We start from the raw sequence: 109,967 nt of genomic DNA, 5'->3' as shown, positions 1-109,967 counted from the left end.
ATATAGATATAGATATAGATAAAGAAAAAGATAATATACCTTTTAAAAAGGTAATCGATTATCTAAATGAAAAGGCAGATAAAAACTTTAAGTCTACTACTGTTAACAATAGAAAAGTAATTAAGGCTAGATTTAACGAAGGTTTTACTTTTGATGATTTCAAGTTGGTGATCGATTACTGCTGCAAAGAATGGAAAGGTGTAACTTTCAACAATGGAAAACTTGGGGATGAATACTTGCAACCTTCCACTCTGTTCAACAACAAGTTTGACGAAAGGTTAAACAAAGCTAAGCTCGATATTTCTAAAAATCAAATACAACAAGTAGAAACTAAATCGCCAAACTATGTGAACAACATGAGTGAAAGGGATCTTCTGAACATGGGGGAATGACATGGAACAACATAACTTACTAGAAATGTCGATTATCGGAACAATCATTAACCATCCATTTTTATTAAAAGAATCCGGTATAAACAAAGGTCATTTTGAAAGTAAAACAAATGTGAATATCGTTTCCGTAATTGAGCAGCTAATGAACGAGGGTAAAGAAGTTGAGTTTGTCACAATCCTAATGCATCAAACACCTGAATTCGTTGGAGGTGCATCTTACTTAACAACCTGTATGGACAATTCTAATTTAGATAAGTTCAACGGACGAGTTGTTGAGTTTCTAGATAAGTGGAAGCAGCGAGAAACCAGACGGATTCAAAATGTTAGTTTGCAAGAAGGTTGGTCAGCTCAAGAGATTATCCAAAAGCTATCTGATTTGGACACAACTAGAATTGATGATCGTAAGAGTATAAAAAGCGAATTGGTTAAGTATTTCGAAATGCCGTTCAATGAAACGCAAAAAGTAGATACCGGCATCGGAAGCGGTATAACGGAGCTTGATAAATTAATCGAGGGATTTAGACCGAAAGAGCTCACAATCATATCAGCTAGGCCATCGGTGGGGAAAACAGATGTGATTTTAACCATCGGAAAGAATGCGGGACTTAGACATGTTACAACTATGTTTAAAAAACGAGTTATACCCGTTGTATTCAGTTTAGAAATGGAAACCGAGCTATTAATCCTAAAAAGATTAATTCCTTCCACAGTGGGATTTAATCGAGGTAAAACGAAAGATTTATTCAACCTACTGACGGCTGAACAAAAAGATAAGTGGTCATCTGATTTAGGCATCTTATCTGAAAGTGGTTTTGAATTCTTTGACAAGCCTGGCCAAAAGGTTTCTGAAATGCGCTCGAAAGTTCGGTTATTACAAAATGAATATCCAGATTGCGATTTCTTGGTCATGATTGATTATTTATCGATTATCAAGCCGGAGCAGCCTGGCCAAAACAGAAACGTGGAAATCGGCCAGATCACCAACGACTTAAAAACGATGGCTAAAGAATTAGGAGTACACGTTATCGTCTTGTCACAACTTTCGAGAAGCATTGAATCGAGACCAAATAAGCGCCCAATGAATTCAGATTTACGTGAATCGGGAGAAATTGAACAGATCGCTGATATGATTATCGGTTTGTATCGAGAAGGCTACTACAAAGAAGAAGTGAACAACCAGACTTGGCAGCCATTCGAATTTTGTGTAACAAAAAACCGAAATGGTGGAGTTGGTACCGTAACGGCTGCTTATAACAGATTCTTAGGTGTCATCAGATGACATATCAAGAGCTGTTGCTGGATGCGATTAAGTACGATGAGGAAAAACTGGCCTACTCAGTGTACTGGCTCATCAAGAACGGTACGGTGAGGGGCACCGATAACGCTAAGTCGGTTAATTGGGATTTAGTCAATCATCAAGAAGTACAAGCTATGAGAGAAAGAAATGAGCTAAATCTCAATCCTATCAAACTATTTACTTTCCCTTTAGGTGACAACAAACATTTCCTAGTCTTTGCAAGAGATGAACAGTCAGCAAAAGGACATTGCTTAAACGAAACCACAAGGGCACCAACTAAAGTATTCGATATTACGAATCAACTGGATAAAAGCTTTTGGTTTCCAGACAAAAATAAATACCAAACATTGCGCGAGTTGAAGGATGAAACCTTAATGTTTCCAGCTACTGCAATGATATTTGAGAAAGGGTGATTATGTGGAAAAAGAAAAGTTGGTTGCTGCATTAAAAGAAATTGCCCAAATTACTCAAGGGTTAACTGAATTCAATCCGACTTACGAGAAGATTTATAAAATCACGCAAAAAGTATTGGAGGAAAAAGAATGATTAATCGTGTCGTACTGGTTGGCCGGCTGACGAAAGATCCGGAATTACGCTATACACCATCAGGAACAGCTAATGTGAAATTTACATTGGCAGTTAATAGACGAGTAAAAAAAGAAGGGCAACCGGAAGCCGACTTTATTAGCTGTGTTGCATGGACAAAAACGGCGGAAAACCTAGCAAACTTCCAAAAGAAAGGTAATTTAATTGGCGTTGACGGTCACATTCAAACCGGAAGTTTCGAGGCCCAGGATGGTAAAAGAGTGTACACGACTGATGTTGTAGCCGATTCAATCCAATTCCTTGAGCGTAATAATTCGCAACAGGGCCAGCAGTCTCAACCTAATCAACAATATGGCCAACAGCAGCAACAATACGGACAACAAACAAATTACAACAATGATCCATTTGCAAATAGTGGTCATCAACAGCAATCGTCGGATGATTATCCGTTCTAAGGAGTGGTATTTTGGATAAGTTTCTTGTTAAATGGCTTGACCGGTCAGCCGGTGGCGTAACTGATATGGAAGTTGATGCAGATAATGCAGAGGCGGCCAGAATTAAAGTTCGTCAAATGATTGGAATTGGAAAGCCAATCCTGGATGTTGTGCCAATCAAGGTCCAAAAGAACAAATACAAAAATAAAAAAGTTGAATATGACGGAATTAAATTCGATTCAAAAATGGAGAGAGATTTCTATATCCATCTCAAAAAGTTGCAGGCCAACGGAACAGTATATGAGTTCTTCATGCAAAAGAATTACGTGTTGATTGATGCTTACACAAGGAATGACGGGACAAAGGTTAGAGCTAGTTATTACAAAGCTGATTTCGAGGTCCACTACTCCGACAATCGAATTGAAGTAATTGATATCAAAGGTATGCTGACGGATGTTTTCAAACTCAAACAGAAAATATTCGAAACCCGTTATCCGTTCGAACTCAAATTAATCACCTTTTCTAAAAAATATGGCGGTTGGATCACGTTGCAAGATTTAGAAGAGAAGCGAAAACAAAATAAACTATTAAACCAAAAGGGGCAAAATTAACATGAAAAAATTATTAGTGCAAAAAGAACAATGGATCGCTTACAAAAGAGAAGAAGCAGAGGAAATTGTAAATGCTGCTAAAGAAAATGACGAAATGAACATGCACAAGATCACTGAAAAGTTCAATAAAAATGGAGTGTACTTCTTAGTTGATATTCAGTACCACTACGGAACACCAAAAGAAGTTATGGAAACTACACCACCGGACCCAAACAAAGTTCCAGATGGTCAAATGAGCATAGATGAAGTGCATGAAGGCGTTGAATATGCGGTTGAAGGTGACGGGACAGTAACTGTTTCTGAAAAAGAAGAAGTAACACAATAAAACTAAATAGGGAGTTCTCTTTAAGGGGGCTCTCTTTCTTTATACCAAAATTACCTAAAACGAGGTGCATTTTAATGTCTACACTCGAGAAAAATAAAATTTATGCTGCTTATCGTGGTGAAGAGTATCTAACAGATGGTACCAAAGAAGAACTTGCTCAATATTTAGGTGTGAAAAGAACAACGATTCAATTCTATATGACACCATCCTGGTTAAAGCGAACGAGTGAAAGAGCTTTAAGAATTGTTGCTTTGGATGATGAGTAGTTGAAGCATATTGTGCATTAAGAGTGGTAAAAGTGAATAAGGGTACTTCTTAGATAAAAAAGCCCCTTATAAAAAATCACTCGTCAAAACCATCAAAGCCAAAACTATCCATTAATATATGTATGATTTCTTCTCCAGCTTTGTAAGCTTCGTCTGTACGATTTAATTCTTCGTAATGTTTAAGATCAATATCTTTTAACAATGCAATAATTGCCTTAACTTTTAAATCATGATTCCAAATAGGCATATCAGAATAGCCTTCAATTGTAATTTTTACATCAGTTACTCCCTGCTCTATATTCGTTCCTGCAGAGAGTGTAATAACTTCATGACTCACAATACCACCTCCTAAATAAACAACATAGAAAATTGTAGCAAATAGTAGAGAATATTGGAATGAAAAATAAAAAAACAACAAACAAAAAAGTTGTAGTCCATGCAACAACCTATAAATAATACCGGAAAAGCAGTTTGTTAAGTAATGTAAAGGTTGAAGGAAGAACCCAATAAAAAAGAGACTGTCTGATCAGGACAGCCTCCTTTTAGACATCAAGATGGATGCGGATGTAGACACCGTATTGGGCACCAACCATCGATTCGAGCATGGGCACCCCCATGAACGATCATGGGGGTAAACGTGGACACCGTCAAAACCACCTAGATATATGTCTTAAAAGAAAATGAATGAAGGAAAGTAGAAGTCACCCTTTAACTTCTGCTTTCAAATTAGGTTATTCAACCGGATTTTATTGGATTGGGCGCAATCACCTAATGAACAATTCGAAGATAAAGCGAAATAAGGAGAAAAAATATGATTCAATTTGAACATTTAAGAGTTTATAACTTTATGGGTGCCATTAGAAATATGCGGAACTCGTGGGAGTCCTGGGATGGAATCGACAGCGTAGAAAGTAACAGAATGAAAACTCAATCAAATGTCGAAGGTTTCGTGATGGGCGAAAATGACATGAAACTTGCAATGAAATTAGTAAAGGCCGGAAGTGATCATGCTAAGTTTATGCGGCAAATATTAGTGTCCGTGGACATCATTGCAGGCAATGAATGGTGGAAAGAAGCAGATGCGTATAAAGTCGGCACCGTTGCCAACAGTACAAGTATGATGCACACACTCGGGAAACGGCGATTATTGACAGAAGATGATATTTCATTTGATAAACCGTTATCTGAAATCGCACAAAAACAACTTGCAGCTGCAAATGAAGCGATACAAGCCTGGTGGGATAGTGGTAAGAAAACAGGTTCTCCAGAATGGCGTGACATGCAGAAAGCAATTCCAATGGGGTTCATTTATCGAAGAGGATTCACATGCAATTATCAAGTGCTGCAAAACATGTATCATTCGAGACGCTTACACAGATTAGCAGAATGGCGAGAGTTTGCTAAGTGGGTAGAATCGTTGCCTTATGCTGAGTTGATTACTGGAAAGGTAACAAAGAGCAAAAAAGAATTGGAGGAATCGAAATAATGAACTATCAAAAATTATTCAAAGCACAAGCTGCACTAGATGCACATATCATCGGTGAGAAAAATTTAGAGGGCCAAGATTTATTTACAAACAAAGTTGAAGCATTACTTTGTGAAATCCAAGAAACAGCAAATGAAACGCGTTGCTTCAAACATTGGTCGAATAAAGGGCCGGAAATGGATAAGGCACTTGAAGAAACAGCTGATAGTTTCCATTTCGTTCTTTCGTTAGGAAATGACTTAGGTATTGATCCTGAACAAGTTGCTAAACAACCGGCTCGAGTTTATAAAGATCTAACTGAACAATTCATTGCGTTATCTTATGCAGCTGTTTGTATTGCTATGTTTAACGAAAGACAACTTTATTATTTTGAAACGATTAGTCTGTTTAAAGGTTTGGTGAATTTGCTTGGATTTACGGAAGAACAGCTAGAGGAAGCCTATTACGATAAAAATAAGGTCAATCACGAACGACAAGCGACGAATTATTAACAGGTTTGAATATTAACTCGTTGAAATTAAAAACACGAATACGAGCCTTCTAGGTGGCTTAAAATTGAAGGTGATAAATTGGCAACATTATCGAGAGTAGACATACAAAAAATCGAAAAATATTGGATTGATCACGAACACAATAAACGGCAATTGAAATTTCGTGAATGGGAATTAATTCATCCTTTTTCCGAAGCCGATTCAAATATCGGTGGTGGCAAGTCGAATCGAATCAGTAATACAACCGAACAAAAAGCGCTAGCATTATCAGAAGATAAGCTCTATCAAAATTTAAAACAGATTGTGAATGTAATAGAAGATTTATACCAGGAGCTTGATAACGATTCGAAAACTATTGTAGATATGCGTTATTGGTGTAAAAGCGACTTCTATGAATGGGAAGATATTGCAGATAAGTTGTTTATGTCTCGGCATAAGGTGCTGCGTAAACGGAATTTATTGATTGATGAAACTGCTAAACGGATTGGTTGGGTTTGACTAACTTAAAAATTTTATTAAAAATAAATACCATCCGAAAGGAATGAAATGTTATAATCTTCCAAAAGTGAAAGTCGGTGTAAGTACAATGGAAACCTTTGTTAAGGTACTAAGATTAAGTTTAGACCATCCGATTATGAGCATAATGCTACATTGTGTGTTTTTGATTGCTCTTCTCCAACTTTTTAATAAGTATATAGAACTTAATTACACGGAAAAAGATGGGGTTTTTCAAAGGAAAAATACAGAAATACCTAAGTCAATAACCTCCTTTATGGCCAAAATAATTAAAATTGCTCTTTCACTTGCACTAATTTATGGTGCATATAATTTAGCAGTTTTTGCACCACTTTTACTTTTTAATAAAATTTCAGGTGAAAATGGGGGAAAAAAAGAACATTACCGGTATTATCCGGGTAAAGAGTATGAAGCAGATGATCCTGGCGCTGAGGATGATTATCCAGGGTATCATTACGTGGATGACTACTATAGATCAGACGGTACACACGTTGAAAGTCATTTCAGAAGTAATCCTGATGGTAATCCAGATAACAATTTAAATAGTAATTGAAAGAGTGAACTTCCTAACACTAGCGAAGTTCACAAAAAAGCGTAGTAAATTGATATTGTGATAGTTTGCAGGAAGCCATCACACACTAAGATGTAGATGAAAAATATACAAATTCAAAATGGAAACATATATCTAGTATAGTCTATGAAAGGCAATCACTTTGTGGCGAGGTGGTTGCTTTTTTACTTGTCAGAAATATATTACATACAAATCCTTCCATTAGTTTTATTATTAATGTGGAGGAGGTGTTTAGAATGGGATTTAACTACAGTATGCAAGGGAAAACTCCACAACAACAAGCGATTGTAAGGAAACGAGAAGAAGAGGATGAACGTAGAAAGCAAGAAAGAGATAAACAAAATAAAATTGTTTGCAAGCCAGCAGAACAAGAAATGGATTATCGAGCTGTTGTTTTTGAACAAGGTGTTAGAACACTTTTAGAACTTAGAGTTAGCGGTACAGCTGTTGCTAATCAACCATGTGGATTGGATGAAGAAACAATTTATCAATGGTTAGAAAAAGTGGGCTCTAAACATGTTGAAAAGAATCAACAGTTTGAGAGAGTTTTAATTGCTTCCGTAGATGTAGAAAACGGAAAAATGAAGACGGAATGGAGTAAACTTACTAGAGTCTAATAAAAAAATATCTATTAAGTCACATCAATCACGATGTGGCTTTTTATTATCAAAAATGTATTACTTACAAACATTTCCATACACATTATGATAGGTATGGAAGGAGGTGTTAGTTTTGAAAAAAGAATATAAAACAGTTTATGTTTATGAAAAAGATGTTATAAATGATGATTTCGACAAGATTTTAAATACTTGGGCTGAAGATGGTTATACATTACATACCATTATTCCTTATATATTAGAAGGATCCACAAATGGGTATACAATCATTTTCGAAATTACAGTGAATCACGAAAATTAAATAACTTTAAACTCAAGGTCACATTCATTCGAGTGTGGCTTTTCTTTATCAAGAATGTATTAATGACAGACATTTCCATTCGTACTATGATTAGTTCGAAAGGATGTGAAAGGATGAATTTTGACACGAAGTATTTAATTAGATGGGGTATACCAGGATGGACTACAGTATTAACTTTATTCCCATATTTCTTTTTTACTTTTCTTGATAATTTTAAGGGCCTGTTTGACTTATCAGCAGTTGATATTTTAACCTTAGGTGCAGCATTAGCATTTTTGGGAGTCCCTTTAGGTTATGTATTAAATCAAGTACATCATTCAATTTTTTGGGTTATACCAAAAATACGTTATAAAAATTGGGACGCGTACTTTAAAGAAGAAATAAAAGTAGATGAAAACCATTTATCAAAAAATGATTTCAAGAAAGAAAGATACAGATATCTATTATCTAAAAAGCATGAAATTGGTGGAGTAATGTCTAGTTTCTACGCTTCATCTTTTGCGATACTAATGACAAATATCTTTCATGGAAGTACTATGTGGTCTTGGGTGTATTTTATTATCGTTTCTGCATTAACAGTGATTTTTACTCTCAGTCGTAATTACTCAAGTAGAAATGTAGAGTATTACTTTTCTGAATATTTATTGCAAGAACCACCAGATTCATCACAACCATCACAACCGAACAATGGCGGAAATTAGTCATAGTTTTATTGCCACATGCTTTTTATTAAAAAAGAGATTACAAACATTTCCAGGAAACGCTATTATTAGTGTGGAAGGAGGTGAGAATAATGACTGAAAAAAGCTATGCTGAAGTTTTAAAGGAAATCAATAATAGAGCGAATGAAGTCAGTAAAGAAGTCGAAGTAGAAAATGATAAATCTATTAAAACAGCAATCATTACTGAATTTGGTAATGACGCATTTCAAAGAGGTGTGGATTTCGCACTAAATAAAAAATAGCTTTTATTTTTAGTCACATTCCTTGAGTGTGGCTTTTTATTTATCGAAAATATATAGTTACAGTTAATTCCAAATGTAATAAAATCTCTATTAAAGGGAGGTTAGTTATTTGGATATCGTAACAGAGTCTTTGAAACAATCATTTGACGAAATGGCTATGAAATTAATTACTTTTACTATTGTAATTTTAGCAGCTTATTCAATTCCTTATTTATTGTTAGGGTTAATTAGATTGCCACACTTTATTAAACATTCTGTATCTGTGTTGGTGGTATTAGGAGCGTTTTATTTTTCGTTTGCAAGAATATTTACATAGTCAAAAATCTATTGCAGACAAATCCTTCCATAATGATTTATTATTGTTGTGGAAGGGGTGTTTATGTGGATAAATTACTGATTAGATTTTATTTCGTTGATGGTTCAGAACAATACAACACAATTAAAACAGATAGTGTTGAATTAGCAATCGATGATTATAGAAATCGAATTACAACACAAAAGTGGATAGAACTTCCGGATGACAACGGTTTATTGGTCCTAGTTAACACAAATAATATTATCAATGTCGAATTTAAAAGAAAATAATTTCCTTGAAGTCACATCAAACACGATGTGGCTTTTTATTATGCACAAAAACAGAAGGTGATGAGATGCGAATTGAACACATCGTAGATAGTGATACAAAGGCGAGATTGGGCGTTTCGGTTAAGGATAAAGGAAATGTTCATCCGAAAACAAATAAGCCTAAGAAACGCAAACAGGAACGTTTGAGCGAACGTGATTGGTTAGAGATTATGGGAACCAATCGGGATACATACACAAGAAAGAATGGAGCAATCAGACGCAAGTAGGCGATATGCCGGAAAGGTTTGGTGGTCTAACTATCTCGTTTGGCTGTACGTTAACAGCTATTCAGATTGTGGAGGGATGAGTGATGAATGTACATAACACCTGAACGATTACAAGAACTTATTACCATCATTCGAACAGGCGATCACTTAGCATTCTATTCCACAAAAGAATGGCGATACATTCGCAATGAAGTACGTAAGCGAGACAACAACGAATGTCAGGAATGTAAGCGACAAGGGAAAGTATTCACAAATAAAAGTGAACCGGATAAACGAAAGCGATTAGATGTTGACCACATCAAAGAGCTAGAAGATTATCCGGATCTTTGTTTGACGATGGATAATCTCATTACTCTTTGCATTCGTTGCCACAATAAGAAACACGATCGTTACCAAAAGAAAGAATCAAAGTGGGATGACGAACGTTGGTGAGGAAAAAGGCCCCCCGGGTAAAAAGTTTCCAATTTTTTGGAGGACAGGTCAACGGAGGGTGGCCATAACTCTCTAAAAATTTTAAAAAATTAGTCCTTCACATTAGGGGTGTTAGGGGGGAGGGGTTATATGGAAAAAGTGGATTTTGAAGACCTAAGAAAGCAATTGTTAGCACGAATTGATACAGAAGATTTATTAGAAGTGAAGAAAGTAAATGATTTAATTCGATTGCATGAATTGGATGCAGCATGTGACGAAGTGATTGATCGTGATGGAGTTAGTATCACTGTTGAGAATGGAAAACAGAAATTTACAAAGAGTCATCCAAGCATGAATGAGAAGATGAAAATAAATGCTCAAAAAATCGCTTTGGAGAAATCAATTAAATTTAAATTAAAACCAACTCCTGCCCCCACTACATCAGAGGGCAAATCGAAACGTGGTAGTTTAATTTGATTACATACAGCTATGTAGATGAATATATCCGTCAGTGGCGAGATGGTGAAATCATCTTAAACAAAGAGCGCATCATGTTAATAGAGTGGCTTGAAGGTGACATTCTCACCAGGGAGGACATTTATTTTGACAGTGAACAAATAGAGAATTTTGTGCGCTTTTCTGGTAAGTGGTATTTCGAATTAGAGCCATTCCAAACATTTTTAACATGTTTTATTTTCTTGCGTTACAAAGAAGATAATTCATTAGTTTTTGATGAATTCTTCTATTACATGGCCCGTGGTGCTGGTAAGAATGGTCTTGTATCTGCACTATCAAATTATTTCATCAGTGAATTGCATGGAATTGATTTTTATGGTGTTTCTATTGTGGCTAATAGTGAAAAGCAAGCGAAAACGTCATTTGCTGAAGTGTATAATGCGATCGATATGAACGATGAATTAAAAAGTTACTTCAAACATCAGAAAGCGTTAATCGAATCAGTAGACACAAAAGCTACATTCCAATTTCACACCTCTAATGCTGGCACCAAAGATGGTGGTCGTGACGGAGTAATAATTTATGATGAAGTGCATCAATACGAAGGTAACGAAATTGTTGATGTATTTAGTGGAGGTCTCGGTAAAGTCAAAGACAGCCGAGAGTTTTTTATTGGCACAGATGGTTTTGTTCGTGACGGTTTCATTGACCGCTTGAAAGAACGTGCGCTACGCATTTTAAAAAGGGAAGTGCCATTAGAAGAAGATTCGTTATTCCCGTTCATGTGCTGCATTGACGATGAAGAAGAAATGCACAATCCGGAAGTTATGTGGCAAAAAGCAAATCCGATGTTCCATCCACCTTTATCCGATTATGCAAAAACGTTATACAAGAAAGTTTTTAAGCAGTATAAGAAATTGGAAAACGATTCGTCAGGGTACGAAAATTTCATTACAAAACGAATGAACTTGCCAAAAGTCGATTTAGAAAAATCGGTGGCATCATGGGAGAAAATAAAAGCTACTAATCAAGAATATGACTTAGCAGAATTAAAGAAACGTGAATGCATCGGCTCTGTGGATTATGCTTCTATTCGAGATTTCGTTGCATGTGGGTTACTTTTCTTAAAAAACGATTATTTCATTATCCCTCGAGAGCTATCTTATTCCTTCGTTTGCAAACCTTTCGCTGATAAACACTACGGTTACAGTACAGCTAAAGGAGAAGGTAATAATAAAAAGGATCATCGTAAATTTGCGCCAATTCGTGAATGGGAAGATGAAGGGTTATTAAAAGTATTAGATAAAGATTCAATGGATCCGTACATTGTTGTTGGATGGTTTGTGGAACTTCGTAACGAAGGTTGGAACATTAAAAAAATCGTAGGTGATAATTTCCGGATGGAAATCTTGCGACCGCTTTTTGAAGCGGAAGGATTTGAAGTGGAAGTTATTCGAAATCCAGATGCAGCTAGTGCTTTGTTATCTCCAAAAATTGATCTTGCTTTCGACGAAGAACGAGTAATTTTTGGAGACAACCCAATAATGCGATGGTATAGCAATAATGTATTAGTTGTCCTGGATAACAAAGGCAACAAATTATATAGAAAAAAAGAGCCAGTTAAACGTAAAACAGATGGTTTTATGATGTTCTTATACGGAATATGGGCATCGAGAGATCTAGAAGATTACGATGTTTCAGATGCTTTGGATGTGTTAGAAGCGCTGAACTTCTAGGGAGGGGGTGAAAATGTAGAATGGGATGGTTAAGTGAAGTTTTAGGAAGAAATAAAGAAATTGCGTCCATGCTTGATTTAGATTTTTATGAAGAACCTACGCACCGAGCTTACTTAAAGAAGATGGCGTTGGAAACGTGTATTAATTTCATAGGTCGAACCATCAGTCAAAGTGATTTCCGATTCGTTAAGAACGGCAAACGCCAATATAACGAATGGGATTATTTATTGAATGTACGACCGAATACAGACCAAAGCGCTGCTGACTTCTGGCAAGACTTTGTTTTTAAATTAATACATGAAAACGAAGTGTTGGTCGTTCTAACAGATAGCAATGATTTCTTGATTGCCGATAGTTTCGAACGTAAGGAAATGGCTGTCTATCCTGATACTTTTACAAATGTAACTGTTAAGGATTGGACTTTCGAGCGCTCTTATCGAATGGATGAAGTGATTTTCATTTCTTACAACAACGAAAAGCTAACTACATTTATGAGTGGGATGTTTGAGGACTACGGTAATTTATTCAGTCGCATGATTGAAATTAATATGCGAAACAATCAAATCCGTGGGACAGTCGATATCGAATCAACTCAATCGCTAGATAAAGAAAATCAAAGTAAATTGCAGAACTTTATCGATAAGTTATTCCAATCGTTTAAAAACAACACAGTAGCCATTGTACCGCAACTAAAAGGGTTTAAATACACTGAGGTTGCCAAAGGCGATAACAACGGCAAATCTGTGGAGGAGCTATCTAAATTAAAACGCGATTTAGTAAATGAAGTCGCTAATATTTTAGGGATTCCAGTTTCACTTGTACATGGTGACATGGCCGAATATGAAACGGCAATCAAAGCTTATATTAAGTTTTGCATCGGCCCGCTGCTTAAGAAGCTGTCAGATGAGTTGAATGCAAAATTGATAGAGAAGAAGGATTATCTGAATGGCGAAAGAATCGAAGTGCAAGGTATTGCCGAATTAAATGCACTTGAGGTTGCTGATGCAGTCGACAAGCTTAGAGCGAGTGGAGTGTATAACGGGAATGAAATTCGTGCGAAGTTGGGAGATGAGCCAGTGGACAACCCTTTATTAGAAGAATATGTGTTAACTAAAAACTATGCGTCATCGGAAGGAGGTGAGAATATTGAAAAATAAAATTAAAACAATTCCGCATTTATTTACAAATCAAACACATGACGATGAACACGAAATGGTTATTTCGGGTGCAATCGGAAGAAGTGGTTGGTTCTATTCAGCTACAAGCGCACAAGATGTACGTGATGCTTTACAAGATGTATCTTCTTCTACAATTCGAGTTAAGTTGAATTCGGGTGGTGGCGATGCAGACCAAGGAATCGAGATCTATAATTACTTAAAAGATTTAGACAAATATGTAATTGTAGAAGTCACTTCTTTAGCTGCCAGTGCAGCGTCAATTATTGCAATGGGTGCAGATGAAATTATTATGAGAACAGGTTCGAGAATGATGGTTCACGAAGCTTCCACTTTCGCATGGGGCACAAAGCAAGATATTCAAAAGACACTAAATGCACTTGAGACTTATGATGAGTCCATTATTTCAATTTACGAAGAAAAAACAGGCAATAGTCGTTCTGAAATTAAAAAGTTGATTGAAGCAGAGACCTGGATGACTGCGGAACAAGCGGTTGAAAAAGGGTTTGCAGATCGAGTAGAAAAAATTAAAGATGAAGAACCTCAAACATCCAATGGTATTACAGATGAACAAATTCAAATGATTAAAAACTCTATTTTAAATGAATTAAAACAGAATGAAAATCAAATTCAAGGGCCTATTTCCGCTTCTACTCCATCAATTGTGGACAACAAATCGAAGCGAAAAAGGTTCTTTTAATTTATAAAAAAATAATAAATATTCGGAGGGAACAAAATTATGGTAATCAAATTAAATGGAACGATGGAAAATTATACAACAAAATTAAATACTTATATGGCAACGCGTGATGATGAAAATTCAACACAGGAACAAATCGATAACGCTTTTACAGATGCGATGAACGCACTTGCTGATGATTTAACTTCAAAAATTAAAAACGATGCAGTAAATGAAGCGGCAAACAGAAATTTAGATTCCCAAATTCTAATTTCTCGCGGTAATGATGTACTAACATCAGAAGAGAAAACATTCTTCAATGCCGTTGTACAAGAAGGTGGATTTAAAGATGATTCGATTCTGCCGGAAACAACTCAACAACGTATTTTTGAAGATTTAACACAAGCTCATCCTTTACTTGATGCAATTGGTATTCAAGATTTAGGTGCTGCTACTAAATTTATTTATTCAGATCCAACGAAAGCATTTGCATGGAAAGAATTGTTCGGTGAAATTACTGGGCAAGTAAATGCTGCATTCCGTGAAGAAAAAATTACACAATTAAAACTCACTGCATTTGGGGCTATTCCGAATGATATGTTAGAACTTGGCCCTGAATGGGTGGAACGCTATATGCGTGAATTATTAGTAGAATCATATTCAGTAGGTTTAGAATATGGCTATGTAAACGGTCGAGGTTCAGTACACAGCGAGCCGGTTGGTTTAATGAAAAATGTAGATCCAGAAACTGGAGCAGTAACAGACAAAGTTTCTTCTGGAACTTTAACATTCGCACCTTCAGAATATGGTGAAGTTGTAGCTGGAGAACTATATGGAGTCGTTAAAGCATTATCAACTAATGCGAAAGACGAAGCACGTAAAGTAATGAATAAAATTGTAATGGTTGTGAATCCGGTTGATGCAATTGGTGTTCATTTCCGTAACACTATTCAAACAGCGAATGGCCAATGGGTTACCGCAATGCCTTACAACGTTCAAACGGTTGAATCGGAAGAGGTTCCTGTTGGTAAAGCACTATTCTTTGTCAAAGGAGAATACATCGCTGCTGTTGCTGGCAATTATAAATTAAAGAAATATGATCAAACACTAGCGATTGAAGACGCGACATTGTACACAATCAAACGCTTTGCAAACGGCCGTCCGCGTGATAATAAAACAGCTTTAGTTTACGATTTAGATATTAAATTCGGATTCGGTACTGAACCAGAAACTCCTTAATTTAGGGGTTTCTTTTCTTTTTGAAAAATAAGGAGGGGTCAAAGTGGCACATAAAGTAGTTCGTGAATTTAAAGATTTAAAGCATGACGGACATATTTACAAGGTCGGTGATACTTATCCGAAAGAAGGTTCGAAAGCGACTAAAGCGCGATTGGAAGAGTTATCGACAACGAAAAACAAATACAAAAAAGTCTATATTGAGGAAGTAGAAACTCCTAAAGATAAGGAGTGATCTCATGACAGAGCAAGAAAAAAACGACTTACTAAATGATGTGAAGTCTTATTTACGCATCACATGGAATGAAGAGGATGAAGATTTATCCAAAATGATTGATCGTAACATTGCTTACTTTAAAACCGTTACTGGCTCAGATGTAGACTTTGTGAACGATGGACAAAATCGCCAATTGCTCTTAGACCGGTGCCGTTATGTAAGAAATCATGCAGTTGAGGAATTTGAAGAAAACTTCAGATCCGAAATTATGAATCTGCAATTTAGATTATACGTTGTGGAGGAAACAACAAATGGTACAACATAGCGCATTGAATGACGGTTTTATCCATTACGGCACAAAGGAAACAAAGCGATCTGAAAAAGGTAAGCGAATAGGCGATGCTTTCCTTCCGCAAGGAATACTTGCTTATCAAGAAATGTCTGCTCGCGAGGAGGATTATCAACTGGCTCAAGTTATGAGTAAATCCTTGGATTTGAAAATAAAAACACCTTATCCTCCTTCATTACAAAATATAAAGAAAAGTAAGTTAACCATCATTTTGAATTCAACTGAATATGAAGTGATTAAATGCGATCCGGATAGAGCGAGAAACTATCTGTATTTTTATTTGCAGGAGGTGGGCGTATTTGAGCAAGGTTAAGGCATATATGCAGAAACAGATTGAAGAAATGCGAGCAGCTTTAAATACGTTCGATATCCCTCTTTTCGAAGATGAAATCGCGGAGGATGAAGAAGAAAGACTCTTCAACGATTATCACTGTTTTGTCTATGAAATGTTAGATATTCGAAATAGTAATGATATGAAATCCGTTACTCAAACGGTAGCAATCTACTATTACTCTGAAAATCGAGATGACTTAGACGAAAGGGTAATCGATATCATTATCTCCATAAAAGGTGTGACAGGATTTACGTTAGCGAAAACAACTAAACAACGATTGCAGAAAAAGGACACAGATCAATTTGTGGACAGGGTGATTTTTGAATACAATCGCAAAATTGTTGTAGGTGGTAACGTATGATTTTTGAATTAGACTATCGAGAAATACAGCGTCTGCAAGAGAATATTCGCCAACTGCCAAATCGAGCAGAGAAGGTAATTAATCAGACCTTGCATACAGACGGAGTAAAATTGGTCGAGTCGAATGTTACGCGTTTAATTCCTGTATCGAATAGAAATAAAAATACCAAATGGTACCGAGAGCATGGCAGTGTAAAACATGCGAAAGATACAAAATGGTCTATCAGTAAAACTGAAAATCTAGGGTTCATCTTAAAATCCAAAGGTGGAGCAGCAAATAAACGAGGTTCCTTTGGATACCTGGTATTTCCGGATGAAGGTCGGGGCCAAGAAGAACAGAATTTTACAGAACGTGCAACAGATATCGCGGTTCCTCAAATAATGAGTAAATTGCATGGAAAATTAATCGAAACAATAGGAGGTAATTTATAGATGGCAACTCAAGCAATTACAGAATTCGACTCTTGGAGTATTGCGAATTCATCAATTCAATTCGTTAGCGGTGGGCAGAAACAACCAGGCGTGAAGTTTGGTAGTGTTGGTACATTGTCATTCGAACCTGAAACGACAGCGTTACAAAAACGTGCTGGCCGTGTAATCGTTAAAGAAAAAGTAGTTACAACAAAACTGAATGTATCCGTAAGCGCTCATATTCCAGTTAACGTGGCGCGTGACTTCTTCGGTTTATCGAATGAAGGATTAAAACCAGGTGTTTATTCTTATGGTGAGGGTTCACTTGGTAAAGAGTTTGTGTGGACTGCTGATGTAGTGGATGACTTCGAAGATATCACAAAATTAATCGCCTTCCCGAAAGCTTCAAACTCAGCCGGATTAACATTAACAATTGATACAACACAAGAAGAATTAGCTCTTTTAGAATTAACGTTCTCGGCAGTTGCTGATGAAAACGGAAAATTCTATTACGAAGCGTTAGTTCCAGAATTAGAGGATCCAACAGTTGCAGACCAATGGCACAGTGATTTCACCACAGCGTTAGTAGAAGCCACAGAAACACCTTAATTGAATAATTGAATTCCATAGCCCTCTCATAATTCGAGAGGGTTTTTTCTTTGATAAAAATCGTGGAGGGATAACATGAAAATCCAAAAATTAACGTTGAAAGAGTTAGAAACAGTCGAAGTCGATGGGGAATTCGAAGCGCGATATGTCAACGCAAAAGCATATCCAATCTTTTTAACGAATTCAGCTGTTCAAAAAGGTTATCAACTTGGATATTTAACATCCAGTTTGATTAGCGACTTAGTGAAGATGTTGCCTTACATTCAATCAGGCAACGAAATGGAAATGATTGGGCAAATTGATGAAACGAAGATGATCCGGACGATTTATCTAGCGTTTTCAGGTGCGAATAAAAAAGAAGATCTCTCATTTGAAGAATTTATCGAACTTTACCATTTAGATTTCACTGAAACTGTAACGCTATTTGCCAACATCATTGCCGATACCGTTAGCAATAACAACAACTTTGCAAAAGGCTTGCAACAAAGTACGAAAAACGAAAAAAAAAATTCAAACCTCCCAAGTTAAATGTTGAGTGTGTGGAGGACTTATACGTACTTTATGTACTTGGATCGGGGATTGATGCTGAAACCTTTTGGCACAGCCCTATTGGCGTGGTAGAACGAATTTACGAAGGAAAAATGGCATTTGAGGGTTGGCAAAACAGCCCGCAGGAGGTGAAGTAATTGGCAAACAATAATAATGAGGTAAAAATCACCTTTAAAGCCTTTAACCAAGAATTTAATTCATCGATTCGTGAGATGGATAGTGAATCCAAGCGCTTGCGTCAAGAGATGAAATTACAGCAAGAACAAATGAAGCATACTGCTACCGATACTGAAAAGCTTGAAGCCAAAATGAATGGCTTGCAACAAGTTTATGATGTACAACAGCGAAAAACTCGAGAAACTGCTCAAGCTCTTGAACGTGCGAAAGAGTTGTGGGGAGAACACTCAGAAGAAGTTGCAAAAGTAGAAGAGAAGTTAAAACGATATCAAATTGCTGAACAACAGGCAGCCAATGCGGTTACTGAAACCCAGCAAGCTTTAGAACGCGCCCAAAAAGCTCATGAAAATCACGAACAATCCTTAAAACAATTAGATAATCTCTTACAAGTCACTGGGAAATCACTCGGTGACTTTTCTGATTTATTGGGGCAAGATTTAACTCGGGCAATTCAAAACGGTGCAGCAAGTACATCGGAATTAGACAAAGCTTTTAAAGAGATTAGCCGTTCGGCATTAGGTGCCGATACCGATCTTCAAAAAATTCAACAAACATTACGCAATTTAAATAATGGTTCAAGTATTGCGGAGGTTCGAAAAGATTTAGATCAGTTAAAGCAAGATGCAAATACAGCACAGGATAGCGTCGCGGATTTAGGTGGGGAATTATCCGGACTAGGTGGAATCATCTCAGGTGTTGGGATAGCAGGAGCAGTAGCCACAGCTCTTGATTCAGCATCCTTAGAGACTAAAATCGACGTAAGCTTTAATGTTCCGGAATCATCCATACAAAGTATCAAAGAAGCGATTGTAAGCGTTGAGAAGTACGGTGTGGATGGAGAGGAAGCGCTTGAGGGTGTTCGCAGACAATGGGCGTTAAATAAAGATGCGTCAGACGAGACGAACGCAACAATAGTGGAAGGTGCCGGAGCAATTGCAAAATCGTATCAAGGTATTGATTTCATTGAATTGATACAAGAAACAAACGAGTTTGCTTCCGCTCTTGGTATTAGTAATGAAGAAGCATTGGCTATGACGAATTCGCTTTTAAAATTCGGCTTTCCACCTGAACAATTAGACATTTTATCTGAATATGGAACGCAGATGAAAGAAGCTGGATTTAGTGCTGCAGAAGTCCAAGCAATCTTTGAAAAAGGCGTCGATTTAAAATCTTGGAATGTGGATAATTTGAATGATGGTGTCAAGGAAGCTCGCTTACAAATGGCTGGGTTCGGCTCTGATATTAACGATTCCACACAAGCTGTTTTAGACTCTGCAGGAGTATCCAGTGACCAGTTCATGAAATGGGGCCAAGCTGTTGCCAAGGGTGGCGCAGAAGGTTCTAAAGCAATGTCCGAGGTTGTTACCTATATTGACCAAATGAAAGATGGCGCGGTCAAAAATGACCTGGCTACTTTAGTATTTGGTACGAAATGGGAAGACCAAGGGCAAAACATGATTGCTGTTTTCCAAGGAGTAGCCGACGCTCAAGATAAAACAACACAAAATCAAAATGCATTGAATGAATCTATAGACAGAATGAACGAAGATCCAGTGGTGATTTTAAGAGAAGCTGTGGGCAATATGATAATCGCTCTGCAACCACTACTAACAGTGGTTGCAAATGTCGTGGGTTCTTTCGCATCATGGGCAGCAAAGAATCCAGAAATTGCAGGCACTATCGTAGCCATAACAAGCGCGATTGGTATTTTAGTAGGAGCTTTCGCTGCGCTAGGCCCTGCACTCTTAGGCGTGGTTGCATTATTCGGTGGAGGTTCGGGTGCTACCGGATTACTTGGTGTATTTTCAAAAGTTGGGCCGATTATTGCAGGGTTGGCATCAAAAATCCTTCCTGCATTAAGAGTGGCTTTTGGTGCGTTAACAGGGCCAATTGGTATAGCGATTACGATATTAACAACAGCTGTGCCGTTAATTATTTCGAATTGGGAGCCGATTTCGGAATTCTTTAAGAATCTTTGGAATGGCATTGTTAACATTTTCAAAACTGTCGGTGGAGCTATTGTTGATTTTCTAAAACAAAACTGGCAGATGATACTCTTAGTGATTACTGGCCCAATAGGGATTTTGGTTAAATTAATCAAAGACAATTGGGGAGCAATAAAAAGTACGACAGTTAATGTTTTCAACGGTGTCTTAAATTTCCTAAAAAGTTTGTGGACGAGCATTACTGCCACAATTAAAACTTTCCTAGTAACTATCTATAATTCAGTTAAGGAAAAATTTAATTCGGTGAAATCAACCATAGGAAATATCATGAATACGGTTAAAGATGTGGTTGCGAGCGGTTGGAATAAGGCAGTTAATTTCCTTAAAAATTTCAATTTATTACAGATTGGAAAAGATTTAATCGCTGGACTGATTAAAGGTATTAAGGAAAAAGCGGTAGAAATTTATGGCGCTGTAAAAGGCGTTGCAACCAATGTATTAAATACATTTACCAAAATTTTTGATACCCACAGCCCCTCGAAGAAGACCGAACAAATAGGTTTTTGGCTTGATGAAGGTTTAGCTCAAGGGATTGATGCAAAGAAAAAAGGTGAAAAAGCTGCTAAAGCAAAAGCTGAAAAAATCGTTAAAACATTCGATTCTGAATTGGGCAAACTCGACAAAAAATATGAAGTTGGAAATATCAACACAGCTGTATACACTAGCGAATTAAATAAGTTAAAAAAGAAATACAAGGATATTGGCGGTGCCCAAACAGATCTGCAAATTAAAATCAATAAAGCAAGCGAAAAGGCATTTAACGATGAATTGACTCGTATTGATAAGTTGCATGAAGCTGGCAAAATCGATGATAAGGCATATGTAAGAAGATTGAAAGCGATACAAACACAATACAAACACATCGCGAATGCTGATGTTGAATTGCAAATCAAAATCAACAAAGCCAATGAGGAAACATTAAAAGATCGATTCAACGCTGATAAAAAGTATTATGAGCGAAAAGAAAAATATGCAAACCTCTCTATGAAACAGGAGTTGTCGTTGTTAAAGAAAATCGCTCAACATTATGCAAAAAACAGCGAAGAACGTACTCATTTTGAAGATTTAGCACTCGACAAGCAGAAGCAGATCACGGATGAAAAAACGAAAATTAATGAGGACTACCACAAGAAAGTTGAAGACTTGAATAAACAATATCTTGATGGAGTACAGAAGCTGAAAGATGAAGAAAAGAAAGCATTTGAAGATCGTCAAAAAGCTTTAGTTAACTTTGCGGGGTTGTTTGAGGAAGTGACATCCAAAGATGTTAGTGGGCAAGATTTAATGCAGAATCTTGGTTCCCAGGTTAAAACTTTGCAAGATTGGCGTAGAAATTTAACTGAACTGACATCAAAGGGCGTTGATTTCAGCTTAATTGACCAATTGCGTGAAATGGGGCCACAAGCTGCTTCAGAACTTGCTGCTTTAAACACGTTAACAGAAGAAGAGCTCGACCTGTATGTTCAATTGTGGAGAGAAAAGAACAGATTGGCCAAAGCTCAAGCAACAGCGGAAATGGGGCCGATCAAAGAAGAGACAGCTCAAAAAATCGAAGAATTGAAACAAGAGACTTCAACGCAGATGGCGAAATATCAAAATGAATGGCGCAAAGCTATGAAAGAGGTAGTCGGATCAACAAGCAGTGAATTATCTCAAATGCCATCAATTGGCGCATCGGCTATTAGTGGACTTGTCGAAGGGATGCAGTCGAAAAAGGCTGAACTTGTTACAGTGGCCCAAGAAATCGCCAATATTGTGAGTTCGTCTTTATCTAATGTTTCTACCAATCTGAAAGGAAAAATTGGTGTTAATGCAACAACAACGGCAAATAAACAACCACTGAACGAACAAGTGTTGAATTCGAAAAGCAATATGGGTTATTCTTCCGCAAATGAAAGTGCTATTTTAAACGCAATTCAATCACTTGCAGAAAAGATGAATATCCAATTGCAACTAGAAACGCCAGTTCAGATTGATGGTGAGACAATTGCAAACAAAACATTTAAATATACAAGTCGCTTATTGTACCAAAACCAGTCAAATAAAACGAGGGGGTCGGGTAGAGGATGAACGATGGAGTAACATTTAACAATAAGCATTGCAGTGCGCTAGAGTTGGAGTTGCTTGAATCCTCTCGCCCACTCTTGGCCGAAAATAAAGATACATTTGAAGAATTACCGCATTTAAGTGGCTCCATTTTGATTCCCGATAACTCGAAAAGGGATATTGAAGTGACAGCCACTTTTCTATTGTCCACATTGGCAGGAGAATCATTTAACGATGCTTGCAGACGGATTGCAGCTTGGTTGAACGTTACAACATGGTCACGCTTAATTTTTGATGATGATCCAAATTATTATTATCAAGCTAAACCAATTGGCATGATTGATCGTGAACAAATCACTCGAAATGACGGTCAATTTACTGTTACATTCCGTTGCCATCCGGAAATGAAGGTGGTGGTTTAATTGCCTATAATTATTCGAAATTCTAGTTTTAGTGAGATTGGTAGGATTACTAATTATAAAAGTCCGTTAATTAAAGAAGAAATCAATGCAGGGTTTTCATTTTCATTTGAAACATTTGTTGATGCAAGCACTCGGTTATTAGCATGGCCAAACATCCTCGAAGTGGACGGAGAATATTTCGAATTTGCAAGAGTACAAAAAATCCGGAATAACTCGGTTGGAATTAGAGTTGATTGTGATCATGTGTCATATGCCTTAAATAAAATCGATATTCCCTTTGAAGATATTGAAGGTGATTCAGTTGCGATTGTGAATGCCCTGTTAAGTGGTACTGGCTTTAGTGTTGGTACTGTAGTAACAAGCACATCGTTTTATTTTAAGCCATCTGCTAAAAAGGTGCGTCCTGCTTTAATTGAACTAGCAAAGCACTTAGGGGCAGAATTGGTATGGAATCGGTATGAAGTGTCATTGGTTTATCAACGTGGTTCTAGTCGAGGGTTGGAGTTCAAATTAGGCTCCAATCTAAAGGGTGTCACAGAAGAAGTTGATTATACAGAAGGTTATCCGCGTAAAGCACTTGATGTGGATGCATTGGATTTAGGGCATTTACCCGAATACCAAAGCCTTGCAACTGCCAATCTCGGTGACACGGTTCGGACATACGATCCAGTTTTGGGTATTGATGAAACTCTACGAATTGTTTATTACGAGCGTGATCCGTTTCAAAAAGTGAATCCCCGTGTTCAAATTGGCAATGTTGTTCGTGAAATACAAGATTATCAACAAGATGTGAAAGACGAACTAGACGATGTTAAAAAACAGTTGCTCGATTTATGGGCTTTATTAAATCCTTTTATGCTTGATGAATTTAAAATTGGTAAAATCGATTGTTTAGCCTTTGACGATGTAGAAATGTTTGTGGGAGGTGAACCAAAACTTGAAGATATTGCAGCAAGTATTCAATATACCAAGTTAAATGAATTCACAGGTTTATTCTTGAAATTAAAAAAAGAATACGAAAACGCTACGGTACAACTCAAGACCTACAATAAGCAAGGTGCAGCAACGACATACGACTTATCAGCTGTTAAAGATGTAATCAAAAATTGGACATTCCCAACTGATAGCGTTGTTGCTTTAACTATTACCGTTACAGAGGTTCTTCCACAACCGAAAGAGGGAGAGTTGCCCAAAAAACAAATTCTTGGTGTTAAATTTGAGAAAGCAGAAGCAACCAAAGAACCTTGGCTTTCCGAATTCCGTATTGGTAAATCAGATTATCTAACATCACCAGGAATAAAAATTGAGTCTGCTGACACATCAAATATTCTTACAGAAATAGAATATTCGAAACCAGATGAATTTACGGGGTTAATCTTGACTTTGAAAGAAGAATATAAAGATGCAACGATTACTGTTACTAATCAAGTGGGTACAACGATTACTCCAGGCAGTACAACAAAGCTGCCTAATGGGAATACTGCTTTAATTGTGACAGTTACGAAAGGTACAGAGAAACAGTATTACGGTGTGAAATTTGTAGAAGTTGAGTTTGATGGCTTAGTTACCATTAAAAATAAGGATGAAGTAGGAAATATCATTTCGACAATAGAGCGGAAGATAACAGAGCCAGGAATTTACACTTTTGAAGCTACTACACTAGATGGTTATGAATTGATATCAGTATCAACTGTAGATGTAGAAATTACATTAGATAACCCTGCTGCAAATGTTGAATTTATATATAAGAAAAATACTGCCGTATCTACAAAATATACTTTAGAATTTGCAATGGTTCCTGTTCGAAGTCTTATCTATGCTTACTTCGAGAACACTAAGGGCTATGATGCTGTCGAATCTATAACCGTAGGATTTAATAGTCAAACAGGTTATGGCACTGTATTAGGAGCTGTAGCAAATCCTTATAAACCTTCAGGTTCTACTAAGTACACAGGGGTTAGGATAGTGGTCAGCTCTACGACAGGCTCATTACCTACAGATGCTAGTATTAGTATTCAAGCAGTATGTAGGAATGACGGAGGTGCAGTGTAATGGCAAACGGTAATTTTGGTGGAGGTGTTGGAACAGCAGATAAACCCTTCTTGGTAGAGGATGGATTAGACTTTTATGCTATTAGAAACAACTTAGCTGCTTCATATAAGCAAGTTGCTGATATAGATATGACAGGAATTATATTTAAGCCGATTGGTGACCTTGATAACATTTTTACAGGAAACTATGATGGTCAATTCTATAAAATATCAAATCTAACTATGGATTATGATGTTCCTTATGTTCCTCCTGAAGGTTGGGAACATAAGTACAAATATATAGCTATTTTTGCTCACACAAAAAATAATACATTAAGTAGAATGATAGTGGAAAGCGCTAGACTTACTATCTCTATTGAGGGCTATAACAAGTATATGATCGGTGTATTATGCGGATATTCAGATAATACAACAATAAGTCAATGTTCTGTGCATGGACTATTAGACGTAGACCTAAAAGGCCCTATTATGGATAGTCCAGGATATAACTCAAGGATTGGCGGAATGGTAGGTCACTTTCTGCGAAGTAAGTCAGATAGGTCAAGTAGCAATGTAGCTGTAGACGTATATGGAAAGTTTTATCAGACTAACCTTGCAATCTCAGGAATGTTTGGAGCTTTGCATAACTCCGTTGTTAATGATTGCTATACATTATCGAGTATATCCACAAGGCTAATATATGACAATCCTACAGTATATCAGAATCCAGAGCTTGCTCCTGTAATGGATTACAATGTTCAAATATGTGGGTTTGCTTTTGTCAGAGATAATGATTCATCTGTAAGCGTGAAAAACTGCTATGCGGTTTCAAATAGAACGGTAACTGAAATAAATCCACAATACTTATATCATGAGCATGACAAGATCCATGTATGGAAGTACGGATTTACTCCTATTGCTCAAATGAATTTTACAGCTTGTTATTATATAGCAGATGCTGAGGATAATTTTCATGATAATTACGATACAGTAATTGATGGTAGATACAATGAACCTGTCATCAGTGCTGGTTCACAGAAAACACCGACATTGATGAAACAGAAAGCAACATTTTCAGGTTGGAACTTTGTAAATCTTTGGACTAATATCGAAGGAGAAAGTTATCCATTTTTTAACTTTACAGGTAAGGTCAATTGCAAATCAGCACCTATGCCTATCAGTATGAGAAAAATGACATATTAAGAAGGTGATGCCTATTAGTTCTTATTCTTATGTTATACATTATGAAGGCTTTGCAAATTCAATTAGTGAGGTGACGTATTAATGGCAAATGGTAATTTTGGTGGTGGAGATGGGACATTAGCAAATCCTTATCTTGTAGAAGATGCTCAAGATTTAACTGCGATTACAAAAAATTTGAGTGGTCACTATAAACAAACCGTCCATATTGATTTAGCAGGTGTTGAATGGATGCCAATAGGTAGAAACGACACATCTTCCTATTCTAGGTTTTCCGGAAGTTTTGACGGCAATGGGTTCAATATATATGGCTTATCAATTAATAAACCTACAGTAAGTTATTTAGGTCTATTTGCTTGTTTAATGCCGCCTGCAGTCCTAAAAAATATTCATTTAGTATCTCCTGCGGTGCTAGGTAAATATGAAATAGGCCCTCTAGTCGGTAGTATTGAACAAGGTGGTTACTCAGGTGCGGAGCTTCCTATCATTGATAACTGCTCCGCTGCGGATGTCACTGTGAATGGTTCCTATGAAATAGGAGGTTTGGTAGGTAGTGCTTATGTTGAAGCAAATATATCAAACTGCCATTCATCAGGAGTAGTAGGTAATAAGGAAACTCCAGGTAAGAATGTAGGTGGCTTATTAGGATCTGCGTATAATTACGGTGTGAATTTTGATAATAGTCACTCTTCTTGCGAAGCTATCGGCAGAAGTAATGTTGGCGGCTTCATTGGATATGTCAGTCCTGGAACTGGTCGTAGAGTTAAAACTACTAAGTGCTATGCAGAAGGGCCTGTTTATTCATCAGGAGGTTACTGTGGTGGTTTTGGAGGTTACTTATCTCAAACTGATTTTGAACAGTGTTTTGCTACAGGAGCTGTGGATGCTCCAAGTAATGAGGTAGGCGGCTTTGGAGGTTATACTTCTGACTTGAATATTAAAGATTGCTATGCAACTGGTTCTGTGAATGGTACTGATAATGTAGGTGGATTCATTGGTAGTGCTAATCTATACAATGCGTACACAATTACAAACTCAGTAGCATTTGGACTTGTAACAGGAACACAGGACACAGGTGGATTCGCAGGTTCTTATTCAGGTAACATTGATTTTACTTCTGCATTTTACGATTCAGACAAAACGGGACAAACAGGTACTACTAAAGGTACTCCGAAAACCACTGCTGAACTAGCGAAAAAGGAAACATATGTAGGATGGGACTTTGAGAATGTTTGGTCATTAATATCCGGAGTTCTTCAATTAATATTTACCCTTCCACCTAAGAAGCCCGAAGTTAATGTTGACTTTACGCAAACCGTATTGCTTAGAGATGGGTTCTTTAGTCCTATACCTCAATACTGGGATACAGTAAAGGGTGAATGGACAGTAAGAACAATTCCAAACTAGAGGAGTGATTTAGTAATGAATTTTAGGCAGACAAAATTATTGCGAGACCGTTTCGGAACTCCTGTCCCTCAGCTATGGGATCCTACAAATGAGAAGTGGGTGCCTATCACTGAAGAGAACATGGGAGGGGAGGAATATGTTCTCCCAATCGCTTCAAAAGCAGCATTAGGTGGTATCAAACCTGACGGTGTAACAATCATTGTGGATCCCATATCAGGTGAAGCAAGTTCTGCATTTAGTCAAGAGGACTTGAATACTGCAATTGAACCTAAAGCTGATAAAACTTATGTAGATGAACAACTTGACTTGATTACAGAACCTTCATCATCTACTCAAACTTTACCTACTGGTACATCAGCAATCATTTCTCCTATTATTAGTGAAGTCGATTTAGAAATAAAAGGGCGTACTTTAGCGAGTGCTGGGAATGCTGATTTAGTAGATGGAGGAAAGTATGTAATATCTGATCCTTCTTATACTGTTAAAGAACCGTCGGGAACAACTAGAAAAGGTGTATCAAAATTCCAGTTTTCAGATACTCCTAAGACTGTTCCTGCTGCAACCTTTAAAGATAAGGTTAAAGGTAGTTTAGTAGAAAATCCGCACAAAGCTTTTTTCTTCTTGGGAACTTCTGTAGTAAAGTCTCAATCAGGATTTGTTGATGAAGTATCTCAATCATTATATGACGGAGCGGCTTCAGATGATGGTAACTCTGGATCCATTTCATTTAACTCAGCAGGTAATCGAGTGCAATTAATGTTCGCATTTAATTTAGTTGCTCACATTGAAAAAAGTATTGGCACTATTGATAGTGCGAATAAAGTTCAGTGGATTATAGATAATGTAGAAAAGATTGATGCTAAGTTTTATGGTTATGGTGAAGGTTCAACAGGAGCTGATATTACTTTCGGAATTTGGAGTTTTACAGCAGGTTCCTGGGAAAGCAATATTGGTCATGGTATGGTATCGACTACAGTAGGATTACCTATTAGTAGAACTGACTTAGCAAATGTGGTAGGTACTGACGGATTCGTAAAATTCAATGCTTACTCAGGTAAATCCGACGGAGTTGTGGCTGCGAAGGTTGCTGTTGCTTATATCAAAGTTGATGTAACTTTGAAATCTGGACTTACATTCCCAACAAAACCAGGCATTGTAAAGTTATCTACATTTGAAGGAAAAGTTAGCGGCAGCACAGTTGAGAATCCTCACAAAGCAACTTTTAACTTGTCTCTTACTACTTTAGGGACACCTACATCAATAAATGCAGAGGATACTAATACAGATTACGGATTTATCAAGGCACTTGATTTTAGCACAGGAGCTCTATTAACTTTTGAATCTGGCATGATTGCTCAAAAGCTATTTACTTTTGATGTGATTGCAGATTTTGAACGTAACATAGGAAAGATTCCTGGAGCAACATTAGCAGAAAAAGTAACTTGGGCAAAAGCTAACTTAACAAATATAATTGCAAACTTTTACGGAACAGGTCGAGGGCCGAGCGGTTACAGCGTTACACTTGGTTATTGGAGACCAGGACTTTCTTCATTCAGTCAAAATATTGTATACACTTCAAGTAGCGATATGACTAAAAATGCTGTTCCGATCCCTGCTTCTGAAATTGACGCAAATGGTAAAGTGTACTTAATTGCACATGCACCTGCGTCTGATGGAACTACATTCTCTCGAGTAAACACTAATTTTGTATCTCTTGAATTTGAAGTAAAAGCTAGTGCAGCTTTCACCGATCCTCTTGTACCTTTATATAAGGTAACTGATACAGAGTACAGTAAAATCTTAGCTGAGTGGGATGCAACTAAAGTAGCAACTATGTATCCTAAACTTAATACTCCTTTACAGCACTTATCAAATCCTTTTGTCAGAGCAGTAGGAGAAGGTCTTACTACAGAATTAACAACTTCGGACATTGTCCTAGGACAATTCGGAACAAGTCAAGATAGGTTATACAAAGATGGTGGCACTTGGAAGGTTGATAAATTTGTTGATACTGACAGTTCAACACCTAAATTATTAGATACACCTGCAACAATTGATGTATCTGATAAAGTTTCGGGTGACGTATGGCTGAAAGGTAACACTCAACTAGAAATTGGTAGTACAGTTAAGGTTACTCCTTTAGGTGTTGAATTGACTTACTCTAACAGCATTAGGTCTTCGCTTGATGAAACAGTTTTAGAAACGAGAGAGCTTAAACGACAACTTACCGAGGTATTAGAACGCCTTTCTGCTTTGGAGAATGTGTAAAAATATCATAAATTTTATTAGCCTTCCACAATCCCATGTGGAGGGTATTTTTATTGTAAATAGCCAATGGATTGGGGGAGATGGGAATGCCAACTAACGGAGGGGATTCCATGTACAAGATAGTTGAAGAACACTCGGGATTGTTGCAAAATCACGAAGAACGTTTATTAAAATTAGAAGATCAATCATTAAAACTAGAAAATACAATTCTCACAGAAAATCGGGAAACAAGAAGCACGATGAAGGAACAGACAGAAAAAATGTTTAAACTTGTTGAGAATGCCATGGGCTATCAAACTAACATATCTACACAAGAGCATGAATTGAAGAAGCAAGAACACGAATTGAGAATGTTAAAGTGGAATACGATTTCTACTGTATTTTTAAAGGTTAGCGGTGGATTGTTGGCCTTGCTCACGTCAGGCGGGGCAATTTACTATATCATTGAACAATTCTTTGCGGGAGGGCAATAATATGAAAATCAACTGGAAAGTACGCATGCAGCATAAAGCATTCTGGGTATCTCTAATCGCATTATTATTAGTGCTCGCTAATCAAATAGCGGGCATTTTTAATGTCGATATTACGGTTTATAATGACCAAATTACAGGCGTTACAGAGACGGTATTAAGCATTTTAGGGTTGCTTGGTATTATTGTTGACCCAACAACAGAAGGTTTGTCAGACAGCGTACAAGCACTTAGATACAGAAAGCCAAAGGAGTAATAAATAATGACATCAGTAACTACCACTTGCCGTGATTTATCGGAATTATCGACTGCTGCGGAAATGGCTTGTCGTTTGTTGTTCCAAGAATGTTTCAAGGCTGGTATCAAAGATATCTTTATAACGGAAACGTATCGTTCTCAGGAGCGACAAAATTACCTCTACGCACAGGGCCGAACAAGACCGGGTCAAAAAGTAACTTGGACACTTGAAAGCAATCATAAATCAAGACGGGCATGGGATATTGCCGTAGCGCCACCTAAAAAATTATATGATGAGTCTACGTTAAATAAAGTAGGGGCAATTGCTAAAAAGCTGGGTATCACTTGGGGAGGTGCTTGGATAAAAAATTTGGATCAGCCACATTTTGAGGTGCCGGCAAATTGGACACCACCAAACGGCTATAAATTAGAGGGCCAAGTCATTGTTCCATCTAACAGCAAATTAAAGGTACAGTTAATTGTGGAGGACAAGACAGCCGAAGTAAAAGGAGTATCAATAACAAAGGAGGAAGACGTTTTGGAATTCTCAAGCAACACAACTAAAAATGCATTGAGGGATGAATTATCACAATACGTTGAAAAAGGCTATATTACGAAGGGTTGGTTAGCAAAATTTGAAAATGGTGTGATGACAACTGGTGATTATCTTGCTTTACGATTAATTGCGGATCAACGCAAAGCTAAGGAAAAAGAAAAAGCAAAATAGCCCAAATATTTATTTTGGGACAAACCATTGCCAATGATTAACCAAGTTGCTTATAATCGACTTGTATAACATCTCCTTTTAGATGCTATATAACCGATCAAAGACCGCCTTTGTTGAACTGTGAAGGGCGGTCTTTTTTTGTTGATTTGTAGTTTAGTACCACTTGTTGTTGAGGTAGGTAAATTTATGTAATATAATTAGGAAAATATTAATGTAAAAATATAAAAAAAGACATTAGGATGGACCCAATGTCATTTGTAAGTAACTATTTTCCCTAATAGATATTATACATACTTAGACATTAAAAGTCTATTATTGCATTGGGTCTCCTTTAAGGAGGAAATGCTATTTGAATAAGTACATTTTTAATAAGAAAGTTCCAAAGGATCGATTAGTACACCATGTAAAGCATGAAAATATTCAATGTAATAAAAATAATATGGATGAGATGTACGATGCCCTATACAAAGAAAAGAAACATGTTTTAGAGGATGTTTTTAGACAATATAAGTACGCTGGGGCTACTTCCTTAAACATTTACGAAATTGTTGGTTTTCCCCAAAATTTAAATAACAAAAAAAGCTTCCTAGCCCACATTAAAGAGAAATTGGGTTTAAAGACAAATATATTAAATAAAACTTTAAATCCTGGAATATCAGAGGTACCTCAAATTTACTTGATTGAAGAAAATGAAAAAGGTTTCCTTATTCAATGGGTATATGGGGTAGAAGTTATAAATTCTAATGGGTACGAAATTATTTCAAGAATTGATGCGAGATATGTTACAACAATCGTATCATTTGGAAATCCAGTATTTATTGAAGTTCGAGCTGGTTATAAAAATGCAGTTAAATATATAAAATTATTTCAGGAACTTTTATCAGAAAACGAACATCCAGTTGAGTTGATAAGGTTACCTTTAACGAAATTGAGTGAATCTGAAGCTGAAGATGTAGCTAAGATATTAAAAGCCGGATTGTTAGAAGGCGAACATTTAGGGAGTAACGGCATTGGAAAGTATGCAGTTTCAGCAAGCCCTGATACTAAAGATTTAAGGGAACTGGAAGAATATAAAAACTCTTTTATGGGTAAACAGTATTTATCTCAAACATTAAATGTACATTATGAAGAAATAGATACTGGTTATTCTACTGAGGTCAAATTCAGAATAAATATGAATGGTGGATTTGAATTTAAAACTAAAGTTAGCGAACGCATTATAAAAAGGATTTTTGATGTGTTTGCCGAAGTAAGATATAGGAAGAAAATTGCAGCTGGAGAATAAAAATTAGAACGAGGTGATTTGTATGAGCATTAATTCAACTGTTATTGAAAATACTTTAGAAAAATTAGCGCTAAACAATGAAAAACGTTTTAATGCTTATCAAATCGCTTCGTTATCTAATGAAACTGATGTAATGGCTGTTAATAATTACTTATTGTACAGAAGTGATTCAAACTTCGGTATTTTAAATGCTAAAATTGAAACTTTATGTGATAATAATCACCCTGATAAACATTTTGAACTAAATGAACCCCTGCCTGATTATGAACTTGAGTGTCGAATATGTGGTTGTGAGTACATTCCAGACATGGAATTTTCACACATTGTCTTTTATTTCAAAGAATCCTATGTTACAGAGGTAAAAAAAAAGAGGCTGAACAAACAGTTGATATTGTGCCTGAATTAAAAATACCGCCAATGGAAAAATTAGTTTATGTAGGAGACTTAATTCAACATAACTATCTAACATATAATATAAATGGAGGATTACATATGAATAATATAATTGGAAGTTTTAATAATTCTAAATTAAGTGGAAATGTAGCTGTTCAATCTAGTAATGTCCACCAAACTCAAAATAACGGAAGTAACGACGATTTACAAAACGCTTTTAAAGAACTAGAAGAATTAATTAGAAAAATTCAAGATGAGACAGTAAAAGAACAAGCAGAAATGAATTCGGAAATATTAAGAGAAGCAATTCAAAATGATGATACAACCAAAACTGGAAAAGTACTAAAATTTTTGGTTGGAGCATTAGGTGCTGTTCAACCAATAATAACTATTGCGCAACTTGCCGGAATTCCGGTACCTAATATTCCAAGTCCTTGAAGCATTTTCTACACTACAGTAGGGGAAATTAAGAGTTGATTTAAACAAATATAAAAAGACCAGGACTATTTTTTACTCCTGGTCATTTTTTTTTAGTCATCCATTTCGTCTAGAATTTTATTCAATCCATGCATGATGCCAGTTCGATAACCTTTTTTATAGAAAATAGGAATTGAAATGGCGTATACAAGAACAACCATAAAGTCAAAGAAACCCATAAACACATCCTTTCTTTATAAGTCGATTGTATAATTCTCATCATCATTCTTTTTCTTAAAGATAATGGTCATATTTTCAACGTTGCCATTCATTAATTTATCGACTAATATAAGTCGCTTAACATACTTACTGAAATCTTTTCCTTCTACGAATTCTAAAAGTTCCGAGTCGTATTTGTCATTTAAACTAAAGCTAACTGGTTTTATTTTACGATCCTTCTCCTTTTTCTCCTGCATCCATTGCCACCCCTTCACGAACTCTATATAAGATAATTCGTGAAAAAATGGTGTATTCCCTTTTTAAAAAAAGCCTTTCATTGATTCTAAGTCTTCATTAATTTCTTGTTCAACATAATGGGTAGTGGAAGTAAGAACATTTTTTACGTTCATTAGATCGTCATATATTAATTTCTTAATGTACTTACTTCGATTACTTCGTTTATTTAAATGATTCAACAGCGTAATTTCTGTTTCATCAGTCAAACTAATTGAAATAGGTACTATCTTTCTATCGCTCACTGGAACGCTCCTTTCGCCAAATTATAAAAACCAACAGCGTTAGCGAAAGTGGGAGGTACTGCAATAGTATCGTATTGTCGTCTTAACATTGGTTTCATACAAGAAACCTCGATGAAATGTTTTTCTAAATAGGAAGTGAATTTTTCAGCTATCCCTCCACAAACAGCAACAGCATCAGTGTTTTTCCATTTCAACTTTGTAGCAAATTGAAAAATCGCTCTTGCTAGTGCTTCGTAATCGTCTTTATTACGTAATGTTTCTATACCGGTATTTAATGTGCTGCTTGATTTGTGGATGTGCTTTTTATCAAGAATTGTAGCGAAATTTACAGTACCGCTACCAATATCAATAATTTTTAGGTCCCGTTGGTTCTGGCTCCAAAATGCAGCAGATCCTTCGGGCGCCACTTTTACCGCTTCGATTGTGAAATTCGCTCGTTTTCCGTTCACCCAAAAATCGTAATCATCCACCAACATATCAATTATTTTAGATTTTTCACCTTCTTTGTGCCGGTTTATAGGTTGACCAGTAACCAACGAAACTCTTTCAACACCTTTACAATATTTATCAATGTATCGATAAATAGCTAACAAAATGCGAATCTTCGTATCTTGGTGCGCTTTTGTATCGCCGTATGTTGTACCATCTCCGAACTCATCTTCAAATTGTGCAATGGTGCCTGCATACCCCTTTCTGCCTTCGATATCAAACTCCATGTCATCAGGACCAAATGTTTCTTCAATATCTCTTTCAAACCAATTACAAATATTCGTTTTGAAAGAATCAATACCATAGACTCCAGCAACTTTCGCTTTATAATTTCCAGCATCAACACCAAGTATCAATTCATTAGTCAAAACAATCTCCTTTCGTATCACGAATGTAATACAATTTATGTAAAAAACAATTAGAGTATTACAAATGTGATACGAATATTTTTGGATTGTTGACCATAAAATTTAATATTCCTAAGGAATTCAACGGCGGGGGAGGGGTAAATTCAGGGAATCTCTAAGTCTAGGAATCGTTCCTAAACTTAAAACGACATTAGGAGGCCAAGAGAGTGAAAAAAAGGGCAGGAGAGAGCCGATCTCGCTCTGACAAAAAAATTGACGTCAAACCAACTCTTTCAATAAATTTAAAAGACAACTTATACACTTTCGCTTATCTTTGCGACGAACCAGTAAAAGACGTAGCGGAAAAGCTTTGTATTGTCGGAGCTACTTCTAAAGTAATTATAGATAGTATGTCCAAATGGTTTCGAAGAAATTACGTTTATAGGAATGTTTTTGTTGTTGGTCATCCTGAACAACCAAAACTTAAAGTCAATTACCCAAAAGAAACGGGTAAAGTGACAATTCGGTTTAAAAGAGAAGACTATGATTTAATTAGTGATTTATCTCACGCCTTAGATATAACCCCGACTGCAACAGCAGGTATCTTAATTAAAATGACATTAAACAGTATGGAATTTATCCAACAGTATGCACAGGAACACTTAATGCATTTATCACCCGAGCGGAAAAAGAGGATTGATTTATTTCTTAACCAACTGTGGAAAACTAATCATGAAGGGAAGGTATTGTGAAATTATTCGGTTTGAGTTTAATTGATGCTACAGGTATTGCGGTAGTTAGCACTTACCTAGTTATTGTTGTAGGTTCAGCTATATCCGGTAAAGGTGATAAGTCTAATATTATATTTTCTGTAGTGGGAAAAATGGTGAAAGGCGCTGTTAATGCAGCAGATAAAACCATTCATAATTATATAGAAGAAAAAGACGATGAAATGCTCGATAAAGCTCGGAGAGTAAGAAAGACTGGAGTAGGAAGAAAAGTAAAAGAGGTTGAGAAGAATAATGATTACGAGATATTTATGTAGATTATCAAATTTTTATCAATGACAAGCAATAGGGAATTTGTTACAGTTTACTATGTGTGTTTACAACATTTAACAAAAGAGGAGAAATGAAATGAAGAAATTCTTTAAGTTTGGTTGTCTTGGTATTATCGCATTAGTCGTTCTTGGTATAATTATTGGAGCATTAAGTGGCGGTGAAACAGAACAAGAGGAGACAGTTCCAACTACTGCACCAGCTACTGAACAAGCAACTGAAACAGAGACAGAAGCGCCTAAAGAAGAAGCGAAAGAAGAATCTAAAGAATCGACAAAAGAAGAACCGGCAGAGGAAAGTGTCCCTAGAGAACATAAGGCAGCATTAGAAAAAGCGAAGCTTTACGCAGAAACTATGTATATGTCAAAGGCTGGTATATACAATCAATTAACTTCAGAACATGGCGAGGGTTTCCCAGCTGAAGCTGCTCAATATGCTATTGATAATATTGAACATGATTGGAAAGCAAACGCATTGGAAAAAGCAAAAACATATGCAGAAACTATGAGTATGTCAGATTCCGCTATTTACGATCAATTAACTTCGGAATACGGGGAAAAGTTCACTCCTGAAGAAGCGCAATACGCTATTGATAATTTACAATAGAACATAAGCTTTCCACAGAAAGCATTCAAGTCACTCAATGAGTGGCTTTTTCTTTAGGAGGATATGATGAAGGTTTATTTGTGGCCGCATAAGGATGGAATATTTTTAGTGAATGAAGATTTCACCATGATCTCGAAACCTTATTTTATTACCCATCCACAACGTACTTCCTTATTAAAGGATCGTTTTAATGCGACTATTAGTAGGGAAGAACTACTTTCCACAATTACAGATGAAGAATTACAATCGCTAGTAAACAATTCAGTTCTACGATGGAAATCAATCATTCCCTTGCTTCCGGGATTCGAAGAGGAGTTTATAGCTCAAGCAGAAATTTAAAACCAGGTAGCATCTTAGCCGCCTGGTTTTAGTTTGTATTTATGTGAAGTTCGTTGTTTTATTCTTGAATGTTAAAAATCAAGTGCTCCATAAACAAACGATTTTTATCGGCAGTTTAAATTCAAGCATCGTTCACCCTCGTGAAATTTTCCGTGAAGCTGTTAAACGTTCTGCAGCCTCCATTATTTGCTCCCATAATCACCCTAGCGGCAACCCAACACCAAGTCCAGAAGATATCGAAGTAACAAAAAGACTGCAAGAAGCAGGTTATATCATTGGGATTGAACTAATTGATCATGTGATCATCGGAGACCATCAATTTATCAGTTTAAAAGAAAAAGGATATATGTAAAAATGGTTTAGTCGAATGTCCGATGGTGGATGTTCGACTTTTTTTGCGCAATAATAAAGGTCAGGAAATAAATGGCTGCAATATTTGCGCCATTTCTGGTTCTTTCTCTTCTTAAGCAATGTTATCATATAACATTGTGATGTCTAATGTGTTACAAATGTAGGGTTGGATGTGACTGAAAGGCATTTTTCAACATTTTTTTATTTCATTTTCTTTTCAAAGAACCTATTTCTACAAATTTCGTCATTGGAATGGAGCACTTGTTACAAGACTGTAAAAACTTACATAATAATTTTATTTGTTTCGGAGCAGGAATCGAAATAAAATGGTAAATGTCGAGAAATATTTGAATGGATAGAGAAAAATGGAGAACCGTACATGTAGCACTATAAATTTTCAAGCTTTTCAGCTATAATAAATCTTATGATTTTAAGCATGATTACTAGATTGCTTAAAGAAGAAAGGGAGTACTAAATTGTTTGGATTAGGAAATAAAGATGTCGGGATCGATCTTGGCACAGCGAATACATTAGTTTTTATTAAAGGAAAAGGCATTGTTTTACGCGAGCCTTCAGTAGTAGCAAAAAATACAAAAACAGGTGACATTGTTGCGGTCGGAAACGACGCGAAAAACATGATCGGCCGTACACCAGGTTCCATCGTTGCCATCAGACCGATGAAAGATGGCGTTATTGCTGATTTTGATATTACAACTTCCATGATTGAATATTATCTGAAACAGGCTTTGAAAACTTCGGGGTCGAATTGGAAAAAGCCAAATGTCATGATATGTGTTCCTTATGGCATCACTTCAGTTGAACAACGTGCGGTCATTGACGCTTCCAGACAAGCCGGCGCGAAAGAAGCCTTCACAATTGAAGAACCATTCGCGGCAGCAATCGGTGCTGACTTGCCGGTTTGGGATCCAACGGGTTCGATGGTCGTCGATATCGGCGGAGGCACAACAGAAGTTGCCGTTATTTCCCTGGGCGGAATCGTAACAAGCGAGTCAGTCCGTATGGGCGGAGATGCAATGGATCAATCCATTACAAGTTATATTCGCAAAACATATAACTTAACAATCGGGGAACGTACTGCCGAAAAAGTTAAAATGGAAATCGGAACAGCGCGTGTAGACGATTTTAATGAAAAAATGGAAATCCGTGGACGTGACTTATTGACAGGTTTGCCAAAGACGATTGAAATTACTTCCGAAGAAATCTCGGATTCACTGAAAGAAGCGATATCAGTCATTATTGATGGCGTGAAGAAAACGCTTGAACAAACGCCGCCTGAGCTTTCCGCGGACGTTATGGAAAGAGGCATTGTTTTAACTGGAGGGGGAGCTTTACTGCGCAACCTCGACAAAGTAATCAGTGACCAAACAAATATGCCTGTATTTATCGCTGAAAACCCTCTTGATTGTGTAGCAATCGGGACGGGCAAGGCATTGGACAATATTGACCTGGTGCGTTCTCAACAGATGAAAGGGTAAGGAGGTTTTCCAATGCCACAGTTTTCAAACAAGAAATTAATACTGCTATTGGTTGGCACGATTTTCCTTGTGGCATTGATTAGCTTCTCTTTACGAGATCGACAAAACGCAAGTCTTCCGGAACAATTTATTAAAGATACTGTCGGCTTTGCACAATCCCTTGTAGCAAAGCCGGCAAATTACATAACAGGTATTTTCAATGATATAAACTCTTTATTAAATACGTATGAGGAAAATCAACGGTTAAAAATGCGTTTAGAAGATTTTGCAGTTCTTCAAGCAGAAGTTAATACTTTGCAATCCGAAAACAAATCGCTGCAGGAACTAGTGGACAAACAGGATAGTTTAAGAGAATACGATCCCTTGAAAGCTACCGTGATTGCCCGCAACCCAGATCAATGGGAAGAAAAAATAATACTCAACAAAGGTTCTTCTCATGGAGTAAAATTAAATATGGCCGTAATGACAGCTAATGGGCTGATAGGGAAAATCAGTTTAGTGACCCCTTTTACCTCAGAAGTTGAGCTGCTTCATTCAAATAATCCAAATAATCGAGTTTCTGCTATTATTCAAGGCAAAAAAGAAGATGTTTTTGGTTTATTGGAAGGATATGACGTAGAACGCAATGAATTAATATTAAAGAGAATTGATTCCAATTTTAAAATCAATGAAGGGGAAAAAGTAGTAACGTCCGGCTTGGGCGGGATTTTCCCAAAAGGTATATTGATTGGGGAAGTAACGGAAGTCACTACGGATGACTATGGGCTTACGAAAATGGCCTATGTAAAACCGGCTGCCGACTTTTCCATGGTAGAGGATGTCGTGATTGCGAAAAGAACTGCGGTGACTGTCGATGGTTCGGATGGGACCGGTACAAATGAGGATTTAACGAATGGCACAAAAAACGAAACTACGAATGAAGGTGAATAAAAGATGGTACGGTTCCTGATTCCCTTTGTTGCAGTGGTTTTATTTTTGCTAGAACCGGAATTTGCATTGTTTTCACCGGTTGCTTTCGGCGAGCAAACATACATTTTAGTACCGCGTTTTTTAATTCTGTACTTAATCTTTATATCCATCTACTATAGTCGAAAAAGAGCTTGTTTGTATGGTTTGGTTTTTGGACTCTTGTATGATGTCTTTTACATTGATATTATTGGATTATATTCCTTTTTATATCCGCTCGTTTGCTTCATTGCAGGAGGGACTGTACGTTTTATCCATCAACATTTAAGCGTTACGACGATTTTATCGGTTGTCCTGGTGGCGCTTATGGAAATTGTTTTATACTATTTCTTTTACTTTATTCAATTTACAACGATTCCGGTAAGCGTTTTTTTAAGCAATCGTCTACTTCCGACGATTATCGCGAACTTATTATTTTTAATAATGCTTGGTTGGGCATTTAAAATTTTAATCAATGCGCGTGTGTTACAGCGTGCCCAAGATAATTCTTAAATTCATTTGGCGTGAGGTGTCGCTTTTTTATGAGTAAACAGCTTGTCCATATTAAGGGGACAAAAGAAGGGTTAGTACTTCGGCTAGATGATCAGTGCGCCTACGCAGAACTAGTAGAAGAACTTGAACGTAAGGTTTCGGAAGGTAGCATCGATGGTAAAGTAGATGTGCAATTGCATCTCGGAAACCGCTACCTTTCCAATGCACAGCAAGAAGAACTCATTGCAATTGTACAAAGCCCGGGCAATATGCACGTATCTAAAGTGCACAGTGATGTAATAACGATTGAAGAAAGCAATGAAAGAGTATTGACGGAACAGAGGGAAACCTATGTTGGAATTGTACGCTCCGGCCAGATTATAAAGGCGGATGGAGACATTGTTGTCATAGGTGATGTAAACCCGAATGGAAAAGTTGAAGCAGGCGGAAGTATTTTTGTATTGGGCAATTTAAGAGGAATCGCCCATGCAGGAGCAAATGGAGAGAAAGAGTCAATTATCGTTGCCTCGCATTTTGAACCAACCCACGTTTTAATTGACAATTTAATAGAGGTTATGTCAAACGAAAAACCATTTGTTAAGGAAAATTCAGATCAAATTTTTGCCTATATTAATCGTGATGGCATAATTTCATACGAACGATTACAGGAAGTAAGGAAAATTCGACCGTTATTAAGTACGGTTAAAGGAGGAAGCTAATGTGGGTGAAGCAATCGTAATAACTTCTGGTAAAGGCGGGGTAGGTAAAACAACAACAACTGCCAATCTGGGAACTGCATTGGCTCTTCAAGGGAAAAAAGTATGTTTAGTAGATACAGATATTGGCTTGCGTAACTTGGACTTGGTACTTGGGTTGGATAATCGAATTATTTATGACTTAGTCGATGTTGTGGAAGGCCGCTGTAAAATTCATCAAGCCCTTGTTCGAGACAAGCGTGTGGATGATAAACTATTTTTGTTGCCTGCTGCTCAAACAACGGACAAAAACGCCGTTACTCCGGAGCAAATGAAGAGTTTAGTGGAAGAGTTAAAGCGGGAATATGATTACATTTTAATCGACTGTCCGGCAGGTATTGAACAAGGGTATAAAAATGCTGTGGCAGGTGCTGACCGTGCCATTGTTGTAACCACTCCAGAGATTTCCGCCGTTCGAGATGCAGATCGCATTATTGGATTGCTGGAACAAGAATCCATAGAACCGCCAAAATTAATTATCAATCGTATTCGCAAAGATTTAATGAAAAACGGCGATGCGTTGGATATTAATGAAATTACGACGCATTTATCCATTGATCTATTGGGAATCGTCATTGATAGCGAAGATGTAATCAGTTCATCGAATAAAGGCGAACCGATTGTAATGGACCCAAATAGCAAGGCTTCTCTGGGCTACCGCAACATTGCAAGACGAATTTTGGGCGAATCCGTTCCATTAATGTCCATTGAAGATCATTCTAAAGGAATGTTCAAAAAATTAATTTCTATTTTCTCAAGATAAAATGCGGAAGGTTATTGATGATGCTCAATAGCCTTTTTTGTTTGCCGGCCTATTTACAAGGATGGCAAGAAGCGAATGCTGCCGGCTAGAAACATGGCTGCAGCACTTTGTTCGGAGGTTGTTCCCGGCATCTGCTTCGACGTAATTGGACAGCTTCTTTTTTATTTTAAAAAGAATCCTATTTTCTTATCTTTCATATACTATGAAAAAGAGAGAATGGATGAGGTAGTGAACAAGAAGTGGAAATGGATTGCAGCTATTGTTCTCTGCGCCGTTGTATTGGTAGGTGTCCAGCTCCAAGAGCGAGGGCAAATAGCAGTAGATATTAAAGGAATTGTCTACAGTTCCGAAGATTTAACGATTATGCGCAATTTGCTGAGGGAAGTTTTTGGTGAAGAACCGGATAAGAAAATTACCGTATCGACGGAATCTGTAAATGTTGAACTGCTTTCATTCGTAGCAGCAAAGCCTTATGATAATGGCTATCTCTTAACTTTTGAACATTCAATTCCAATCCTTGCCATCGAAAATGGACTTGTTGTCTATACAGGCCATACAAAAAATACCGGGAAAACGATTTCAGTCTATTATGAGGATGATACCACAGTGACTTACGGGTATTTGGATTCGTTTTCATTATTGCCATATACATCCATTGAAAGAGGGAGCCCGCTAGCGAATAAAAAACCAGGCGATCTTTATATAAAAATAGAAAACGGCGGAAAAGTTTTAAACATGGAACAAACGTTAGAATGGATGAAAGAGCATACGCAATCATGAGGCGTATGACAATTCATCCATTATTTTTGCCTCTTCTTTTTGGTATGGTTATGTATGGGAATGTTTCTTATTATGCACTTATATTATCCTCTCTTATTTTTCATGAAATTGGACATATGGCTGCAGCAGCTCTTTGCAAAATTAAAGTAGAACGCTGCGTGATCATGCCATACGGTGGAGAAATTGAATTAAAAGGCGGGATTTCCATTCCGCCAAAAAAACAGCTAATCATTGCGTTGGGCGGCCCGCTGGCAACCCTTTGCTGTATAGCAATTACGCCATTCCTGGATCCGCTCGTTGCGGATCCTTTGCTTAAAATTCAATTGATCCTGCTGTTCATTAATATGGTTCCCATATGGCCATTGGATGGCGGGCGGGTTATCATGGCGCTGATTCTTATTTTCCGGCCCCGCATACGAATGGTTGAATTGTACTTGTCAATCTCTTTGCTGCTAATCATACTGTCTGTTTTTATTGCATTTATTTTATTGCCAAAAACTCTATTTTTACTTGTTTTAAGCATTTTTTTATTAATACAGCTTGTAAATGAATGGCGCTATCGAAAATATCGATTTGCATTCGAAAAACATGTCATTAAACGGTTGACTTGAAACGTTGCAGTGTGATAGTATTTTACTGTTATTGTTTGTAGCACCCGTGCTACAACCGCTCTGGAAAGGTTACAAGCATCTTTTGATCACCTTTCATTACAGGCGAGTCTGAGTCTAAGAGGAGGTGCATTTTAATGTACGCAATTATTGAAACTGGTGGAAAACAAATCAAAGTTGAAGCTGGACAAGAAATCTATGTTGAAAAACTAGGAGTTCAAGCTGACGAAGTCGTAACTTTTGATAAAGTTTTATTCGTAGGTGGAGAAACAGTTAAAGTTGGTGCTCCAACGGTTGCTGGTGCTACTGTTACAGCGAAAGTTGTAAAAGAAGGACGCGCAAAAAAAATTACTGTATTCAAATACAAAGCGAAGAAAAACTACCGTCGCAAACAAGGTCATCGTCAACCTTACACGAAATTAGTTGTTGAAGCTATCAACGCTTAAGAGGTGAATGAATGATTACTGTTACACTTCATCATGATGAAAATAGACATGTATCTTCATTTGAATTTTCCGGTCATGCCGAGTATGACCAAACAGGTAAAGATTTAGTATGTGCTGGAGCATCTACGATTGCCATAGGTACCGTAAATGCGATTTACGCATTATTGCAAATCGAACCGAAAATCGAACAAGCAACAGAAGGCGGAGGCTATCTTCGTGTAGACCTTCCTGCTGATATAGATGCAGAAGTCGATGCAAAATTACAGCTCATTGTCCAAGTGATGACTGCTCAAGTTTACTCGATGGTTCAAACTTACGGACAATACATCCAAATTAACTACAACCAAGTAGACTAGTAGGAGGTGGAACGAAATGAAATTGTTACTTTCTTTAGATCTTCAATTTTTCGCTTCGAAAAAAGGGGTAGGTTCTACAAAGAACGGACGTGACTCTGAGTCAAAACGCCTTGGAGCAAAACGTGCGGATGGTCAATTCGTAACTGGTGGTTCAATTCTTTACCGTCAACGCGGTACAAAAATTTACCCAGGTACTAATGTAGGCCGTGGTGGAGACGATACACTTTTTGCTAAAGTTGACGGCGTTGTGAAATTCGAACGTTTAGGCCGCGACAAGAAAAAAGTTAGTGTTTACCCAGTAGCTCAAGAAGCTTAATCATACTTTACTAAAAGGACTGCTAGCCAGCAGTCCTTTTTCTTGTGTTAAGACCAATATTTAATAGGAGTTATTGCTCTTGGGGCGATTCTAGTTTTCATAATGAATTTAGGCAAATGTGCCTTTTTATTAAGTGCGATAAAAGCTTGTGTTGAGTGGTTTGCAAAAGAACCGCGTGAGCGAGTCTTATCTAGTGTTATAAGTTGTTCCAAGAAATACAATACTAGAACGAGTCTAATTATCATTTAGAGTTCGACAGGCGAGTCATATCGACAAGCAACCCTTGCTTCTTTTGCTTTGGATAACTGAAATTTTCTTATAGTATTCCTACATGGTTGGCGCAATGAAAGGCGAAAAATAGAAAAACTTGCTATACTAATAAAGACGTTTAGTTGGAATTTCTCTAATGTTTGGAGGACAGTATGAAAACTCAAACACTTTCAATCAGTGAAGTTTTAAGATTTGCGAACCATGATTTTATGAATCAAATACAACTCATTAAAATGTACTTGGATATGGATAAAATAGAAGAAGCAAAATCGATGATTGTCGCCTATTCAGAGCAAAGCAAAACTCTTTCAAATCTTGCTAAGTTGAAATTGCCCAAAACTGTGGAATGGCTGCAAACATTGCAATGGCGATATCCCGCTTTTCAAATTACTTTAAAAAGCAGTATCTCTTCGCCGGTTGATATGAAAAAAGATGAGTTAATTGTAGAATACTTAGAAAAGACAGTTATTCATGTTTATGATCGGCTAGATCCTTTTACTGAACAGCAACTAGATATCACAATTGAATCGGATGAAAATCATTTCCTATTTCTTTTTGATTTAAAAGGGAAATGGGAGGCTCAATTGTTTAAACATGAAAAGAAAAATAATTTACACGTTCAAACATATGAACAAACTGCAAATCAGTGGAAGTATGCTTTGAGCATTGAATAGGAGTGAATGGAATGTTTGTCGATCACGTCAAGATTTATGTAAAAGGTGGGGACGGCGGCGATGGGATGGTCGCATTTCGCCGTGAAAAATATGTACCCAATGGTGGTCCTGCAGGTGGAGACGGTGGGCATGGCGGAAATGTCGTGTTTGAAGTGGAAGAAGGTCTGCGCACACTAATGGACTTCCGCTACAAGCGCCATTTCAAAGCCGAGCGCGGAGAGCATGGAATGAGTAAAGGAATGCACGGTAAAAACGCAAACGACAATGTCATTAAAGTGCCACCAGGAACCGTTGTGATTAATGAGGAAACACAAGCGGTCATTGCAGACTTGGTAGAGCATGGACAAAGGGCGATTATTGCACGAGGCGGACGTGGAGGCCGCGGCAATAGCCGTTTTGCAACACCGGCTAATCCGGCACCGGAACTTGCCGAAAAAGGTGAGCCAGGGCAGGAGTTAAATGTTATATTAGAATTAAAAGTGTTGGCAGATGTAGGGTTGGTTGGTTTCCCAAGTGTAGGGAAATCAACGCTTCTATCAGTTGTATCTGCAGCAAAACCAAAAATCGGCGCATACCATTTTACTACGATTGTCCCGAACCTGGGAATGGTTGAAACGGAAGATGGACGTAGCTTTGCAATGGCTGATTTGCCAGGTCTGATTGAAGGTGCCCATCAAGGTGTCGGCCTGGGTATGCAATTCCTTCGCCATATCGAAAGAACACGCGTAATTGTTCATGTAATCGATATGTCCGGTATGGAAGGCCGCGATCCCTATGAAGATTATGTAACAATCAATGAAGAATTGAAGCAATATAATCTACGCTTAACGGAAAGACCGCAAATTGTTGTTGCAAACAAAATGGACATGCCTGACGCAGAAGAAAACCTGCAAACGTTTAAAGAAAAAGTCGGCGATTCAGTTAAAGTTTTCCCGGTCTCCGCTGTTTCTCGCCAAGGGTTAAAACCGGTATTATTTGAAATTGCAGACTTGCTCGAAGTAACGCCTCATTTTGAATTGCATGAGGTAATCGCTGAAGATAGCGACGCAACAGTACTGTATAAACACGAGAAAAAAGGGGAAGATTTCCAAGTTACTCGTGATGATGATGGTGCATACGTATTGTCTGGATATTCCATTGAACGCCTATTCAAAATGACTGATTTTAGCCGTGAAGATGGCGTTCGACGCTTTGCAAGACAATTGCGTGCAATGGGTGTCGATGACGCATTGCGTGAGCGTGGCGCTAAAGACGGCGACATTGTTCGCTTGCTGGAATTTGAATTTGAATTTATAGAGTAGATAACTTCATTCAGCACAAGACTCCCACCTCTATAAGAGGTGAGATGATTGCAAAAGTTAAATAAATTCAATGGGGTTCAAACTCTGCTGAAACTAAGGAACTTAGACTAAGAACGCCACGTCCTGTGGCAGATGTTTTTTGCGCGAAAGCGAAGCGACAGCAGCAAATCTTTTGACTGTACCGATAGCGCAGCGGCAGGTACAACGTCTAAGTGACCAACATCCTGCTCTTGCGGTTACTCGTCGCAAAAAGGATTTTGTTGGCCTATAGCCTCCGGCGGATGTCACAGATTTTTAAAGGAAGTTTATCGAGCTCGCTCGATAAAATCTGGACGCAAATGTTTTGACTGCGACGAAAGCGTAGCGGCAGTCGCATATGTTTTGGCTGTACCGATAGCGTAGCGACAGGTACAAATACGCCAAGGCGAATTTGATTAACTAAATGTGTCTAGCGCAAGCCCCTAGCCCCTTTTCAAAAGCGAAAAAAGCTTTGTGATCGAGCCAGCGCTTAAAGCTTACTCGACATGTGTTATGTCGGTGATGCCATATGACGTTGCGTTTTCGCCGGGCGCGGTGCAAAGCAGGGTGCTTGCGCTTTTCTAAGATGCAGATTTTGGAGGGAAAGTATGAAAAACGTTGCAAATCAACGATATTATTTAGTTCGTGAAGATGTACTGACGGATGCAATGCAAAAAACGTTGGAGGCTAAGCATTTATTGCAAAGCGGGGCAGTTTCTTCAATTTGGGATGCAGTAAAAGAAGTAGATTTATCGCGTAGTGCATTTTATAAATATCGGGATGCCGTTTTTCCTTTTCACTCCATTGTACGCGAGAGAATATTAACGATTTTCATTCAATTGCAAGATGAAAAAGGAACGCTTGCCAATTTGTTGGAAATTATTTCCGAAGCCCACTGCAACATTTTAACCATCCATCAAACCATCCCTATACAAGGAAGAGCGAATGTTACGTTATCCTTGGATGTAACCAGCATGGAGATTGAACTCGATGAATTGATTCAACAACTGAAAAAACTGGAGTTTGTAGAATCAGCAGAAGTAATAAGTTCAGGGGCATTATAATAAGCAAAAACTTTTGAAGAGAGCGATGAAGCCATAGTTGCTCTCTCTTTTTCAAAAGTAAAAAGATTGAAAAATAAAACTTGTTAAATAATTCAGGAGGTAAAAAAGTGCAAAATCAAGAAAATCCCCAACAGATTGCTTATTTAGGACCTGAAGCTTCATTTACCTATTTAGCGACGAAAAATTTATTTCCAAAAGAGCAGCTTATTCCCTTAACCACAATTCCCGAATGTTTTGAAGCGGTTTCTACGGGAAAAGTAGATTTAGCAGTAGTGCCAATTGAAAATGCAATCGAAGGGACAGTAACGCTGACGATTGATTACTTATACCATGAATCAGATTTATTTGTGGTCGCGGAAGGGCTATCCAAGATTCAGCAGCATTTAATGGTACATAAAGCTCAAAAAAATCATTGGGAAAAAATCGAAGAAATTTACTCTCATCCGCATGCACTGGCTCAATGCCATAAGTATTTATATTATCGATTCAGCAACGTACCGCTTCACCAGTACTCATCCACTTCGGCAGCGGCAAAATATGTTTCGGAGCATCCGGAACGCTGTATAGCGGCGATTGGCAATACATCTTCCGCAGAAAAATATGATTTGGAAATTGTCGAAAAAAATATTCATGATTTCCACTTTAATCACACACGTTTCCTGGTATTATCCAAAACCAATACACGCCTGCCAATCGAGGGGTCGGACGGTATCGCAAAAACCACGTTAATGCTAACATTGCCTGTGAACGTTTCAGGTGCCCTGCATCAAGTGCTCTCTGTTTTTGCTTGGCGTAAATTGGATTTAAGCAAAATTGAATCACGCCCTCTCAAAACAGGTCTCGGCGAATATTTCTTTATAATGGATATATTGGCGGATGAACATAATCCCATGATGAAAGGGGCAATGGAAGAATTGGCTGTACTTGGCTGTACTGTGAAATCGGTTGGAACATATTATACATATTTAACTTAATTCAGTAGAATTCTCCACTTCCATAAATTGTGAGCTGTGTGGAAAAGATATATGATTGCGGTGAGGGTTTGGTTTTAAATACGCAAAGGTGTATTTGATCTAAAGCCAGAATGAAACGAAATGGGGAATGGACATGAACATTATTCTATTTGATGGAGATTGCAATTTTTGTCATGGTGGTGTTCAATTCATTATAAAACGGGATTCGAGAAAGCAGTTTAAATTTGCTTCCCTTCAAAGCGAAACGGGAAAAATGTTATCGGAAAAGTACAGCCTACCTAAAAATATCGATAGTATGGTTTATATTGAAAACAATCGGTGTTATTTGAAGTCCACAGCTGTATTTCACATCTGCAGGAAGCTTGATGGAGCTTGGAAGATCCCTTCTATTTTTCTGTTGATTCCTGCCCCCATTCGCAATGCGATGTATGATCTTGTGGCCAAAAATCGGCATAAATTACGCAAGAACGCTCAGTGCAAAATTCCAAACAAGGAAGATTTAGAACGATTTATTTAGAAGTAAAGTGGGCCACTCCAAACGAGTGGTCCATTTTGGTGTCATGGGAATATCTAATTTTCTACCAAGTATCCTTTTTCCCGCAACATTTGTTCAGCTCGGTCCAATAATTCTTCTGACGTGGCCGATATTACATGAAGGTGTGTACCATTAGTAAGAACAGATAGATAATTTGCATTGGTTTCTTTTACATTTTTTAAAAAACTAACCACATCATGGCGATTTGACAACATCATGGAAGCCGTTATTTCACCATATACCGGATGCTCGACAATAACATTTTTTAAGGTGACGCCACAATCCACGATTGTCAACATTTCATCTTCAGCTTGTTCTGCTGTATGTAGGCAAACAATTTTTCGCTCAAAAGTTTCTTGTCCAACATCAAGCTTCATATAAATATATCCTTGACTTGTTGCAACAATTGGTTCATTTCGTGCTTTTAATAAATTCATATCGTTTACGATCACTTGTCTCGATACATTTGCGTATTTAGCTAAATCCGTCCCTGTAATAGGGTGATCAGCGTTCTTTAGTAAATGGAGCAATTCATTGCGACGGCTCTCGCCCAACATTTTTTTCATGGTGAACCCTCTTTCATAAGAAATTTCATGTATAACCTTTACTCTATTATTCATAGTTTAACACGAGGAACAAATCAAATGCGCCCTTACGTATTAGCGTCTGATTTTTATTGACTCAGCTATGCAAAATGCAAATTTTTTGCCTTGTCTGCAGAAGCGGTGGCCTTATGGCTAACAGCTGAACAGCAATAGTTATGATTGACTCACTGTGTGAAGAAGTATGGATACTCTAATGCGTGAAGTGAAAGCCGCTTATTATTTTTTGTGTCCTTTTCAGTTGCCTCACATATTATAAAACGAGAAAAGGAGGATGTTTGTGGGAGTTCATATTGTTCAAAAAGGTGAAACACTTTGGCGTATCGCAAAACATTATGGCATTGGACTTGAAGAATTGAAAGGCTTAAACTCACATTTGGCGAATCCTGATTATATCGTTCCGGGAATGGAAATTATCTTACCTGATTCGAATCCGGGAACACACGGTACACAAGGAACACATAAGGCACCAATGACTAAAGAGCAGAGAACAGCTCCTATGTCAACAAAGGAAAGGATGACGGCACCAAAGGAACATTTAACTCGACCTGTCCAGCCTAAAGAAAAAATCAAACCAGTAAAAGAAGCACCAAAAGTAAAAGAAACTGCACCGATTCCACCACCTGTTCCAGCCCCAATGCCAATACCAATACCACAACCAATGCCTATGCCGCAAGTAGAATTAATGCCGCAATTCCAATTTGATTTTGCGCCGCAAATGCACTTCCAGCAACCGGAACAACATGTTCCGATGCCGGCACCGCAGCCGATGCCAATGCCAATGCCAGTGCCGCAGCCAATTTTTATTAATGTGCCGGCACCACAGCAGCAAGTAGAAACGAAAGTAGAAACCAATGTAGAAAAAGAAGTAGAATATGTACCGGTACCTCAACCGCAAATTATTTATGTACCAGTTCCGCATCCAATCTATCATCAACCACAGCCTTGTCCGTGCCCTGAAAAACAATGCCACCATAAACCATGCGGTTGCCACAAAAAGCGTCACTTTAAACCATCCCCGTGTGGATGCCATGAACAGCAACCTATAATGATGACTCATCATGAGATGATGGCGCAACACGAGATGATGCCTCATCATGAGATGATGATGCCGCAGCACGAGCAATTCATGCCGCAGCAACTAGAGGGCTATCAAATGATGCCGCCTCAATATGGTTGCGGATGTGGGGGAAGTGGATATCCACAAGAAATGATGCCTTATGGTATGCCATATTTTGAACCGAACTATGATATGGCGCCGATGTCGGATATTGCGCCAGCAATGGATTATGATGAAGAATCGGATGGTTTGCCTGATTGGCTATTGGATTCCTCGGAAATGAAAGCCAAAATGAAGGATGAGCATTATGAGCAAGGCGTTATGCCGGAAGCCTATGAGGAATCTGCTGAACAAGAGAGCGTTTCAGATCAAGGCCAAGTAGCAGGTTACAATGAGGAAGACTACGACTATGGAAATAGCGGCGCTTATCCATATTTTCAACAACCATATGGGCAATCCCCAATGCACTATGGAATGCCAGAGTCGATGCAGCATGGAATGCCACAGCACATGAACGAACAGAATTGTCAGGGATATCCCTACATGAATCCATATCCACCACATAACAAACCTTGGAATTATTAAAAAATGCAAATCAAAAGCAATATATGGAAGAAGGAGACATCAAAGGGTACATTATTCATAAAAAAATACGATCATCTCAATGTGGCGGAAAAAGTGAAAACCATTCATAGTCAGCTTGAGAGCATCAAGTTTCCATATATATTACCTTTAGTAAAAAGCAAGGATGAAGATTTAATAATTCAATACTGGCAACATGGGAGTTTTAGCGCTGATTTTTCAAATGATTCGCATCGCAAGCAAAGTTTCAAAATCTTGCAGGCTTTGCATGAGACGAGTGATAAAATTGATTGGAAAAATGAGGTTATACTTCCGAAACAACGGCTTTATCAAAAATGGAATGCTCGGCTGGAACGATTTATCATAAACGAAAAAGAGTTGCTTCCGTATTTGCAGCATGCTTATTATGATATTACGCTGTATGCCAGTAGGGTGTTGAAACAAATGCGGAAGCAAAAGCAAATGGTTAATGGGAAACTAACCTTGCTGCATGGTGATGTAGTGCATCACAATTTCTTGATTTGCAAAGATAAAAAAATGAAATTAATCGACTTTGATTTAGCGGTTGTTGGGGACTCCGCCGAAGAAATGATTTTATGGATGCACAGGGTGCTGCCTACAATCGATTATAATTTGAAAAAGTTATTAAATGAAAATCCCTATTTATATACGCTGTGCTTACCTAAAATCAACTTTTTGCAATATCCCAACGAATTGCTGCGTGAATGGTTATATGTGCTGCAGCTCGGAAAATATGAGCGAGAAGCCTTCTTAGACTATTTAATGCCATTCACGGAAAAAGCGTTAAGGCATTGGCCTGATTTAATCATGGAAACCGAAAAATTAGCTGCAAGCACCCCAAGAAGCAACTTTAAAATTGAATGAGCTTGGCCGCCTGATTTAAGGCGGTCTTTTTAACGCATTAGAGTAGAATTTGCTCGGGGTATACGCGAACATATGTTATAATTTAATGCAGTGAATGAGGGGGATATTGATGTATGATTATATAATTGGACAACTCAAGCGAATCACGCCTGAATTTATCGTTTTGGAACAACAAGGAATTGGATGGCAGATTTATACGCCCAATCCATTTGCTTTTCGCATAAAGGAAGAACTACAGCAAGTTTTTATACATATGCATGTTCGGGAAGATGCACAACTGTTATACGGCTTTCGTTCGCTGGATGAAAGGGAATTATTCCGGAAGCTGATTATGGTTTCCGGCATTGGGCCTAAAGGGGCGCTGGCCATTTTAGCTACCGGAAATCCTGGGCAAGTAATCTCGGCCATCGAAATGGAAGATGAAGCCTTTCTGGTAAAATTCCCTGGGGTAGGCAAAAAGACAGCCCGTCAGATGATTCTGGATTTAAAAGGGAAACTTGGTTCATTGCTTGAAAAAGTGGAATTGCCAAGTTCCGAAGATGAACTGCCTCTGTTCGGCGTGAATCCAAATCAGCAAGAATTGGAAGAAGCGATACTTGCCTTGACCGCATTGGGCTATTCCGATAAGGAATTGACGAAAATTCGCCCAATCCTGGAAGAAAACGATCAATTATCCACAACTGAAGGCTATATGAAACAAGCACTGCAATTGTTGCTAAAATTAAAGTAAGGAGGAGGGATTATGACTGAACGAATCATTTCAAGTGAAGCCAATCAATTTGATGAGCAGTTTGAATTATCACTCCGACCACAGAAGTTAACACAATATATCGGGCAGCATAAAGTCAAGGAAAGTCTCAACATTTTTATTGAAGCTGCAAAACTTCGCAAGGAAAGTCTGGATCATGTCCTTTTATACGGGCCCCCGGGATTGGGGAAAACAACCCTTGCAACGATTATTTCCAATGAAATGGATGTTAACATTCGACTCACCAGCGGCCCTGCAATTGAACGGCCGGGCGATTTAGCTGCCATTGTAAGCTCCCTGGAGCCTGGGGATGTGTTATTCATAGATGAAATTCACCGACTTCCAAGAGCAATTGAAGAAGTGCTTTATCCTGCCATGGAAGACTTCTGTTTGGATATTGTAGTAGGAAAAGGACCTGAAGCACGGTCGATCCGGCTTGATTTGCCGCCATTTACATTGGTTGGCGCTACAACGAGGGCAGGTGCGTTGTCCGCTCCATTGCGAGACCGTTTCGGTGTATTATTGAGACTGGATTTCTATGATGAAGCATCATTGGAAGAAATCGTCCTGCGTAGCAGTCAATTATTTGATATAGAAATCGACCGGCTTGCCGCAAGGGAAATCGCATGTCGTTCGAGAGGAACACCGCGCATTGCCAACCGCTTATTAAAGCGGGTTCGGGATTATGCGCAGGTAATCGGCGATGGCTCCATTTCACATACACTGGCCAATCAGGCGCTTGAATTATTGCAAGTCGATCCAAGAGGGCTTGATCATGTTGACCATAAATTGTTGGTAAGCATGATTGAACGCTTTAGGGGAGGACCGGTGGGACTTGATACGATCGCTGCTTCCATTGGCGAAGAACGGCTGACTATCGAAGATGTTTATGAACCCTATTTAATGCAGATGGGCTTTATTCAACGAACACCAAGGGGGCGCATTGCAACCAAATTAGCATATGACCATTTTGGTTATACTTACCCAGAACAAACATAATGAAAGAAGATGTATATATGAAAGTAGAAGATTTTGATTTTGATTTACCTGAAGAATTAATTGCCCAAACGCCGCTGGAAGATCGGACGGCAAGCAGATTAATGATTGTTGATCGCAAGACAGGTGAGGTAGAACATCATCGTTTCCCCCGTATTATAGACGAACTGCAAAAAGGGGATTGCCTGGTATTGAATGATACCCGCGTTATGCCAGCACGACTTTTTGGCGTGAAAGAAGAAACCGGTGCCCATATTGAAGTTCTGCTTTTAAAACAAGGCAATGACGATGAATGGGAAACGTTGGTGAAACCTGCAAAACGAGTGAAAGTTGGAACGGTAATTACATTTGGTGACGGCTTGTTAAAAGCAACATGTACAGGTGAATTGGATCATGGAGGACGAGTATTCCAATTTAGCTATGAAGGGATTTTTTACGAAATTCTGGATCAACTCGGCGAAATGCCGCTTCCGCCCTATATCCATGAAAAACTGGAAGACCGCGAACGCTACCAAACAGTCTATTCCAAAGAAATCGGTTCTGCGGCTGCACCTACAGCTGGGTTGCATTTTACAAACGAAATTCTGGAACAGATAAAAGAAAAAGGCGTTGAAATAGTTTTTATCACGTTGCATGTGGGACTGGGAACATTCCGTCCGGTAAGTGTGGATTCCATTGAAAACCATGACATGCATTCCGAATTTTATAGTGTATCGGAAGAAGCCGCTGAAATGATCAACCGCACAAAAGCGAGTGGCGGAAAAGTGATTGCAGTTGGAACAACTTCAACTCGTACACTTGAAACAGTCGCTCATAAATATAATGGTGAAATTCGTGCGGAACAGGGATGGACTAGTATTTTTATCTACCCGGGATTCGAATATAAAGCAATCGACGGCCTGATTACAAACTTCCATCTGCCGAAGTCGACTTTGGTCATGCTGGTCAGCGCACTTACTTCTAGAGAAATTATTTTAAATGCGTATAATAAAGCAGTGGAAGAAAAATATCGATTCTTCAGTTTCGGGGATGCGATGTTTATCCGACCTTCACGCGACTAATCATAATAATCAAATGCGCCTTGGCATCTGCTGGAGGCATAGGCCAACAAAATCCTTTTTGCGACGAGTAACCGCAGGAGCAATCTTTTATGCGACGAGTAACCGCAGGAGCAATCTTTTATGCGACGAGTAACCGCAGGAGCAAGAGGGTGGTCACTTAAACGTTACACAGGACGTAGCGTTTTTAGTCTAAGTTCATTAAATTCAATGGGTATTTGAACTCCCTTTGAATGGATTTGGAAATGGAAAATCGGGGAAACCTAAAATGAAACGAAGTACTGTCTTTACTTCACAAGAAAGGGAAATTCTAAAATGACAAAACCAGCAGTAACATACGAGTTAATCAAAACATGCAAACAGACCGGGGCAAGGCTCGGGATTGTTCATACACCGCATGGTTCTATTGAAACGCCTGCTTTTATGCCGGTAGGAACGCAAGCGACCGTAAAAACTATGTCACCGGAAGAATTAAAAGAAATGGGAGCAGGCATTATTCTATCGAATACGTACCACCTTTGGCTGCGTCCTGGAAATGATATTATTAAAGAAGCGGGCGGTCTTCATAAATTCATGAACTGGGATCGGCCGATTTTAACGGATTCGGGCGGTTTCCAAGTTTTCTCTTTAAGCCAATTTCGTAAAATTGAAGAAGAGGGCGTACATTTCCGCAATCATCTGAATGGAGACAAACTTTTCTTAAGCCCGGAAAAAGCGATGGAAATCCAAAATGATTTAGGCTCCGATATTATGATGGCCTTCGATGAATGTCCGCCATTTCCTGCAACGTATGAATATATGCTGGATTCGGTCGATCGGACAACACGGTGGGCAAAGAGATGTAAAGAAGCGCATGCACGTCCGGAAGATCAGGCATTGTTTGGAATCGTGCAAGGCGGCGAGTTTGAAGAGCTGCGTAAACGTTCAGCTGAAGCTTTGGTGGAACTGGACTTGCCAGGCTATGCAATCGGCGGTTTATCCGTTGGGGAACCAAAAGACATTATGAACCGAATGCTGGAATATACAACGCCACTATTGCCTGAGAATAAACCTCGATACTTAATGGGTGTTGGATCTCCGGATTCCTTGGTGGACGGTGCAATTCGCGGGGTAGACATGTTCGACTGCGTATTGCCGACACGAATTGCCCGCAATGGAACATTGATGACGTCTGAGGGTCGCTTGGTTGTGAAAAATGCGAAATTTGCGCGAGATTTCGGGCCGCTTGATCCAAATTGTGATTGCTATACTTGCAAAAATTACTCGCGTGCTTATATACGCCATTTAATCCGTACAGATGAAACGTTCGGTATTCGCCTGACAACCTATCATAACTTGCATTTCTTGCTGAATTTGATGGAACAAGTTCGACAAGCAATCCGTGAAGACCGTCTTGGCGACTTCCGTGAAGAATTCTTCGAAAAATATGGGTTTAATAAACCGGATGCTAAAAATTTCTAAAAAAGAATCTTTTTTGTCAAAATTGTGATGTATATGAAAAAGTATAGGGAATTTCATAAAAATAATAGTTTCAAATCGCTTTTTCTATCCACTTTATACTATACTTAGGAAGTGAGATTTAGAAAGGAGGACATAAAATTATGGATACTTTAGTTGGTTTACTTCCAATTATTATTATGTTCGTTGCGATGTGGTTCATCTTGATCCGTCCAGCTCAAAAAAGGCAAAAAACAACTGCCCAAATGCAAAATAATTTAAAGCGTGGAGATCGCGTTGTTACTATCGGAGGGCTTCATGGCGAAGTCGACGCTCTGGAAGATGCGGCTGTTTATATTATCGTAGATGGCAAAACACGTTTGAAATTCGAGCGTCAAGCAATTGGACGAGTTATAGCTGAATAAAAATACAAACAAAAAAGCTTGCTGTCTTGGGTAACCGAGAAGCAAGCTTTTTAATGTTCTTTTCTTATTTTTAGCGAATACTTACCATCCAATGTGCCCAAAATGGTGTGGAAGGGTGTGTTGCATGAATGGAAGTTTACATGAACATCGTGTTGCGAACTGTATTTATGTATATTTTTATATTGATTGTATTTCGTTTAATGGGAAAAAGAGAAGTAGGCGAACTGAGCATCATGGATCTGGTCATTTTTGTGTTGATCGGCGAATGTGTGGCGTTTGCCTTGGAAGATATGGAAAAACCCATTTTTCAATATATTTTGCCCATTATTATTTTACTGATTATACAATATTTAAATTCCTTAATTACTTTAAAGAGCAAGAAAGTACGGGATTTAATCGATGGAGATCCTTCACTCATTGTTCGCGACGGTGTGATAAACCAGAGTGAAATGAAAAAACAACGTTATAATCTGGATGATTTATTTCAGCAAATGAGGGAGGAAAGAATCCACTCCGTACAACAAATCGACTTTGCTTTTCTGGAAGCTTCCGGGAAATTGTCGATTTTTCTTAAAAGCGACGAACCGCTTGTTTTGCCTCTCATTGTGGATGGCTATATCGTCGAAAACCACTTGAAACTTATGAATAAAGACCGAAACTGGCTTTCGCAGCAATTGAAAAAACATGGCTATGAAAAGAGAGTGGAGGAAATTTTCTATTGCTGCTACGAAAACGGCCAATTCCATGTTCAATTAAAGACCACGGGAGAAAATTGAGCGCACCACTTTAAAATCGCTCCATCTGATTTGGTTGGTCAAGAGTAAAAGCAATGTTAAAATCAATAAAGTCAATGCACTATTTGTCCAAAAACCAAATGAAACTTTCGGGATGAAATAGGTTTGTATAATGCAAGTCAACATAAAAACGCCATATGGAATGGCAAAAAATCGGAAACCGGCGCTGATCATTTTATGCCCTCGAAGGGTAGCCATATGCAAGAAGGAAGTTACCAAAACACCAAAACCGATTGCAATGATGGCGCCAAATTCTTGGATAAATGGCTGCGAGGCCAGCACAAACATCACAAATAGTTTTCCCAGTCCTCCATAAATGGAATTCATCATGGCCGGGCGAGCTTCATCGACTGCTTGCAAAATTGATTGAAGCGGGCTTTGAATATAATAAAAATAAAAAATCGGTGCGAGTATTTTCATGAAACCCCGATTTTCTTCAAGATGGAAAAGTTTCATTGCCAGTTCATCGCCATGAATGAAAAAGTAAGCTGCTGCATAACACCCAACCAAAGACGACAGCCGCAAAGAAATGCCAATTCGTTCATTCAATAATTGATAATTCCCTCTAGCTACCGCATCACTTACTGCCGGAATCAATACGATGGCCAAAGCGTTGGGAATAAAAGAAGGGAATAACAGCAATGGAACATGTACACCCGAAATAACCCCGTACAAAGTTGTAGCACCAACTGCCGTCAGCCCCGAAACAGTAAGTGCTTTTAAAAAGACGATCGGCTCCAAAAACCAAGTGAACGTGCCAAATAACCGGCTTCCTGCAGATGGGACAGCAATCCTTAGCAATGGCATTGCAGGATAAGCTTTTTGTTCTGCAGATTTTTTTGCTTTCTTTTTCTCATATTGATAGTGAATGTACAAATAAAGCAATGAGAACACTTCGCCTATAACTGTAATTCCCATAGCATAGGCAGCTGTCAAGGCTGGGTTGTCCGGCGTTGCAAAGTAAGGCAAAAGCAGGGTAATAAAGCCTATGCGTATGACTTGCTCAAGCATCTGTGACCAAGCCGTCGCGGAAATGACCGCAATACCTTGCAGGTAGCCTCTGATCAACCCGGAAAATACGACAATCGGCACGGCGCCTAAAGCAATATAAAGCGTTAGACTTGTTGCTTCGTTATGTAAAAGCGTCCCAGCTAAATATGGTATGAACAAAAATAATAAAGGCATGAAGATGACGATGGAAAGAAAAGACCATCTTGATGCTGTTTTCATGACCGAAGCGAGCTGGCCATCTTTTCTTTTGGCGTGCAATTCGGCGATCACTTTTGCCACCGCAATGGGGATGCCGAGCTGAAGCAGCGACACGAAGAAAATGAAAGCCGGATAGGAGGTCATATAGATCCCTACAGCTTCTTCTCCCGCAACACGCATAAATTGCATCCTATATATAAAGCCGAATAGTTTAGATAAAAAAATGACAAACGTTAAAAATACGGTCCCTTTCATAAATGAACTCATTCATTCAATCCCTTCTCATTTCAAGAAATTTCAGATACAATATTTGTATGCTTGGTGGTCGTTAGTTAAAACTAATGGGTGGAGGGATTGTCTTGATTCAGTATGAACAGCTATACAAACAGGCTTTGCCCGTATTAGAAAGCAAATTGGATGAAATCAACTATTACAACTATGAGGGAATTGTGCTGGAAGATATTTGGAACTTTTGCGTACAAAAAAAATGGAGAAAGAAAAATGTGGAAGATCTACATTTATACGAAATTGTTGAAACCATTTTTTCTATTAAACCGTCCGAATTGGTAAGCCAATTTCAGATTCAACAATTCCGGACCGAAAATTGGTTCAGCGACATCAATAAAAATGAATTGCAAGAGCTTTTAAACCCAAAAGTTGCCGATTCCAACAAATAAATCTGCAATGATTGGTTTGACAGTTCGCTAAACGTGTCTCATAATTATCTTGTTACATAAACACATTCGAATTGTCCGGATAAATCGAATGGTCACATTTCATAGTCAGATAGAAAACGCTAGCTGGTTCATGACTGATGTTCCATCTAATAATCAGGCACGAACGCCACAACGATTATCCAGTAATCGTGTTTTTCTATTGTGTATGCATATCTTGCGTGCACAAATTTGAGGAGGATTTACAGATGAAGCTAAAAAGCCGAATTTTTACCTTTGTATTGGTGGTAGCAGTATTGTTTGCTGGCATGGGTGCAACGGTACAAGGAGTTTTAAAAGATGTAAAACTCGGGCTTGATTTACAAGGTGGTTTTGAAGTTTTATACGAAGTAGAACCACTTAATGGAGAGAAAATAACAAAGGATGTCTTAACCGATACGACAACGGCGCTTACAAACCGTATTGACCAATTTGGTGTAAGTGAGCCGAGCATTCAAGTTGAAGGCGAAAATCGAATTCGTGTTCAACTAGCAGGAATAGATGACCAATCCTCTGCTCGTGAGTTGCTATCAAGTACGGCAAATTTATCTTTCAGGGATGTTAATGACAATTTGTTGTTAGACGGAACTGACCTAAAAGAGGGTGGCGCTGCAGCTTCTTTTGATCAACAAAACCGTCCGATCGTTACACTTACATTAAAAGATGCAGCTAAATTTGCCGAAGTGACACAAAAGATTTCGCAAATGCCCCCTGGCCAAAACCTGTTGGTTGTATGGCTGGATTTTGAAGAGGGAGTAGACTCCTATGCAGCTGAAGCGAAAAAACCTGATCCGAAATTCATTTCTGCAGCAGCTGTAGATCAAGTATTAAATACAACTGATGTAATGATCAGCGGTAATTTCACTGTTCAAGAGACAAAGGATTTTGCAAGTGTGTTAAATGCCGGGGCATTGCCCGTTAAACTTACAGAGGTCTATTCAACATCTGTAGGCGCTCAATTCGGTGAGCATGCGCTTAGTGCTACTGTTTATGCAGGTCTTATTGGGGCAGCATTAATTTTCTTATTCTTGCTGTTCTATTATCGATTACCTGGTCTTGTAGCAAATATAACATTAGTCGTTTATATCTATTTAAATCTTTTAATCTTTGTCCTGATTAACGGCGTACTTACTTTACCTGGTATCGCGGGTATTGTATTGGGTATTGCGATGGCGGTTGATGCCAATATCTTAACCGCTGAAAGAATTCGAGAAGAACTTCGAATAGGCAAAACCGTGAAGCAGGCCTTCAATGAAGGCACAAGTTCATCATGGTCAGCCATTCTCGATGCGAACGTTACTTCATTTATAGCTGCGATCGTATTATTCTTCTTTGGGACAAGCTCGGTAAAAGGGTTTGCAACAATCTTGGTAATCAGTATTTTAGTCAGCTTCCTGACAGCGGTTTGGGGATCGCGTATATTGCTTGGCCTATTGGTGAAAAGCGGATACTTCGATAACAAACCAGGCTGGTTCGGCGTTAAGCAGTCTAAAATACATTCAATTGAAGAAAATAAGAGCTCGCTCGATTTAACAACAGCATTCGATCGCTTTGATTTTGTACATACACGCAAACGTTATTTTACAATTTCAATCGTTTTAATTTTAGCTGGCATGATTGTTCTGGGAATCTTTAAATTGAACTTGGGCATTGACTTCTCAAGTGGTACACGTGTTGAAATCCTGGCTGATGAGCAGCTTACGGAAGAGCAAGTATCCGACTATATGGAAAGTCTGGGTTACCCATCTGATGATATTTCGATTTCTGGTGAATCCAACAATATTGCAGCGATTCAATATAAAGAAGAATTTTCGCAACAGGAAATTCTGGAATTAAAAGAAGAAATGCATGCTGAATTTGGTGCCGATCCAAATGTTAGTGCCGTATCTTCCATCGTGGGACAAGAGCTTGTGAAAAATGCCATTTACGCATTGTTCTATGCAGCAATCGGCATTATTATCTACGTGGCGATTCGATTTGAATGGCGCATGGGTGTTGCCGCAATCATTGGTGTATTGCATGATATTATTTTGATGGTGGCCATCTTTAGTTTCACTCGATTTGAAGTTGATGTAACATTTATCGCAGCAGTACTGACGGTAGTTGGTTACTCCATTAACGATAAAATTGTTACTTTTGACCGGATTCGTGAAAATCTTGATCGCGTGAAGAAAATCGAAGATGCAGATGAACTTGCAACCATCGTCAATAAATCTTTAAGACAAACACTTGCCCGTTCAGTTAACATTGTATTAAACATAGCGTTTGTCGTTATTGCATTGTTGCTATTCGGTGCAGAAGCAATCAGAAACTTCTCGTTCGCATTATTCCTTGGATTGCTTGCAGGTACTTATTCTTCAATCTATATCTCGGCACAGCTGTGGTATGTAATCATGAAAAAAGGCCTGAAAAAACAAGGTACATTGGATGTAGAGAAAAAGAAAAAACAATGGGGTTCAGACGAGCCAATGGTATAATGAATACCGTTTAATTCAAGGACAAAGTGCGCAATTTTGCACTTTGTCTTTTTCTATGAATCGATCGGTTTTCTATTATTTTTCAATTAAACTAATTTTCGAGGTTAGTAGTTAACCATGATTTTCGGTATAATGAAAACTTAAGGAAGTGAAAAAATGATCCAATCAGCAAAACAGTGGATTGTCGAACAGCCGGAACAAGAATCCATTGAACAACTACAAAGAGAACTAAAACTATCATCGCTTGCTGCAAAAATATTAATCACTAGAGGATACGCATCCGTTGAGAAAGCGCAATCCATTTTACATATGGAAACTTCCAATCTGCACGACCCATTTTTGCTCAACGGCATGAAAGAAGCGGTAGAGCGAATTGAAGACGCCTTAAATCATGGTGAAAAAATACTGATTTATGGAGACTATGATGCGGACGGAATTACCAGCACAACCATCATGATGAATGTATTGCTGGATTTGGGGGGGGATGTCCAATTCTGCATCCCAAATCGTTTTACACATGGCTATGGTCCTCATGAAGAACTTTTCCGAAAAGCCTATGAAGATGGGGTAAAACTGATTATTACTGTCGACAATGGCATAAGCGGGATTGAGCCGATTCGCATTGCGAAGGAACTGGGGATGGATGTGATCGTAACGGACCACCATGAAGCGGGGGAAATCCTGCCGCCTGCGGATGTCATCATCCATCCGAGAGTACCGGAAGGGCATTATCCTTTTGGAGAATTGGCTGGTGCTGGCGTTGCCTTTAAACTAGCGCATGCTCTATACGGGGAAGTGCCCGAACATTTAGTTGAATTTGCAGCAATTGGAACGGTGGCGGACTTAGTGCCGCTGCTTGGCGAAAATCGCTATATTGTACAGCAAGGAATCAAACAATTGAAAACATCACTTAATCCATGGGTACGGGCGATGTGTGAAGTAACGAGCGTAAAACAGCGAGAAATTAATGAAGAGGCAATTGGGTTTTACTTTGGTCCAAGGCTCAATGCGATTGGGCGATTGGGCGATGCCGCTCCTGGCGTGGCTTTTTTAATGAGTGAAAATGACATGGAAGCCCAAGAAGGCGCAAAATTGCTTAACCAGAAAAACCTTGAACGAAAAGAGCTGGTTAACTCCATTACAGAACAAGCGATCCAAATGATTGAAAATGATCCAACGATTTCAAATTCACTCGTTTTAGTCATCGCCCAAGAAGGATGGAATCCGGGAGTGATCGGGATTGTTGCCTCTCGATTGGTGGAGAAATATTATAAACCGACCATCGTATTATCGATTGATCCTGAAAAAGGAACGGCAAAAGGATCCGGAAGAAGTATTGAAGGATTCCACCTGTATAAAGAACTTGCAAAAAACAAGGAAATCCTTCCTCATTTTGGCGGACATCCTATGGCTGCCGGAATGACCTTTGCGATGGAACATGTAGCGGAACTGAGAAACCGTCTGCATGAACAAGCCTCGCAATGCCTAACGGAAGAATTGTTAACGCCAAAGCTTGCCATCGACGTACCGGTGGAAATCAGTGAAATTACAGTAGACGCCATTGAAGAAATTAAGCAGCTTGGTCCTTTTGGCACCGGATTTGCAAAACCGGTTTACGCTCTGCAAAATGTCCAAATACGATCAATGAGAAGAATTGGCGCCGGAGAGAATCATTTAAAAATCGAATTGGAGGACCGACATGGTTCCATTGATGCCATCGGGTTCAATAAAGGATATTTATATGATGAAATGACCTATGGGGTGCAGCTTTCGTTTGCTGGAGATTTGCAAATCAATGAATGGCAAGGGAAAAAAAAGGCACAATTTATAATACAAGATGTTGAAACGAAAGAATGGCAGCTATATGATTATCGCGGAAAGAACCAAACAAATAAATGGCTGCATACCTTGTCCGAGAAAGAATGTACCTTTGTTGCGTTCCAACAATCAACAGTTGATTATTTCGGAGAACAACTTTCCCAAAATATTCAACTGATTTCTGAGGAAGATTCCATAAAAAACGTTTCATCCCAAATTGTATTATTGGATTTGCCTCAAAATGGACAAATTTTAGAAGCGCTCTTAAATCAGGGGAAACCGAAGAGAGTGTACGCCGTTTTTTATACGCCTGATTCGAAATATTTCAATGGAATGCCGACAAGAGAGCATTTCGGCTGGTATTACGGCTTTTTGAAAAAAAGGCCAGGATTCAATCTGCAATTGCACATCCAGCAATTGGCGCAACAAATTGGGTTGAAAGTGGAAGTAATAAAATTCATGACAAACGTGTTTTTTGAGCTGGGTTTTGTTACAATAGAGGATGGTCTGACAACTGTAGTTAGTAATGCACCAAAACGTTCTCTTTCGGAAGCTCGTGTTTATAAGCGAAGACTTGAGCAAATGGAATTAGAGCAGCAGCTTTTATATGTACCGTATGCGGAACTAAAACAGTGGTTTAATGAACGAATGAAGGAATATCACTATTCCTAAGGAGGACAATGTTAGAATGGATTTAAGGCAATATGTAACAACTGTAGAAAACTGGCCCAAAGAAGGGATCAGTTTCAAAGATATTACAACAATCATGGATAATGGCCCAGCTTTCAAATATGCTGCAGACCAAATCGTGGAATTTGCAAAAGAAGTAGGAGCCGAAATTATTGTCGGACCTGAAGCGCGCGGATTTATCATCGGCTGTCCAGTAGCGTATGCATTGGAAATCGGTTTTGCGCCCGTACGAAAAGAAGGAAAACTGCCGCGCGAAGTCGTGCGTGTTGAATACGGCTTAGAATATGGCCAGGATGTTCTGACAATGCACAAAGATGCGATCAAGCCAGGACAAAAAGCGCTGATTGTCGATGATTTATTAGCAACTGGCGGAACGGTCGATGCTACCATTCAACTGATTGAAAAATTGGGCGGAGTCGTTGCGGGTTGTGCATTCATCATTGAATTAAAAGACTTGAACGGCCGTGAAAAAGTAGGAAATTACCCAATCAAAACCTTAATTGAATATTAATTCGTTTAGAAGCTGCCAAAAGGGGAAGATACTTTTTGGCAGCTTTTTTCTTTAAGTCAATTTACAACAATTAACTTAAAGTTAACAAAAACTTCAACTAACATTAAAAATAACCTAATATACTAAAGATTAGTATAAGTGACAGAAGTTAGAAAAGTTAATTGACAGTATAGCCAAAAGTCTTAGTCATGGAGGTTGCATCTTGGACTCTTTTGTATCATCGTTTCTTCAATATTTTAATTTCATCACATTTCTTTTTTTCTTGCTATTTTATTCTTATCAGTTTTTCTATATGTTTGTGGCTTTCAAAAGTAAAAGAAAAAAGAAGATTGTGGAAGTGGAAAAGGTTGATCGCTTAAATAAATATGCAGTGATTATCGCAGCAAGAAATGAAGAAGCCGTAATAGGCGAATTATTAAACAGCATTCATAAACAAAACTATCCTAAAGACTATATTGATATTTTTGTGATTGCTGATAACTGTACAGACGAAACAGCCAAAGTAGCTAAGCAGGCTGGAGCAATCGTAAGGGAAAGATTCAATAAAAATCAAGTTGGCAAAGGGTATGCCTTGGATTTTATGTTTAAAATTATCCATCGCGAATATGCGTTTAAAAACTATGATGGCTATTTTATATTTGATGCCGACAATTTGCTGGATGTAAATTATATTACGGAAATGAATCGAACATTTAATCAAGGCTATCGAGTGGTGACAAGCTACCGAAATTCCAAAAATTTCGATCAAAACTGGATTACTGCCGGTTATGCGATTTGGTTTTTGCATGAGGCAGAATATTTAAATCTTCCCCGGATGGCCTTAAATACAAGCTGCGCTGTTTCGGGCACTGGCTTTCTTGTCCAAAGTGACTTAATCAAGAAAAATGGCGGCTGGATTCATCATCTGCTTACGGAGGATATCGAATTTTCCATCTCGCAAATATTGAAAGGCGAAAAGTTTGGATACTGTCCAAATGCAGTCTTTTATGATGAACAACCAATTACATTTAAGCAATCATGGCGCCAGAGGATGAGATGGGCAAAAGGGTTTTACCAAGTATTCGGCAAGTACGGAGCAGATTTAATTCGCAGCATATTCAAGCGAAAACAAAATAGCTTTTCGTGTTTCGATATGACCATGACAATCATGCCGGCAATGATTATCACCAATCTCTCCATTATGGTTAATGGTTTATTTTACTTAGCTGTCATCACCGGAATATTTGAAAAAGTAAGCATCTCTGAGACAACGATACTTATGTTGAAATCGATTGGCATGTATTACGCTGTCATGTATGGTTTGGCCTTGCTGACAACCATCTCGGAATGGAAGAAAATACGTTGTGCAGCCTGGAAGAAAATTGCCTATACGTTCACTTTTCCATTTTTCATGATGACCTATATTCCAATTTCACTCGTTGCTTTATTTAAAAATGTGGAGTGGAAACCAATTCAACATACTGTCACCAAGTCCATCGATGAAGTGCAATAAGAAAAAGCATTTCGAAAAAGCAGAATGTTTTAAAATTTACAAAGCAGCAGAAATCAACAAGTGATTTCTGCTATTTTACGTTTATTTTCTTTTGTTGCATCTCCATATTTCAGCAACAAAAATCATCTTCAGACTTTTTTTGCAAAGTATTAGTCAGTGTGCCTTTACATTGTGCATCAATCTTTTATACAATTGAAGGTATATATACATTCGAAAAATTTTTAGCAAGGTGGATAATCAATGGCGAAAGAGCAAATTTTGACGCCCGAAGACGTATTCGCGCTCGTCAAAGCATATATGAACGACGAACATGTTGCCTTTGTAAAAAAAGCTTATGAAGTCGCAAATGAAGCACATAAAGAACAGTTGCGAAGTTCTGGGGAACCCTATATCATTCATCCGATACAAGTCTCGGGTATACTGGCCGAACTTCAAATGGATCCGGAAACGGTTGCAGCCGGTTTTCTGCATGATGTTGTGGAAGATACCCAGGTCACACGTGAAGATTTAGTAAGAGAATTTAATGAAGAAGTTGCAATGCTGGTTGATGGAGTAACAAAACTAGGGAAAATTAAATACTTATCCAAAAAAGAACAACAGGCCGAAAACCATCGAAAAATGTTTGTAGCCATGGCGCAGGATATTCGCGTGATCTTGATTAAACTTGCTGACCGCCTTCACAATATGCGTACGTTAAAACATTTATCCGCTGAAAAACAAAGAAGGATTTCCAACGAAACACTGGAAATCTTTGCGCCGCTTGCTCACCGCCTCGGAATTTCGACAATCAAATGGGAGCTGGAGGATACGGCATTGCGCTATCTAAATCCACAGCAATATTATCGCATTGTCAGTTTAATGAAGAGAAAACGGGTTGAACGCGAGGCCTATTTGGAAAATGTGATGGATGAAATCAGGTCACAATTAACAGAGGTAGAAATAGAAGCGGATATTTCCGGCAGACCGAAGCACATCTACAGTATTTACAGAAAAATGGTATTGCAAAATAAACAATTCAATGAAATCTATGATTTATTGGCTGTACGAGTTTTGGTAGATAGCATCAAAGATTGCTACGCTGTTCTTGGAATCGTACATACTCTCTGGAAACCAATGCCGGGCCGCTTTAAAGATTATATCGCGATGCCAAAGCAGAACCTTTACCAATCGCTCCATACAACGGTCATTGGCCCATATGGAGACCCGCTTGAAGTGCAAATTCGAACACGGGATATGCACCAGATCGCAGAGTACGGGATTGCCGCTCACTGGGCATATAAGGAAGGAAAATCGGTTAATACCGATAAGGAAACGATTGACCAGAAACTAACTTGGTTCCGCGAAATTCTGGAATTCCAAAATGAATCTTCCAATGCCGAGGAGTTTATGGAGTCGCTGAAATTCGACTTATTCTCCGACATGGTCTATGTCTTCACGCCAAAAGGGGAAGTAATTGAATTGCCCGCAGGATCCGTACCAATCGATTTTGCTTACCGGGTCCATTCCGAAGTTGGAAATCGAACAATTGGCGCCAAAGTAAACGGCAAAATGGTACCATTGGATACTTCCTTGAAAACCGGTGATATCATTGAAATTTTAACGTCAAAACAATCATTCGGCCCTAGCCGTGACTGGTTGAAGTTGGCCCAAAGTTCACAAGCCAAAAACAAAATTAAACAATTTTTTAAAAAGCACTTGCGAGAAGAGAATATCGTAAAAGGAAAAGAATTAATCGAAAAAGAAATCAAGTCACAAGGATTCGATGCAAAAGAAGTGCTATCTGCCGAAAATATGAAGCGCGTATTGGATAAATTAAATTATACAAATGAAGAAGACTTATACGCCGCAATTGGAGTTGGCGGCATAACGGCCCAACAAATTGTGAACCGGTTGGCTGAAAAGAAACGAAAAGAACGGGAACAAGAAGAAGCGCTTGAAAAAATTGTGAAGGAAATGCAAAATCCTCAAGCGAGGAAACGAAAAACGGAATCAGGTGTAATTGTAAAGGGAATTGATAATTTATTGATCCGATTATCCCGTTGCTGCACGCCTGTTCCTGGAGATGAAATTGTTGGATTTATCACAAAAGGGCGCGGAGTTTCCGTCCACAGGGCTGATTGTCCGAATGTTCAAGAAGGGGATCAAGAAGATCGCTTGATTGAAGTGGAGTGGGAACACGGCGAAACGCAAGCCCGCAAAGAATATCCTGTCGATATTGAAGTATCCGCCTTTGACCGTCCAGGTATTTTAAATGATGTTATGCACGCCGTAAGTGAAGCGAAAACGAATATTTTGGCTGTAACAGGCCGTGCGGATCACGATAAGATTGCGACGATTCATTTAACCATATCCATTTCGAATATTACGGGATTGCATAAAGTGGTTGAACGAATTAAACAACTGCCGGATATTTATTCCGTTCAACGTGTCATTAATTAAAAAAGGTAGAGGAATTAAAGAATGCGAGTAATTATTCAAAGAAGCAAAAAGGCATCTGTTACGGTGGAAGGGAAAGTAACGGGTGCCATAGAAGCAGGTTATGTTCTGTTGGTAGGGCTAACTCATACCGATACAGTGGAGGATGTTCGCTATGTCGCCAAAAAAATCGCGGACATCCGGCTTTGGGAAGACGAAGAAGGAAAAATGAATCATTCCATTGTTGAACATGGGGGAGACATTTTATCCGTGTCCCAATTCACGTTATATGGCAATACGCGTAAAGGTAGAAGACCGAGCTTTATTGACGCGGCGCGGCCTGAAGTTGCACAGCCATTATGGGAAGCATTTAACAAAGAGCTGGAGTCCCATGGCTTGCATGTGGAAACAGGAATCTTTGGGGCCATGATGGATGTAGCTTTAGTCAATGATGGTCCGGTAACGATTATCGTGGAATCGAAACCGAAAGAGTAAAAAGGTATTGAAAAAGGAGTTCACTCACTTTTGAGAGAACTCCTTTTTTTTCGTTTTATTATTCTTCCAATTGTGCATCAAAGTAATTTAATAGACCCTCGTATATTCCCAATGTCGCTTGTTCTCGATAGTAATCCGTCGTCACGATGCTTTCTTCAGTAGGGTTGCTCAAATAACCCAATTCGATTAAAATGGCAGCTCGTTTATTTTCACGGGTCACCAAATAATTGCCTGCCTGAGCACCCCGATCGCGCAGAGTTACTTTATCGGCAATTCCTGCGTGGACATATTGGGCCAGCTCGCTTTGAAAACCGTGTGTATAATAGGTTGTAAAGCCTGAAACGGTACTATCATCAATTGCATCATAATGTATGCTGATAAATGCATCGGCTGCATATTGATGCGAGATGGAAACGCGTTTTCGAAGGTCCACATAGACATCGGACTCTCGAGTAAGAATTACTTCTGCTCCAGCCGAACGCAATTTGGATTTCAATAACTCGACTGTTTTTAAATTGATTTCTTTTTCATCCGTCCCGCGAACTCCTGTAGTTCCCTTGTCATTTCCACCGTGACCGGGGTCAATGACAATTGTCAGACCTTTTAATGTACCAGGTTTACGTGTTTCTTTTTTGGGTTCTTTTTTGTTTTCTGCAGTTTTCGGTTGTCCATCTTCATCCAATGAAACCACCCAATTGGCAACGTAAGCTGTTGTATTCTGGGCAACTTCTACTTCATACCAGTCATTTTCGGCAGCCACCATCTTATAGCTTTCACCGGCATTGGCACGAACCACTATATTCGAAGAAGTTGAAGGCTCCTCCCGGAGGTTTGTTCCATTATAGATGATTGTCACGCTGGGATTGTCATTCTCTTGCGTCTTTTCTGAGTCACCTGAGGCCGGTATTGTGTCATTGACTTGAAATGTTCCATAGAAACTATAAACCCAGCCTTCTTTTTTCCCAATTTGAAGTTTCACCCAATTGTTTTCTCTTTCCAAAACCTCGTATTGTTCCCCTTTTTTTAGGGTCCCGAGCTTTTTGGAGGATAAATCAGCCTTTTTGCGAATATTCACTGCTTCAACTGTGATGGTAAAGAGGTTTGGATCGATTTCCACACTTGTCTCTTCTAAAGGAGCATCTTCACTGGATTGAATCGGTTGATCTGTTTCAATCTGTTTAGCAGTTACATAGTCGGCAGAGACCCAACCCGTAATTCCACCGAATGAAATTTGGATCCAGTTCATATCGATGGCCAATACTTTCGCCTCGTCTCCGGTATTTAGCTGAGTTAACACAGATGAGGAAAGGGATGGTTCTGTCCGAACATTTAAATGATCTACTTGGGAAATAACTGAACTCGGCAAGGTAGATTTTGTTTCAGAGGAAGAGGAGTCCAAGGACTTGGTTAGCCATGAAGCAACCCAGCCTTCCATATCGCCAGTTTTCACGTGATACCAATCATCTTGTTTCTCAATAAACATAAGTTTTTGTCCCTCTTGCAACGTTGCGAGAACCGGATATGATAATCCGGGACCATCTCGCAAGTATAAAATCTCTGCCGCTACTTGCAAATCAGCATCCGCATTAGTAGCAAAGGCGGAATGGTTTTCATATGTATAGGGAACAACAAGTGAACAAACCAATAATATACATATCAAACTTTTCATCCATTTGTTGCGCATCCTATGCCTCCTCTCTAACACAAATTTTTTAGGGGACATGTACTGCCGCTATTCACTTATCATTGTAAAAGCAATCCAGCACTAAAATCTACACTTTTTTGAAAATAGTTGACAAATACCCAAGAACCCAATTAAGATAAGGTATATTATAACTAAGCATAAAGCTATTGACCAAGAAAGTAGTCATACCGCTGTAGTAAAGAGAGGGATTTGACCTGGGCTGAAATCAATCCTGCTAGATGTATTGATGAACAACACTTGAGAGGCTCTTTTTCGAAAAACAAACTTGTTTAGTAGGAAAAGACGGAGAAACGGCCGTTAACCGTTTTCGAGAGGATGTAACGAAAGCACTGTCGGCAGTAACCAAACTGCCAAAGACGCATGAATACATCAACTAGGGTGGAACCGCGGAAGTAACTACAAGCTTTCGTCCCTTGCATATGCAGGGGGCGAAAGCTTTTTTTATGGCTAAATTTTTAAGGATGGGCTTATCCCCCTAAGCCGTGCCAGCTGTTCTTAAGCCGCTGTCCAGTTTATGAAGAAAATTTTTTATATTTTCATGCAGCTGTAAGTTGAATCGAAGGGGTTGTAAACAGGCCCGCTTAATTTTGAAAGGAGAATCTTAAATGGCTTATAAAGTCCCAAGAGGCACTCAAGATATTTTGCCGGAACAAACACCAAAATGGCAGAAAGTTGAATCGATACTCAGACAGCTAAGTCATGTTTATCGCTATAAAGAAATTCGAACACCCATTTTTGAGCAAACGGAATTGTTCCAGCGCGGAGTTGGGGATACAACGGATATTGTTCAAAAAGAAATGTATACATTCGAAGATCGTGGAGGACGTTCATTGACGCTTCGCCCGGAAGGAACAGCATCCAGTGTGCGCGCTTATGTAGAACACAAAATGTTCGGCAATCCCGACCAACCTGTAAAACTGTCTTATATGGGGCCGATGTTCCGCTATGAACGCCAACAAGCAGGCCGTTACCGTCAATTTGTCCAATTTGGCGTGGAAGCGATCGGAAGCAGCGATCCAGCGATTGATGCAGAAGTGATCTCGCTTGCCATGGATATTTATCAAACAGTTGGATTAAAAGATTTGAAATTGGTCATTAATTCTCTGGGAGATAAAGAAACGAGAGATGCTCACAGAACCGCTTTGATTAACCACTTTAGACCAAGTATTGGCGAATTCTGTTCGGATTGCCAAAACCGTTTGGAGAAAAATCCACTGCGGATCCTGGATTGCAAAAAAGACCATGAGCACCCATTGATGCAAACAGCTCCTGCTTTAACAGATTATTTAACGGAAGCTTCTGCACAATACTTTGACACGGTGAAAAAATATTTGGATGTACTTGGCATTACTTATGTAGTGGATCCAAACTTGGTTCGCGGCCTGGATTATTATAATCACACAGCCTTTGAAATTATGAGTACGGCCAGCGGTTTTGGGGCTATTACAACACTCTGCGGCGGCGGACGATACAATGGCCTTGTCGAAGATATCGGCGGCCCTGATATGCCGGGTATTGGATTTGCCATGTCAATTGAGCGTTTATTATTGGCGCTTGAAGCGGAAAACATCGAGCTGGATGTGGAAGACCAACTGGATATTTACGTTGTGGCAATGGGCGAGGAAGCGAAGCTGAAATCGGCGGAATTAATCAGTTCTTTCCGAACGAAAGGCATTTCGGCCGATATGGATTACGTGGATCGCAAATTAAAAGCCCAAATGAAGTCGGCTGACCGACTCCAAGCGAAGTTTGTCATTGTGATTGGCGAGTCAGAGCTTGAAGAAATGTCGGTAAACGTTAAAGAAATGGAAACTGGAAATCAGGAAAAGGTTCCATTCTCGGAATTAGTGAATTACCTACTAGAACATAAATAATTTTTTGCAGCAAATGGAGGAAAAGAAAATGGCTCAGAGAACGCATGCATGCGGGGAACTAAACGAACAGCAGCAAGGTGAACAAGTAGTATTGAAGGGTTGGGTACAAAGACGCCGCGACTTGGGTGGACTGATTTTCGTGGATCTGCGCGACCGTACTGGAATTGTGCAAGTTGTATTTGGCGACGATGCAAAAGATGCATTGGCGATAGCGGATAAAATTCGCAATGAATATGTTGTTGAAATTGAAGGGAAAGTTGTTCTTCGTGAAGAAAGCCAAGTAAATCCATATATTGAAACAGGGCAAATTGAAGTAATTGCATCTAGCATTACAATTATCAACGAAGCAAAAACACCGCCATTCGCAATTGACGACAAAGCGGAAATCTCGGAAGATATCCGTCTGAAATACCGCTATATGGATTTGCGACGCCCGGTAATGTACAACACATTTAAATTACGTTCGGATATAACGCGTTCAATTCGAAACTTTTTGCAAAACGAAGGCTTCCTGGAAGTAGAAACACCGATTTTAACAAAATCAACTCCGGAAGGGGCACGCGACTATCTGGTGCCGTCCCGTGTACATGAGGGCGAATTTTATGCATTGCCGCAATCACCACAGTTATTTAAACAATTATTGATGGTATCCGGATTTGAAAAGTACTTCCAAATTGCACGATGCTTCCGTGATGAAGACTTGCGTGCAGACCGCCAACCGGAATTTACGCAAGTCGATATCGAGACTTCCTTTATGTCGATGGATGAAATTATCGGCATGAATGAGCGCTTAATCCAAACGGTTATGAAAGAAGCAAAAGGCGTGGATGTTGAGCTTCCATTCCAGCGCATGTCTTATAAAGAAGCAATGGATCGTTATGGCTCAGACAAACCGGACGTACGTTTTGGGTTGGAACTTGTTGGTCTATCCGAAATTGTGCGTGATTCTTCATTTAAAGTGTTTGCACAAGCAGTAGAATCCGGCGGGGAAGTAAAAGCCATCAATGTGAAGGGCAGCGCTGACAACTATTCCCGCAAAGATATCGATGCTTTGACGGAGTTTGTAAAAATCTATGGTGCCAAAGGATTGGCATGGTTGAAAGTAACGGAAGAAGGCTTCAACGGGCCTATCGCAAAATTCTTCGAAGGGGAAATTGCGGAAAACTTAATGAAAGCAACAGATGCGGAAAATGGAGATTTATTATTATTTGTTGCCGATCAGTCTTCTGTTGTGGCTGTAAGTCTTGGGGCGTTGCGCAACAAACTTGGCAAAGAGCTGGAGTTAATCGATGAATCGCGCTATGCCTTCCTATGGATTACGGATTGGCCATTGCTTGAGTATGATGAAGAAGCGGGCCGCTACACAGCAGCACACCATCCGTTTACGCGTCCATTCGACGAAGATATTGAGAAAATGGATAAGAATCCAGCAGAAGTGCGTGCACAAGCATACGACATTGTTCTGAATGGTTATGAATTGGGCGGAGGATCGTTGCGTATCTTCGAGCGGGACCTTCAAGAGAAAATGTTTAAATTATTGGGCTTCACGCAAGAAGAAGCACAAGAACAATTCGGTTTCTTATTAGAAGCCTTCGAATATGGCGTGCCGCCACACGGAGGACTTGCATTTGGGTTGGATCGCTTTGTTATGCTGCTTGCAGGCCGTACGAACTTGCGCGATACAATTGCATTCCCTAAAACAGCGACAGCAAGCGATCTGCTGACTTCAGCACCAAGTGTGGTATCAGATGCGCAATTAGAAGAATTAAGTCTGGCTGTAACAAAGAAAAAAGAAAACTAATGTGAAAGAGGCTACCTCATGGCAGGTAGCTTCTTTTATTATTAGGTTTCTTATCCATTTCAAAAGGCAGATGGGTCCAGACAAATGCAATTTTGGGAAAAGCATTTCAAAAGATTTGATGTTAAAAAAATTTTAATAATCGTGTTATTTATATTGAAAATTCTGATAATTAATGCTATAGTTTTTTTAACACGAATCCTAAAATGTTTGTAAGCTTTTATAACTCTTTTGACCGAACAACAAATCGTTGGGAATTCACATTTTGTTTTGGCAAACAAGCCCTGCAACAAGACGAGGGAAGTTTAAAGAAATGAAGAGAGTACCCACCTGCTTAAGTCGCGGGTTCAAAACGATGTTGCATTTGCTTACGGCATTTTGGGATTCGTCCTGCAAACTCTCCTATTCGATGGGAGATTTTTTTTATGCCTTGAATCTTGCAATAATACTGTAAATCTAGTGTTTCTTAGACTGCGGTAATATATGGATGTAAATTTTGTTAAGAAAAAAACCGCTAAATTTTTCAAGTGTTATATAAATTTTATCACTGAAGTATATTTTTTGAAACTTTCGACTTAATTTTTTGAAAATCAACAAAATTAGATAGGCATTTAGAATGGAAATTTGTAATTAAATATTTACTCCTCTTTCATAACCGGTTAACACGGATTGGTTAAACTACTAATCGTTAACAAAATAAAGCATGTCAAAGGAGAGTTTTAAATGTTTAAAAAAGCGGGCCTTATTGCTCTAAGTACGGGAATTGTATTATCAGGAGCAGGATTAAGCAACGTGGATGCTGCAAATAAAAATGCTTCAGCACAAGGTAAGCAGAATTCAAACAAAGCAGTTGAAAATGTTATTTATATGATTCCGGATGGTTTCGGAGCGAACCATGCTGCAAATTACCGTATCTTCAAAGGCGAGGATGCTGTATGGGATCAACATATTAAAGGAATGTATACTACATATTCTGCAAACAAGGATATTACAGACTCTGCGGCTGCTGGTACAGCAATGGCTGCAGGTGTTAAAACGAACAATGGCGTGATTGGGCTAGATCCAGAAGGAAACAAGGTTAAAACTATTCTGGAAGCATCGGAAGAAGCAGGAAAATCCTCAGGGTTGGTTGCAACTTCTACTATTACGCATGCCACTCCTGCAAGCTTTGCCTCTCATGTAGAATCTCGCAACAATGAAACGGAAATTGCACGCCAATACATCCAGGAAAGCGGCGTTGATGTGCTTTTGGGCGGCGGTAAAAACAATTTCTTGCCAGCTTCGGAAGGCGGTAAGCAAGCTGAATTAAATCTAGTTGAGGAAGCGCAAGAGAAAGGTTTCGAATTTGTTGAAACGCGTGATCAATTAGAAAATGTTGAAGACGTAAATGTAGAAAAGGGAGAAAAGTTACTTGGATTATTTGCAGGTGAAGCACTTGCTCCTGAATTCGATCGTGTGGATACAGAAGAACCAAGCTTGGCTGAAATGACTGAAACGGCAATCGATGCTTTAAGTCAAGATAAAGATGGTTTCTTCTTAATGGTAGAAGGAAGCCAAATTGACTGGGCAGGCGAAGACAATGATGCTGGTTATGCAATGCATGATACAAAAGCTTTTGAAGAAGCAGTGCAAGAAGCAATTGAATTTGCTGAAAAAGACGGCAATACATTAGTGGTAGTTGCGGGAGATCATGAAACTGGCGGTATGTCGGTTGGTTCTGCTACAAATTCAAATGCGAATGCCGATATTCTTAAAGACGTAACAGCAACTGGCGAATTTATGGCTGCACAATTAAACGAAGAACGCTCGAATGTGAAAGAAGTAGTATTGGAATACACTGGTATTGAATTAACTGACAACGAAGCAACAACGATTCAACAAGCTGATAATGCGACATCTGCAATCAATAAAGTGTTAAGCGAACGTGCTGGTATTGGCTGGACACGTTATGGCCATACTGCTGCACAAGTTCCTTTATTTGCATTCGGTCCAAAAGCTAATGAATTTGTTGGATTCCACGATAACACGGATTTGCCAAAAATCATCGCGGATGCAATGAAACTTAAATAAGCGATTCGATTTAAAAACTGACTGCAGACAATGCTGACGGAAGTCTCTTTGTCTGCAGTTCTTTTTTTACATGATGTAACTCAATTTTTCTGTCATTTCGTTCAAATTTACAGTAGGACCAGCTTATGATATAATTCCCAGAAGGAAAATATAGATTGAGAGGCTAAACTATGTTACATCAGTTTTCAAGAAATGAGTTGGCGATCGGCAAAGAAGGGCTAGAAAAGTTAAAAAATGCTACGGTCGCTATTTTGGGTGTCGGCGGGGTAGGTTCTTTCGCAGCAGAAGCATGCGCGCGCAGCGGGGTTGGGCGCATTATTTTGGTTGATAAAGATAATGTTGATATAACAAATATAAATCGTCAATTAGTAGCGTATCTTTCTACGGTCGGCAAGTCAAAATCAGCCGTCATGAAAGAGCGTATTGCAGACATCAATCCGGATTGCGAAGTCATTGATATGCATATGTTCTATACGGAAGAAACGTACGAGCAGTTTTTCGCACAAAAAATTGATTATGTGATTGATGCATCCGACACGGTAATGTACAAAATCCATCTGATGAAAGAATGCTTAAAAAGAGGGATTCCCATTATTTCGAGTATGGGTGCTGCCAATAAAATGGATCCAACTAGATTCCAGATTGCAGATATTTCAAAAACGCATACAGATCCATTGGCAAAAGTCATTCGTACCAAACTTCGGAAGGAAGGCATTACCAAAGGGGTAATGGTAGTATTTTCTGATGAATCCCCAATTGTTGCCCGACCTGAAGTTGTAGAAACTGTCGGTAATCCAGATGCACAAATTCGAAAAGCGAAAATGCCGCCGTCTTCGAATGCATTTGTTCCATCGGTTGCCGGGTTAGTTGCGGCTAGCTGGGTGATCAATCAAATCTTGAAAGATGTAAAAATCACTAGAGTAAACGAATAGTTGAAAAAGAGTTGTCTTGATCGTCATTTAAGACAGCTCTTTTGCTTTTTTACGAAATTTTCACCATAAAGGAGCATTCATTTTGGGAGAAATCATTGAATTTGAATATAGAGGGCTCAATATTTTTGATGAAATCAGTACAGTGGAAATTGCAATTGAACCATTGACTAAACGAATTCATGTTCTGGATACGATGCAAGTTGTAGAACCTGAATACAACTTTGGCAAAAAGCGGTTCCAAATGAGCGAGGGCTTTCAAAAAATGACGGAAGTGCTGTGCACAAAGCGATTTCAGGAAATTCAAGACCAATCAACCGAACAATGGGTCAATGACATGACGTGGATTTTTTATGGGTCAAAAAAGTCTATTATAAAGATGGAACAATGTGAAATAACAGAAATGCCAAAAGCAACGCTGGCAAATGAAATACACAGGTTTGATTTATTCGAAAAATACATGGTGAGAGTTTTATAAAAATTATATTATTAATATCATCTCTATAGTTAAAAGATTCTGAAATTAGCGATCTCAAATCCCTTAAAAATGAAACAATTTAGTATAAAAATGGCATTTTTTTGGTTGATTTTTATTTTTCCAAATAATTTAAAAAGAATATTGTTATAGTATTCTTACCTTCAGAAAATGGGGCACAAAGGGGAGGAATAAAATGTCGACAAAAATTCCAACTGAAAAATCTTTAAATTTACTTCAGCTGAAAGAACAAATGGATGAAATTGTGTTTAACTACATTGATACTTCAAGCAAATGGGAAATTGCCTATAGCAAAATTAACGAGCTTCTGCAGATTGCGGTGCATCATTTTGAACGTTATGTTGAAGTGAATGGGGAATTGCCGAAAGAAAATACGTACTGGGTTTTATTTTTAAACCTTGGGTACAAATTAATTTATTTTCACACAATCTCAGATTATCAACTGAAAGAGCAACCAAGTGAAGCAGATAAAAAGCGGGCGGTTGAACTGCTGACCCTATCTGCCAAGTGCATTCCAAACGTCCAGTCCGAAAATCATGCTGAGTTTTTGGAAGAAATCATTAAAAGTTTGGTGCACATCCAAGAAGAGCAAGGCAAACAAAACGAATTAAAAAAAGTGATTCTAGATTTAAATAATCGTCCTTGTGATTGTCTGCAATCTTTTTTGGAAGCTTCAAAATACTATTCAAATTAAAAGAAAGTCTGCCTGGAAAGTCATAACCTACCGAGCAGACTTTTTTTCTAACTAAATAACCCTAACCCCTTTGTACTTTCAGTAGGCTCCTTTATTGTCCTTTTTTGAATTTCTTTAGTTGGTTGTAGATGCCGGCCATTCTCTTTTCTTCACCAGCAATGACCGGTTTATAAAATTCTTCGTTTGCTAATGAATCAGGCAAGTACTGCTGGTTTACCCATCCGCCAAAAGTTCCAACTGGGTAGTCATGAGGATATTGATAGCCGACATGGCCCAATGTTTTGGCGCCGGCATAATGGCCGTCACGCAAATGCATGGGGATGTCGCCTGTTTTTCCGTCATGAATTGCTTTGATTGCTGCATCCAAAGCGGAATAAGCAGAGTTTGACTTGGATGATAAGCACATTTCAACAACAGCATTTGCCAATGGAATCCGGGCTTCCGGCAGACCTAATACTTTTGCGGACTCTGTAGCCGCGTATACGTGGGCGCCTACAGCCGGATTAGCCAGCCCAATATCTTCGTAAGCCATAACAAGCAAACGTCTGCATACTGCGATCAAATCACCATTTTCAAGAAGATGGGCCAAATAGTAGAGTGCTGCATTCGTATCGCTTCCCCGAACTGATTTTTGAAGCGCCGACAACAGATTGTAAAAGTGGGAACCCCCCTTGTCGCCGTATACGCCGATTCTTTTGGAAAGATGCTCAATTGTATGGTCTTCAATAATCGTTTGTCCATTTTGTTCATCCGAAGCGAAGTAAATGGATTCCAGGAGAGTTAATGCTTTTCTTGCATCTCCATTGGAAGCCAGGGCAATTTTTTCGATTTGTTTTTCTGTAATGACAATATTCTCCTTGCCCAGTCCCCGTTCTTCATCGGAAAGGGCATTGTCGATCAGTAACATTAGATCTTCTGGTTCAAGGCGTTTAAGCTGCAAGATTTCACCGCATCTGGAGCGAATCGCGGGGTTGACATCGTGAAATGGATTTTCCGTTGTTGCACCTATCAATACTATGGCGCCATTTTCAACATGCGGTAAAAGCGTGTCTTGCTGCAATTTATTGAAGCGATGGATTTCATCGAGAAATAATAAGACTTTCCCCGCAATTCTTGCTTCAGCAACAATTTGTTCGACATCCTTTTTTCCGGCATGGGTTGCATTCAGCGAGAAAAACGGAAGATTGGAACTGCCTGCGATAGCATGTGCAAGCGACGTTTTGCCAATTCCGGGCTCTCCATATAAAAGCATGGAAGGGACATGTCCATTCAGGATCATTTTATAAAGCGCAGTCTCTTTTCCGATAATATGCCGCTGCCCAACCACTTCATTTATGTTTCGCGGCCGCATTCGAAATGCTAAAGGTTCATTGTGCACGAGAATCCTCCCTTCATACTTTCCCTTTCTATATTAGAGCTTTTCCAAGTGGAATTAAAGGATTTATGGTATACTTGAGCAAAGATATGGACATAAAAATTTGAGGTGTTATAATGAAAATTTCTACAAAAGGCAGATACGGACTAACTATTATGATTGAATTAGCTAAACATTATGGACAAGGGCCGATTCCGCTGCGTCAAATCGCCGCCGATAAAGAGCTATCCGAAGCCTATTTAGAGCAACTGGTTTCTCCCCTTCGTATTGCTGGTTTAGTAAAAAGTGTCCGTGGGGCATATGGGGGCTATTTGCTCGCCTTGCCACCAAGCAAAATTTCAGCTGCAGACGTCATTAAAGTGCTGGAAGGACCCATCCAGCCTGTAGAAGGAATTGAAAACGAGGAAGCTCCTCAACAACAACTATGGATTCGAATTCGCGACGCAGTAAAAAACGTACTGGATACGACTTCCATCGAAGATTTGGCAAATTATACAGATGAATCCGAAATGGACGGTTATATGTTCTATATTTAAGCTGGAAACGTGCAAGCGCCCTGTCAATTTAAAAACTGGCAATTCCATGTGGATTGGAGTAAGCCGCAAATAGGGCGCCGATTTTTTTACAGGACTTTAAAACCAAAATCTTTACAAACTCCATAACTTATACTCTCACCGTTGAGCGTGAAAATAACTTCAATTATAAATATACAATGTACTCTTAAAAAGTTGTTTAAAGGAGCTTTTGATATATAATGGAAACAATTTATCTAGACCACGCGGCCACTTCCCCCATGCATCCAGAAGTAATAGAAGAGATGACGAAAGCCTTTCAGAAGACTTTTGGCAATCCTTCCAGCATTCATTCAACGGGTAGACAAGCCCGAAAGGTTTTAGATGATGCGCGTATGGTTTTCGCAAAAGCAATCGGTGCAAAAGACACCGAAATTATCATAACAAGTGGGGGAACGGAAGCCGATAACTCGGCAATTTTTGGGGTGGCTAAAGCCCTTCAATCCAAAGGAAAACACATTATTACCACAAAAATTGAACATCATGCCGTATTGAATGCTTGCGAGGAACTTGAAAAAGATGGCTTTGAAGTAACCTATTTGCCGGTTGACGAAACTGGACGCATTTCGATTGAAGAGTTTAAAAAAGAGCTTCGTGAAGATACGATTCTTGCAACAATCATGTATGGGAATAACGAGGTGGGAACCGTTCAACCGATTGCACAAATCGGGGAGATTTTAAAAGACCATCAAGCAGTATTCCATACGGATGCAGTACAGGCTTTTGGGATTGAGAAACTGAATGTGGACGAATTGCTGGTCGATTGCCTGAGTGTATCCAGCCACAAGCTAAATGGACCTAAAGGAATTGGCTTTTTGTATCTTCGAACTGGTACACCGCTTACCCAAACATTTTTTGGAGGCTCACAGGAGAAGAAAAGAAGGGCCGGAACCGAGAATGTACCTGCTGCGGTTGGGTTTGCCAAGGCTGTTGAGATTGTACAACAACAAATGGACGCGAAACGGCAACAATATGAAAACTTCCGGAAAATTTTTTTGGAAGTGCTCGACCGGGAGAATATTGAATATAAAGTAAACGGCAATGAACAATATCATTTACCGCATGTGCTGAATATTAGTTTTAAGGGGATGGACGTTGAATCCTTCCTTGTTAATCTGGATATGGCCGGCGTCTATGCATCAAGCGGCTCTGCTTGTACGGCAGGTTCGATTGATCCTTCGCATGTTCTTGTAGCGATGTTTGGAAATGATAGTGAAGTGCTTCGTAACTCTATTCGATTCAGTTTCGGACTAGGCTTAACCGAGGAGATGATTCAGTCGGCAGCTGAACATACCGCGAAAATTGTAAAAAGACTTGCGAATTAATAGAGAAAAGGTGACAACTATGTTAGAAACTAGAGACCCATCACAAATCCGTGTGGTTGTGGGGATGTCAGGTGGAGTCGATTCGTCAGTTGCAGCCTACTTGCTAAAAAAACAAGGGTATGACGTAATCGGCATCTTTATGAAAAACTGGGATGACACAGATGAATTTGGTGTATGTACAGCAACGGAAGATTATGATGATGTTATTAAAGTGTGCAACCAAATCGGCATTCCATATTATGCGGTAAACTTTGAAAAACAATATTGGGATAAAGTATTCACTTATTTCCTTGAAGAATATAAAGCAGGACGTACGCCAAATCCTGATGTGATGTGCAATAAAGAAATAAAATTCAAAGCATTTCTTGAGCATGCCATGAAATTGGGCGCAGATTATCTGGCAACCGGGCATTATGCGCGAGTGGATGAGCGTGACGGAGAAATCGCGATGCTGCGCGGTGTAGATAATAATAAAGACCAAACTTACTTCTTGAATCAATTATCACAAGAACAGTTAAAACATGTTATGTTCCCAATCGGGGATATTGCTAAGCCGGAAGTCCGCAAAATCGCGGAAGAGGCGGGGCTTGCCACGGCAAAGAAAAAAGACTCTACGGGAATTTGCTTTATCGGAGAACGTAATTTCAAGGAGTTCTTGAGTCAATATCTTCCGGCGCAGCCAGGAAAGATGGAAACGTTTGATGGCCGTGTAATGGGAATGCATGATGGATTAATGTACTATACAATCGGTCAACGCCACGGCTTGGGAATCGGCGGAGATGGAGACCCTTGGTTTGTGTTGGGCAAGGATCTAGAAAGAAATGTGTTGTATGTAGGGCAAGGATTCCATCATGACGCTTTATATTCGACGTCTTTGAAAGCTGTCAAGATGAGCTTTACATCAACCAAAGAAAAACCTTCGAAATTTAGCTGTACAGCTAAATTCCGCTATCGCCAGGAAGATTCACCTGTCGAAGTAGAGCTGTTGGAAGATGGAACTGCCCATATCACTTTTGAAGAACCCGTTCGTGCCATAACACCAGGACAAGCGGTTGTGTTATACGACGGAGATGAGTGTTTGGGTGGCGGAACAATTGATGAAGTCTATAAAGATAGCGAAAAATTAACTTATGTAGGATAAGATGATAAGACTTTTAGCGTCTTGCATCTTTGGGGTGATAAAATGGATTTTAACGAAATTGGAATTGTTGCTTTTCAGGAAAAGCGTTATGAAGATGCTGCAAAGGCATTTACACAAGCAATTGAGAACAATCCTTCGCAGGCAATTGGGTATGTGAATTTTGGCAATCTATTGGCTGCCATGAATGATGTGGAACGGGCGGAGCGATTTTTCCAAAAAGCGATTAGCGTGGATGAATCTGCTGCTACAGCATATTATGGATTAGCCAACTTATACTATAATGCCGAGCGCTACATTGAAGCGGCAAAATTATATCAAAAAGCCATTGAACATGGAATTCAAGGTGCCGATGCCTATTATATGCTGGCAAAATCCTTTGAACGGGATGAGAAATTGAAATTAGCGCTGCCTTATATGCAAAGAGCGGCTGAACTGGCGCCGGAAGACCTTCAAGTGCGATTATCTTACGGTATCTTGCTTTGTTCCTTGGAGATGTTCGATGCGGCAAAAGGTGAGCTGGAATTCGTGCTTGAAAAAGATCCGAAAAATGCGGATGCGCATTATAACCTGGGTGTTCTTTATGCTGTTTCCACTGAAGAAACGGAAATGGCAATGGAGCATTTAAAACAAGCATATACAATCGAGCCCAAGTTTGATCAAGCAAAATACATTTATGACATGATTAGTCAAAGGTACAACTGAAGAAATTATTACTCATAGGCATATTCATGAAAAATAGTGGGAAAAAAGTCGGTCTTTTGATCGGCTTTTTTCTTTTGCTATGAATGAAAAAATTTGTATGGAAAGATACTAAAGTTATGTTTGAGCCAAACTTAATTATGGACATTACTAAAGAGCGATATAGCAACTTTTTATAATAAGTAAAGCAGGTGTAAAAGTGAATGTTTTATGGGGAATTTTGGGTGTTTTTGTTATTATGGCAATAGCATTGCTTTTATCAAATAACTGGAAATTCATTAATTGGCGAACAATTATCGGGGGATTAACGATTCAGTTGATTTTTGCATTTGTTGTATTGAAATGGGAATTTGGACGCATAGCATTACTTGAACTCTCCAATGGCGTTCAAAAGCTTGTTAGTTATGCAAATGAAGGAATCGGCTTCTTATTTGGTCCATTAGCAAATCCAGAGAATACGGGAGGCTTTGTGTTTGCAATCAGTGTATTAACCGTAATCATCTTCTTCTCTTCTTTAATTTCTGTGCTATATTATTTAGGAATTATGCAGTTGGTTATTAAAGTGCTTGGCGGAGGGCTTTCCAAGTTGCTCGGGACAAGCAAGGCAGAGTCAGTCAATGCGGCAGCCAATATTTTTGTGGGGCAAACGGAAGCGCCTTTAGTCATCCGTCCTTTTTTAGGAAGAATGACAAAATCGGAACTGTTTGCTGTCATGACGGGCGGTTTGGCTTCTGTTGCTGGTTCCGTGCTGGTTGGTTACTCTCTTCTGGGGGTACCGCTGGAATATTTAATCGCGGCGAGCTTCATGGCAGCGCCTGCAGGATTGGTCATGGCCAAGTTAATGATGCCTCAAACCGAAGAGGTAGATGAGTCGAATTTTAAATTAGATAAAGATGCAGAGTCAGTTAACGTGATTGATGCGGCTGCCCGAGGTGCATCGGATGGATTGAAGCTTGCAGTAAATGTTGGGGCCATGTTGCTGGCGTTTATTGCTCTTATTGGCTTGGTCAATGGAATTTTAGGCGGAATCGGCGGTCTTTTCGGATATGAAAATATTACATTAGAGGGTCTTTTGGGATACGTTTTCTCACCTTTGGCTTTTGTAATAGGAGTTCCTTGGAGTGAAGCGGTTGCGGCCGGTTCGTATATCGGCCAGAAACTTGTGCTAAATGAGTTTGTCGCTTACTCGAGCTTTGCCCCTGCGATTCCGGAGCTTTCCGAGAAAACGGTAATGGTTGTCAGCTTTGCATTATGTGGTTTTGCGAATTTAAGCTCCATGGCCATATTAATTGGCGGCTTGGGTGCAATGGCTCCAAGCAGAAGGCCAATCATTGCAAAGCTTGCTTTTAAAGCAGTTGTGGCCGGAACGTTGGCTTCGTTATTAAGTGCCTCCATTGCGGGGATGTTTATCTAAAGCGAAAGAGTGAACCGATTCATTCGGATCACTCTTTTTTATCTTCCTGCTATCAACGTCTATTTTGGCAATAGTTTACCACTTCATCATAATTTAACTCGCCGCCGAAAATATCCAAAGCACTGCCAATCGTAACATGCAATTTTCCGTTGGATAAGTCATTGAATTTTTGCAAGTCTTCCAATGAACGAACACCGCCTGCATAAGTTGTCGGGATAGATGTCCATTTCGCTAAATCCTGGACTAATTCTTCCTGCATGCCGCTTCGTTTTCCTTCTACGTCCACCGCATGAACAAGTAGTTCATCGCAATATTGCTCAATGAATGGAATCGTTTTTTCATTCACTTCAAAGTCACTGAATTTTGTCCACTTATCTGTTACTACAAACCACTGATCATCACGTTTTCTGCAGCTTAAATCAATGACGATTTTCTCTTTTCCAACCGCTTTGACGAGTTTTTCCAAACGCTCCATATCCAATTGTCCATCGTGGAAAATATAGGAAGTAACAATGATATGGGATGCGCCTGCATCAATGAATTTTTTTGCGTTCTCCGCTGTAATTCCACCACCGATTTGCAAACCATTTGGATAACTTTGCAATGACAGCATTGCCGCTTCTTCATTCCCGGAGCCAAGCATAATGACGTGGCCGCCAGTCAAGCCATCTTTCTTAAACATATTTGCATAATAGGCGGAATCTTTCTCTGATATAAAGTTCTCAATCACTGTCTGGTCCTGATAACCTAACGTGCTGCCGACAATTTGTTTTACCTTTCCATCATGTAGATCTATGCAAGGTCTAAATTCCATTCATCACAAATCCCTTCTGCTAGGTGGGAGTCATAAACTTTCCCACATTAAAAATTCTTCATACAAATTATCATAGCATTCACAAGGAAAAATATCGAGACAGCTTTCCACTGTCGGTATAAGACAGTTATTCAATCCTATGATAGAATGGAAGGTACGTAAAAAGATGTTAAGGAGTTTTGGGGATGGCAGAAAATCTTAATTTATTTGAAGTAAATAAATTGTTTATTCTTGGCCGTCCGATTGTGTCCATTTTTCATAATGCGTCGAATATGTATTCAATTGTTCGAGTGAAAATACAAGAAACGAATCTGCAATATGACGACAAGGAAATTATCGTTGTCGGCTATTTTCCGAAGTTAAACGAAGAAGAGCTGTATCGTTTTACTGGTACGTTAAAAACGCATCCAAAATACGGACAACAATTCCAGGTTGAAACGTTTGTAAAAGAAGTGCCAGCAACGGAACAGGGAATTATCAATTATTTGTCCAGTGATTTATTTCCTGGAATTGGACGGAAAACGGCTGAAACAATCGTGGAAAATCTGGGTCTTGATGCAATCAGCCAAATCATGGCCGATCCATATGCACTGGACCGTGTTCCTCGATTGAATGATGAGAAAAAGGCAAAAATACGCGAAACATTGGAACAAAATCTAGGTCTTGAAAAAGTAATGATTCAATTGAACGAGTGGGGTTTCGGTCCGCAACTGGGCATGAAAATCTACCAAACGTACCGTGAAGAGACCATCACACTGCTTACAGAGAATCCATATCGGCTCATTGAAGATGTGGAAGGAGTAGGGTTTGCACGGGCAGACGAACTGGGAAGCAAATTAGGTATTACAGGAAAGCATCCAGACCGCATTAAAGCGGCCGTACTGCATGTGTTGACCGAGGCTTCTCTTTCAGACGGTCATGTTTTTTTGGATGCCGAGCATGTTTTGCCGGAAGTGAAACGAATGCTGGAACAGCGCCAACGGGAAGAAATTCCCTATCCAGACATTTCGCAAGCGATTATAGAAATGAGAGAAGAAAGCAAAATTTGCGGTGAAGAAACGCGGCTGTATTTGCCTTCGCTCTATTACAGCGAGGTAGGGATTGCTTCCAAGATTTTGGAGTTATTGAACAAAAACAACAAACAAAGTTTCTCAAAGGATGAAATACGCAAAGCCATCGGGGAAGTGGAAGAACGCTTGGATGTATCCTATGCAGAAACGCAGGCAAAGGCAATTGAATGTGCCCTGAATTCTTCGGTCATGATTTTAACAGGCGGTCCCGGTACGGGAAAAACTACAGTCATCCGCGGATTTGTGGAGGTATATGCAGAACTTCACGGATTGTCATTAAATCCGAAAGAATATGCAAAAAAAGAAGAACCGTTTCCAATCGTATTGGCTGCACCGACAGGAAGAGCGGCAAAAAGGTTGGCCGAATCAACCGAACTGCCTGCGATGACCATTCACCGGCTACTGGGTTTTAATGGCCAGGAAAAGGAAGAAGAGACGGAACGGGAGATAGATGGCCGCCTGATCATTATCGATGAAATGTCAATGGTGGATACGTGGCTTGCGCATCAATTACTGAAAAGTTTAAGCAGCGATGTACAAGTTGTCTTTGTAGGAGATCAGGATCAATTGCCTCCTGTTGGACCAGGCCAAGTTTTAAAAGATTTGTTAACTTCCAAAATGGTGCCTACAGTCGAATTGGTTGATGTTTACCGGCAAGCAGAAGGATCAACGATAATAGAACTTGCCCACCAGATTAAAAAAGGGAATATTCCTGCAACCATTGCAGGAAAAACAAGCGATCGCTCCTTCATTAAATCTTCCGCAGATCAAGTAGCCAGTGTTGTTACACAAATAGTGAAAAGCGCCATGGCAAAGGGCCAGTCGATACGGGACATCCAAGTACTTGCCCCGATGTATAAAGGGCCTGCCGGTATTGATATGCTGAATAAAAAAATCCAGGAGTTAGTGAATCCAAATGAAGACGGGACAAGGAAAGAACTTGTTTTTGGAGATGTGATTTATCGTATTGGCGATAAAGTGCTGCAATTGGTCAACCAACCCGAAAGCAACATCTTCAATGGGGACATGGGTGAAGTCATTGCAATACTTCGAGCAAAAGAAACGGTTGAAAAACAGGATATGCTTGTCGTTTCCTATGATGGCAATGAAGTAACCTACCAGCGCGGGGATTTAAACCAGATCACCCTTGCTTATTGCTGTTCGATTCATAAATCCCAGGGAAGCGAGTTTCAAACGGTCATTATGCCTGTTGTCCGGGGATATTCGAAAATGCTTCGGCGCAATTTGCTTTATACTGGCATTACACGGGCAAAAAATTTCTTGATTCTTTGTGGGGAACCGGATGTATTTATTCAAGGGTTATCAAGAAATGATGATTTAATGCGATTTACAAGTTTAAAAGCCCGGTTAAACCCAATGGAAGTTGAAGAAGAGAAGGTTGAAGCGGACACAGATGGAGCGATTCCATCTTCCCTCAATTCACAAGAAGGGGACAACCCACAGGAAGCATCGGAAAAGAAAAGCGACATGCCATCTCCTGTTCTGAATGCTGAAACGGCTCCATATATTCACCCGTTAATTGGAATGAATGGGCTATCGCCTTATGATTTTATGGAAGAAGAACAATAAAGTCCTGAGCAGGTTGGTATATTGCCTACTTTCCTTGGGAATCATGGCAAAATCCCTCGTTTAAAAGCATATAGTAGTTCTAGAATCGAGGGAAGGCGGGAAAGTGCTGGATTATTCTACTGTGAACCAACACCCTTTTGTCAATGTCCGTTTCATTTCAGTGGAAGGCAATAGCAAAATCGAAGTGAAGCCGGATCTTGCTGAACTTCAAATCGAAGTTGTCACCCAATCGGAAAATCTGGAAGATGCCCAAAGTGAAAACGCTCTTAAGATGAATGATGTGATCCAGTCTCTTTTAGCACTGAATATTGAACAAAGAGATATTAGAACTGCGTTTTTTAATGTTTTTCCACGCTATGATTATATAGAGGGAAAACAAGTGTTCAGAGGATATGAGGTGACGAATGCACTTTCTGTAGAAATACATGATGTTAATGATGTAGGCCTTGTAATCGATACAGCCTTGAAAAATGGGGCAAACCGAATTTCCCAACTAACGTTTAAGCTGGAAAATGAGAGCGGGTATTATCAGCAAGCATTGCAAATGGCCCTGCAGGATGCCCATGAAAAAGCAATTGCGATCTCATCAAAGCTAAAGCTTTCCTACATGCCGCTGCCGATTGAAATCGTGGAGCAAACTTCCGGCGGCCGACCCATTTTATTTAAAACGGCTGCAGCGGCCCAAAGCTCGATGGAAACGCCAATCGAGACAGGAACAATTACAATTGAAGCAACTTTAAAAGTAAAATATCAATTTTAAAGGGAACTTTTTAGAAGTTCTCTTTTTTTAAAGGATTTTATATCCGTGTAATCGAAATGAGTGTTTGTTGATCGCTGAGGGAGGAAGAAAGATATGGCCAAATATGAACAGAAAACAAAAGAAACTAATGGAAGTGTAATCGATTTTATCGAATCTGTAGATAGCCCAAAAAAGCGGGAAGACGCATATAACTTATTGAAGCTTTTTGAAGAAACTTCGGGATTTGAAGGCAAAATGTGGGGTCCCAGCATCATTGGGTTCGGTTCATATCATTATAAATATGATTCTGGACATGAAGGGGATGCTCCGCTGGTCGGTTTCTCGCCAAGGAAAGCAAAAATTAGTTTATATTTTGCTCCGGGTGATGAAGAACGAGAAAAGTTGCTTAGCCGTTTCGGTAAACATACAACAGGTAAAGCTTGTGTGTATATCAATAAATTAGCTGACGTGGATGCAGAAGTCCTAAAAGAATTAATAATACAATCGATAAACTTTTTACAAAAAAATTATCCGCAAGCCTGAAACCTTCCGTTTATTTCATACGTAAAACAAGTATAGAAAATGGTGAGGGGTGCAGAAAATGTCTTTTTTCAATAAAATGTTAGCCAGTATTGGTGTAGGTTCCGCAAAGGTCGATACAAAGCTTGAAAAGTCATCTTACGCTGCCGGGGAAACAATTCAGGGGGAAGTTGAAGTTTATGGCGGGAATGTTGAACAACAAATCGATGCAATTTATCTGACTTTGTATACGACGTACATTAAGGAATTGGATGATCATAAGTATACTGCCAAAGCGCCAATCCAGAAGTTTAAAGTAAGCGATCCATTTGTTGTCAATGCGAACGAAACGAAAATCATTCCGTTTTCTTTCAAAATTCCTGTAGATGTCCCGATTACGGTTGGAAATACTCAAGTATGGGTGGCGACGGAATTGGATATCCGGAGCGGAGCAGATTCGCAAGACAAGGATTATATTGAGATTCGACCTTCCAAAATTGCCGAACGTATTTTGGAAGAAGTGCAGCAGTTGGGCTTTAGATTGCGAAAAGCTGAATGTGAACAAGCTTCTTATAAATACCGTCAAACCTATCCTTTCATCCAGGAATTTGAATTTGTTCCGGTAAGCGGGGCGTTTAGAGGACGGCTCGATGAACTGGAAGTCGTCTTTATCTCACAAAGTGATGTTAGAGCAGATATTTTAATGCAGGTTGACCGCAAGGCTAGAGGATTTGGCGGGTTTTTGGCGGAAGCCCTGGATGCGGATGAAACGCATGTTAGGATGACCATTACGCAAAATGATTTAAATTCACTAGGTGAACAGTTAAGACAAACGATTTCGAGATATTCTTAAAAAACAAATGCGTGTTCACGCATTCTTGCCTATAGTCCAAAAAAGTTGCTAAAAGTGGCTAGCTTTTAGTGGCTTTTTTCATTTTGCCTATATATCGTCATGAAATATGCTATCATTTCCTAAGATGGGAGTGGTTGTACTATTATTAACAATCAGCGTTGGTTGTCCCAAAACTTCTTTATTTTTTTCTTTACTTGGGGCGTCTTTTTACAATACTGGCCAGGGTGGTTAACTGGCGCAAAAGGATTAACGGTATCCGAAGTTAGTATCATTATGGGCTTTAGTTTGGTAGTTCGGGCCATTTCCACTATGTTTGTGTTTCCGATTGCTTCAAAATATTTAAGTGATAAAAAGCTGGCTTTCTTTTTGGTAAGCAGTTCATTGATTGCAGTCCTGCTTTATCTGCCAATGAATTCATTTCCTGCTTTATTCACGATGACCATGATATTCAGTTTGTTTTATCCCTCTTTATTGCCGGCAGTGGAAAGCAGTGCCACCACGCTTGTACAGCAAGGAAATGTGCATTATGGAAAAAGCCGCTCGTATGGCTCCATTGCGTTTGTCATTTCTGTATTCCTTTTAAGCTTGATGATCGGTTTTTATGGAGAAGCAGTCATTTTGTGGTCCATGATTGCTTACTTAATGATCATGTTCATTTTGCAAGCGATGCCTGCTCCGGAAATTTTAAGTACCAAACCTTCTGTCGAGGACCGGGCCCAAAAATTTTCCATGAAAAGTTTATGGAAGGTAAAAGGATTTCCAGTTGTCATGATCATCGTGATTTTATTGCAGGGGTCGTTGGCGTCCTATTATAACTATAGCTATATTTACCTTCAAGATTATTTGGAGGTCAATACATTTTATATCGGACTTATTCTTAACATTGCCGTATTGTTTGAAATTCTATTCTTTCTAACGGCAGATCATCTTTTTTCGAAATGGAAAACTTCCTCATTGCTTCTTCTTGCTGGAGCGGGTTCCACATTAAGATGGGTAATGATTTTTATAGTTCCGAATGCTTGGGCATTCATCTTATCCCAAACATTGCATGCACTCGCTTTCGCCATGGCACATTATGCTTTCATTCAGTACATAACACGCATTTTGCCAAAACAACAGCTTGCCAATGCACAGGGATTATATTCGGCCTTGGCCATGAGCTTAAGTGCTGCCGTGCTGACTTTATTCGGTGGAGCCCTTTATGATATTACGCCAGGTTTGGCTTTCCTCGGGATGACGGTCTTTACTATTCCAGCGGTGGCGATTATTCTTTTGACCAAGAGAGCTTACCGATTTTAATAAAGACTGCGGGAAAGTTTGAACTATCAACAAAGCCCGCAGTCCTTTTGTTGTTCTATTGTGCCAGCAATTCTTTTCGCTTGATTAAATATTTGACTGCCAAACCCATAATCATGACTACGCTGACAACAATAATCTCAAATACATAAATTGATTCCTTGGAAGGGAAAAAGCGTAACACGTAGGCATCCTTTACGATCATCTTTGATGCAGTCCAAGCCAATACGGCTGCTCCCAATACAATAATCAATGGGAACCGTTCCATTAATTTTGTCACGAAAGCACTTCCCCAAACAACGATGGGAATCGAAATAACCAGGCCGATGATGACAAGCAAGGTACTGCCGTGAGCCGCGCCGGCTACTGCGATAATATTATCCACTCCCATTAACAAATCTGCAAGAAGAATGGTGCCAATAGCTCCCCAAAAGTTTTTTTTGCTTGGTTTTACATTCACTTCTTCTTCCGTGAGCAAAAGCTTATAGGAGATATATAATAATAAAATACCGCCTGCCAGCAGCAACCCGTCAATCTGAAGTAATTTGACAGCAATTAGCGTAAGTAGAATTCGAATGGCAATGGCCCCGAATGTTCCCCAAAAGATTACTTTTCTTTGCTGATTTTTCGGCAGATTTTTTGCAACCAGTCCAATTAATAAAGCGTTATCGCCCGCAAGTACCAAATCGATAAAGATAATGGAAATTAATGCAGACAAAAACTCAACTGAAAATAACTCCAATATGGTTCGCTCCAATCTTTAAAATCATGGTCGTCCAAGTTATCTAAATATATGAGGAATCCCGGGCGTTCAGAATAAGAAATTCTCTCGCGTTCCAAGAGTAAGTTCGCTTTTTGAATGATTAGCGGTTATAATTGACACATTGAATTCATTTTCATATAATTTACTAGAAAATAGGACTTCACAAATTGAGAGTGAAGTTTTGAATCATTCCTTTTCATATGAACTAACACAATGATGGAAACAGTAGGTAATTGTTCATGCAACAGAAAGAGATTCCAAGGCTGAAAGAATCTTGCGACAAGCTCTTGCCGAAAGCTACTCCAGAGTGCAGCTAATCCCTGCCGTTCACTAACGTTACAGTGCTTGAGATATAAGTTTGGTTATATTTTAGCCATCTCTCTATTCAAAAAAGGGAAAAGGCTAAAAAGAAATCGCTTGCCAGTCGAGGCGTGACGAGTTAAACAACCGGAGTGACCATAAGGGTCATAAGGATTGTTTAACGAGGCACAACGAAGAATGAAAGCAATTGACTTTAGCCGGCTTATAAATTAGGGTGGTACCGCGAACTTACAGTCTTCGTCCCTTTCCGGGATGAAGGCTTTTTATTTTTGTGGTAGATTTCAGGTATAGAACACAGGAACGATGGAAAATCATAAGCTGATTTTTCATTGGGAAGGAATAGACAAACAAAAAAATCAGGAGGTTTACCATAATGAAAGCAGCAGATATTCGCCGCAAATTTTTGGACTTTTTTATTGAAAAAGGGCATGCACAAGAACCGTCAGCACCATTGGTTCCAATTAATGACCCATCCTTGCTTTGGATCAACTCCGGTGTAGCAACATTAAAAAAATATTTTGATGGGCGCGTGATTCCGGATAATCCACGCATTACCAATGCACAAAAATCCATTCGTACCAACGATATTGAAAACGTCGGTAAAACGGCTCGCCACCATACGTTCTTTGAAATGCTAGGAAACTTCTCAATCGGCGATTATTTCAAAAAAGAAGCCATCCATTATGCATGGGAATTTTTAACCGATGCTAAATGGATGGGGTTCGATCCGGAAAAACTATCAATTACCCTACATCCCGAAGATCAGGAAGCATATGATATCTGGAAAAACGAAATTGGCATTCCCGAAGAACGTTTGATTCGAATTGAAGGAAACTTCTGGGATATCGGGGAAGGTCCTTCTGGTCCAAACTCTGAAATTTTCTATGACCGCGGACCGGAATATGGAAACGATGAAAACGATCCGGAACTTTATCCAGGTGGAGAAAATGAGCGTTACCTGGAAATTTGGAACTTGGTATTCTCAGAGTTCAACCACAACCCGGATGGTACGTATACGCCGCTTCCAAAACAAAATATCGATACAGGCATGGGTCTTGAGCGTATCGCATCGGTCGTACAAAATGTACCAACGAACTTTGATACAGACTTATTTATGCCTATTATTGAAAAAATCGAGGAATTTGCGAACCGTTCCTATAAACGCACAGGTGAAATTGATTTAAAAGAGATTTTTGGAAGCGAAGAAGATATTAACACACCATTTAAAGTCATCGCAGACCATATCCGGACAGTGGCGTTTGCGATCGGAGATGGTGCACTTCCTTCAAATGAAGGGCGCGGATATGTCCTGCGTCGTTTGCTTCGCCGTGCGGTGCGCTATGCAAAACAAATTGGCATCGAGAAGCCATTTATGTTTGAGTTAGTGCCAACAGTAGGAGCGATTATGCAGGATTTCTATCCGGAAGTAAAAGATAAAACTGAATTTATTCAACGCGTAATTAAAAATGAAGAAGAGCGCTTCCATGAAACATTGGATGGAGGATTAGCTATTCTTTCAGAGGTAATTGAAAAAGAGAAAGCGGCTGGGTTGAATATCATTCCGGGCAGCGATGCATTCCGTTTATATGATACGTATGGTTTCCCTGTGGAACTAACGGAAGAATATGCCGAGGAAGCTGGCATGAGTGTTGACCTGGATGGTTTTGAGGCAGCAATGAAAGAGCAAAGAGATCGTGCTCGTGCAGCTCGCGCTGACGTAGATTCTATGCAGGTTCAGTCGGAAGTATTGGCGAATTTAACGCAAGAATCAAACTTCGTAGGTTATGACACTTTGGAAACACAGACGAAAGTGGTTGCGATGGTTGTAAACGGCAGCATCGCTGAGGTTGCTTCTGAAGGAGAAGAAGTTTTGGTTATTTTGGCTGAAACGCCATTCTACGCAGAAATGGGTGGTCAAGTTGCTGACCATGGTACGATTGAAAGCGATACTTTCAAAGCTTATGTAAAAGATGTACAGAAAGCGCCAAACGGCCAGTCTCTTCATACTGTTATCGTTGAATCGGGAGAAATGCATTTGAATGATACAGTAACTGCATCAGTTGACCGCGAGGAACGCAAATTAGTGGTGAAAAACCATACTGCAACCCATATCATGCATCGCGCATTAAAAGACGTATTGGGTGAGCATGTTAATCAGGCGGGTTCCTATGTTGGTCCAGATCGCCTTCGTTTCGACTATTCTCATTTTGGTCCGGCAACAAAAGAAGAACTTGAAAAAATCGAACGTATCGTGAATGAGAAAATTTGGGATGATATTGCGGTAATTATTGAAGAAAAACCGATTGCTGAAGCAAAAGCGATGGGGGCAATGGCTCTATTTGGCGAAAAATATGGGGATGTTGTGCGCGTGGTTCAAGTAAGCGATTATTCAGTTGAGCTATGCGGTGGTATCCACGTTCAACGCTCTTCCGAGATCGGGCTGTTCAAAATCGTTTCCGAGGCTGGAATTGGCGCGGGTACTCGCCGTATTGAAGCGGTTACTGGCAAAGCTGCATATGAAGCGGTTAAAGAAGAGCAGCGAGTTTTGGAAGAGGCAGCAGGCTTGGTTAAAGCAAATCCTAAAGATCTTGTAACTCGCATCGAAAACCTTCAGCATGAATTAAAAGATAAGCAACGTGAAAACGAAGCGTTATCGCAAAAAATTGCAAATGCACAAGCAGGAGCTATTTTAGATGCTGTTCAAAAATTCGGCGAAGTTTCTGTGCTTTCCACAAAAGTGGATGCAAAAGACAACAACCAATTGCGTCAGATGATGGATGATTTAAAAGGCAAGTTGGATAAGGCCGTTATCGTTTTAGGTGCTGTAGATGGAGATAAAGTAATGCTTTGCGCAGGCGTCACAAAAGATTTAGTGGGCGGCAACTTCCATGCCGGCAATATTGTGAAAACAGTAGCAGAGGCATGCGGAGGAAAAGGCGGAGGCCGACCAGATATGGCGATGGCCGGTGCAAAAGATGCTTCTAAACTTGAAGAAGCATTACTTTCTGTGTATGATTACGTTAAATCCACTGACCAATAATTTTTCGTCAATAACTTCTTGTAACAAAATATGAATAGATTTCCATCCGATTATTTGATTGATGATTATAATCGGGTATAATAAAGAAAATGAGATGTGGTGTGCAAGCATCTTTCTCAATTTCTGAAAGCGAGGTGCTGGTCTTGAGTTCGTTTGATAAAACAATGAAATTTAGTTTCCCTGAAGAATCAATGGAACAAGAAGTTAAGCAAGTGATGCTGAAGGTGTACTCTTCACTGGAGGAAAAAGGGTATAATCCTACTAATCAAATTGTAGGATATCTTTTATCTGGTGATCCGGCATACATCCCTCGCCATCAAGATGCACGGAACTTAATACGCAAGCTGGAACGTGATGAGATTCTCGAAGAGCTTGTAAAATTTTATATTAGAAAGAATAATGAGGCTTAAAAAACAATTATGAGAGTTATGGGTTTGGACGTTGGGTCAAAAACAGTGGGCGTCGCGATAAGTGATGCATTGGGCTGGACAGCACAAGGAATCGAAACTGTAAAGATAAACGAAGAGATAGGCGATTTTGGAATCGAACGTATAAAAGAGCTTGTAAAAGAGTATGCTGTAACCGAATTTGTAGTAGGCTATCCAAAAAACATGAACAATACAGTCGGCCCGCGTGGTATAGCTTCAGAGAATTATAAAAAGCTGCTGGAAGATACCTTCGAATTGCCTGTTAAACTGTGGGACGAACGTTTAACAACCATGGCAGCCGAGAGAATGCTGATCGAAGCTGATGTAAGCCGAAAAAAACGGAAACAAGTAATCGATAAAATGGCAGCCGTCATGATTTTACAGGGGTATTTGGATAGTAAGAATTAAGATTCGCATTGCGAATCTTAATTCTCTGCCCCGAAAGCGAAGCGGCAGAGGCAAGATCCAACATTCATGTTGGGTGGCTCTGGCCTTGAAAGTTTAGCGATAAAGGCCAGATTTAAATTTTATAAAGAGGTGACCGATAATGGTACAAGAACACGATCACGAACATCGTCATATTACAATTGTTGATGAAAATGGAAATGAACAATTATGCGAGGTACTGCACACATTTGATTCCGAAGAGTTCGGAAAATCATATGTTCTTTATTCTTTGGTAGGTGCAGATGAAGACGACGAAGGGCAAATTGAAATCTTTGCTTCCTCATTTGTTCCATCCGAAAACGGTGAAGATGGCGAATTAGAGCCGATTGAAACGGAAGCGGAGTGGGATTTAATCGAGGACGTGTTAAATCAGCTTGAAGATCAACTTGATGACGAAGATGAAGAATAATAAATAAAGTGAAAAGGTAGGCGTTTTGCCTGCCTTTTTACACTGTTAGGAAGAATTGACGTACACAATGAAGAACTAAGTTGGAGGTGCTTTAAATGGACGAACAGTTTTTTAAAGTTCAATTAGAGGATGGATCGGAACAACTTTGCAGAGAAATAATGACGTTTGATACAGACAATCAATCGTATGTGCTGTATTCGTTAGTTGATGAACAGGGTAATGAGAGCGAAGAAATTTCCGCCCTTCGATTTGAGCTTGGTGAAAATGGTGAAATGACGAATTTCACATCACTTGAAACGGAGAAAGAATGGGAAATGGTTGATGAAGTATTAAACACTCTCATTGCAGAATTTGGTGAGGGAGAGGAAGACTTTTTCACAATTTCTGATGAAAATGGAGAGGAAATTGTTTGTGAAGTCATTCATCGATTCACTTTGGAGCAATTCCATAAATCCTACATTTTGTATACCTTTGCAGATCAGGAGGAAGTTGGAGAGATTTTCGCTGCTGCTTATGTACCGGGAGAGAATGGCGAAGTTCAAGACCTGATTCCGATTGAAAGTGATGAAGAATGGGCCAAAGTTGAAGCTGAGCTGCAATCATTAAATCAAAAATAAAAGACACTAAAATGGACGCTATATATTTGTATAGCGTTTTTTTGTGTTTGAGAGAAGAATTGTTTTACTGCGGCAGAACGCTTTTATTAGGGAATAGTTTTCGCTCAGGATAATTGCGTCTGCCGCTCCGCTTTCGGCGCAGATAAAACACGTCACATTCTATGTGACAATATTGCACCTGTCGCTAACGCTTTCGGTGCAGACAAAACCTGTTGCACCTGCCGTTTCACTTTCGGTGCAGAGAAAACCCATCTATGACAAAAGTTATCACTTAAGATTATTGCACCTGCCGCTAACGCTATCGGTGCAGACAAAACTTATCTTTGGCAAAAGTTTTCACTTAAGATTATTGCGCCTGTCGTTTCAATATCGGTGCAGAGAAAACCGATCTATGACAAAAGTTATCACTTAAGATTATTGCACCTGCCGCTCCGCTTTCGGTGCAGACAAAATCCATCACATCAAGGATGTGATGGGTTTTGTTGTCACTACCCATTTTTTCTTGTATCATATAAAAGATGTGAGGGGGTATGTTGGTGGATAAGGAGTCGAAGAAACAAGAAATGATGGAAAAAATACAGATTCGCAAAAAAGAAGGCAAAGTTGTGCGTCGAGTTGTTGCTATGGTGTCGCTTGCTGTTTTGTTATTGATTGCTATCGTGGGAGTAAGTGGTTATTTTTATGTAAAATCTGCCCTTGAACCGGTGGATTCAGAAGCCGATTCCGAAATTCTGGTGGAGATACCGATGGGGTCTGGGATTTCAACAATCTCATCTATTCTGGAGGAAAATGGCGTAATCAAAAATGGCCAAATCTTTAAGTATTATACAAAATTCAAGAATGAAACAAACTTCCAGGCGGGCAACTATACAATGACCCAATCGATGACGCTTGATGAAATTATTGAAAGCTTAAAAACAGGGAAAGTTTATCGTGAGCCATTGTTTACAATTACCGTGCCGGAAGGAGTAACGATTGAGCAAATTTCGGAAATCGTTGCTAAACATACAGAGTATACGCCGGAGCAGTTTATGGAGCTGGTAACAGGTAAGGAATTTGTTCAAAATATGATGGCCACTTATCCGGAGTTAATTACTGACGAAGTGCTGGACAAGAATATTCGTTATGCACTGGAGGGCTATCTTTATCCGTCTACATATTCTTTTTATGAGGAAAATCCTTCGTTGGAGGAGATTGTAACCATGATGATCTCCCTAACAAATGATGTAGTTGCACAATATAATGATTTGCTTGCACAAAAAGAGATGACAACGCATCAATTGTTAACTTTTGCTTCTTTGCTTGAGGAAGAAGCAACAGCCCAAACCGATCGTGAAACCATTGCAAGTGTGTTCTTTAATCGCCTGGAATCGGACATGCCTTTACAAACCGATCCAACGGTTTTATATGCACTTGGTTCCCATAAAGCACGGGTTTTATATAAAGATTTAGAGGTTGAAAATCCATATAACACCTATAAAAATCAAGGATTGCCGCCTGGGCCGATTGCGAATGCAGGCAAGATTTCGATCGAGGCTGCTCTTAATCCTACCGATACGGAATATTTATACTTTTTAGCGGATTCTGATGGCAATAACCATTTTGCCAAAGACTATGATGAGCATTTGAAAAATGTCGAAAAGTATATAAAATAAGCGATTTTTCATTATAATTTTAGAAGGAAACGGATTTGTTTATTATTTCGAAAAAAGTTTGAAAATGAAACTTTTTTTACTTGAAATTACAAACATTATTCGCTTTCCTTCTATTTTCATGATATTATAAATTGTGTTTTTTTGTATAAAAGTAAAAGCAGTATAATACTCACATATACGAATAGAAATTTAATGTTCCTAAGTTTTGATATTTAATCTGAATAAAAGGGGTTCACATGATGGAATTTTCAAAAGATTATATCGAATCCTTTATACGCCCGCGCAATGAATTATTGCTGGAGATGGAGCAATACGCAAAAGAGCATCATGTGCCGATTATGCAACTGCCGGCAATGGATGTCCTGAATCAGATGCTGCGTATTCAACAACCGTCCAGTATTTTGGAAATAGGTACGGCCATTGGCTATTCTGCCATGCGTATGGCGGATGCATTACCGAATTGCAAAATTGTAACCATTGAAAGGGATTCGGAACGGGTAAACCTTGCGAAGGAATTTATTGCCCGTTCAGAAGCGACGAATAGAATTACCGTGATTGAAGGCGATGCGTTGGAAGTAGATGTGGAAAGTGTGGAATCTACTTTTGATGCTGTTTTTATTGATGCGGCAAAAGGCCAATATATGCGCTTTTTTGAAAAATATTCTACCTTGGTTCCTTCTGGCGGTATTATATATATCGATAATATGTACATGCATGGTTTATCCGGGCTGGATCTTAAGGATGTTCCAAGGCGTAAAAGAACAATGATACGTAATTTAAATACGTTTGCTGACTGGATTATGACACATCCGGATTATGAGAGTACTTTTTTCCCGGTCGGCGATGGTTTATTAATTTGTTTGAAGAGGTGAAAAGGATGAAAAAACCTGAATTATTAGTAACGCCAAAGTCGGTAGGTCATATTGCAGCTTTGCTGGAAGCTGGAGCAGATGCTTTTGTCATTGGTGAACAAAAGTTTGGCTTGCGCTTGGCTGGGGAATTTTCAGTAAAAGATATAGAAAGTGCGGCAGCAATCATTCACGAAGCCGGAAAAAAAGTTTATGTAGCGGTCAATGCACTTTTCCATAACGATCGATTGGAAGCATTGGATGATTACTTAAAAGAAATGCAGCGAATCGGCGTAGATGCGCTCCTTTTTGGAGACCCTGCCGTAGTAGTAGCCGTACGTGAACTTGGTATCACGATTCCTCTCCACTGGAACCCGGAAACAATTGCAACAAACTGGTTTCAAGTCAATTACTGGGGCGACCGTGGAGCAAAACGCGCAGTGCTTGCCCGGGAACTTTCACTTGATGAAGTGGTTGAAATTAAAGAAAATGCCAAGACGGAAATTGAAGTGCAAGTGCACGGGATGACGTGCATGTTCCAATCAAAACGCTCTCTTTTAGGAAACTATTTCTTGTATCGCGAACAAGCAATGGAAGTAGAAAACCGTAAAGAAAATAAAAATATGTTCCTTCACGATAAAGAACGCAAAAATAAATATCCAATTTATGAAGACTGCAATGGGACGCATATTTTCTCCCCAAATGATATGTGTCTTATTGACGAGTTAACGGAACTTTTCGAAGCCGGAATTGATTCATTGAAATTCGACGGTGTTCTTCAACCGGAAGAGTATATTAATACGGTTACAAATTGTTACCGCCAAGCAATTGACGTTTTCTTTGACCAAGGAGAAGACGCTTATGAAGAACTAAAAGGTGAGTTGCTTGAAAAAATTGAAGAAATTCAGCCGAAATTACGTCCTTTGGATACTGGATTTATCTTTAAGGAAACAGTGTATTAGGAAGGAGGGGCTTTACTTTGCTGCAATTAATCGAAAATGAAAAAATTCGTGAACAAGTGAACGGTAAACGTGTAATTACCAAAAAGCCGGAATTGCTTGCACCGGCAGGCAGTTTGGAAAAATTGAAAATAGCTGTGCATTATGGAGCGGATGCAGTTTTTATCGGCGGACAAGAGTTTGGATTACGTTCAAATGCAGATAACTTTACAATAGAAGAAATGCGCGAAGGTGTTGAGTTTGCGAAAAAATATGGCGCAGTCGTTTATGTAACAACGAATATCTTTGCGCATAATGAGAATATGGCAGGGATTGAAGAATATTTACAAGCGATTGAAGAGGCAGGAGTAAAAGGGATTATCGTAGCGGATCCTTTCATCATTGAATCTTGCCGTCGGGTTGCACCGAAACTGGAAATTCACCTTTCGACGCAGCAGTCTTTATCCAACTGGAAAGCCGTGAAATATTGGAAACAAGAAGGCCTTCATCGTGTAGTATTGGCACGTGAAGTAGGCGCGGAAGAAATGCGCAAAATGAAAGAGGAAGTGGATATTGAAATAGAAGCTTTCGTACATGGCGCGATGTGTATTGCGTATTCTGGCCGCTGTGTTTTATCCAACCACATGACGGCGCGTGACTCCAATCGAGGCGGATGCTGCCAAAGCTGCCGCTGGGATTATGATTTATATGAAAACGTCGGTGGAGAAGAAGTAGCGTTATTTGACGAAAAGGATGCACCATTTGCCATGAGTCCAAAAGACTTAAAGCTAATCGAATCTATACCACATATGATTGAGCTTGGCATTGATTCTTTGAAAGTGGAAGGCCGCATGAAATCAATTCACTATATTGCAACCGTTATTTCCGTATACCGTAAAGTGATTGATGCCTATTGCGAGGACCCGGAAAATTTCCAAATTAGAAAAGAGTGGCTGGAAGAGCTGGATCGCTGTGCAAACCGCACGACTGCATCAAGCTTCTTTGAAGGTGAGCCAAGCTATAAGCAGCAAATGTTCGGTACACATGCAACAAAGCTAAAATGGGATTTTGCAGGTCTTGTACTACATTATGATGAAGAAACACAAATGGTTACCTTGCAGCAACGCAATTACTTCAAACCAGGTGACACTGTTGAATTCTTTGGTCCTGATATGGAAACATTCAAAATGAAAGTGGGCCAAATTTGGGATGAAAAAGACAATGAAATTGCCGTTGCCAACCATCCATTGCAAATTGTCAAATTTAAATGTGAGCGTCCATTGTTCCGCTTCAATATGATGCGAAAGGAGAATAATTAATGAACAAAAAGCGTCCATTAGTAATCGGGATTGCAGGTGGTTCTTGTTCGGGCAAAACGAGCGTAACGCATGCCATCTATGATGTATTTCGGCAGCATTCCGTTGTCGTAATTGAACAAGATTACTATTATAAAGATCAAAGCCATCTAACTTTCGAAGAACGACTAAAAACAAACTATGATCATCCATTGGCATTTGACAATGATTTATTGTTGCAGCATATGGAGTTTCTGTTGCAAAGAAAAGCAATTGATAAGCCGGTCTATGATTATGTAAATCATACACGTTCGGATGAGGTTAGACATGTAGAACCAAAAGATGTTATTATTCTAGAAGGAATTTTGGTTTTGGAGGATAAGCGTCTACGTGATATAATGGACATTAAATTATTTGTAGATACTGACTCAGATTTACGTATAATTCGTCGGATTGAGCGAGATATTAAAGAACGGGGCCGAACAATTGATTCGGTCATCGATCAATATCTAAAAGCGGTACGACCAATGCATAACTTATTTATTGAGCCGACAAAACGCTATGCGGATGTCATTATCCCTGAAGGTGGGGAAAATGAAGTGGCGATTGATCTAATGGTCACAAAAATCAAAACAATTCTTGAAACGACATCCATTGTATAATATGATGAGTTAGGTATTGGAATTATTTAGAATAATTTCCTGTCTGGAGATTGATTTTGTGCTTTGCATTAGAAGCACATTATCACCAAAATAACTTTATACTGTTTACTAGAAAATTCGGTTACTAGTTAAGTACGCCAAGGGACTTCTAATCAGCCCCTTGGCCTCATATGCTTAACTACTAACCGGGTTTTATTATTACACTTTCAAATTCGCCTTGGCATATGTTTTAAAGTCCAGATTTTTTCAAGAGGCCTGCAGATGCAGGTCAATTAGCCGTTTTACCTGCCGCTTGCTTTCGAACAAAAAATCTGTCGCATGGATGCGACGTTTATAGGCTAACCTCCTCTTTCAATTTCTACTTAAAATCTGTGACATCCGCCTGAGGCTTTAACTTTATTCTGCTCGGATTTAATCCCCTTACTAAAAAGAAAAGGGGCCTAAGCTGAATAAAGTTAAAAGAAAACGATTGCATTTTCGAACTTGCGGTGTATAGTATTGTCTCAAGTACATTTTCATGAAGATTTAAGGAGTGAACTGATTTGGTAAATGAAAAACAATACCCAATGACATTAGCGGGTAAGCAAAAATTAGAAGAAGAATTGGACTACCTAATAACAGTTAAACGCAAAGAGGTAGTAGAGCGTATTAAAATCGCGCGCAGTTTCGGCGACTTATCCGAAAACTCCGAGTATGATTCCGCAAAAGAAGAGCAAGGATTTGTGGAAGGTCGCATTACGACAATCGAATCCATGTTGCGCAATGCATTAATTATCGAAGAATCAGGAGAAAGTGATGTTGTCTCTTTAGGGAAAACGGTTTCTTTTGTTGAGCTTCCGGATGGGGACGAGGAAGAGTATACGATTGTCGGGTCAGCTGAAGCCGATCCATTTGAAGGACGCATTTCAAACGATTCTCCAATTGCAAAAGCTTTACTGGGCCGCAAAGTGGATGATGTCGTAAAACTGACTACTCCAGGCGGAGATATGGAAGTTCGAATTGTTTCCATAAAAAATGCAAACTAACAAACCGTTCAATTTGGCTTTATACATAGCCTCTGATGAGAAATAGGTTTCCGTATAGTAAAAGTGTTTTCTTTTGCATGCTTGTATAAAATGAATGATTTGAATATTATGGTCGGCAAAATCATATAAAGATTTTGTCGACTTTTTCATTTTCTAGTGAAAGCTGCCTAGCCGCTACGCTTTCGGTACACAAAAGATCTGTCTATGGCTAAGCAGGGCGCTTGCGCTTTTATTCTTTGTTACATTTTCAATTCAAATGATAAAATAAGAGCGTTTTTGATGGTTTTTGGATAGAATCTTGATACAATAAAGACAATGGTAAGAAGGAGGAGTCCGTATATGTCAAAGGAACAAGAATCGTTGAAACGTTCTAAAAAACGCAGCGAGAAGCGAAAAAAAAGTAAAATGGACAAAATCTTGAATAGTTTAATTGCCATCGTTTCCATACTGATTATTTTAAATGTATTTGCGATTTTCACTGATAATAAAAAACAACCGAAACAATCCACCGAAACAGCAATTCAAAATGAGAGTAATGAAGGGAAAGAAGATACGAACGAAGAACAGCCTTTCGAGAATCACAATATGGTTTCTGCAGAAGAAGTAGACGAGAATGGTAAACAAGAACTTGCCGATGCTTCCGATGAATCATCCAGTGAACTAATTACCAAATCATCAAACGATCCCCTGGTAGAAGAAGTCATCATCGATCCTGAGTGGAAAGTGAACCCTACGAAACAGACAGGGGAGCATGTATCTGCATACGAAGAAGGGCATATTGATTATGAAGAAAAGTTGGTAACGATCCGAAACGCAGTGCAATTAAAAGAAAATAATATTATTTATTGGTCTGTCCGAAATAATGGGGGGCCCAATAGTGCGGTAGCTGTTGTATCAACCAATGATAAAAATGATTATTATCGTGTCTACATTGAATGGGTTGAGCAGAAAGGTTGGAAACCGGTAAAGGTAGAAAAGTTAAATCAAGCCATCGGAGTTAGGTAGGGCATCTTTTATTGGCGTTTTAGTATATAATACTAATGTTAATGAAGGCATGCCCGAAAATTGGAGGAATGAACACAATGAAAATTGCGGTTATTGGTGCTATGGAAGAGGAAGTTGAATTATTGAGAAATGCGCTTTCCAATACGCAAGTCACTACCATTGCAAATAGCGAATATACAACAGGTACATATAAAGAGAAAGAGGTTGTTTTGCTGAAAAGCGGTATAGGCAAAGTCAATGCGGCGATGGGTACAACAGCCTTGCTTTATAAATTTAAACCGGATGTGGTCATTAATACCGGTTCTGCAGGTGGCTATGATCCACAACTGGAAGTAGGCGCAGTGGTGATTTCTGATGAAGTGCGCCATCACGATGTGGATGTTACCATTTTCAACTATGAAATGGGGCAAGTCCCTCAATTGCCGGCTGCATTTAAATCGGATGAACGTTTAATGAAATTGGCCGAAGAAGCCGTTGCGGAAATCGGCAATCACCAATATAGCGTTGGCCTAATCTGTTCGGGAGATTCTTTCATGAATGATCCGGAGCGTGTGGCGAAAGTAAGAGAATATTTCCCTGAGATGAAAGCAGTGGAAATGGAAGCAGCGGCGGTCGCACAAGTATGCTATCAATTTGAAACGCCATTTGTCGTAATTCGGGCATTATCGGATATTGCAGGGAAAGAATCGAATATCAGCTTTGATGAATTTTTGCCGGTAGCCGCAAAACATTCAACGGAAATTGTATTGAAAACAATTGAAAAGCTGTAGACTGCAGGAAAGAGTCCCTCCTTTTCATTGGCAATTCAATAAGCATTTGTCACCTATTATTCACAAACTTGCTTGACCAACGAAGAAAAACCAAAGTAATATAGAAATAGGAAAGTATTAGGAGGGAATGCTATGTTATTGCTTATGGGAGCATCTGTAGCCATTACAGCCATTTTGGGAATCATTATTTACTTCGGCGCAAAAGAAGACTCAGTCCGCCATTAAAAGAAAAGCGGAGAACGCCGTTTAAGTCCAACAAAAGCTCATTAAGGTTTTTATGCCTTAATGAGCTTTTCTTGCCTAATTAACACCGCTTTAATTGTGCAATTGAGAAGATTCTATGTCGATTTTGCGACTTTCCTTCTCATTTTGACTATGCTTGAACTGCTGATACAACTTTACGAGCGCACGTTTTTCAATACGGGATACATAACTTCTCGAAATTTTCAATTTTTTGGCGATTTCTTTTTGGGTCAGTGGGTCGTTGTTGTTTAGACCATACCGATAAATGATAATTTCCAGCTCTCTAGGTTCCAATGTATTTAAAAAAGCATAAAGTTGTTCAAAACTTTCTTTTTGTTCGATTTTATCGATTGCCGGCTGTTCGTCAAGCTGCAATAAATCTCGAATCTGCAACGATTGTCCTTCTTTGTCTACACCTATGGGCTCAAATAAGGAAACGTCCTTTTGAACCTTTTTCTGTGCCCTTAAATGCATTAAGATTTCATTTTCAATACAGCGTGCAGCATAAGTGGCTAAACGTGTTTTTTTATCAGGCGTATAGCTGCTAACAGCTTTCATCAATCCTATTGTGCCAATGGATATATAATCGTCCAGTTGTTCGTGCTGAGGGTGGAATTTCTTGACGACATGCGCTACAAGCCTCATATTTCGTTCTATTAAGTCTAGCCTTGCTTGTTCATCGCCATTCATGAAGCGTTCAATCGCCTTCGCTTCTTCCTCTTTGGAAAATGGCCGATGAAAAGCCTGCCCCTTTAAATACCCAAGAAATGACGGAATGTCTAGCCATAGCTGCATGAGTGACGCAAAAATTCCGCTCAATCACGTCATCCTTTCTTCCTTTTTCGACATTATATGATAGAACTGTTGGGAAAATGAGAATCCGCAAGAAAAAAGTTGGGAAAACCTAATTGAACGCCTAGAGGCAAAAAAATTCGATGCAGCATATAGATGTGCATCGAATCATTTAAACCTTTCTTAAAGTAAATGTACTCACCATTAAAATCGAAAGAATCGGCATGAGGAATAAATAAAACTGTGGACCGACAACTGGAATCATAAAGTAGGAAAAAGTTAAGAATGTCCCTGCGGCCGTAATGGGCAAGCCTACAAAATACGTGTTCGCTTCAGTAATATTGAAACGGGCCAATCGAAATGCTCCACACCCTATATATAGAATCGTCAAGATGATTCCAACCATACCAAATTCGGCCAAAATAGTTTCATACATTAATAGAGCTGGCGCGACACCGAATGATATAATATCACCCATAGAGTCCAATTGTTTGCCAAGCTCCGATTCTTGATTAAATTTCCGGGCCACTTTGCCATCATAACGATCAAGAAAAGCAGCAATAAAAATAAATAAAACACTATAACTATATGTTTCATTTAATGTTGCCATAATCGAGGCACCACCGAAAGACAAATTACAGAGCGTAATCAGATTAGCAGCGTGCGATTTTACTTTTTTAATCGTGGAATCCACCATATGCAGAAGAAACATGGGGAAACACTCCTTTGCGCTAAATATATTTCTATATTATACTTCGAAAAAGAATAAATTGTAAGTCAATCCAAATGACTAAACTTGATTTGAGAATTCTGACATGCTTGGAGAGGGATTATGAAAGAGAAAATTTACCAATCATTAATCGAACTTACAAATGGAAAATACAGCTCCTTGATGCTGAGAAGACTGGTAACATCATCAATCAGTAAAAATCTGATCAAAAGCTACAGTAAAGTATACGAAATTGATATCTCTGAAGTTTCACGTGATATCAACAGTTTTAATAATTTACAAGATTTCTTTACTAGACAGCTGAAAGAAGGAGCCAGACCGGTCGATTTAGAAGGGAGAACCTTTGTAAGCCCAGTGGATGCAAAAATTGAAACATTCGGGACTATACAAAAAAACAAGATTTTTACTGTGAAAAATAAACCTTACTCCCTGATCGATTTATTGGGTAAAGAAGAAGTAATCGAAAAATACAAAGATGGGAAGTACATCGTTTTCTATTTAAGCCCGGCAAACTATCACAGAATTCATAGCCCGAATGATGGATTGGTAATACGGCAGTATACACTTGGAAATAAATCCTATCCGGTAAATTCTTTGGGACTGACATATGGAAAAAAACCAATCAGCAAAAACCATCGTTTAATAAGCGAGGTTCAAGGCCAAAATAAGAAACACTTTACATTAGTAAAGGTAGGAGCAATGTTTGTCAATTCAATCAAGCTAACCAATGTCTCGGACAATTGGACAAAAGGTGAAGAAGTTGGTTATTTTGGTTTTGGTTCCACAGTGGTAATGCTATTTGAAGAAGGTTATGTTCATTTTACTGAAAATATTCAAGCAGGGCTTAATGTGAAAATGGGAGAACCCATAGCATCTATGTTATAATCTTTTAATGAGTGAAACTTTATCAGCCAAGGGAACAATATCCAACAACAAATGAAAAAGCACTTGAAGGAGTTAAAACGTGTATAATTTTCTATTGCCAAAAGAGTTTGTAACATCTGTATTTGAAATCACGCCAGAGAAGTTAATGGAACTTGGGATCAAAGGGATTATTACAGATTTGGATAATACGTTAATAGAATGGGACAGGCCCGATGCCACCAATGAAATTATTCTGTGGCTACAGCTTATGCAGGAAGCCGGGATTCGTGTCATCATTGCATCAAATAATAATCAGGAACGGGTGAAGCATTTTGCCGAACCGCTTGGCATTCCATTTATCGCAAGGGCACGCAAGCCTCTGGGAGCTGCCTATTACGCGGCCATGAAAGAACTTCGCCTGAATAGCAGCGAAGTCGTTATGGTGGGCGATCAATTGCTTACGGACATAATGGGTGCCAACCGTTTAAAACTTTATACAATTTTAGTCCGACCTGTAGCAGAGTCGGATGGTTTTGTTACGCGTTTTAATCGATTTGTCGAGAGAAGAGTATTTAATCTATTAAAACGTAAAGGAATTAAAACTTGGGAGGAACAGCAATGAGTGAAATGCCGAATTGTATTGGCTGTGGAGCTACTATACAAACAGAGAATCCAAAGGAAGTTGGCTATGCTCCGCCTGCGTCCCTGGAAAAAGATAC

The 109,967-nt window shown here is 39.1% G+C and carries 123 protein-coding genes, 1 other RNA gene, 1 pseudogene and 2 other annotated features (1 of these 127 cut by a window edge); of the genes and pseudogenes, 112 read left to right on the top strand and 13 right to left on the bottom strand.

All coding sequences use genetic code 11. The annotated features are described in order from the left end of the window. The 8 genes from D1B33_RS07600 to D1B33_RS07570 all read left to right on the top strand — a co-directional run. Positions 1 to 392, top strand: a 392-nt coding sequence (locus D1B33_RS07600) for a conserved phage C-terminal domain-containing protein (protein ID WP_199677375.1), incomplete at its 5' end; no start/stop codon positions are given. 1 nt (position 393) lies between these two features. Next, a complete protein-coding gene (locus tag D1B33_RS07595; protein ID WP_118875758.1) occupies positions 394 to 1,671 on the top strand; it encodes a replicative DNA helicase in 1,278 nt (425 codons plus the stop codon). Next, positions 1,668 to 2,102: a hypothetical protein gene (locus D1B33_RS07590; protein ID WP_118875757.1), complete on the top strand. Its 435-nt coding sequence runs from the start codon at positions 1,668 to 1,670 to the stop codon at positions 2,100 to 2,102. Before D1B33_RS07595 ends, D1B33_RS07590 begins: the two co-directional genes overlap by 4 nt. Positions 2,103 to 2,106: 4 nt before the next feature. After that, complete coding sequence (locus D1B33_RS18740) at positions 2,107 to 2,235, top strand: hypothetical protein (RefSeq protein ID WP_267897034.1); 129 nt, start codon at positions 2,107 to 2,109, stop codon at positions 2,233 to 2,235. Then, the gene (gene ssb / locus D1B33_RS07585) at positions 2,232 to 2,690 is read left to right on the top strand and encodes a single-stranded DNA-binding protein (RefSeq protein WP_118875756.1); all 459 of its coding nucleotides are present in this window, start codon (positions 2,232 to 2,234) and stop codon (positions 2,688 to 2,690) included. Before D1B33_RS18740 ends, ssb begins: the two co-directional genes overlap by 4 nt. A gap of 11 nt (positions 2,691 to 2,701) precedes the next feature. Further along, complete coding sequence (locus tag D1B33_RS07580; protein WP_233549410.1) at positions 2,702 to 3,280, top strand: DUF1064 domain-containing protein; 579 nt, start codon at positions 2,702 to 2,704, stop codon at positions 3,278 to 3,280. A 1-nt stretch (position 3,281) separates the two neighbouring features. Further along, a complete protein-coding gene (locus D1B33_RS07575) occupies positions 3,282 to 3,605 on the top strand; it encodes an organic solvent tolerance protein OstA (RefSeq protein ID WP_118875755.1) in 324 nt (107 codons plus the stop codon). Between the two features lie 74 nt (positions 3,606 to 3,679). Next, a complete protein-coding gene (locus D1B33_RS07570) occupies positions 3,680 to 3,871 on the top strand; it encodes a hypothetical protein (RefSeq protein WP_118875754.1) in 192 nt (63 codons plus the stop codon). A gap of 76 nt (positions 3,872 to 3,947) precedes the next feature. On the opposite strand, the gene D1B33_RS07565 is transcribed toward D1B33_RS07570, so the two are convergent. Continuing rightward, positions 3,948 to 4,208, bottom strand: coding sequence for a hypothetical protein (locus tag D1B33_RS07565; protein WP_118875753.1), 261 nt, complete (start codon positions 4,206 to 4,208; stop codon positions 3,948 to 3,950). A gap of 474 nt (positions 4,209 to 4,682) precedes the next feature. Here D1B33_RS07565 and D1B33_RS07560 point away from each other — a divergent pair, with 474 nt between their 5' ends. From D1B33_RS07560 to D1B33_RS07390, 36 genes are all read left to right on the top strand, one after another. Then, the gene (locus D1B33_RS07560; RefSeq protein ID WP_118875752.1) at positions 4,683 to 5,357 is read left to right on the top strand and encodes a hypothetical protein; all 675 of its coding nucleotides are present in this window, start codon (positions 4,683 to 4,685) and stop codon (positions 5,355 to 5,357) included. Beyond that, positions 5,357 to 5,848, top strand: coding sequence for a dUTP diphosphatase (locus tag D1B33_RS07555; protein WP_118875751.1), 492 nt, complete (start codon positions 5,357 to 5,359; stop codon positions 5,846 to 5,848). The genes D1B33_RS07560 and D1B33_RS07555 overlap by 1 nt, the downstream gene beginning before the upstream one ends. 78 nt (positions 5,849 to 5,926) lie before the next feature. After that, the gene (locus tag D1B33_RS07550) at positions 5,927 to 6,346 is read left to right on the top strand and encodes a DUF722 domain-containing protein (protein WP_158582938.1); all 420 of its coding nucleotides are present in this window, start codon (positions 5,927 to 5,929) and stop codon (positions 6,344 to 6,346) included. 88 nt (positions 6,347 to 6,434) lie between these two features. Beyond that, complete coding sequence (locus D1B33_RS07545) at positions 6,435 to 6,917, top strand: hypothetical protein (protein WP_118875749.1); 483 nt, start codon at positions 6,435 to 6,437, stop codon at positions 6,915 to 6,917. A 254-nt stretch (positions 6,918 to 7,171) separates the two neighbouring features. Then, complete coding sequence (locus tag D1B33_RS07540; protein WP_118875748.1) at positions 7,172 to 7,552, top strand: hypothetical protein; 381 nt, start codon at positions 7,172 to 7,174, stop codon at positions 7,550 to 7,552. Positions 7,553 to 7,667: 115 nt separating this feature from the next. Continuing rightward, entirely contained in the window at positions 7,668 to 7,853 is a 186-nt protein-coding gene (locus D1B33_RS07535) for a DUF4177 domain-containing protein (RefSeq protein WP_158582937.1), read from the top strand. 113 nt (positions 7,854 to 7,966) lie between these two features. Then, a complete protein-coding gene (locus tag D1B33_RS07530; RefSeq protein ID WP_118875746.1) occupies positions 7,967 to 8,554 on the top strand; it encodes a BA5345 family protein in 588 nt (195 codons plus the stop codon). A 92-nt stretch (positions 8,555 to 8,646) separates the two neighbouring features. Then, positions 8,647 to 8,817: a hypothetical protein gene (locus D1B33_RS18415; RefSeq protein ID WP_158582936.1), complete on the top strand. Its 171-nt coding sequence runs from the start codon at positions 8,647 to 8,649 to the stop codon at positions 8,815 to 8,817. A 109-nt stretch (positions 8,818 to 8,926) separates the two neighbouring features. Continuing rightward, positions 8,927 to 9,133, top strand: coding sequence for a hypothetical protein (locus D1B33_RS07525; RefSeq protein ID WP_118875745.1), 207 nt, complete (start codon positions 8,927 to 8,929; stop codon positions 9,131 to 9,133). Between the two features lie 65 nt (positions 9,134 to 9,198). Then, complete coding sequence (locus D1B33_RS07520; protein WP_118875744.1) at positions 9,199 to 9,402, top strand: hypothetical protein; 204 nt, start codon at positions 9,199 to 9,201, stop codon at positions 9,400 to 9,402. Between the two features lie 65 nt (positions 9,403 to 9,467). After that, positions 9,468 to 9,668, top strand: a complete 201-nt coding sequence (locus D1B33_RS07515; RefSeq protein ID WP_118875743.1) for a hypothetical protein — start codon at positions 9,468 to 9,470, stop codon at positions 9,666 to 9,668. 87 nt (positions 9,669 to 9,755) lie between these two features. Further along, positions 9,756 to 10,100 carry an HNH endonuclease gene (locus D1B33_RS07510; RefSeq protein WP_118875742.1) on the top strand — a complete coding sequence of 115 codons (345 nt, stop codon included), beginning with the start codon at positions 9,756 to 9,758 and terminating at the stop codon, positions 10,098 to 10,100. A gap of 129 nt (positions 10,101 to 10,229) precedes the next feature. After that, a complete protein-coding gene (locus tag D1B33_RS07505; RefSeq protein ID WP_118875741.1) occupies positions 10,230 to 10,556 on the top strand; it encodes a terminase in 327 nt (108 codons plus the stop codon). Next, the gene (locus D1B33_RS07500) at positions 10,553 to 12,271 is read left to right on the top strand and encodes a terminase large subunit domain-containing protein (protein WP_118875740.1); all 1,719 of its coding nucleotides are present in this window, start codon (positions 10,553 to 10,555) and stop codon (positions 12,269 to 12,271) included. Before D1B33_RS07505 ends, D1B33_RS07500 begins: the two co-directional genes overlap by 4 nt. Positions 12,272 to 12,291: 20 nt before the next feature. Continuing rightward, entirely contained in the window at positions 12,292 to 13,428 is a 1,137-nt protein-coding gene (locus D1B33_RS07495) for a phage portal protein (RefSeq protein WP_118875739.1), read from the top strand. After that, positions 13,418 to 14,146 (top strand): head maturation protease, ClpP-related, encoded by a 729-nt coding sequence (locus D1B33_RS07490; RefSeq protein ID WP_233549409.1) that lies wholly within the window; start codon positions 13,418 to 13,420, stop codon positions 14,144 to 14,146. Before D1B33_RS07495 ends, D1B33_RS07490 begins: the two co-directional genes overlap by 11 nt. A gap of 39 nt (positions 14,147 to 14,185) precedes the next feature. Further along, entirely contained in the window at positions 14,186 to 15,364 is a 1,179-nt protein-coding gene (locus D1B33_RS07485) for a phage major capsid protein (protein ID WP_118875738.1), read from the top strand. Between the two features lie 43 nt (positions 15,365 to 15,407). Then, positions 15,408 to 15,596 carry a termination factor Rho gene (locus tag D1B33_RS07480; protein WP_118875737.1) on the top strand — a complete coding sequence of 63 codons (189 nt, stop codon included), beginning with the start codon at positions 15,408 to 15,410 and terminating at the stop codon, positions 15,594 to 15,596. A 4-nt stretch (positions 15,597 to 15,600) separates the two neighbouring features. Continuing rightward, complete coding sequence (locus tag D1B33_RS07475) at positions 15,601 to 15,903, top strand: phage head-tail connector protein (RefSeq protein WP_118875736.1); 303 nt, start codon at positions 15,601 to 15,603, stop codon at positions 15,901 to 15,903. Then, positions 15,890 to 16,240, top strand: coding sequence for a phage head closure protein (locus D1B33_RS07470; RefSeq protein WP_118875735.1), 351 nt, complete (start codon positions 15,890 to 15,892; stop codon positions 16,238 to 16,240). Before D1B33_RS07475 ends, D1B33_RS07470 begins: the two co-directional genes overlap by 14 nt. Beyond that, complete coding sequence (locus tag D1B33_RS07465) at positions 16,227 to 16,622, top strand: hypothetical protein (protein WP_118875734.1); 396 nt, start codon at positions 16,227 to 16,229, stop codon at positions 16,620 to 16,622. The genes D1B33_RS07470 and D1B33_RS07465 overlap by 14 nt, the downstream gene beginning before the upstream one ends. Beyond that, positions 16,619 to 17,053, top strand: coding sequence for a hypothetical protein (locus D1B33_RS07460; RefSeq protein WP_118875733.1), 435 nt, complete (start codon positions 16,619 to 16,621; stop codon positions 17,051 to 17,053). Before D1B33_RS07465 ends, D1B33_RS07460 begins: the two co-directional genes overlap by 4 nt. Further along, a complete protein-coding gene (locus D1B33_RS07455) occupies positions 17,054 to 17,641 on the top strand; it encodes a phage tail protein (RefSeq protein ID WP_118875732.1) in 588 nt (195 codons plus the stop codon). It begins immediately after the preceding gene. A 75-nt stretch (positions 17,642 to 17,716) separates the two neighbouring features. Continuing rightward, positions 17,717 to 18,169: a hypothetical protein gene (locus D1B33_RS07450; RefSeq protein WP_118875731.1), complete on the top strand. Its 453-nt coding sequence runs from the start codon at positions 17,717 to 17,719 to the stop codon at positions 18,167 to 18,169. A gap of 158 nt (positions 18,170 to 18,327) precedes the next feature. Further along, complete coding sequence (locus D1B33_RS07445; protein ID WP_118875730.1) at positions 18,328 to 22,443, top strand: hypothetical protein; 4,116 nt, start codon at positions 18,328 to 18,330, stop codon at positions 22,441 to 22,443. Beyond that, positions 22,440 to 22,841 carry a distal tail protein Dit gene (locus D1B33_RS07440; RefSeq protein WP_118875729.1) on the top strand — a complete coding sequence of 134 codons (402 nt, stop codon included), beginning with the start codon at positions 22,440 to 22,442 and terminating at the stop codon, positions 22,839 to 22,841. The genes D1B33_RS07445 and D1B33_RS07440 overlap by 4 nt, the downstream gene beginning before the upstream one ends. Further along, positions 22,842 to 24,893 carry a phage tail protein gene (locus D1B33_RS07435; protein ID WP_118875728.1) on the top strand — a complete coding sequence of 684 codons (2,052 nt, stop codon included), beginning with the start codon at positions 22,842 to 22,844 and terminating at the stop codon, positions 24,891 to 24,893. After that, on the top strand, positions 24,893 to 26,074 hold the full coding sequence (locus D1B33_RS07430; RefSeq protein WP_118875727.1) for a hypothetical protein: 1,182 nt from the start codon (positions 24,893 to 24,895) through the stop codon (positions 26,072 to 26,074). Before D1B33_RS07435 ends, D1B33_RS07430 begins: the two co-directional genes overlap by 1 nt. A gap of 81 nt (positions 26,075 to 26,155) precedes the next feature. Then, positions 26,156 to 27,478 carry a GLUG motif-containing protein gene (locus D1B33_RS07425; protein WP_118875726.1) on the top strand — a complete coding sequence of 441 codons (1,323 nt, stop codon included), beginning with the start codon at positions 26,156 to 26,158 and terminating at the stop codon, positions 27,476 to 27,478. Positions 27,479 to 27,493: 15 nt separating this feature from the next. Next, positions 27,494 to 29,746 (top strand): hypothetical protein, encoded by a 2,253-nt coding sequence (locus tag D1B33_RS07420; RefSeq protein WP_118875725.1) that lies wholly within the window; start codon positions 27,494 to 27,496, stop codon positions 29,744 to 29,746. Between the two features lie 86 nt (positions 29,747 to 29,832). After that, positions 29,833 to 30,219 carry a hypothetical protein gene (locus D1B33_RS07415; RefSeq protein ID WP_118875724.1) on the top strand — a complete coding sequence of 129 codons (387 nt, stop codon included), beginning with the start codon at positions 29,833 to 29,835 and terminating at the stop codon, positions 30,217 to 30,219. A 1-nt stretch (position 30,220) separates the two neighbouring features. After that, positions 30,221 to 30,472: a phage holin gene (locus D1B33_RS07410; RefSeq protein ID WP_118875723.1), complete on the top strand. Its 252-nt coding sequence runs from the start codon at positions 30,221 to 30,223 to the stop codon at positions 30,470 to 30,472. Between the two features lie 6 nt (positions 30,473 to 30,478). Next, the gene (locus D1B33_RS07405; RefSeq protein ID WP_118875722.1) at positions 30,479 to 31,180 is read left to right on the top strand and encodes a M15 family metallopeptidase; all 702 of its coding nucleotides are present in this window, start codon (positions 30,479 to 30,481) and stop codon (positions 31,178 to 31,180) included. Positions 31,181 to 31,529: 349 nt separating this feature from the next. Next, positions 31,530 to 32,465 carry a hypothetical protein gene (locus D1B33_RS07400; protein WP_118875721.1) on the top strand — a complete coding sequence of 312 codons (936 nt, stop codon included), beginning with the start codon at positions 31,530 to 31,532 and terminating at the stop codon, positions 32,463 to 32,465. 22 nt (positions 32,466 to 32,487) lie between these two features. Beyond that, positions 32,488 to 32,871, top strand: coding sequence for a hypothetical protein (locus D1B33_RS07395; protein ID WP_118875720.1), 384 nt, complete (start codon positions 32,488 to 32,490; stop codon positions 32,869 to 32,871). An 86-nt stretch (positions 32,872 to 32,957) separates the two neighbouring features. Next, positions 32,958 to 33,296 carry a hypothetical protein gene (locus tag D1B33_RS07390; RefSeq protein ID WP_118875719.1) on the top strand — a complete coding sequence of 113 codons (339 nt, stop codon included), beginning with the start codon at positions 32,958 to 32,960 and terminating at the stop codon, positions 33,294 to 33,296. 92 nt (positions 33,297 to 33,388) lie between these two features. Here D1B33_RS07390 and D1B33_RS18735 read toward each other — a convergent pair whose 3' ends face one another. The 4 genes from D1B33_RS18735 to D1B33_RS07375 form a co-directional block, all read right to left on the bottom strand. Then, entirely contained in the window at positions 33,389 to 33,514 is a 126-nt protein-coding gene (locus D1B33_RS18735; protein ID WP_267897032.1) for a hypothetical protein, read from the bottom strand. A 15-nt stretch (positions 33,515 to 33,529) separates the two neighbouring features. Continuing rightward, positions 33,530 to 33,751 (bottom strand): hypothetical protein, encoded by a 222-nt coding sequence (locus D1B33_RS07385; protein ID WP_199677374.1) that lies wholly within the window; start codon positions 33,749 to 33,751, stop codon positions 33,530 to 33,532. A 63-nt stretch (positions 33,752 to 33,814) separates the two neighbouring features. Continuing rightward, positions 33,815 to 34,033: a hypothetical protein gene (locus D1B33_RS07380; protein WP_118875718.1), complete on the bottom strand. Its 219-nt coding sequence runs from the start codon at positions 34,031 to 34,033 to the stop codon at positions 33,815 to 33,817. Beyond that, positions 34,030 to 34,890: a ParM/StbA family protein gene (locus D1B33_RS07375; protein WP_233549408.1), complete on the bottom strand. Its 861-nt coding sequence runs from the start codon at positions 34,888 to 34,890 to the stop codon at positions 34,030 to 34,032. The genes D1B33_RS07380 and D1B33_RS07375 overlap by 4 nt, the downstream gene beginning before the upstream one ends. A 206-nt stretch (positions 34,891 to 35,096) precedes the next feature. Between D1B33_RS07375 and D1B33_RS07370 the strand changes: the two genes are divergently transcribed. The 20 genes and pseudogenes from D1B33_RS07370 (at position 35,097) to D1B33_RS07275 (ending at position 48,998) form a co-directional block, all read left to right on the top strand. Next, a complete protein-coding gene (locus D1B33_RS07370) occupies positions 35,097 to 35,621 on the top strand; it encodes a hypothetical protein (protein WP_118875717.1) in 525 nt (174 codons plus the stop codon). After that, entirely contained in the window at positions 35,618 to 35,914 is a 297-nt protein-coding gene (locus D1B33_RS07365) for a hypothetical protein (protein WP_118875716.1), read from the top strand. Before D1B33_RS07370 ends, D1B33_RS07365 begins: the two co-directional genes overlap by 4 nt. Before the next feature lie 91 nt (positions 35,915 to 36,005). After that, positions 36,006 to 36,533 (top strand): Ltp family lipoprotein, encoded by a 528-nt coding sequence (locus D1B33_RS07360; RefSeq protein WP_118875715.1) that lies wholly within the window; start codon positions 36,006 to 36,008, stop codon positions 36,531 to 36,533. 63 nt (positions 36,534 to 36,596) lie between these two features. Then, positions 36,597 to 36,872 (top strand): hypothetical protein, encoded by a 276-nt coding sequence (locus D1B33_RS07355; RefSeq protein ID WP_158582935.1) that lies wholly within the window; start codon positions 36,597 to 36,599, stop codon positions 36,870 to 36,872. A 49-nt stretch (positions 36,873 to 36,921) separates the two neighbouring features. Then, positions 36,922 to 37,224 (top strand): annotated as a pseudogene (radC, locus tag D1B33_RS07350) (RadC family protein); the annotation flags it as partial. A gap of 475 nt (positions 37,225 to 37,699) precedes the next feature. Further along, positions 37,700 to 38,719 carry a rod shape-determining protein gene (locus tag D1B33_RS07345; RefSeq protein ID WP_118875713.1) on the top strand — a complete coding sequence of 340 codons (1,020 nt, stop codon included), beginning with the start codon at positions 37,700 to 37,702 and terminating at the stop codon, positions 38,717 to 38,719. A gap of 12 nt (positions 38,720 to 38,731) precedes the next feature. After that, the gene (gene mreC / locus D1B33_RS07340; protein WP_118875712.1) at positions 38,732 to 39,649 is read left to right on the top strand and encodes a rod shape-determining protein MreC; all 918 of its coding nucleotides are present in this window, start codon (positions 38,732 to 38,734) and stop codon (positions 39,647 to 39,649) included. A gap of 3 nt (positions 39,650 to 39,652) precedes the next feature. Beyond that, positions 39,653 to 40,177 carry a rod shape-determining protein MreD gene (gene mreD / locus D1B33_RS07335; RefSeq protein WP_118875711.1) on the top strand — a complete coding sequence of 175 codons (525 nt, stop codon included), beginning with the start codon at positions 39,653 to 39,655 and terminating at the stop codon, positions 40,175 to 40,177. Between the two features lie 29 nt (positions 40,178 to 40,206). After that, positions 40,207 to 40,875 (top strand): septum site-determining protein MinC, encoded by a 669-nt coding sequence (locus D1B33_RS07330; RefSeq protein ID WP_118875710.1) that lies wholly within the window; start codon positions 40,207 to 40,209, stop codon positions 40,873 to 40,875. A gap of 1 nt (position 40,876) precedes the next feature. Further along, positions 40,877 to 41,674 carry a septum site-determining protein MinD gene (gene minD / locus D1B33_RS07325; protein WP_118875709.1) on the top strand — a complete coding sequence of 266 codons (798 nt, stop codon included), beginning with the start codon at positions 40,877 to 40,879 and terminating at the stop codon, positions 41,672 to 41,674. Positions 41,675 to 41,749: 75 nt separating this feature from the next. Continuing rightward, complete coding sequence (locus D1B33_RS07320) at positions 41,750 to 42,454, top strand: M23 family metallopeptidase (protein ID WP_118875708.1); 705 nt, start codon at positions 41,750 to 41,752, stop codon at positions 42,452 to 42,454. Then, complete coding sequence (locus D1B33_RS18620; protein WP_233549407.1) at positions 42,451 to 43,065, top strand: site-2 protease family protein; 615 nt, start codon at positions 42,451 to 42,453, stop codon at positions 43,063 to 43,065. Before D1B33_RS07320 ends, D1B33_RS18620 begins: the two co-directional genes overlap by 4 nt. A gap of 43 nt (positions 43,066 to 43,108) precedes the next feature. Beyond that, positions 43,109 to 43,185, top strand: a sequence feature (ribosomal protein L21 leader region). Between the two features lie 14 nt (positions 43,186 to 43,199). Beyond that, positions 43,200 to 43,508: a 50S ribosomal protein L21 gene (gene rplU / locus D1B33_RS07310; RefSeq protein ID WP_118875707.1), complete on the top strand. Its 309-nt coding sequence runs from the start codon at positions 43,200 to 43,202 to the stop codon at positions 43,506 to 43,508. Positions 43,509 to 43,519: 11 nt separating this feature from the next. Then, positions 43,520 to 43,864, top strand: a complete 345-nt coding sequence (locus D1B33_RS07305; RefSeq protein ID WP_118875706.1) for a ribosomal-processing cysteine protease Prp — start codon at positions 43,520 to 43,522, stop codon at positions 43,862 to 43,864. Between the two features lie 16 nt (positions 43,865 to 43,880). Then, positions 43,881 to 44,180, top strand: a complete 300-nt coding sequence (gene rpmA, locus D1B33_RS07300; protein WP_097072742.1) for a 50S ribosomal protein L27 — start codon at positions 43,881 to 43,883, stop codon at positions 44,178 to 44,180. A gap of 422 nt (positions 44,181 to 44,602) precedes the next feature. Continuing rightward, positions 44,603 to 45,124 carry a Spo0B domain-containing protein gene (locus D1B33_RS07295; protein ID WP_118875705.1) on the top strand — a complete coding sequence of 174 codons (522 nt, stop codon included), beginning with the start codon at positions 44,603 to 44,605 and terminating at the stop codon, positions 45,122 to 45,124. A gap of 11 nt (positions 45,125 to 45,135) precedes the next feature. After that, complete coding sequence (gene obgE, locus D1B33_RS07290; protein ID WP_118875704.1) at positions 45,136 to 46,425, top strand: GTPase ObgE; 1,290 nt, start codon at positions 45,136 to 45,138, stop codon at positions 46,423 to 46,425. A gap of 626 nt (positions 46,426 to 47,051) precedes the next feature. Further along, a complete protein-coding gene (locus D1B33_RS07285) occupies positions 47,052 to 47,507 on the top strand; it encodes an ACT domain-containing protein (RefSeq protein WP_118875703.1) in 456 nt (151 codons plus the stop codon). Positions 47,508 to 47,614: 107 nt separating this feature from the next. Then, complete coding sequence (pheA, locus tag D1B33_RS07280) at positions 47,615 to 48,481, top strand: prephenate dehydratase (RefSeq protein ID WP_118875702.1); 867 nt, start codon at positions 47,615 to 47,617, stop codon at positions 48,479 to 48,481. A 133-nt stretch (positions 48,482 to 48,614) separates the two neighbouring features. After that, positions 48,615 to 48,998 (top strand): thiol-disulfide oxidoreductase DCC family protein, encoded by a 384-nt coding sequence (locus tag D1B33_RS07275; protein WP_199677373.1) that lies wholly within the window; start codon positions 48,615 to 48,617, stop codon positions 48,996 to 48,998. 53 nt (positions 48,999 to 49,051) lie between these two features. Here the strand turns inward: D1B33_RS07275 and D1B33_RS07270 are convergent, their stop codons facing one another. Further along, complete coding sequence (locus D1B33_RS07270; protein ID WP_118875700.1) at positions 49,052 to 49,582, bottom strand: transcription repressor NadR; 531 nt, start codon at positions 49,580 to 49,582, stop codon at positions 49,052 to 49,054. Positions 49,583 to 49,898: 316 nt separating this feature from the next. Between D1B33_RS07270 and D1B33_RS07265 the strand changes: the two genes are divergently transcribed. The 8 genes from D1B33_RS07265 to D1B33_RS07230 all read left to right on the top strand — a co-directional run bounded on the left by D1B33_RS07265 (position 49,899) and on the right by D1B33_RS07230 (position 57,585). Next, the gene (locus D1B33_RS07265) at positions 49,899 to 51,263 is read left to right on the top strand and encodes a LysM peptidoglycan-binding domain-containing protein (RefSeq protein ID WP_118875699.1); all 1,365 of its coding nucleotides are present in this window, start codon (positions 49,899 to 49,901) and stop codon (positions 51,261 to 51,263) included. Positions 51,264 to 51,266: 3 nt separating this feature from the next. Further along, on the top strand, positions 51,267 to 52,145 hold the full coding sequence (locus tag D1B33_RS07260) for a phosphotransferase (RefSeq protein WP_118875698.1): 879 nt from the start codon (positions 51,267 to 51,269) through the stop codon (positions 52,143 to 52,145). Positions 52,146 to 52,254: 109 nt separating this feature from the next. Beyond that, entirely contained in the window at positions 52,255 to 52,875 is a 621-nt protein-coding gene (gene ruvA / locus D1B33_RS07255; RefSeq protein ID WP_118875697.1) for a Holliday junction branch migration protein RuvA, read from the top strand. 12 nt (positions 52,876 to 52,887) lie between these two features. Beyond that, positions 52,888 to 53,892: a Holliday junction branch migration DNA helicase RuvB gene (gene ruvB / locus D1B33_RS07250; protein ID WP_118875696.1), complete on the top strand. Its 1,005-nt coding sequence runs from the start codon at positions 52,888 to 52,890 to the stop codon at positions 53,890 to 53,892. 17 nt (positions 53,893 to 53,909) lie between these two features. Then, positions 53,910 to 54,950, top strand: coding sequence for a tRNA preQ1(34) S-adenosylmethionine ribosyltransferase-isomerase QueA (queA, locus tag D1B33_RS07245; RefSeq protein WP_118875695.1), 1,041 nt, complete (start codon positions 53,910 to 53,912; stop codon positions 54,948 to 54,950). Positions 54,951 to 55,262: 312 nt separating this feature from the next. Then, a complete protein-coding gene (gene tgt, locus D1B33_RS07240; protein ID WP_118875694.1) occupies positions 55,263 to 56,408 on the top strand; it encodes a tRNA guanosine(34) transglycosylase Tgt in 1,146 nt (381 codons plus the stop codon). A 140-nt stretch (positions 56,409 to 56,548) separates the two neighbouring features. Continuing rightward, positions 56,549 to 56,809, top strand: coding sequence for a preprotein translocase subunit YajC (yajC, locus tag D1B33_RS07235; protein WP_118875693.1), 261 nt, complete (start codon positions 56,549 to 56,551; stop codon positions 56,807 to 56,809). A 128-nt stretch (positions 56,810 to 56,937) separates the two neighbouring features. Continuing rightward, positions 56,938 to 57,585: a DUF421 domain-containing protein gene (locus D1B33_RS07230; RefSeq protein ID WP_118875692.1), complete on the top strand. Its 648-nt coding sequence runs from the start codon at positions 56,938 to 56,940 to the stop codon at positions 57,583 to 57,585. Here D1B33_RS07230 and D1B33_RS07225 read toward each other — a convergent pair. Continuing rightward, a complete protein-coding gene (locus tag D1B33_RS07225) occupies positions 57,562 to 59,079 on the bottom strand; it encodes a putative polysaccharide biosynthesis protein (RefSeq protein ID WP_118875691.1) in 1,518 nt (505 codons plus the stop codon). The genes D1B33_RS07230 and D1B33_RS07225 overlap by 24 nt on opposite strands. A 92-nt stretch (positions 59,080 to 59,171) precedes the next feature. Between D1B33_RS07225 and D1B33_RS07220 the strand changes: the two genes are divergently transcribed. From D1B33_RS07220 to dtd, 7 genes are all read left to right on the top strand, one after another. After that, a complete protein-coding gene (locus D1B33_RS07220) occupies positions 59,172 to 59,489 on the top strand; it encodes a post-transcriptional regulator (protein ID WP_118875690.1) in 318 nt (105 codons plus the stop codon). Between the two features lie 245 nt (positions 59,490 to 59,734). Further along, a complete protein-coding gene (gene secDF / locus D1B33_RS07215; RefSeq protein ID WP_118875689.1) occupies positions 59,735 to 62,002 on the top strand; it encodes a protein translocase subunit SecDF in 2,268 nt (755 codons plus the stop codon). Between the two features lie 156 nt (positions 62,003 to 62,158). After that, positions 62,159 to 64,492, top strand: coding sequence for a single-stranded-DNA-specific exonuclease RecJ (recJ, locus tag D1B33_RS07210; RefSeq protein ID WP_118875688.1), 2,334 nt, complete (start codon positions 62,159 to 62,161; stop codon positions 64,490 to 64,492). Positions 64,493 to 64,508: 16 nt separating this feature from the next. Then, on the top strand, positions 64,509 to 65,021 hold the full coding sequence (locus D1B33_RS07205) for an adenine phosphoribosyltransferase (RefSeq protein WP_118875687.1): 513 nt from the start codon (positions 64,509 to 64,511) through the stop codon (positions 65,019 to 65,021). A gap of 337 nt (positions 65,022 to 65,358) precedes the next feature. After that, positions 65,359 to 66,513, top strand: coding sequence for a glycosyltransferase family 2 protein (locus tag D1B33_RS07200; RefSeq protein WP_233549406.1), 1,155 nt, complete (start codon positions 65,359 to 65,361; stop codon positions 66,511 to 66,513). A 240-nt stretch (positions 66,514 to 66,753) separates the two neighbouring features. Continuing rightward, positions 66,754 to 68,952, top strand: a complete 2,199-nt coding sequence (locus tag D1B33_RS07195) for a RelA/SpoT family protein (RefSeq protein ID WP_118875685.1) — start codon at positions 66,754 to 66,756, stop codon at positions 68,950 to 68,952. Between the two features lie 21 nt (positions 68,953 to 68,973). Then, positions 68,974 to 69,423, top strand: coding sequence for a D-aminoacyl-tRNA deacylase (gene dtd, locus D1B33_RS07190; RefSeq protein ID WP_118875684.1), 450 nt, complete (start codon positions 68,974 to 68,976; stop codon positions 69,421 to 69,423). A 58-nt stretch (positions 69,424 to 69,481) separates the two neighbouring features. Here the strand turns inward: dtd and D1B33_RS07185 are convergent, their stop codons facing one another. Then, positions 69,482 to 71,107 carry an N-acetylmuramoyl-L-alanine amidase family protein gene (locus tag D1B33_RS07185; protein WP_118875683.1) on the bottom strand — a complete coding sequence of 542 codons (1,626 nt, stop codon included), beginning with the start codon at positions 71,105 to 71,107 and terminating at the stop codon, positions 69,482 to 69,484. 158 nt (positions 71,108 to 71,265) lie between these two features. Beyond that, positions 71,266 to 71,545: a binding site (T-box leader), on the top strand. A 188-nt stretch (positions 71,546 to 71,733) separates the two neighbouring features. Here D1B33_RS07185 and hisS point away from each other — a divergent pair. The 7 genes from hisS to D1B33_RS07150 all read left to right on the top strand — a co-directional run bounded on the left by hisS (position 71,734) and on the right by D1B33_RS07150 (position 78,989). Continuing rightward, complete coding sequence (gene hisS, locus D1B33_RS07180; RefSeq protein ID WP_118875682.1) at positions 71,734 to 73,002, top strand: histidine--tRNA ligase; 1,269 nt, start codon at positions 71,734 to 71,736, stop codon at positions 73,000 to 73,002. 28 nt (positions 73,003 to 73,030) lie between these two features. Next, complete coding sequence (gene aspS / locus D1B33_RS07175; protein ID WP_118875681.1) at positions 73,031 to 74,803, top strand: aspartate--tRNA ligase; 1,773 nt, start codon at positions 73,031 to 73,033, stop codon at positions 74,801 to 74,803. A 192-nt stretch (positions 74,804 to 74,995) separates the two neighbouring features. Then, positions 74,996 to 75,189: non-coding RNA, 6S RNA (gene ssrS, locus D1B33_RS07170), on the top strand. A 334-nt stretch (positions 75,190 to 75,523) separates the two neighbouring features. Continuing rightward, complete coding sequence (locus tag D1B33_RS07165) at positions 75,524 to 76,870, top strand: alkaline phosphatase (RefSeq protein ID WP_118875680.1); 1,347 nt, start codon at positions 75,524 to 75,526, stop codon at positions 76,868 to 76,870. A 170-nt stretch (positions 76,871 to 77,040) separates the two neighbouring features. Continuing rightward, complete coding sequence (locus D1B33_RS07160) at positions 77,041 to 77,802, top strand: tRNA threonylcarbamoyladenosine dehydratase (RefSeq protein WP_118875679.1); 762 nt, start codon at positions 77,041 to 77,043, stop codon at positions 77,800 to 77,802. A gap of 82 nt (positions 77,803 to 77,884) precedes the next feature. Next, positions 77,885 to 78,277, top strand: a complete 393-nt coding sequence (locus D1B33_RS07155) for a hypothetical protein (RefSeq protein ID WP_118875678.1) — start codon at positions 77,885 to 77,887, stop codon at positions 78,275 to 78,277. Between the two features lie 193 nt (positions 78,278 to 78,470). After that, a complete protein-coding gene (locus D1B33_RS07150) occupies positions 78,471 to 78,989 on the top strand; it encodes a hypothetical protein (RefSeq protein WP_118875677.1) in 519 nt (172 codons plus the stop codon). Positions 78,990 to 79,080: 91 nt separating this feature from the next. On the opposite strand, the gene D1B33_RS07145 is transcribed toward D1B33_RS07150, so the two are convergent. Continuing rightward, positions 79,081 to 80,367 (bottom strand): replication-associated recombination protein A, encoded by a 1,287-nt coding sequence (locus tag D1B33_RS07145; protein WP_118875676.1) that lies wholly within the window; start codon positions 80,365 to 80,367, stop codon positions 79,081 to 79,083. Positions 80,368 to 80,480: 113 nt separating this feature from the next. On the opposite strand from D1B33_RS07145, the gene cymR reads away from it, so the two are divergent. From cymR to D1B33_RS07120, 5 genes are all read left to right on the top strand, one after another. Next, positions 80,481 to 80,900: a cysteine metabolism transcriptional regulator CymR gene (gene cymR, locus D1B33_RS07140; RefSeq protein ID WP_118875675.1), complete on the top strand. Its 420-nt coding sequence runs from the start codon at positions 80,481 to 80,483 to the stop codon at positions 80,898 to 80,900. Positions 80,901 to 81,118: 218 nt separating this feature from the next. Beyond that, on the top strand, positions 81,119 to 82,261 hold the full coding sequence (locus tag D1B33_RS07135) for a cysteine desulfurase family protein (protein ID WP_118875674.1): 1,143 nt from the start codon (positions 81,119 to 81,121) through the stop codon (positions 82,259 to 82,261). A 19-nt stretch (positions 82,262 to 82,280) separates the two neighbouring features. Continuing rightward, positions 82,281 to 83,402, top strand: coding sequence for a tRNA 2-thiouridine(34) synthase MnmA (gene mnmA / locus D1B33_RS07130; RefSeq protein WP_118875673.1), 1,122 nt, complete (start codon positions 82,281 to 82,283; stop codon positions 83,400 to 83,402). Positions 83,403 to 83,444: 42 nt separating this feature from the next. After that, positions 83,445 to 84,104 (top strand): tetratricopeptide repeat protein, encoded by a 660-nt coding sequence (locus tag D1B33_RS07125; protein WP_118875672.1) that lies wholly within the window; start codon positions 83,445 to 83,447, stop codon positions 84,102 to 84,104. 196 nt (positions 84,105 to 84,300) lie between these two features. Then, positions 84,301 to 85,515: a NupC/NupG family nucleoside CNT transporter gene (locus tag D1B33_RS07120; RefSeq protein ID WP_118875671.1), complete on the top strand. Its 1,215-nt coding sequence runs from the start codon at positions 84,301 to 84,303 to the stop codon at positions 85,513 to 85,515. A 52-nt stretch (positions 85,516 to 85,567) separates the two neighbouring features. On the opposite strand, the gene hisA is transcribed toward D1B33_RS07120, so the two are convergent. Then, entirely contained in the window at positions 85,568 to 86,329 is a 762-nt protein-coding gene (gene hisA, locus D1B33_RS07115; protein ID WP_118875670.1) for a phosphoribosylformimino-5-aminoimidazole carboxamide ribotide isomerase, read from the bottom strand. Between the two features lie 185 nt (positions 86,330 to 86,514). On the opposite strand from hisA, the gene recD2 reads away from it, so the two are divergent. The 5 genes from recD2 (at position 86,515) to D1B33_RS07090 (ending at position 92,399) form a co-directional block, all read left to right on the top strand. After that, the gene (recD2, locus tag D1B33_RS07110) at positions 86,515 to 88,989 is read left to right on the top strand and encodes an SF1B family DNA helicase RecD2 (RefSeq protein ID WP_118875669.1); all 2,475 of its coding nucleotides are present in this window, start codon (positions 86,515 to 86,517) and stop codon (positions 88,987 to 88,989) included. Positions 88,990 to 89,092: 103 nt separating this feature from the next. Further along, positions 89,093 to 89,749 carry an SIMPL domain-containing protein gene (locus D1B33_RS07105; protein ID WP_158582934.1) on the top strand — a complete coding sequence of 219 codons (657 nt, stop codon included), beginning with the start codon at positions 89,093 to 89,095 and terminating at the stop codon, positions 89,747 to 89,749. 93 nt (positions 89,750 to 89,842) lie between these two features. Beyond that, positions 89,843 to 90,271 (top strand): DUF1801 domain-containing protein, encoded by a 429-nt coding sequence (locus D1B33_RS07100; protein WP_118875667.1) that lies wholly within the window; start codon positions 89,843 to 89,845, stop codon positions 90,269 to 90,271. Between the two features lie 58 nt (positions 90,272 to 90,329). Further along, positions 90,330 to 91,100 carry a sporulation protein gene (locus tag D1B33_RS07095; RefSeq protein WP_118875666.1) on the top strand — a complete coding sequence of 257 codons (771 nt, stop codon included), beginning with the start codon at positions 90,330 to 90,332 and terminating at the stop codon, positions 91,098 to 91,100. Positions 91,101 to 91,262: 162 nt separating this feature from the next. Next, positions 91,263 to 92,399, top strand: coding sequence for an MFS transporter (locus D1B33_RS07090; protein WP_325049426.1), 1,137 nt, complete (start codon positions 91,263 to 91,265; stop codon positions 92,397 to 92,399). Between the two features lie 55 nt (positions 92,400 to 92,454). Here the strand turns inward: D1B33_RS07090 and D1B33_RS07085 are convergent, their stop codons facing one another. Further along, positions 92,455 to 93,138 carry a TerC family protein gene (locus D1B33_RS07085; protein WP_118875664.1) on the bottom strand — a complete coding sequence of 228 codons (684 nt, stop codon included), beginning with the start codon at positions 93,136 to 93,138 and terminating at the stop codon, positions 92,455 to 92,457. 715 nt (positions 93,139 to 93,853) lie between these two features. Between D1B33_RS07085 and alaS the strand changes: the two genes are divergently transcribed. From alaS to mtnN, 13 genes are all read left to right on the top strand, one after another. Further along, a complete protein-coding gene (gene alaS, locus D1B33_RS07080) occupies positions 93,854 to 96,520 on the top strand; it encodes an alanine--tRNA ligase (protein ID WP_118875663.1) in 2,667 nt (888 codons plus the stop codon). Positions 96,521 to 96,663: 143 nt separating this feature from the next. Next, a complete protein-coding gene (locus D1B33_RS07075; RefSeq protein ID WP_036176121.1) occupies positions 96,664 to 96,930 on the top strand; it encodes an IreB family regulatory phosphoprotein in 267 nt (88 codons plus the stop codon). A gap of 9 nt (positions 96,931 to 96,939) precedes the next feature. Beyond that, entirely contained in the window at positions 96,940 to 97,356 is a 417-nt protein-coding gene (gene ruvX / locus D1B33_RS07070; RefSeq protein ID WP_118875662.1) for a Holliday junction resolvase RuvX, read from the top strand. A 139-nt stretch (positions 97,357 to 97,495) separates the two neighbouring features. Further along, positions 97,496 to 97,804, top strand: a complete 309-nt coding sequence (locus D1B33_RS07065) for a DUF1292 domain-containing protein (protein ID WP_118875661.1) — start codon at positions 97,496 to 97,498, stop codon at positions 97,802 to 97,804. A gap of 95 nt (positions 97,805 to 97,899) precedes the next feature. After that, positions 97,900 to 98,421 carry a DUF1292 domain-containing protein gene (locus D1B33_RS07060; RefSeq protein WP_118875660.1) on the top strand — a complete coding sequence of 174 codons (522 nt, stop codon included), beginning with the start codon at positions 97,900 to 97,902 and terminating at the stop codon, positions 98,419 to 98,421. Between the two features lie 536 nt (positions 98,422 to 98,957). Further along, a complete protein-coding gene (mltG, locus tag D1B33_RS07055; protein ID WP_199677371.1) occupies positions 98,958 to 100,076 on the top strand; it encodes an endolytic transglycosylase MltG in 1,119 nt (372 codons plus the stop codon). A 239-nt stretch (positions 100,077 to 100,315) separates the two neighbouring features. After that, on the top strand, positions 100,316 to 100,948 hold the full coding sequence (locus tag D1B33_RS07050; RefSeq protein ID WP_118875659.1) for an O-methyltransferase: 633 nt from the start codon (positions 100,316 to 100,318) through the stop codon (positions 100,946 to 100,948). Between the two features lie 5 nt (positions 100,949 to 100,953). Then, positions 100,954 to 101,886 carry a peptidase U32 family protein gene (locus tag D1B33_RS07045; RefSeq protein WP_118875658.1) on the top strand — a complete coding sequence of 311 codons (933 nt, stop codon included), beginning with the start codon at positions 100,954 to 100,956 and terminating at the stop codon, positions 101,884 to 101,886. Positions 101,887 to 101,915: 29 nt separating this feature from the next. Further along, the gene (locus D1B33_RS07040; protein WP_199677382.1) at positions 101,916 to 103,181 is read left to right on the top strand and encodes a peptidase U32 family protein; all 1,266 of its coding nucleotides are present in this window, start codon (positions 101,916 to 101,918) and stop codon (positions 103,179 to 103,181) included. Continuing rightward, positions 103,181 to 103,819 (top strand): uridine kinase, encoded by a 639-nt coding sequence (gene udk / locus D1B33_RS07035; RefSeq protein WP_118875656.1) that lies wholly within the window; start codon positions 103,181 to 103,183, stop codon positions 103,817 to 103,819. The genes D1B33_RS07040 and udk overlap by 1 nt, the downstream gene beginning before the upstream one ends. 542 nt (positions 103,820 to 104,361) lie before the next feature. Continuing rightward, complete coding sequence (gene greA, locus D1B33_RS07030; RefSeq protein ID WP_118875655.1) at positions 104,362 to 104,844, top strand: transcription elongation factor GreA; 483 nt, start codon at positions 104,362 to 104,364, stop codon at positions 104,842 to 104,844. A 339-nt stretch (positions 104,845 to 105,183) separates the two neighbouring features. After that, a complete protein-coding gene (locus D1B33_RS07025; protein WP_158582933.1) occupies positions 105,184 to 105,849 on the top strand; it encodes a YrrS family protein in 666 nt (221 codons plus the stop codon). Positions 105,850 to 105,926: 77 nt separating this feature from the next. Continuing rightward, positions 105,927 to 106,619, top strand: a complete 693-nt coding sequence (gene mtnN, locus D1B33_RS07020; protein WP_118875653.1) for a 5'-methylthioadenosine/S-adenosylhomocysteine nucleosidase — start codon at positions 105,927 to 105,929, stop codon at positions 106,617 to 106,619. A 315-nt stretch (positions 106,620 to 106,934) separates the two neighbouring features. On the opposite strand, the gene sigK is transcribed toward mtnN, so the two are convergent. Both sigK and pssA read right to left on the bottom strand, forming a co-directional pair. Continuing rightward, positions 106,935 to 107,681 carry an RNA polymerase sporulation sigma factor SigK gene (gene sigK, locus D1B33_RS07015; RefSeq protein WP_118875652.1) on the bottom strand — a complete coding sequence of 249 codons (747 nt, stop codon included), beginning with the start codon at positions 107,679 to 107,681 and terminating at the stop codon, positions 106,935 to 106,937. A gap of 145 nt (positions 107,682 to 107,826) precedes the next feature. Next, positions 107,827 to 108,366, bottom strand: coding sequence for a CDP-diacylglycerol--serine O-phosphatidyltransferase (gene pssA / locus D1B33_RS07010; protein WP_118875651.1), 540 nt, complete (start codon positions 108,364 to 108,366; stop codon positions 107,827 to 107,829). Positions 108,367 to 108,486: 120 nt separating this feature from the next. Between pssA and D1B33_RS07005 the strand changes: the two genes are divergently transcribed. From D1B33_RS07005 to yqeH, 3 genes are all read left to right on the top strand, one after another. Then, positions 108,487 to 109,269, top strand: coding sequence for a phosphatidylserine decarboxylase (locus tag D1B33_RS07005; protein WP_118875650.1), 783 nt, complete (start codon positions 108,487 to 108,489; stop codon positions 109,267 to 109,269). A 79-nt stretch (positions 109,270 to 109,348) separates the two neighbouring features. Then, positions 109,349 to 109,870, top strand: a complete 522-nt coding sequence (locus D1B33_RS07000) for a YqeG family HAD IIIA-type phosphatase (RefSeq protein WP_118875649.1) — start codon at positions 109,349 to 109,351, stop codon at positions 109,868 to 109,870. After that, positions 109,867 to 109,967, top strand: the beginning of a protein-coding gene (yqeH, locus tag D1B33_RS06995) for a ribosome biogenesis GTPase YqeH (RefSeq protein WP_118875648.1). The gene runs 1,003 nt beyond the window's last position; only the first 101 of its 1,104 coding nucleotides appear in the window; the start codon lies at positions 109,867 to 109,869; its stop codon lies off the right edge, out of view. Before D1B33_RS07000 ends, yqeH begins: the two co-directional genes overlap by 4 nt.

The sequence above is a fragment of the Ureibacillus yapensis genome, from assembly GCF_003515775.1.
GTDB classification, from domain to species: domain Bacteria; phylum Bacillota; class Bacilli; order Bacillales_A; family Planococcaceae; genus Ureibacillus; species Ureibacillus yapensis.
This window is presented reverse-complemented; position numbering and strand designations above follow the sequence as displayed.

Excerpts from the sequence above, each read along its gene's own strand:
- D1B33_RS07595 (WP_118875758.1), top strand. The coding sequence starts at position 394 with ATGGAACAACATAACTTACTAGAAATGTCGATTATCGGAACAATCATT.
- D1B33_RS07590 (WP_118875757.1), top strand. The coding sequence starts at position 1,668 with ATGACATATCAAGAGCTGTTGCTGGATGCGATTAAGTACGATGAGGAA.
- ssb (WP_118875756.1), top strand. The coding sequence starts at position 2,232 with ATGATTAATCGTGTCGTACTGGTTGGCCGGCTGACGAAAGATCCGGAA.
- D1B33_RS07575 (WP_118875755.1), top strand. The coding sequence starts at position 3,282 with ATGAAAAAATTATTAGTGCAAAAAGAACAATGGATCGCTTACAAAAGA.
- D1B33_RS07570 (WP_118875754.1), top strand. The coding sequence starts at position 3,680 with ATGTCTACACTCGAGAAAAATAAAATTTATGCTGCTTATCGTGGTGAA.
- D1B33_RS07560 (WP_118875752.1), top strand. The coding sequence starts at position 4,683 with ATGATTCAATTTGAACATTTAAGAGTTTATAACTTTATGGGTGCCATT.
- D1B33_RS07555 (WP_118875751.1), top strand. The coding sequence starts at position 5,357 with ATGAACTATCAAAAATTATTCAAAGCACAAGCTGCACTAGATGCACAT.
- D1B33_RS07545 (WP_118875749.1), top strand. The coding sequence starts at position 6,435 with ATGGAAACCTTTGTTAAGGTACTAAGATTAAGTTTAGACCATCCGATT.
- D1B33_RS07540 (WP_118875748.1), top strand. The coding sequence starts at position 7,172 with ATGGGATTTAACTACAGTATGCAAGGGAAAACTCCACAACAACAAGCG.
- D1B33_RS07530 (WP_118875746.1), top strand. The coding sequence starts at position 7,967 with ATGAATTTTGACACGAAGTATTTAATTAGATGGGGTATACCAGGATGG.
- D1B33_RS18415 (WP_158582936.1), top strand. The coding sequence starts at position 8,647 with ATGACTGAAAAAAGCTATGCTGAAGTTTTAAAGGAAATCAATAATAGA.
- D1B33_RS07515 (WP_118875743.1), top strand. The coding sequence starts at position 9,468 with ATGCGAATTGAACACATCGTAGATAGTGATACAAAGGCGAGATTGGGC.
- D1B33_RS07510 (WP_118875742.1), top strand. The coding sequence starts at position 9,756 with ATGTACATAACACCTGAACGATTACAAGAACTTATTACCATCATTCGA.
- D1B33_RS07505 (WP_118875741.1), top strand. The coding sequence starts at position 10,230 with ATGGAAAAAGTGGATTTTGAAGACCTAAGAAAGCAATTGTTAGCACGA.
- D1B33_RS07495 (WP_118875739.1), top strand. The coding sequence starts at position 12,292 with ATGGGATGGTTAAGTGAAGTTTTAGGAAGAAATAAAGAAATTGCGTCC.
- D1B33_RS07485 (WP_118875738.1), top strand. The coding sequence starts at position 14,186 with ATGGTAATCAAATTAAATGGAACGATGGAAAATTATACAACAAAATTA.
- D1B33_RS07475 (WP_118875736.1), top strand. The coding sequence starts at position 15,601 with ATGACAGAGCAAGAAAAAAACGACTTACTAAATGATGTGAAGTCTTAT.
- D1B33_RS07470 (WP_118875735.1), top strand. The coding sequence starts at position 15,890 with ATGGTACAACATAGCGCATTGAATGACGGTTTTATCCATTACGGCACA.
- D1B33_RS07460 (WP_118875733.1), top strand. The coding sequence starts at position 16,619 with ATGATTTTTGAATTAGACTATCGAGAAATACAGCGTCTGCAAGAGAAT.
- D1B33_RS07455 (WP_118875732.1), top strand. The coding sequence starts at position 17,054 with ATGGCAACTCAAGCAATTACAGAATTCGACTCTTGGAGTATTGCGAAT.
- D1B33_RS07450 (WP_118875731.1), top strand. The coding sequence starts at position 17,717 with ATGAAAATCCAAAAATTAACGTTGAAAGAGTTAGAAACAGTCGAAGTC.
- D1B33_RS07440 (WP_118875729.1), top strand. The coding sequence starts at position 22,440 with ATGAACGATGGAGTAACATTTAACAATAAGCATTGCAGTGCGCTAGAG.
- D1B33_RS07430 (WP_118875727.1), top strand. The coding sequence starts at position 24,893 with ATGGCAAACGGTAATTTTGGTGGAGGTGTTGGAACAGCAGATAAACCC.
- D1B33_RS07425 (WP_118875726.1), top strand. The coding sequence starts at position 26,156 with ATGGCAAATGGTAATTTTGGTGGTGGAGATGGGACATTAGCAAATCCT.
- D1B33_RS07420 (WP_118875725.1), top strand. The coding sequence starts at position 27,494 with ATGAATTTTAGGCAGACAAAATTATTGCGAGACCGTTTCGGAACTCCT.
- D1B33_RS07415 (WP_118875724.1), top strand. The coding sequence starts at position 29,833 with ATGCCAACTAACGGAGGGGATTCCATGTACAAGATAGTTGAAGAACAC.
- D1B33_RS07410 (WP_118875723.1), top strand. The coding sequence starts at position 30,221 with ATGAAAATCAACTGGAAAGTACGCATGCAGCATAAAGCATTCTGGGTA.
- D1B33_RS07405 (WP_118875722.1), top strand. The coding sequence starts at position 30,479 with ATGACATCAGTAACTACCACTTGCCGTGATTTATCGGAATTATCGACT.
- D1B33_RS07395 (WP_118875720.1), top strand. The coding sequence starts at position 32,488 with ATGAGCATTAATTCAACTGTTATTGAAAATACTTTAGAAAAATTAGCG.
- D1B33_RS07390 (WP_118875719.1), top strand. The coding sequence starts at position 32,958 with ATGAATAATATAATTGGAAGTTTTAATAATTCTAAATTAAGTGGAAAT.
- D1B33_RS18735 (WP_267897032.1), bottom strand. The coding sequence starts at position 33,514 with ATGGGTTTCTTTGACTTTATGGTTGTTCTTGTATACGCCATTTCAATT.
- D1B33_RS07385 (WP_199677374.1), bottom strand. The coding sequence starts at position 33,751 with ATGCAGGAGAAAAAGGAGAAGGATCGTAAAATAAAACCAGTTAGCTTT.
- D1B33_RS07360 (WP_118875715.1), top strand. The coding sequence starts at position 36,006 with ATGAAGAAATTCTTTAAGTTTGGTTGTCTTGGTATTATCGCATTAGTC.
- D1B33_RS07355 (WP_158582935.1), top strand. The coding sequence starts at position 36,597 with ATGATGAAGGTTTATTTGTGGCCGCATAAGGATGGAATATTTTTAGTG.
- mreC (WP_118875712.1), top strand. The coding sequence starts at position 38,732 with ATGCCACAGTTTTCAAACAAGAAATTAATACTGCTATTGGTTGGCACG.
- mreD (WP_118875711.1), top strand. The coding sequence starts at position 39,653 with ATGGTACGGTTCCTGATTCCCTTTGTTGCAGTGGTTTTATTTTTGCTA.
- D1B33_RS07330 (WP_118875710.1), top strand. The coding sequence starts at position 40,207 with ATGAGTAAACAGCTTGTCCATATTAAGGGGACAAAAGAAGGGTTAGTA.
- D1B33_RS07320 (WP_118875708.1), top strand. The coding sequence starts at position 41,750 with ATGCTGCCGGCTAGAAACATGGCTGCAGCACTTTGTTCGGAGGTTGTT.
- D1B33_RS18620 (WP_233549407.1), top strand. The coding sequence starts at position 42,451 with ATGAGGCGTATGACAATTCATCCATTATTTTTGCCTCTTCTTTTTGGT.
- rplU (WP_118875707.1), top strand. The coding sequence starts at position 43,200 with ATGTACGCAATTATTGAAACTGGTGGAAAACAAATCAAAGTTGAAGCT.
- D1B33_RS07305 (WP_118875706.1), top strand. The coding sequence starts at position 43,520 with ATGATTACTGTTACACTTCATCATGATGAAAATAGACATGTATCTTCA.
- rpmA (WP_097072742.1), top strand. The coding sequence starts at position 43,881 with ATGAAATTGTTACTTTCTTTAGATCTTCAATTTTTCGCTTCGAAAAAA.
- D1B33_RS07295 (WP_118875705.1), top strand. The coding sequence starts at position 44,603 with ATGAAAACTCAAACACTTTCAATCAGTGAAGTTTTAAGATTTGCGAAC.
- obgE (WP_118875704.1), top strand. The coding sequence starts at position 45,136 with ATGTTTGTCGATCACGTCAAGATTTATGTAAAAGGTGGGGACGGCGGC.
- D1B33_RS07285 (WP_118875703.1), top strand. The coding sequence starts at position 47,052 with ATGAAAAACGTTGCAAATCAACGATATTATTTAGTTCGTGAAGATGTA.
- D1B33_RS07275 (WP_199677373.1), top strand. The coding sequence starts at position 48,615 with ATGAACATTATTCTATTTGATGGAGATTGCAATTTTTGTCATGGTGGT.
- D1B33_RS07270 (WP_118875700.1), bottom strand. The coding sequence starts at position 49,582 with ATGAAAAAAATGTTGGGCGAGAGCCGTCGCAATGAATTGCTCCATTTA.
- D1B33_RS07260 (WP_118875698.1), top strand. The coding sequence starts at position 51,267 with ATGCAAATCAAAAGCAATATATGGAAGAAGGAGACATCAAAGGGTACA.
- ruvA (WP_118875697.1), top strand. The coding sequence starts at position 52,255 with ATGTATGATTATATAATTGGACAACTCAAGCGAATCACGCCTGAATTT.
- ruvB (WP_118875696.1), top strand. The coding sequence starts at position 52,888 with ATGACTGAACGAATCATTTCAAGTGAAGCCAATCAATTTGATGAGCAG.
- queA (WP_118875695.1), top strand. The coding sequence starts at position 53,910 with ATGAAAGTAGAAGATTTTGATTTTGATTTACCTGAAGAATTAATTGCC.
- tgt (WP_118875694.1), top strand. The coding sequence starts at position 55,263 with ATGACAAAACCAGCAGTAACATACGAGTTAATCAAAACATGCAAACAG.
- yajC (WP_118875693.1), top strand. The coding sequence starts at position 56,549 with ATGGATACTTTAGTTGGTTTACTTCCAATTATTATTATGTTCGTTGCG.
- D1B33_RS07230 (WP_118875692.1), top strand. The coding sequence starts at position 56,938 with ATGGAAGTTTACATGAACATCGTGTTGCGAACTGTATTTATGTATATT.
- D1B33_RS07225 (WP_118875691.1), bottom strand. The coding sequence starts at position 59,079 with ATGAGTTCATTTATGAAAGGGACCGTATTTTTAACGTTTGTCATTTTT.
- secDF (WP_118875689.1), top strand. The coding sequence starts at position 59,735 with ATGAAGCTAAAAAGCCGAATTTTTACCTTTGTATTGGTGGTAGCAGTA.
- recJ (WP_118875688.1), top strand. The coding sequence starts at position 62,159 with ATGATCCAATCAGCAAAACAGTGGATTGTCGAACAGCCGGAACAAGAA.
- D1B33_RS07205 (WP_118875687.1), top strand. The coding sequence starts at position 64,509 with ATGGATTTAAGGCAATATGTAACAACTGTAGAAAACTGGCCCAAAGAA.
- D1B33_RS07195 (WP_118875685.1), top strand. The coding sequence starts at position 66,754 with ATGGCGAAAGAGCAAATTTTGACGCCCGAAGACGTATTCGCGCTCGTC.
- dtd (WP_118875684.1), top strand. The coding sequence starts at position 68,974 with ATGCGAGTAATTATTCAAAGAAGCAAAAAGGCATCTGTTACGGTGGAA.
- D1B33_RS07185 (WP_118875683.1), bottom strand. The coding sequence starts at position 71,107 with ATGCGCAACAAATGGATGAAAAGTTTGATATGTATATTATTGGTTTGT.
- hisS (WP_118875682.1), top strand. The coding sequence starts at position 71,734 with ATGGCTTATAAAGTCCCAAGAGGCACTCAAGATATTTTGCCGGAACAA.
- aspS (WP_118875681.1), top strand. The coding sequence starts at position 73,031 with ATGGCTCAGAGAACGCATGCATGCGGGGAACTAAACGAACAGCAGCAA.
- D1B33_RS07165 (WP_118875680.1), top strand. The coding sequence starts at position 75,524 with ATGTTTAAAAAAGCGGGCCTTATTGCTCTAAGTACGGGAATTGTATTA.
- D1B33_RS07160 (WP_118875679.1), top strand. The coding sequence starts at position 77,041 with ATGTTACATCAGTTTTCAAGAAATGAGTTGGCGATCGGCAAAGAAGGG.
- D1B33_RS07150 (WP_118875677.1), top strand. The coding sequence starts at position 78,471 with ATGTCGACAAAAATTCCAACTGAAAAATCTTTAAATTTACTTCAGCTG.
- cymR (WP_118875675.1), top strand. The coding sequence starts at position 80,481 with ATGAAAATTTCTACAAAAGGCAGATACGGACTAACTATTATGATTGAA.
- D1B33_RS07135 (WP_118875674.1), top strand. The coding sequence starts at position 81,119 with ATGGAAACAATTTATCTAGACCACGCGGCCACTTCCCCCATGCATCCA.
- mnmA (WP_118875673.1), top strand. The coding sequence starts at position 82,281 with ATGTTAGAAACTAGAGACCCATCACAAATCCGTGTGGTTGTGGGGATG.
- D1B33_RS07125 (WP_118875672.1), top strand. The coding sequence starts at position 83,445 with ATGGATTTTAACGAAATTGGAATTGTTGCTTTTCAGGAAAAGCGTTAT.
- hisA (WP_118875670.1), bottom strand. The coding sequence starts at position 86,329 with ATGGAATTTAGACCTTGCATAGATCTACATGATGGAAAGGTAAAACAA.
- recD2 (WP_118875669.1), top strand. The coding sequence starts at position 86,515 with ATGGCAGAAAATCTTAATTTATTTGAAGTAAATAAATTGTTTATTCTT.
- D1B33_RS07100 (WP_118875667.1), top strand. The coding sequence starts at position 89,843 with ATGGCCAAATATGAACAGAAAACAAAAGAAACTAATGGAAGTGTAATC.
- D1B33_RS07095 (WP_118875666.1), top strand. The coding sequence starts at position 90,330 with ATGTCTTTTTTCAATAAAATGTTAGCCAGTATTGGTGTAGGTTCCGCA.
- alaS (WP_118875663.1), top strand. The coding sequence starts at position 93,854 with ATGAAAGCAGCAGATATTCGCCGCAAATTTTTGGACTTTTTTATTGAA.
- ruvX (WP_118875662.1), top strand. The coding sequence starts at position 96,940 with ATGAGAGTTATGGGTTTGGACGTTGGGTCAAAAACAGTGGGCGTCGCG.
- D1B33_RS07065 (WP_118875661.1), top strand. The coding sequence starts at position 97,496 with ATGGTACAAGAACACGATCACGAACATCGTCATATTACAATTGTTGAT.
- D1B33_RS07060 (WP_118875660.1), top strand. The coding sequence starts at position 97,900 with ATGGACGAACAGTTTTTTAAAGTTCAATTAGAGGATGGATCGGAACAA.
- D1B33_RS07050 (WP_118875659.1), top strand. The coding sequence starts at position 100,316 with ATGGAATTTTCAAAAGATTATATCGAATCCTTTATACGCCCGCGCAAT.
- D1B33_RS07045 (WP_118875658.1), top strand. The coding sequence starts at position 100,954 with ATGAAAAAACCTGAATTATTAGTAACGCCAAAGTCGGTAGGTCATATT.
- udk (WP_118875656.1), top strand. The coding sequence starts at position 103,181 with ATGAACAAAAAGCGTCCATTAGTAATCGGGATTGCAGGTGGTTCTTGT.
- D1B33_RS07025 (WP_158582933.1), top strand. The coding sequence starts at position 105,184 with ATGTCAAAGGAACAAGAATCGTTGAAACGTTCTAAAAAACGCAGCGAG.
- mtnN (WP_118875653.1), top strand. The coding sequence starts at position 105,927 with ATGAAAATTGCGGTTATTGGTGCTATGGAAGAGGAAGTTGAATTATTG.
- pssA (WP_118875651.1), bottom strand. The coding sequence starts at position 108,366 with ATGTTTCTTCTGCATATGGTGGATTCCACGATTAAAAAAGTAAAATCG.
- D1B33_RS07005 (WP_118875650.1), top strand. The coding sequence starts at position 108,487 with ATGAAAGAGAAAATTTACCAATCATTAATCGAACTTACAAATGGAAAA.